This is a genomic window from Sinorhizobium arboris LMG 14919, assembly GCF_000427465.1.
Lineage (GTDB): Bacteria > Pseudomonadota > Alphaproteobacteria > Rhizobiales > Rhizobiaceae > Sinorhizobium > Sinorhizobium arboris.
This window is the reverse complement of sequence record NZ_ATYB01000014.1, coordinates 2,754,181-2,867,235: the sequence shown is the minus strand read 5'-3', so window position 1 is coordinate 2,867,235 and position 113,055 is coordinate 2,754,181. Positions and strand designations below refer to the sequence as shown.

Here is a 113,055-nt window from a genome sequence, read left to right as displayed (position 1 = left end):
GCCGCTGCGCATCTGGTCGGTGGCCTCATGGAAGTAGTCCGGCATCGGTTCGAAGCGGCCGGCGGAGCTAGCGCTCTCGATCGAAGCCATGTTCCATACGAGATTGCCGCTCGTGTCCAGTGCGATGCCGTTGCCGGCGGATATGCCTTCGATCTCATCATTGTCGTAGAGGATCGAGATCTGGCTGATAATGTTGAGGTCGAGCACCCGTCCGCCCACGACGACCAGATCGTAATGGTCGGCGATCCCGAGAAACGAAGCGAAGCTGACGCTCGTGTTGCCGCCGGTAAGGAAGGTCGTTTCGACACCGCTCCTGGTGACGGTCAGGCTGTCGTTGTCGCTGAGGAAATTGTACTGCTCGACCCAACGCACATAGGATAGATCGCCTTCGACGACGTCCACACGCCAGCTCGCCGGGAAGACCGGAGCCTTTGCGCCAATCTCCGCTTCCGCGGGAATACGCGCCTCGGTTTCTCTTCCCTCGAACCTGGCTATGTTCAACGCGACGGTTGTGGACACGGTTCCTGCGATCGCGCCGCCGAGCGTATCCCTGTCGGCATAGACGTAGGATTGCGAGATGGCATCGAATTGATGGTAGTCGCCCATCACCGCGGTCACGGGTGCGGCTGCGGCAGAGCCGACGATGCTGGCAGTATTTGCGACGAGATTGCTCCCCGCTTCGATATGCAGATCCTCCTGAAGCGGCTTGCCGATGGTACCGGCCTCGCCGGCAGTCCCGACGTGCCCACGCTCGGGAAGATGGTCGCGCAGGTCCGGGGCAATCTCGGCGCGCGCGCCGTTGACATAAGTTCCCTCGATGCGTTGGGCGACCAGAACGGCATCGCCGAACGCATTCTTGTCCAGTTCGTCGGGAGCGGCGGCCTCCGCAAGCCCGGTTTTTCCGCCCGGCGGTGGCGCGGCGGTATCGTGCGGATCGGGTCGGCTGGAGCCTGTAACCGCAGCGATTGCCTCAAGGCTCTGCGCCACCGCGGCCAAAGTGGCGGATACGTCGGCTGCGTCGATCTGCGCAAAAGGGGAGGCGTCGAGTGCTTCCGAGAGAAAGTCTTCGAGCGTCTCGTCGACATGCTCCTGGTTGCGCGGCTCCATAAGCGTGCCGTTCAGGTTCACGACATCGTCGTCAAGGACGAGGTTGACCTGACGGGTGTGGCTGATGACCGACATGGGACCCGCATCGGTCGCCGGGTCTGACTGGGCCTCCGCGACATGACCGGAAATCCCGTGACCCCGGAACTGGACTTCGGCCAGTCCGGCTTGTGCTGCGGCGGCCGGATCGTCGAGCAGATGCGGGGGCGGCGGCCGGTGATCCGGGGAGTCCAGCCGGGCGATGTCGTAGGCCGGCAGCTCGTAGGAGATGCCGGGATCGTAGCTTTTCAACGCGAACTCAGATCGGAAATCCGGCGTTTCGGCGGAACCGGAGTCTTCCTTTTGGGCAGCCTTCGGGGCCTCAGATCCCTGCAGGTATTGAAATCTCATGCGCGCGTCATCAATAGCCGTGTGGAGCAGCCCTATGAAATGCGCAACGATCTCATTGATCTTGTCCGAGTGCATCATCCGATCCTTCCCTTTTCCGCAGCAAAGGGAGCCGCGCCGCGCGTCCCGTCAACGTGCAGCGCCCAAGCGAGCTTCTGTCATTGCACCGGCCCGGCAGCGCCGATGCATCCTCCATGCATGTCAGTCGGCATCGTCGTCCGGGGCGGCCGGGGACATGCGCGGATCGCCACCGGCGGTCCAGACGTCGACGTTGCTGAGAAGATTCGCGCCATGGACGATTTCGTGGTGGAAGTCCGGACCAGCCGGGTTCGGCGACGTCTCAGTCGAGGGGTGGGAGGCACCGTCACCGCCCTTGAGATCCCAACCGTCCGAGGTGAGGCCGTCGGCCTCAGAAGGTTGCTCGCCGGCTGCGCCGAAATCGGCATTGCCGTTCTTGCTGATGTCGTAAGCGCGGTCCTGATCGGCCAGGCTATTGGCCTGGGCGAGGCTGAAGCCGGCTTCATAGAAGCTGGCGCCATTGCCCAGAACGTGGTCGAAGTTGAGGGAAAAGGAAAAGCCATCGCCGAGGGAAAAGGTAAAGTCGCCCCCGGTGGATTCGGTAGGACTGGTGCTGCCACCGGCAACCGACCTGCTGGACGCATTCGCCGCTACGCCGTCGGCAAGCGCACTCGTCTTCAGCTCGTCATCGGCACTGAAGTTGTCGTGGAGCCCAAGATTCTTCTGTGAGGAATCGGGCATAAGCACTTCCTCATGAGAGGGAGCCAGCACCAAAACCCTTTCATCTTTTTAGGATTCTTGAGGCGCTGGCTCTTTTAGTGATTTAGCGGAAGTCAAATATTCCGTCTATGCTTGCAATATCATTTTGGCGCGATACTAAGCGCCCAAATTTATACGCATGGTAATTCATAGTCATACGCTTGGTGATATGAACGTAAATATCTATACTTCCGGTCTGCTACGCGGAACAATGACCGAAGACGCACAAACGTCGGTGCGACCATCGGAGTGTGATCCGGAACGCAGTGGAGTGAAAGCTACCAATTGTGGTTATGGGAATGGTCTCCGGCTTTTTTGGGGGAATCGCTCCGTGCCGATGCGCCGAGACAGGCGCCGGCCTTCCGAGCCGCCGGCGGCGCCTCGCCCGTCATCCCGGGTCAGGGCCAACTCGTCGGGATGCTGCCCTAACACCTCGGTAACATTCGAGAATCCGAAACGGAGCGGCGCAGGCCGTTGCCGCAGCAAGTTGGACAATTCGGCTGTCTGAATGCCCCGGATGGACGTGCGGCGGCCAGCGGGGCTCATCGCCGGGTCGATCGGTTCGCATGGCCTCGCCGATAGCCCGATGTGAGTATCACGCGTGTCAAACGGCATGCTTGCCGGAACCACCGCGACGTTTTCCGGCCTGATCGGAGCTAAAAGGCGCGGCACCCCTTAAAACCGGGGGTCTGGCGAAAGGCCCCACTGATGATCACGCCTGTGCGGGACCTCGACCGATTCGCCCAAAATTGGTTCGTTTTCGAACGATTTAGACAGGATTGTGGCCGCAAACTAATCCTTTTGGGCGGTTTTACATCCCCCATGTTTACGATACATTAGCTAACATAAATTCTTTTTTCTCAGAAACAGTTTTTATTCGAAGAAATTTTCAAACAGCGGGCCGTTCTCCACATGGGTAAAAAACCCGTAAAAACAAAGGGGATGTCCGAGGAGGGGATAATGTATCGTGCGGGCTCGGGATTGGGCAGTTTCGAAGACAGCAAAAGCGTATTACCAAAAAAAAGCAAAATCGTCATGCTTGCCAGGACGGACCTCTTCGCCGAGTGTCTGACCCAGGCGATCGGCGCACGCTTTCAGGACCAGGATGTGGTGCGCCTTTCGGATGCCGACAGCCTTCTGGACGGCAACCTCGTGGACGTGACGCTGGTCATGCTCTACCGAGTGCCGATGGCGACCTTTCCATCGACCATCAAGCTGATCCATGAGTTCCATCCGAAGGCGGCGGTCGGCTTGCTGGTCGAGAATGCGGATGGACTCGAGGCGCCGGTAGCGCGTCTGGTCGAGGAGGGGATGATCCATGGCGTCTTGCCCCTGAATCTCCATCTCGATGTCTGTCTCACCGCCATCGACCTGTTGTTGAAGGGCGGCGAGCACTTTCCCGCGGCCCTGCTCGGGCGCCTTGCGCCGAAGGATCCTGGCGAGCGTGACCTCTCTGCGCGCAACGAGACGGCTTCCGACACCGTCGATCCGGAGCGCAGAAAAGGCTTCGGCCACGTCGTTCTTACGACACGCGAGATCCAGATCCTCGATCTCATCTGTATGGGCACGCAGAACAAGATCATTGCCGACCGCCTTGGGCTCTCCGAAAACACCGTCAAGGTACACGTCCGCAACATCTATAAGAAGATGAACGTGCGTAACCGGACGGAAGCAGCGTCCCGCTATTTCAGAAGCGACGGAGGCGCCGGCTCTCCTCACCCGCCGTCGCCGACGCGCTGGCGCAACTGACGAGAACATCTCTCGGTTCAGTACAGCACCGCACGTCCTGTCGGACGCGAAGGTCTCAAAGGGTTGGAGCGTTGCGGTGAAGCACCGAAACGCTCCCGGCAGGTTGCCATGCATTTCGCCTGCAGCTGTCCTTGAATCGGCCGCGATGGAGGAAACGGCAGTCGCTATTCCGCCGCTTCGGGTCCAAGCACTCCCCGACGGATCTGGTCGGCTTCGATCGATTCGAACAATGCGCGGAAGTTTCCCTCGCCGAAGCCTTCATCGCCCTTGCGCTGGATGAATTCGAAAAAGATCGGGCCGATCACGGTTTTCGAGAAGATCTGCAGCAGGATCTTCGTCATGCCGCCATTCACCACACCCTCGCCATCGATGAGGATGCCGTGTTTCTTCATCCGGTCGATCGGCTCGTCGTGACCGTGGACCCGCTCGTGGGACATTTCATAATAGGTGTCAGGCGGTCCCGGCATGAATTTCAGACCGTTCTCGGCGAGTTTGTCGGTCGCGTCATAGATCGCCTCGGTACCGACGGCGATGTGCTGGATGCCTTCGCCTTTGTACTTCTTGAGATATTCCTCGATCTGGCTGGTGTCGTCCTTCGATTCATTCAGCGGAATGCGGATCTTGCCGCAGGGCGAGGTAATCGCCCGGCTGACCAGACCGGTGATGCGGCCGTCTATGTCGAAGAAATGAATCTGCTTGAAATTGAACAGCTCGCGATAGAAAGCCCACCACTTGTCCATGTTGCCGCGATAGACGTTGTGCGTCAGGTGGTCGAGATAGTAGAAGCCGACGCCGGCCGGCTTCGGATCACGCTCGCCCAGCCATTCGAATTCGGCGTCGTATGCAGAGCCCTTCTCACCATAGGCATCCACGAAATAGAGGAGCGAGCCGCCGATGCCGACGATCGCCGGCACATCGAGGCTCTTGTCCTTGCCCGTATAGGCCTCAGCGCCTTTGGATACGGCGTGCCTGAAGGCGTGTTTGGCGTCGACGACGCGCCAGGCCATCGACGGGGCGCAGGGCCCGTGCTCGCCGACGAAGCGCATGGCATGCGAGTCGGGCTCCGCATTCAGGACATAATTGATATCGCCCTGGCGCCAGACCGTGATGTTCTTGGTCCTGTGCCTGGCGACCGGTGCATAACCCATGCGGCCGAAAAGCTCGGCAAGCTTTTCCGGCTCCGGGTGGGCGAATTCGACGAACTCGAAACCGTCCGTCCCGGCCGGATTGTCCACCGAGATCGCCGGGGGCGGTGCGTCATGCGGAAACGGGCCCATCGTCAGTCTCCTCTCATTCTCCAAACTCTGCTGGATTATGGCGCAGTTCCGATGCATGGTGCTTGTATTCTTGCGCGGTCTGGGAAGATCGGTGCACGGATTGTGCAGAGAAACGTTTGGGGACGCATGAATGGAGCTGCTTGACGGATTCGACCTCAAGATCCTGAGCGAATTGCAGCGCGATGGTCATCTGACCAACAACGAATTGTCCGAGCGCGTCGCTCTTTCTCCCTCCCAATGTTCGCGCCGGCGTACGCGGCTGGAGGCGGAAGGCTTCATCACGGGCTATCAGGCGCAGATCGACCGTCAGAAGTTGGGGCTCGATTTGATGGTGGTGATTTCGGTGACGCTGGCGACCCACAACCGCGACAACGCCAAACGTTTCGCCAATCTCGTCTCGGGTTTGCCGGAGGTGCTGGAGGCCTATGCGCTGACCGGTGAAATGGATTACCACCTGCGCGTTGTGACGCCCGACCTTGCCGGCCTCTCGCGCTTCGTCAATGATGTGCTCCTGCCGCATGACAGCGTGCAGCACGTCAAGACGTCGATCGTGCTGGAGACGCTCAAGAGCTTCGAGGGACTGCCGATACCGGCACGGATGAAGGGCTAGAATCGATCCCCGCGCTCGATTCCCTCATCGCCCGTTCAACGGCGTCCAGCCCTGTTTCGAGTGCCTGCACGCTTTCGGCGCCGAAGAGCGAAAGCAGCTCGGCCTGATACCGCGCCGCAAGCTCCGTCAGCTCCCCATAGGCCCGCCGGCCCGCCGGCGTCAGTGCCAGATGCTCGAAGCGGCGGTCCCGCCCGTCCTCCTCGCGCTTCAGCCAGCGGCGCTGCTCCAGCCTGTAGACAGCCCGGCTCACCTTCGTCTTGTGCATGGTGGCGTGCGCGCCAATTTCGGTTGCCGTCATGCTGCGGCGTGAGCTGCCGAGTGCCGCTAGAGTTCGCCATTCCGGCCGGGTCAGTTCAAACCGTGCCTTGTATTGTGCGGCAAAACGCAATGCGACGAATTCCGCCGCCCGGTTCAGCCGATAGGGCAGGAAGGCCTCCAGTTCGAACCGATCCTCGGCCATGCCGACTTCCTTCATTGATAGTTACAAAATCAATAGTTACGCTTGCAACTAATATGCGAAAGGAAGAGGAGGCTCAAGCCATGTTGGACAGTGCGGAAAAACAGCCGAATGCCGGCTCGGGCCAGCAGCGGGCAGCCGGATACATGCCGGGATTCGGCAATGATTTCGAAACGGAAAGCCTGCCTGGAGCGCTGCCTAAGGGGCAGAACAGTCCGCAGAAGTGCAACTATGGCCTCTATGCCGAACAGCTTTCCGGTTCGCCCTTCACAGCACCGCGCGGTACGAATGAGCGCTCGTGGCTCTACCGAATCCGCCCCAGCGTCCGGCACACCGGACGGTTCCGGAAGACCGACTATCCGCACTGGAAAACGGCGCCGCATACGCCCGAGCATTCGCTGGCGCTCGGTCAGTTGCGCTGGAGCCCTCTGCCGGCGCCCTCCGAAAGCCTGAACTTCCTTCAGGGCATCCGCACCATGACGACGGCGGGCGACGCACTGACGCAAGCCGGTATGGCCGCGCACGCCTATGCCTTCACTGTCGACATGGTGGACGACTATTTCTTCAACGCCGATGGCGAGTTGCTGATCGTTCCGGAAACGGGCGCGATCCAGGTTTTCACCGAGCTCGGCAGGATGGATGTGGAGCCGTCGGAAATCTGCCTCGTACCGCGCGGCATGATGTTCAAGGTGGTCCGCCTCGGCGAGGAGAAGGTCTGGCGCGGTTATATCTGCGAGAATTACGGCGCGAAGTTCACGCTGCCGGATCGCGGGCCGATCGGCGCCAACTGTCTTGCCAATCCGCGCGATTTCAAGACACCGGTCGCCTCCTATGAGGACAAGGAGACGCCCTGCAGGGTGCATGTGAAGTGGTGCGGCTCCTTTCACACGGTCGAGATCGGCCACTCGCCCCTCGATGTCGTCGCTTGGCACGGCAACTACGCGCCCTACAAATACGATTTGAAGACCTTCTCGCCTGTCGGCGCGATCCTGTTCGATCATCCCGATCCGTCGATCTTCACCGTGCTGACCGCGCCTTCCGGAGAAGAAGGCACGGCCAATGTCGACTTCGTCATATTCCCGCCGCGCTGGCTGGTCGCCGAGCACACGTTCCGCCCGCCCTGGTATCACCGCAACATCATGAGCGAGTTCATGGGTCTGATCTACGGGCGCTATGACGCGAAAGAGGAGGGCTTCGTGCCGGGCGGCATGAGCCTGCACAATATGATGCTGGCACACGGACCGGATTTCACCGGCTTCGACAAGGCATCGAACGGCGAACTGAAGCCGGTGAAGCTCGACGACACCATGGCCTTCATGTTCGAGACCCGTTTCCCGCAGCAGCTGACGAAGTTTGCCGCAGAGCTCGAGACGCTGCAGGACGACTACATGGATTGCTGGTCGGGACTCGAACGCAAATTCGACGGCACGCCCGGAATCAAGTGACTTCCGCCGGCAAATCATGACATGCTGCCGTGGGGCCAGTACGCGCTGGACGGCGCGGATCAACAATGCATCGGGAAACATCAATCCATGAAACTCGCGACGCTGAAAGACTCCACCCGTGACGGCAAACTCGTCGTGGTCTCGAAAGATCTGACCCGCTGCTCCGAGGTGGGCCACATCGCCCGCACGCTGCAGGCGGCGCTCGACGATTGGACGCATACAGGTTCGCGCCTGGCGCGCGTCGCCGAGGGGATCGAGACCGGGTCGCAGCCGACCATGAGATTCCATGAACACGACGCCGCCTCGCCACTGCCGCGTGCCTTCCAGTGGGCGGACGGTTCGGCCTATGTCAATCATGTCGAGCTTGTCCGAAAGGCGCGCAATGCCGAGATGCCGGCAAGTTTCTGGACCGATCCGCTGATCTATCAGGGTGGTTCCGACAGCTTCCTCGGCCCGCGCGATCCGATTCTGATGGCCGACGATGGCTGGGGCATCGATATGGAAGGCGAAGTCGCAGTCATTGTCGACGACGTGCCCATGGGCGCGACGCTCGACGAGGCGAGGGCCGCAATCCGCCTGGTCATGCTCGTCAACGACGTCTCGCTGCGGGGCCTCATTCCAGGCGAACTCGCCAAGGGCTTCGGCTTCTATCAATCGAAGCCGTCTTCCGCCTTCTCGCCGGTCGCGGTGACGCCGGAGGAACTCGGCGATGCCTGGGATGGCGGGAAGCTGCATCTGCCGCTTCATGTGGACCTCAACGGCGAGCCCTTCGGCCGGGCCGATGCCGGGGTCGACATGACATTCGACTTCCCGCAGCTGATCGTGCACGCCGCGCGAACGAGGCCGCTTTCAGCCGGCACGATTATCGGCTCGGGCACCGTTTCGAACAAGCTCGACGGCGGGCCGGGCAAGCCGGTTTCCAAGGGCGGGGCCGGCTATTCCTGCATCGCCGAATTGCGCATGATCGAGACGATCGAAGGCGGCGCACCGAAGACGCAATTCCTGAAATTCGGCGATGTCGTCCGCATCGAGATGAAGGATCGCACCGGCCATTCGATCTTCGGCGCCATCGAGCAGAAGGTCGGGAGATACGAGCGCGGCTGACGACGAGGCAGAAGTGGCGAACGAAACCATTCTTTACGACTATTGGCGGTCGTCTGCGAGTTATCGGGTGCGGATCGCGCTCAACCTCGTCGGCGAGGACTATCGCTCCGTTGCGGTCGATCTGCTTGCAAAGGCTCACCGCTCGCCCGAGCACCTCGTCCGAAATCCGCAGGGGCTGGTGCCGGTGCTCGATATCGACGGCGAACGGCTTACCCAGTCGCTCGCCATCATCGAATATCTTGCCGAGACGCGAGACCTGACGGCCTTCCTCCCGGCCCACCCTCTCGACCGGCAACGCGTCCGCGCGCTTTCCTATGCAGTTGCGATGGATATTCACCCCGTCTGCAATCTTGGCGTCGTTTCCCATGTGATGGCGAGCGCCGACGACGGCGAGGCCGCGCGCCTTGCATGGATGCAAAAGTTCATCGGCGACGGTCTCGCGGCCCTCGAACGAATGTTGGACCACCCTGCGACCGGTGCATTCTGCCATGGTGATCGTCCCACGATGGCGGATCTTTGCCTCGTGCCGCAGGTCTACAACGCGAGACGCTGGGACGTGGATCTTTCAGCTTTTCCCCGGATCGTTGCCATAGATCTGCGATGCGCCGGGGTCGACGCCTTCCAAAGGGCGCATCCGGACTACGCAAAGCCGTGATTCCGGCGGGCTGTGGTTTCGTCGTCCGGCACATCGGATGTGGCCTGTTCCGTCCAGCCGATGTCGCGAATGGATCGGCGGACCGCAGATCGCCAAGCTAGTTTTCGCGTGACTGCCCGTGTAAGGGGGCGCGGAAACACTCAAAAACGAGAGACCATCGATGAAGAGCTATGTGCTGACCGTCACCTGTAAATCCACCCGCGGCATCATCGCGGCGGTTTCCGGCTATCTCGCCGAAAAGGACTGCAACATCGTCGACTCCTCGCAGTTCGACGACCTCGAAACGGGTCTGTTCTTCATGCGGCTGGCCTTCGTCAGCGAGGGGGGCGCGAAGGTCAGCGACTTGCGCGAAGGTTTCGAGCCGGTCGCCAAGCGCTTCGGGATGACGGCGGAAATCCGCGATACCGAGGAGCGCATGAAGGTGCTGCTGATGGTGTCGCGCTTCGGCCATTGCCTGAACGATCTTCTCTACCGCTGGAAGATCGGGGCGCTGCCGATCGACATCGTCGGCGTCGTCTCCAACCACTTCGACTATCAGAAGGTCGTGGTCAACCACGACATCCCCTTCCACTGCATCAAGGTGACGAAGGAGAACAAGCCCAGGGCCGAAGCGCAGCTCCTGGACGTCGTCGAGCAGACCGGCGCCGAGCTGATCGTGCTTGCCCGCTACATGCAGGTGCTCTCGGATGCGCTCTGCAAGAAGATGTCGGGGAAGATCATCAACATTCACCACTCCTTCCTGCCGTCGTTCAAGGGGGCGAACCCCTACAAGCAGGCCTATCAGCGCGGCGTGAAGCTGATCGGCGCGACGGCGCATTACGTCACCGCCGATCTCGACGAGGGTCCGATCATCGAGCAGGATATCGCCCGCATCACGCATGCGCAGTCGGCCGAGGATTATGTCTCGATCGGCCGCGACGTCGAAAGCCAGGTGCTGGCCCGGGCCGTGCACGCCCATATCCACCACCGCTGCTTCATCAACGGCAACCGCGTCGTCGTCTTCCCGCCGAGCCCGGGTTCCTACGCCTCGGAACGGATGGGCTGAAGCGCCCGGGACGTTTTCTTTGCGCGTCTCTCCCCGCGAGCGGGGAGACGCGCGGCAGCAGGTGAGGGGGCAGCCACCGCACCTCAAATGTGCAGGGCGTGCCCCAGCGTCTTGAACGCCGCCTCCTGGAAGGCTTCCGACAGCGTGGGATGGGCATGGATGGTGCCGGCGATATCCTCCAGCCGCGCGCCCATTTCGATCGCCAGCGCAAAGGTCGCCGACAGTTCCGAGACGCCGTGGCCGACAGCCTGAATGCCGAGGACCAGGTGATTGTCGGCGCGGGCGACGACGCGCACAAAGCCGTCTTCGGAAAGCGTCGTCATGGCGCGGCCGTTCGCCTGGAAGGGGAATTGGCCGATTCTGACGTCGATGCCGGCCCCACGCGCGTCTTCCGGAGACAGGCCGGCAGCGACGATTTCCGGATCGGTGAAGCAGACCGCCGGAATACAACGCTTGTCCCAGCTCCGCTTTTGACCAGCGACGATTTCCGCGACCATTTCGCCTTGTGCCATCGCCCGGTGCGCCAGCATCGGCTCGCCGGTCACGTCGCCGATCGCATAGATGCCGCGCATGGAAGTGCGGCACTGGTCGTCGATGCGGATGAAGCGGCCCGAGCGATCGAGGTCGATCTCCTCCAATCCCCAGCCCTCCGTCACGGGCCGGCGGCCGACGGTGACGAGGACCTTCTCCGCCGGGACCTCGAAGGCACGACCGTTTTCCTCGGCAAAGAGCCCCCGCCGATCGGCGGAGAGCCGTTTGGCCGCGGTGCGGGTGAAGACCTCTATGCCGAGTTCGCCGAGGCGCGTCATCACCGGCTTTGAGAGATCGGCGTCGTATTGCGGCAGGATACGGTCCAGTGCCTCGAGCACGGTGACTTTGGAGCCCAGCTTGGCAAAGGCGGTTCCGAGTTCAAGACCGATATAGCCGCCGCCGACGACCGCGAGCGTCTGCGGCACTTCCGTCAGCGCCAGAGCCTGGGTCGAGGAAATGACGCTTTCGCCGAAGGGCAGGTCCGGAAGTTCGACCGGCGCTGAACCGGTTGCGATGACGATCGCTTCGGCTCGAATGCGCTGAACTCCGGTCTCCGTTTCGACGTCAACAGTCTTGCCGTCGACGAAGCGCCCCTCGCCGATGACCGCCTTGACGCCCGCCTTCTTCAGGAGTCCGGTGACGCCGCCGTTCAGCCGTCCGACGATGCCGTCCTTCCAGGCTACGGTTCGCTTGAGGTCGATTGCCGGCGTATTCAGCGAAAGTCCGAGCGGGCTCTTGCCCGAGGCGGCCGTGCGGAGCCTGTGATACTCGTCCGCCGCATGGATCAGTGCCTTGGACGGAATGCAGCCGACATTGAGGCAGGTGCCGCCGGCCCTCGCTTTCTCGACGATCACGGTGTCGACGCCGAGCTGGCCGGCGCGGATCGCCGAGACATAGCCGCCGGGTCCGGCGCCGAGAACCAGGAGCTTGCAGGAGATTTCCTTCATGGACGCCTATCCTTCAACGAAAATCAGCGCCGGCGTTTCGAGCAGCATCTTCAGGCGCTGGACGAAGATCGCGGCATCCCAGCCGTCGATGACCCGGTGATCGAAGCTGGACGAGAGGTTCATAATCTTGCGCGGCACGAACTGTGCGCCGTCCCAGACCGGACGGACGGCAATCTTGTTGACGCCGACGATCGCCACCTCCGGATGATTGATGACCGGCGTAGAGGCGATCCCGCCGATCGCGCCGAGCGAAGAGATGGTGATGGTCGAGCCGGTGAGTTCGTCGCGCGTAGCGGTTCCGGTGCGGGCGGCCTCGGCCAGCCGGTTAAGCTCCGCAGCGCACTCCCAGATTCCACGGGCCTCGGCGTGGCGCACTACCGGTACGGTGAGGCCTGCGGGCGTCTGGGTGGCAATGCCGATATGGGCGGCAGCGTGGCGGTGGATGACGCCCGCATGATCGTCGAAGGTCGCGTTGACGCCGGGCTGCTCTGCGACGGTCTTCACCAGCGCGCGCATCAGGAAGGGGAGGACGGTGAGTTTGACCTGCTCGGGCTTGCGGTCGCGGTTCATCGTCGCCCGCAGATCCTCGAGCGCCGTCATGTCCACCTCCTCCACATAGGTGATGTGGGGGATGCGCGAGGCGGCGAGCGACATCTTCTCGGCGATCCGCCGCCTGAGACCGGTCATCCTGACCTCCTCGACCGCGGTCCTGCGGACGAGGCCGGTCTGAGCCGGCAACGGCTCGGCGCCACGGCTGATGAAGAGATCGAGATCCTCATGGGTGATCCGCCCGGCAGGCCCGGTGCCGGCCACCTGCCGCAGATCGATGCCGCGCTCTCTCGCGCGCAGCCGCACCGCCGGGGAGGCGAGGGGCTTTGCCGAAAGATCCGGCGCCTCGCGCGGTGCCGGAGAGGGTCTCGGCGCGGGCTTCTCAGGCTTCGGCGGCGCCTTGGCCTCGGGCCGGGAGGAGGTGGCGACCGGCTCATCCAGCAGCTTGTCGGCAAGCGCCTCCGGAACGCTGTCCGGGGCCGCCTCGCCGGCCTCGCCGGCCGTCTCTATCCTGACTAGCGGCGCCTTCACCGCGACCGTGTCGCCGATTTCCGCTCCGAGCCACACGACCTTGCCGGAAACGGGCGATGGGATTTCGACGGTGGCCTTATCGGTCATGACGGCGGCGAGCACCATATCTTCGCGCACCGGATCGCCGGGCTTCACATGCCATTCGACGAGTTCGGCCTCCGCGACACCCTCGCCGACGTCGGGCATCTTGATGGTGAATTCACCCATGGCGTCAGCCCTCCATCGCTTCGGCAAGCGCACGGCCGACGCGCGCCGGACCGGGGAAATAGTCCCATTCCTGGGCGTGCGGGTAGGGCGTGTCCCACCCCGTTACCCGCACGACAGGAACTTCGAGGTGATAGAAGCAGTGTTCCTGAACGAGAGCGGCGAGCTCGGCGCCAAAGCCAGAGGTCAGCGTCGCTTCGTGCACGACCACGCAGCGCCCGGTCTTCGTGACCGATTGCACGACCGTCTCGAGGTCGAGCGGCAACAGGCTGCGCAGATCGATCACTTCCGCGTCGATCCCCGTTTCCTCGGCCGCCGCGAGTGCCACATGCACCATCGTTCCATAGGCGATGACCGTCACGCCCGAGCCCTTGCGGCGTATCTCCGCCTTGCCGATCGGGATCGTATAATGCCCGTCCGGAACGTCGCCGAGCGCGTGCTTGGACCAGGCCGTGACCGGGCGTTCGTGGTGGCCGTCGAAGGGCCCGTTATAAAGCCGCTTCGGTTCGAGGAACATTACCGGGTCCGGGTCCTCGATCGCCGAGATCAGCAGCCCTTTTGCGTCATAGGGGTTCGACGGAACGACGACCTTCAGGCCGCAGACATGGGTGAAGAGCGCCTCCGGGCTCTGGCTGTGGGTCTGACCGCCGAAGATGCCGCCGCCCGTCGGCATGCGCACGACGATCGGGCAGGTAAAGTCGCCGTTCGAGCGGTAGCGGATGCGCGCTGCCTCCTGCGTGAGCTGATCGTAGGCCGGATACATGTAGTCGGCGAACTGAATCTCGACGCAGGGCTTCAGCCCGTAGGCGGCCATGCCGATGGCGGTGCCGACGATGCCGGATTCGCTGATCGGCGTATCGAAGCAGCGCGTCTTGCCGTATTTCGCCTGAAGTCCCTGGGTGCAGCGGAAAACGCCGCCGAAATAGCCGACATCCTCGCCGAAGACGACGACATTCTCGTCGCGCGCCATCGACACGTCCATGGCGCTGCGCACCGCCTCGATCATCGTCATTCTGGCCATGTCAGTACCCCGCCTTCTGCCGCTGACGGCGGATATGCGGCGGCATTTCGGCGTAGACGCCTTCGAAGATGTCCCGCACCGACGGCCTGCCCCCGGCGTGCAGCGTTCCGTGGCGCTCGGCTTCCTTCTGCGCCTGTATCACTTCGTCCATGATTTCCGCCTCCGCCTGCGCATGCCGCTCCTCCGACCAGACACCGCGCAGAATCAGGTGCTTCTTGAGCCGCAGGACCGGGTCGCCGAGCGGCCAGGCTTCCGATTCCGTTTTCGGGCGATAGGCGCTCGGATCGTCCGAGGTCGAATGGGCGCCGACGCGGTAGGTCACGTATTCGATCAGCGTCGGACCGAGATTGAGGCGCGCGCGCTCGGCCGCCCAGCGCGCCACCGCAAAGACGGCGAGATAGTCGTTGCCGTCGACCCTGAGCGCCGGGATGCCGAAGCCCAGGCCTCGGGCTGCGAAGGTGCCGGAGCCGCCTCGGGCGATACCCTGGAAGGTCGAGATCGCCCACTGATTGTTGACGATGTTCAGAATGACGGGCGCCTTGTAGGTGGAGGCGAAGACCAATGCCGAATGGAAGTCCGACTCGGCCGTCGAGCCGTCGCCGATCCAGCCGGCGGCTATCCGCGTGTCGTTCTTGATGGCGGATGCCATAGCCCAACCAACCGCCTGGACATATTGCGTGGCGAGGTTGCCGGATATGGTGAAGAAGCCGTGCTCCTTGGAAGTGTACATGACGGGCAGCTGCCGCCCGTGGCAGGGATCGAGCTCGTTCGAGAAGATCTGGTTCATCATCTCGACCATGGGGTAGTCGTCGGCGATCAGCAGTCCCGCCTGGCGATAGGTCGGAAAATTCATGTCGCCCTTGCGAAGTGCCTTGCGGAAGGCGCAGCTCACCGCCTCCTCGCCCAGATGCTGCATGTAGAAGGACGTCTTGCCCTGGCGCTGCGCCATCAGCATGCGCGCGTCGAAGGCGCGCAGCAGCATCATATGCCTGAGGCCTGTCAGCAGTTCCTCGTCCGAAAGAAAGCCGGCCCAGGGGCCGACCGCCTCGCCCTCGCGGTTGAGCACCCGGATGATCGAATAGGCGAGGTCGCGGATCTCCTCGGGGTCCACGTCGACCCCGGGCCGCGGCACCGAGCCTGCCTTGGGAATCTTCACATTGGAGAAATCGGGCTGATCGCCCGGCCGGACGGCCGGTTCGGGGACATGCAGGCTCAGTCGGCTGAATTCATCCATGCGGGTTCCGGCCTCCCTTCCGGATTGCGCGTCGAGCGCAACTCAATGCCCCGGAAGAACGGCGCCGCCGCCTGGCGGTTCCCGGCTGGCTCAAGATTCCTCCGCCCTGCCTGCGATGCCGCCGCAACCTCCCGTTCTCCCAACAGGATATGCACACAGACTGCCACGAGTTCGGGACCAGATGAAGGGTTTTCGCCGCCGCGCCCGGCTGCGAAACGAAGAAAGACAGATTCGTGCCGGCACGCATGCGGCACGAGTTCGCGCGCACATGCCGGTCCTGGTGGCGGGCAATTTTCTTTCGTGGGACGGCCGGCGAACCGTCCTCAGACCGGTGGTGCGATCTCGATCGGGCTACCGTCGGAAAAGCGCGAAAGACGGAACTCGGAGGGGTCGACGATGGGCGGGTCTCCGGTGACGAGATCGGCGACGAGATGTCCGGCGCCAGGGACCGATGCCGAAGCCGTGACCGGAGAAACCGGTGGCGATGACGAGCCCCGGCAGATCTTGCGCCAGGGAAATGACCGGCACGACGTCGGGCGTGACATCAATCAGACCGGCCCAGATCTGCAGCGGCTCGACGGCGCGGAGCTTCGGAAGAGCCTTACGCGCTTCCTCGAAAGCTCTGAGCACGGATTTCGGATCGGGCCCCGGATCGAGGATGCGGTGCCGCTCGAAGGCGCCCGGCCGATCGAGAGGCACGGAAGCGATCTCGAAAAGCTCGCGCCAGCTCTGGGCGCTCAATCCCGCCTGCACGGCTTCGCCCTCGGCCTTTCTCGCCGGCCGAAAATCGCGGAAGAATGCGAGTGTGTCCGGCACGAGCGGATGCAGGTTGGCACCCGCCGTGGCGATCGTGTAGCCCCCGTCGAGACGCTTGCGATAGGCGTAAGTCGCCGTCGCGCCGGCGCCGTCCGGTCCGCTCTCGACCGGTGCGGTCCTGAGCACGGTGTTGCGCACCTTCAGTTGCGGCAGCCGGATGCCGAGACCCTTGCAGAAGAGCCGCGACCAGGCGCCGCCCGCAAGCACGACAGTGGACGTTTCGATGCGGCCTTTTTCGGTGATGACGGCGCTTATCCGACCCGCGCTTTTCTCGATTCCCCGCGCGGCGCAGCCGGTCACGATTCGTGCACCGGCACGGCGCGCTCCGGCCGCGATCGCAGGTACTGCTTTTTGCGGCTCGGCCATGCCGTCGCTCGGCGTATAGAGCGCGCCCTTGTAGCGGATCGCAGCCCCGGCCATGCGTTCCCGGGTTTCGTCGGCGGTAAGCTGACGGCTGTCGACGCCATAGGGCTTCGCAAGCGCGAGCCAGGCATCGCGGTTGGCGACGTCCTGCTCCGTTTCGGAAATATAGAGAATGCCGCTCCGGCGGAACCCGGTTTGGCCGCCGACGCGCGTGTCGAGCGTGTCCCAGATTTTCAGCGCCGCCATCGCGAGCGGAATCTCACGCCGGTCGCGGCCCATGACACGCACCCAGCCCCAGTTGCGGCTCGATTGCTCGCCGCCGAGTACGCCCTTTTCGCAGAGTACGACATGCACGCCGCGCTCGGCGAGAAAAAGCGCCGTGCTCACCCCGATGATGCCGCCGCCGATAATGACGACGTCGGCACTTCCGGCCGGTGAAGGATCGGTTTCAACAGGGGCGAGAGCGGGGCCGGGCATGCGATTCTCTTCGGTTTGTCGACTTCTTCTATCGCTGCATCCAATGGCGGCTTCGATCAAGTCTGCGTGGCCGGTTTCGGCTGGCGATGCACAGTTGCCGCATGCCCACCGTTCCCGCAGCGTCTTTGAGAGGTGGTGCCTTCCCGTCTCCTGCGCCAGGGCTTATGTTCGTCTCATGCGCGATACCGAAGCCGACCTCCGCCCGATCCTCCGCATCGACTTCCCGCCGAACGACCGTCTCGGGCGCGGCAAGATCATGCTCCTGGAACGCATCCGCGAAACCGGTTCCATTTCCGCTGCGGGGCGGGCCATGGACATGTCTTACCGGCGCGCCTGGCTGCTGGTCGACGCCTTGAACCGTATGTTCAAGGAGCCGGCGGTCGATTCGCAGCGTGGCGGCAAACAGGGCGGTGGGGCCGTCGTCACCGCTTTCGGCGAGATGCTGATCGCGCGTTTCCGGGCGATGGAGGCGACGGCTCAGGCCGCGATCGCCGAGGATCTCGATTGGCTGGACGCCATGCGCGACCGCAATGGGGCTCCGATTGAAGAACCAACGGGAAAGCCGTTCTAACCTTGCCGCGTTCCGGACGGAACGCCGCTGCGGACTTTAGTAATCCAGCGCGACGGTCTTGATGACGGCGTAAACCTGCTTCCCCGGCCGTAGGTCGAGCGCTTCGCGGGAAAGAGTCGTGACCCGCGCGCCAATGACGTTGCCGCCGCAGTCCACGCGCACGTCGGTGCTTCCCTGCCGTGGCGGCGAAAGGCTGACGATCATTCCCGGAAGCACGTTGAGGGCGCTGATGCCTTCCGGGTGCCCGGTCGCCAGCATGACGTCGCGTGCGGCAATGTAGAGGCGCAGGCTCTGCCCGGGCTCGGCGACGAGATGCGGCACGCGGAACAGGCATTCCCCCGCGCGCACCACGGTCAGCTCGTGGCCTTCGTCGTGACTGTCGACGGTGCCCTCGATCAGCGCGCCGACGTCTCGCCGGTCGGTGGCGGACGTCTCGGACGGCTCGCTGAGGACGACTGCCGTTTTCCCGGAGGCCTTGACCCGGCCGTTTTCCATGACGACGACGCGCTCCGCCAGCCTGGCGACCTCTGCCACGGAGTGACTGACATAGACGATCGGAATCCGCGTATCGTCGCGAAGCCGCTCCAGATAGGGAAGGATTTCGGCCTTTCTGGCATCGTCGAGGGCGGCGAGCGGCTCGTCCATCAAAAGCAGGCGGGGGGATGCGAGCAGCGCCCGGCCGATGGCGACGCGCTGCCGCTCGCCGCCCGAGAGCGTCGAGGGCATACGGTCGAGCAAGTGCCCGATGCCGAGCATCTCGACGATCCTGCCGAATTCAGGCCCTGGCCGGCCCGCGCCTGCGAACCAGCGGCCATAGGCGAGATTTCTGCGGACGCTCAGATGCGGAAAGAGGCGGGCTTCCTGGAACACATAGCCGAAACGGCGGCGATGGACGGGTGTGAAGAGCCGGCGCTCACTGTCGGCGATCACGTCGCCGTCAAGCACGACGCGGCCTCGATCGGGTCTGAGGAGGCCGGCGATGATGTTGACGAGCGAGCTCTTGCCCGAGCCAGAGCGACCGAAAAGAGCGGTTACGCCGCCCTCCGACGCGAAGGCGGCATCGATCGCGAAGGAACCGAGCCGAAGGCGCACGTCGACTTCGAGCCTCATGCCGCCACCGTCCGCCGCGCCGCGGCTGCCATGGCTTCCGAAAGCATCAGGGCTGCCATCGAAATGACGACAGAGATGGCGGCAAGGCGCATCGCCCCAGCGTCGCCGCCCGGCACCTGTGTGAAGGTGTAGATCGCGGCGGAAAGCGTCTGCGTCTCGCCTGGAATATTGGAGACGAAGGTGATGGTGGCGCCGAACTCGCCCATGGCCTTGGCGAAGGAGAGAACCATTCCGGCGAGAATGCCTGGAAGGATCAGAGGCAGGGTTACCGTCAGGAATATCCAGGCGGGGCTTGCCCCGAGCGTGGCCGCCGCATCTTCGAGCTTGCGATCGACCGCTTCGATCGACAGCCGGATGCTGCGGACCATCAATGGGAAGCCCATCACCGCGCAGGCGAGCGCCGCTCCCGTCCAGCGGAAGGAAAAGACGAGTCCGAAATTCTCCGCGAGAAAGCCGCCCACCGGTCCGCGCCGGCCGAACAGGAGCAGCAGCGTGAAGCCGGTGACCACCGGCGGCAGGATCAGCGGCATGTGGACGAGACCGTTCAGAATCGACTTGCCCCAGAAGCGGCCGCGCGCGAGCAGCATGGCGACGAGGAGCGCCAGCGGAAGGCTTGTAAGCATCGCGACCGTGGCGACCCGAAGGCTCAGGCGGACGGCCGTCCACTCCGCGTCGCTCAATGCCATCCAGTCCAAGCTCGTGCTCCCGTTCCTGACGCGCCGCGTCGTCCGCTCATTCGCTAAATGCTAATCCAAAACCGTGAAGCCCTCGGCTTGGAAAAGCGCTGCCGCTTTCGGCGAGCGGACGAAGTCGAGATAGGCGGCGGCATCGGGGTTCCTGCTGTCCGCGGTAATCGCGATCGGGTAGACGATTGGCGGGTGGCTGTCCTCCGGGAAGGTGCCGACCACTTTCACATTGGCGTCGGCTGCGGCATCGGTGCGGTAGACGATTCCGTAGGGCGCTTCGCCACGCGATACGAGGAGGAGGGCGGCGCGCACGCTTTCGGCACCTGCGACTTTCCCGGCAATGCTCGGCCACAGCCCGAGTTTTTCCAGCGCGGCCTTGCCATACTTGCCGGCGGGTACCGAATCCACGGCGCCCATCGCCAGCCGGCCGTCGCCAAGAAGGCCGGCGAGGTCGAGACCCGGCGTGATCTCAACTGCCGGGGCGTCCGTCTCGCCCGAGACGAGGACGATGCGATTGCCGAGCAGGTTTGCCCGCGTGTCGGCCTTGATCAGCTTCTTGTCTGCGAGATGATCCATCCAGGCGAGATCGGCCGAAATGAAGATGTCGGCGGGCGCGCCCTGTTCGATCTGCTTCGCCAGTGCCGAACTCGCCGCATAGGAGACAGTCGCATCTTTGCCGGTCTGCTCGAGCCATTCACCGTTGATCGCGTCGAGCGCGTTCTTGAGGCTCGCAGCCGCGAAAACGGTGACCTTATCCGCCGCCAGGACCGGCGCAGAGACGGCTCCCGCCAGAACCATGCCGAGCGCCAGTGCCGCGCCCTTGAGCCAATGTCTCCTTCTGATCACCTCTGCCTCCCGTTTCGTGATATTTACAAAAATATAACGCTTCGGTGCCTGATTACCGCTATATCCAGAGAAATACAATGCTGCCGCTGCAAGCGCGGCAAGCGAAACCGACCCCGGCACGCCGATTTTCACCGTTAACAATCCGACGGGATTGCGCTTTAAAGACCGCAACGAGACCAAACGAGGTGACGTCCCATATGGATGCGACGATCAAGCTGGAAGAAAGCTGGAGAGCCGTTCTGGGCCCCGAGTTCCGCCATGGCTACATGGCCGAGCTCAAGCGGTTCCTGCTGGAAGAAAAACAACAGGGCCGGCAGATTTTTCCGAGGGGTGGCGAATATTTCCGCGCGCTCGACCTAACCCCGCTCGACAAGGTGCGCATCGTCATCCTCGGTCAGGATCCTTATCACGGGGATGGGCAGGCGCATGGCCTCTGCTTCAGTGTGCGTCCTGGCGTACGCACGCCGCCTTCGCTCGTCAACATCTACAAGGAGCTGCGGGAAGACCTCGGAATAGCCCCTGCGCGCCACGGCTTCCTGGAAAGTTGGGCGCGCCAGGGCGTGCTCCTGCTGAACAGCGTGCTGACGGTGGAGCGCGGCCGGGCGGCCTCGCACCAGGGCAGGGGCTGGGAACGCTTTACCGACGCGGTTATCCGTGCGGTCAACGAGCAGGCGCAGCCGGTCGTTTTCATGCTCTGGGGTTCCTACGCACAACGCAAGGCCGCGTTTGTCGATCGTTCGCGTCATCTCGTGCTCACTGCGCCGCACCCGTCACCGCTTTCGGCCCATTCCGGCTTCTTCGGCTGCCGGCATTTCTCCAAGGCGAATGCGTTTCTGACGTCCAAGGGGCTCGCGCCGATCGACTGGCGGTTGCCGGAAGATCCTCCCTTGGCCGTCGAACGGCCGATGGTGCCGAACTGCTGACGCAGTCGTTCCGGCACCCGTCGCGAATGGACCTTGCGCCCCCGGCCCCGATCCGTCAAAGACTGGCCGGAAGGCGGGCGACGCTATGGGAGACGGCATGCGGCACATCCTGATCATCGGTATCGGCGCGGGTAACCCCGAGCATATGACCGTTCAGGCGATCAATGCGCTGAACGGAGCCGATGTGCTCTTCATTCCGACAAAAGGGGCGAGCAAGACGGAACTCGCCGAGGTGCGCCGCGAGATATGCGCCCGATACGTGACGCGGAGCGACAGCCGTACCGTGGAATTCGCCGTGCCGGTCCGCCGCAGCGAAGGCCGCAGCTACACGAAGAGCGTGGACGATTGGCATGCGAGCATCGCCGCCACCTACGAGTCGCTGCTGACGAGCGAGCTTGCCGAAGGGCAGACCGGCGCCTTCCTCGTCTGGGGCGATCCGATGCTCTATGACAGCACGATCCGCATTGTCGAGAGGGTGAAGGCGCGCGGGCGGGTCGCCTTCGATTTCGGCGTGATCCCGGGCATCACCAGCCTGCAGGCGCTCTGTGCCAGCCATCGCATACCGTTGAACCTCGTCGGCAAGCCGGTGGAGATCACCACCGGCCGGCGACTCGCCGAAACCTTCCCGCACAAAAACGAAACGGCCGTCGTCATGCTCGACGGGGAGCAGGCGTTCCAGAAGATCGAGGATCCGGATGCCGAGATCTATTGGGGCGCCTATCTAGGCACGCCTGACGAGATCGTCATTTCAGGGCGCCTCGCCGAGGTGAAAGAGCAGATTATCGAAGCACGGGCCGCGGCGCGCGAGCGGGTGGGCTGGATCATGGATATCTATCTGCTGCGTAAGGGTGCCGATTTCGAAGAGTGATCGCGGGCATTGCCGCCGATCTTTGATCTCTCTCAACGCGCCTCTCCGTGATATAGGCTTGATCGATCAGGCTCGCCGGGATGGCAGCGAGATACCCCGAAGGATCACCGAAGACCAATGACGAGCTGCGCCGCCCCACGAGCCGAACGATCTGCGACCGGCACATCGATGCGCCGCGGAGCCTGTCCTTCGCTGGCTGCACCGATGCAGACCGGGGATGGCCTGCTCGTGCGGCTCCGGCCGGCGGCAGACGGTCTCACGCCGGCGGAGATGAGGGCGCTTGCCGGTGCGGCTGCCACATGCGGAAGCGGGGTCATCGAGGTCACGGCACGCGGCAACCTGCAGATCCGCGGCCTGACGCCGGAAAGCGTCCCGGCGCTCGCAGAAGCGATCGGGGAGGCGGAGATAGCCATTGCCGAAGGGGTCGCGATCGAGACGCCGCCGCTTGCCGGCGTCGACCCGGAGGAAATCGCCGACCCTCGCCCGCTCGCCCGCGCGCTGCGCATGGCGATCGCCGATGAGGGGGAGGCGCTCAGGCTTGCTCCGAAACTCTCGATCGTCGTGGATGGAGGCGGCCGTTTCCACCTTGGAAGCCTGACTGCCGACCTGCGTGTCCGCGCGCTTGGCGGCAAGAGCGGCGTCAGGTGGCTGCTCTCGCTTGGCGGGACGGCGCAATCCGCAAGTCCCGTCGCTTGCCTGGAGGCGGAAGCGGCCGTTCCGGTGCTCCTCTGCATACTGCGAGAGCTCTGTGCGCGCGGTCCCGCTGCCCGCGCTCGCGACCTCGACGCAGGCCTTGTCCGGCAACGCTTTTCGGCCGGGGCAGCGTTGCCGCGTGCAGACAACGACTCCCCTTCCCCGCCGCCCGCGGGTCTCCATCGCTTCGGCGACGCCGGCACCGTGCTCGGCGTCGGGCTGGCCTTCGCGCAAACCGATGCGGGCAGTCTCATCGCATTCGTCCGGCAGGCGGAAGAACTCGGCGCAGACGCGATACGCTTTGCACCCGGGCACGGGCTGTTCGTCCTCGGTCTCTCCGGCGAAACGGCGCCCATTGCGCAACGGCTTGCCTGCTCGCACGGCTTTCTGGTGGCCCCGGACGATCCGCGCAATCACATCGCCACCTGCGCCGGTCTGGCGTGCGCCTCGGCGCGGATGGACACAAAGACGGCCGCAAGGCTGTTGGTCGAAGCCGCGCCGGACCTCCTCGACGGTTCGGCCACTATGCATCTCTCCGGCTGTCCCAAGGGTTGCGCCAGACCGACGGCGTCGCCGCTGACGCTCGTCGGTGCGCCATCAGGATATGCGCTTGTCGTAAATGGCACTGCTTCCGTCGCGCCGAGTGCCTACAGGGATGAGAACGGAATAAGATCCGCACTCAGCGCTCTCAACGCGCTGGTGCGGGAAAACAAAGACGCTGGCGAATCGGCACTGTCCTGTCTTACACGGCTAGGGACCGCGCGTATCGCCGCCGCGTTTGAACAGGGATAGAAATGCCTGACTACGATTATATCCGCGATGGCAACGCCATCTATGAGCGTTCTTTCGCGATCATCCGCGCGGAAGCCGATCTTTCCGGCTTCTCGGAGGAAGAAGCCGATCTGGCGATACGCATGGTGCATGCCTGCGGCTTGGTCGAGGCGGTGCGCCAATTCGTATTCTCGCCCGGCTTCGTCTCCGCCGCGCGCGCGGCGCTGAAAGACGGTGCGCCGATCCTCTGCGATGCGGAAATGGTCGCCCATGGCGTAACGCGCGCACGGCTGCCCGCCGGCAACGAGGTCATCTGCACGCTCCGCGATCCGCGCACAGCGGAGATCGCGGCTGAGATCGGCAATACGCGTTCGGCCGCAGCGATGAAGCTCTGGGGCGAGCGGATGGCCGGTTCAGTGGTCGCGATCGGCAATGCGCCGACCGCGCTCTTCTATCTGCTCGAAATGCTGCGCGACGGCGCGCCGAAGCCGGCGGCGATCCTCGGCATGCCGGTCGGTTTCGTCGGTGCGGCCGAATCGAAGGATGCGCTCGCCGAAAATTCCTACGGCGTTCCCTTCGCGATCGTCCGCGGCCGCCTCGGCGGCAGCGCGATGACCGCCGCCGCGCTGAATTCTCTCGCGAGGCCAGGCCTGTGAACGGGGCGGAAACGGGCCGGCTGATCGGCGTTGGAACCGGTCCCGGTGACCCGGAACTCCTGACCGTAAAGGCGGTCCGGGCGCTCGGCGAGGCGGATGTCGTCGCCTATTTCGCCAAGGCCGGACGCAACGGCAACGGCCGCGCCGTTGTGGAGGGGCTTCTCAAGCCCGGCATGACCGAATTGCCGCTCTACTACCCGGTGACGACCGAGATCGACAAGGATCACGACGCCTATAGGGGTCAGATCACGGAGTTCTACAACGCCTCGGCCGAGGCCGTGGCGGCGCATCTTCTCGCCGGACGGACGGTCGCGGTGCTGAGCGAGGGCGATCCGCTCTTCTACGGCTCCTATATGCACCTCCATGTGCGGCTTGCCGGCCGTTTCCCCGCCGAGGTGATTCCGGGCATCACCGCAATGTCCGGCTGCTGGTCGCTCGCGGGGCTGCCGCTGGTGCAAGGCGACGACGTGCTATCGGTTCTCCCCGGCACGATGCGCGAGAGCGAGCTTCAGCGTCGCCTCGCCGATACCGAGGCGGCGGTCATCATGAAGGTCGGCCGCAACCTGCCGAAGATCCGCCGGGCGCTCGCGGCGGCGGGCAGGCTCGACGCGGCCGTCTATGTCGAGCGCGGCACGATGAGGAATGCGGCGATGGTCCCGCTCGGCGAGAAGCCGGACGATGAGGCACCCTATTTCTCGCTGGTGCTCGTTCCTGGTTGGAAGGACAGGCCCGGCTCGTATGCCCGGCTCGGCCCGGAGGGAAGAGCATGACCGGAAAGCTCTTCATCGTCGGCACCGGCCCCGGCAATCCGGCGCAAATGACACCCGAGGCCAAGGACGCGATTGCGGTTGCGACCGAGTTCTTCGGCTACGGCCCCTATCTCGATCGCCTGCAGCTTCGGGCGGATCAACGGCGTATCGCTTCGGATAACCGTGAGGAGCTGGACCGCGCTCGGGCAGCACTCGCGCGAGCGGCAGCCGGGGCAGATGTCTGCGTCGTCTCCGGCGGCGATCCCGGCATCTTCGCGATGGCCGCCGCCGTCTGCGAGGCGATCGACAAGGGACCGCAGGAGTGGCGTGAGGTCGATCTCACCGTCACTCCCGGAGTGACCGCAATGCTCGCGGTCGCAGCGCGGATCGGAGCACCGCTCGGACACGATTTCTGCGCCATGTCGCTCTCGGACAACCTGAAGCCGTGGGACGTCATCACCCGCCGGTTGAAGCTTGCCGCCGAAGCGGGGCTCGTCATCGCGCTCTACAATCCGATCAGCAAGGCGCGTCCCTGGCAGCTCGGCGAGGCCTTCGAGGTTCTGAGGCAGGTGCTGCCGGCCCGGGTTCCGGTGATCTTCGGCCGCGCAGCCGGGCGGCCGGACGAGCGCATCGCGGTCATGCCGCTCGGCGAGGCCGACCCCGGCCGCGCCGACATGGCGACCTGCGTGATCATCGGTTCGCCGGAGACGCGCGTCATTGCCCGCGACGGAAAGCACGACCTCGTCTACACGCCACGATCCTTCACCGGAGAAAGCCATTGATGGATGCGTTCGAGCGCCGCATCGCAGTCGCCGACCGATTGAACGTCGGCGGACCTGTGGCGCTCGACCATCACCACCTCGACCCCAAGCTGACGCGCCGCCGCTATCTTGCCGTAGGTGGCGGCGCCGCCGCTGTTCTTGGCGACGATGACGTTGATCCGGTGGCGCTCGAGCAAGTCCACTTCGTCCGCTTGCGCAAAGGGGCCGGAGGCGAGGATGGTCGTGACATCCGGCAGGTCGAGCGGCGGCATCACCGGATCGACGCTGCGCACGACGTAGCTGTGCTGCGGTGCCTTCTCGCAATGGAAGGCCTCCTGCCGGCCGATCGCCAGGAACACGCGCCGCGGCGCGTCGCCGAGAACGGAGACCGCCTCGGCGACGCTGTCGACGCATGTCCATCGATCGCCGGGTCCTGCCTCCCAGGCGGGGCGTCGGAGCGCGAAGAGCGGAGTCCCGGTCATTTCCGCCGCTGTCGCGGCATTGAGCGAGATACGGGCAGCGAAGGGGTGCGTCGCATCGACCAGCAGGGCGATACGTCGCTCGCGCAGGAAGGCGGCAAGGCCTTCGGCGCCGCCGAAGCCGCCTATGCGCGTCGGAAGCGGCTGCGGACGGGGATCGGCCGTGCGGCCGGCAAGGGAGATCGCCGCGTCGTATCGGCTGTCGGAGGCCAGGCGCTCCGCGAGCTGGCGCGCCTCGGTCGTTCCCCCGAGGATCAGAATGCGAGGTCTGCCCGTGGCTGACATGTCGAACAGTGGCTCGGCCATCGTCGCTCCCTGGCTCACCGTTATCGGTATCGGAGAAGACGGTGTAGCCGGTCTCGGCGACGAGGCCAAGCGCCTCATAAAGGCAGCACCCGTCGTCTTCGGCGGCGCTCGCCATATGCAGCTTGCTGCGCCGCTCATCGACGGCGAATGCCACATCTGGCAAAGCCCGTTCGAAAGATCGGTGGAGGCGATTATCGCCCGCCGCGGCAGCCCCGTCGTTGTGCTCGCCTCCGGCGATCCGTTCCTTTACGGCGCCGGTGCCACGCTGGCGCGCCGCATCGATGCCGCGGAGATGCACACGATTCCCGCGCCGTCCGCCTTCAGCCTTGCCGCTTCCCGGCTCGGGTGGCCCCTGCAGGAGGTCACGACCGTTTCTCTGCATGGCCGCCCCATCGATCTCATCCGCCCGCATCTTCAGCCGCGGGCCCGCGTGCTGGCGCTGACCTCGGACGAAAACGGTCCGAAGGCGCTCGCCGGGCTGCTCAGCGAGATCGGGTTCGGTCAGTCACAGCTTACAGTTTTAGAGGCGCTCGGCGGCGAACGTGAGCGTGTCTCCAGGCACTGTGCCAGAGACTTCGCGCTGGAAAAGGTCGATGCCTTGAACGTCTGTGCGCTTGAGGTGGTGGCGGATGCCGATGCACGAGTCCTGCCGCTTGCGAGCGGCCTTGACGATCGGCTTTTCGAGCACGACGGCCAGATCACCAAGCGGGAGGTGCGGGCGCTGACGCTTTCGGCGCTGGCGCCGCGGGAGGGCGAGCTCCTCTGGGATATCGGCGCCGGCTCAGGCTCCATCGCGATCGAATGGTTGCTCGCTGATCCGGCGATGCGCGCCATCGCCATAGAGGCATCGCCCGAGCGGGCCGCCCGGATAGGCCGCAACGCCGCGCGCTTCGGCGTACCGGGTCTTGCGGTCGTCGAGGGCCGGGCGCCGGACGCGTTACGGGGACTCCCGCGGCCGGACGCGGTCTTTATTGGCGGCGGCGGCAGCGAGACCGGCGTGATGGAAGCGGTTATCGACGCGCTTGCGCCCGGCGGGCGTCTGGTCGCCAATGCCGTAACGACGGAGATGGAAGCGCTGCTCCTCGCCCGCCATGCGCGGCTCGGCGGCTCGCTGATCCGCATCGATATCGCCCGAGTCTCGCCCATCGGCGCCATGACGGGCTGGCGGCCGGCGATGCCGGTCACGCAATGGTCGTGGGTTAAGGCGTGAGCCGATCTTCGAACCATGCATTTTCAAGAGGACAAATCATGACGGTTCATTTCATCGGCGCAGGTCCGGGCGCGGCAGACCTCATCACGGTCAGGGGCAGGGACTTGATCGGCCGCTGCCCCATCTGCCTCTATGCCGGTTCGATCGTCTCGCCCGAGCTCCTGCAATTTTGCCCGGCGGGCGCCCGCATCATCGATACGGCGCCGATGTCGCTCGACGAGATCGAGGCGGAATATGTTCGCGCGGCCGAAGCCGGCGAGGACGTGGCCCGGTTGCATTCCGGCGATCTCTCCGTCTGGAGCGCGGTCGCCGAACAGATCCGGCGGCTGGAGAAGCACGGGATCGCCTATACGATGACCCCGGGCGTACCTGCCTTCGCCGCCGCCGCCGCGACGCTCGGCCGCGAGCTGACGATCCCGGCGATGGCTCAGAGCCTGGTGTTGACGCGCGTCTCCGGCCGGGCGTCGCCCATGCCGAATAGCGAGACGCTCGCCGCCTTCGGCGCCACCGGTTCGACGCTTGCGATCCACCTTGCGATCCACGCGCTTGAGCGGGTGGTCGAGGAGTTGACGCCTCTCTACGGCGCCGATTGTCCGGTGGCGATCGTGGTCAAGGCCTCCTGGCCGGACGAACGCGTCGTCCGCGGGACGCTCGGCGATATCGCGGGCAAAGTCGCGGAGGATCCGATCGAGCGCACCGCGCTGATCTTCGTCGGGCCGGGCCTGGAGGCCTCGGACTTCCGCGAGAGCTCCCTCTACGATCCGGCCTATCAGCGTCGCTTCCGCGGGCGCGAATAAACCGGCTGATCACCGCCCGGCCGGCGAACGGTCCATCCCGGGGACATTGCCGATCTCATTTGCGAGGAAGTCGATGAGAAGGCGGACCCGGGCGATGCCGGCGCGCTCCGGAACGATCAGCATGTTGAGCGGCACGGAAGGAAGCGAATAATCGGGAAGTACCGCCTCGATCCTTCCCGCCTCCAGGAGATCGCCGACGAGCCAGCGATGGGCTGGTGCGATGCCGCGCCCGGCGACGAGCGCTTCGCGCACGGCCAGGCCATGGTCCACTCTCAAGCGTCCTCCGAAGGGGACGGCGTGATATTTGCCGTCCGGCCCCTGCAGGGCGAGCGTTTCGCTGCCCGCCACATTCGACATCCGGATGCCTTCGTGCCCGATGAGTTCCTGCGGGATGGCCGGCCTTCCACGCTTCGACAGGTAGGCCGGAGCTGCCACCAGCAGCCTTCGGCTTTGGCCAAGCGCTTTCATCCGCATCGAACTGTCGGCGAGGGGGCCCAGGCGGAGCGCGATATCGATACCCTCCCGTACCAGGTCGATCCGCTCGTCGGTGAGGCTCAGGTCGATGCCTATATCCGGATAGAGGTCCTGAAAGGCGAAGATCAGCCGGCTGACATGCAGCACGCCGAAAGCTGCCGTGCAGGAGACCCGGATCGTACCGGCTCGAGCGCCGCGCGTGCCGCGCACCTCGTCGCTGGCCTGCTCGACCAGACGCAGGATCTCGACGCTCCGAGCGTAATAGCGGCTGCCTTCGTCGGTCATCGTGACGCGCCGGGTCGTCCTGCTCAGCAAAGGCACCCCGACGGCCTCCTCGAGCTCGCGCAGGTGGCGTGTTACGGTCGATTGACCCACTCCGAGTTCGCGCGCGACGGCGCTGAGACTCCCGCGCTCCGCCACGCGGGCGAAGGTGCGCATGCGCTCCAGGGTGATGTCTGATTTATCCATTATTCGGCACAATCTTATGCATTCCCCAGAGGTAGCGGATTAGACGGGTCTTGGCTACCTAGAGGCTCGAAATCTCACCAGGAGAACGATCCATGAAAGTCTTGCTCGTTTTTGCTCATCCCGAACCACGTTCGCTAAACGGAGCGCTCCGCGACGTCGCGGTCGAGGAACTCAGAGACCAGGGCCACGAGGTGCGGGTCTCGGATCTCTATGCCGGCGGCTGGAAATCGGAGGTTGATCGCGCCGACTTCCCCCTTTTGCAGCCGGACGCGCGGCTCGTGCCGGTAGCGGCGTCCAAGCATGCCTTCGATGCCGAAGCTTTGACGGAGGATGTGAGAGACGAGATCGACAAGCTGCTGTGGGCGGACGCACTGATCCTTCAGTTTCCGCTCTGGTGGTTTTCCATGCCGGCCATTCTCAAGGGCTGGGTCGACCGGGTGTTTGCCTACGGCTTCGCCTACGGCGTCGGTGAGCACAGCGACAAGCGCTGGGGCGACCGCTATGGCGAAGGGAGCCTGGCTGGCAAGCGCGCAATGCTGATCGTCACCGCCGGCGGTTGGGAAGAGCACTATTCGGCGCGCGGGGTGAACGGACCGATCGACGATCTCCTGTTCCCGATCAACCACGGCATTCTCTACTATCCCGGCTACGACGTGCTTCCGCCCTTCGTGGCCTATCGTGCCGACCGGCTCGACGAGGCCGGCTTTGCCGCCGCGGCCGAGAGGCTACGCGAAAGAATGCGGACGATCGGAACCACCTCACCCATCCCCTATCGGCAGCAGAATGGGGGAGATTATCTCATTCCGAGCATGCAGCTGCGCCCCGGCCTGGGCGATCCGGCTGCACTGGGCTTTGCGCTCCACCTGAACGATAGGCGAGAGGCGTTCCGTCAGGCGGGCGAGTAGCTTATTCTTCATCCGGTGCGGGTCTCGGCTTGCGCGGCACGTCGGGCCGGTTCTCGAAGCGGTCCCGGTAGAGGGCTGCCTGGCCGAGCAGCATCAGGGTCACGGGCGTCGTCACCGTCACGAAAAAGATGATGAGGACCTCGTGGAACACCCAGCGGCTCTGCAAGACTGCGAAGCAGAGGATCGATGCAAGGCAGAGGAGGATCGTGCCGCCGCTGGTCGCGATGGTGGGGGCGTGCAGGCGCGCATAGAAATCGGGGAGGCGCAGGAGCCCGAGCGATCCGATAAGCGTGGTCGCGGCGCCGGCTACCATCAAGCCGCAGACGAGGATCGCCGCCCATGGCGGGAGGTCGGTCAGATGGCTCATTCGATCACCTCGCCGCGCATGAGAAACTTTGCCAGCGCGATGGACGAGGCGAAGCCGATGACCGCGATGATCAGCGCCGTTTCGAAATAGACGGTGTTCGCCGTGCGAATGCCATAGGTGACGAGCATCAGCATCGCGTTGATGTAGAGCGTATCGAGACCGAGAATGCGGTCCTGGGCCCTTGGTCCTCTGGCCATACGGTAAAGCGCGAAGGCCATGGCGAGCGCAAGCATGGTCTGTGCGATCAGCACCGACCAGATGACGGCAAGCTCCATCATTCGAATATCTCCTTCAAGTCGGCCGCATAGCGCCGGATCGTTCGCCGCCACAAGTCCTCGTTTTCGATGTCGAGTACGTGGAAGAGCAAGATCTTCTGGCGGCGATCATATTCGAGCCAGGCGGTGCCTGGCGTCGCCGTGAGGATGCAGGCGAGCAGCGCCAGGGCGTTCTCGTCGCCGAGATCGACGCTGACGGTCATGAAGCCCGCATTAACCGGGCGCCTGCCTGCGCGCAGGATGATCAGCGCGACGGCAATATTCGAGCGGGTGACATCGCCGACGACGCGTAGAGTGAAACCGGCGATACGGCTCCAGCGGTGCAGACGCGAGCGGGTGGGTTGCAGCTTGAGCGTCACCCACGCAAGAACCGTGCTGATGACCAGGCCGAGGAGGATAGAGCCCGGCGTCACGGACTGGCTCAAAAGCAGCCACATGAGGAGGAGCGCGACCGAGAGCAGCGGGTAGGGAAACCAGGTGCGCATCGCTACTGGCTCCCGGCTCGTGGCGCCGAAAGCACGCGCTCGCTGTGGGTGAGGGGCGCGAGCAGATCATCGGCGGTCGCCTGCATGTAGCGCATCGCGGGTCCCGCCTGCAGGCTCAGGAAGAGACAGGCGCCGAGCAGGACGACGACCGGGGTGATCTCGATCACGACGACCCGCGGGATCGTACCCTCGATCGACGCCCAGAATGTCCGGATGCCGATGCGGTTCATGGCGATCATGGCAGCAAGCCCGGAGAGGATGAGGAGAGTGACATAGGTCCAGTCGGCGGCGGACACTGCTGTCGCGAGTTCGGCGGCCGGCATGTCGAAGAGGCCGCTGATGAGCGCGAATTTGGCGATGAAGCCCGAGAGAGGAGGCAGGCCGGCGAGCAGCATAGCGCAAAGGCAGAAGCAGAGGCCCAGAATGGCCATCGTGCCGGGAATGGCGACGCCGACCTCTTGCTCCTCCTCGTCCTCGTCGAAGTCGCCGTAGGCTTCCATCGTCACTGCCAGGACGTCGGCGCCGGCGTCCCGGCCGCGCTCGACGAGCTCGATCAGCAGGAAGAAGGCCGCGATCGTCAGGGTCGAACTGACCAGATAAAAGAGTGCGCCGGCGAGCATCCCGTCATGGCCGAGGCCGACCGCTGCGAGCAGCGTCCCGGAGGAAACGAGAACGGAATAGCCCGCGAGGCGGCCCATTGCCTGCGAGGCGAGCACGCCGATGCCGCCAAAGGCGATCGTCAGCATTCCCCCGGTGACGAGCCAATCCTGACCGAAAGCGGATGACGCGCCCGCCGCCGTGCCGAAGACGAGCAGATGCAGTCGGATGATGACGTAGACCCCGACCTTGGTCAGAACCGCAAAGACGCCGGCGACCGGTGGCGTCGCCGCCGCGTAGGCCGTCGGCAGCCAGAAGCTGAGCGGCCACATGCCCGCCTTGACGAGGAAGGCAACGCCGAGGATGGCCGCGCCCATTTCGACGAGCGTTCTGCTTTGGGGTTCGAGAGCTGAGAGCTTCGTCGCGAGGTCGGCCATGTTGAGCGTGCCGGTGGCGCCGTAAATCAGGCTGACGCCGATCAGGAACAGCGCCGAGGCGGCGAGGTTGACGGCGATATAATGCAGCCCCGCCTTCACGCGCAGCGGGCCGGAGCCATGCAGGAGCAGACCGTAGGAGGCGGCCAGCATCATCTCGAAGAAGACGAAGAGATTGAAGAGGTCGCCGGTGAGAAAGGCGCCGTTGAGGCCCGCGACGAGAAGCTGGAACAGCGAATGGAAGTGATGCCCGGCCGTGTGCCAGCGCGCCATGGAATAGGCCTGAGCGGCGAGTGCAAGGCCGCTCGTCAGGCATAGCATCAGGGCCGACAGGCGGTCGAGCACGAGGACGATCCCGAAGGGGGCGGGCCAGTTGCCGAGCTGATAGACCCCGGATCCGGGCAAGCTTTCGGCTCCCGTTGCGGCAAGTCGCATGAGGATCATCGAGAGGATGAAGACGACGAGCGTCGAGGCGAAGCCGATGGCGCCCTTCAATGTTCGGTCGCGCTCATTGATCGGGATCAGCACCGCTGCCACGGCGAGCGGCAGGAGGATCGGCAGGATGAGAAGATGGTCGAGCCAGTCAGTCACCGCGCTGCTCCCTTCCGTCCACATGGTCGGTTCCGGTGAAGCCGCGCGAGGCGAGCAGCACGACGAGGAAGAGCGCGGTCATGGCAAAGCCGATGACGATTGCCGTCAGCACCAGCGCCTGCGGAACCGGATCGGTGAAGCGGGCGAGATCGCCGGCGCCGCCGGGCTCGAGGATCGGAGGCGCGTTCACCCGGAGCCTGCCCATGCCGAAGATGAAGAGATTGACGGCAAAGGAGAGCAGCGATAGCCCGATGATCACCTGGTATGTTCGTGGCCTCAGGAGAAGATAGACGCCGGACGCGGCCAAGGTGCCGATGCCTGCCGAAAGGATGAGTTCCATTACCGTGCCGCCTCCTTTTCGGAGCGCGCGGCCTTCCCATGCGCACGCGGTGCACGGACCGACTGGTGCGCCAGAGCGATCAGCATGAGCACGGTGGCGCCGAGCACCAGCGAAAAGACGCCGAGATCGAAGAGGATCGCGCTTGCGAGAGGAAACTTGCCGACGACCGGCAGGCTTGCATAGTCCGCGTGGGAAGTGAGGAAAGGATAACCGAAGAACCAGGATCCGGCGCCCGTGGCGGTGGCCACCAGGAGGCCGATGCTCATCCAGCGAAGCGGATGGATGCGAAGCCGTTCCTCGACCCAGCGGGTGCCGCCGGACATATATTGCAGGATGAATCCGATCGACATGGCGATGCCGGCGGCAAAGCCGCCTCCCGGCAGGTCATGGCCGCGCAGGAAGAGAAAGGCCGCAAGCATTCCGGTCACCGGGAACATCCAGCGCATGATCACCGCCGGGATGAAGAGGTATTCGGCGACGCTGTCGCCGGCTGCACGATCGGGATGATCGTCGTCGAAGGCGTTTTGCACCCTTTGCTGCTCCGGCGTCTCGAGGCTGTCGGACTGCGGGCGGAAGCGCAGGAGAAGCGCGAAGACCGTGAGCGCCACGATGCAGAGTACGGCGATCTCGCCAAGCGTATCGAAGCCGCGGAAATCGACCAGGATCACGTTGACGACATTGGTGCCTCCACCCTCCTGATAGGCTCGCTCGAGAAAATAGCTCGCGATGGTTTCGGGAAGGGGCCGCGTCATCATCGTGTAGGCGATGAGCATCATTCCCCCGCCGGCACCGATCGCCAGAAGCAGGTCGCGCAAGCGTCTCAAGCGGACCCTGATCGAGATGTCCTCCGGCACCTCCGGTTCCTCGATGCGCTTCGGCAGCCAGCGCAATCCGAGGAGGATGAGCACGGTGGTGACGATTTCCACCAGAAGCTGCGTGACCGCCAGATCGGGTGCGGAAAGCCAGACGAAAGTGATGCAGGTGACGAGCCCAGCGCCGCCGAGAAGTACCAGCGAAGCCAGACGGTGGAACTTCGCCTGGTAGGCGGAGCCGACGGCGCAGGCGATGCCGATCGCCCAAAGCAGGGCGAAGGCGGGATCGATGCCGCGGATCACGAGCGGGGGCAGTTCGAATGCGCCCAGGAGGAGCGGCGATGCGCCCGCCGCGAGCGCCAGGAAGACGAGGAGGCGCATCTGCGGCTGCAGGCGACGCGTGCCGAGCTGCTGTTCGAGCCATCTGGCCCACTTCCAGGAGAGCGTCACCAGCACGCGCTCGAAAATGCGCTGCCCCTGGAGAAGACGGAAAACCGGCGGGCCTTCGACGGCCATCGCCAGATAGGAGCGCATCAGAAAATAGAGGCCGATGCCGCCGGAAAGCGCAACGAAGCTCATGATCAGCGGAATGTTCCAGCCATGCCAGACCGCAAGGCTGTAATCGGGGGTCCGGCTGCGCAGGATAGAGAGAACGGCGGTATGAAGGAAAGGACCGATCGTCTGGGCGGGAATTATACCGACGACGAGGCAGGCGAGAACGAGAAAGTCGACCGGCGCCCGCATCCAGCGCGGCGGCTCATGCGGTTTTCTCGGGAGTTCCGCCGGCGGCCGGCCGAAGAAGACGCCGTGGATGAAGCGGAGCGAATAGGTCACCGCAAACATGCCCGCGATCGTCGCGACATAGGGCGTAGCCGTGTCGAGCGGGTTGACGAGGTGCGTCTCGATCGCCTCGGCGAAAAACATCTCCTTGGACAGAAAGCCGTTGAGCAAAGGCACGCCGGCCATGGCTGCGCTCGCTACCATGGCAAGCGTCGCAGTGATCGGCATAAAATGGAAAAGTCCGCTCAGCCGGCGCATGTCGCGCGTGCCGCTTTCGTGGTCGATGATGCCGGCCGCCATGAAGAGCGAGGCCTTGAAGGTCGCGTGGTTGACGATGTGGAAGACGGCGGCGACAGCCGCCAGCGGACTGCCGAGGCTCAGGAGAACGGTGATAAGCCCGAGATGGCTGATCGTCGAATAGGCGAGAAGCCCTTTCAGATCCTGCTGAAAAATCGCGAAATAGGCGCCGAGCAGGAGCGTCGTCAGACCGGCAAGGCCGACGATCCAGAACCACGCTTCCGTGCCGGCCATCACCGGCCAGAACCGCACAAGCAGGAAGACGCCGGCCTTTACCATCGTTGCCGAATGCAAATAGGCGGAGACCGGCGTCGGCGCCGCCATCGCGTGCGGCAGCCAGAAATGGAAGGGGAATTGGGCGCTCTTCGTCAACGCCCCGAGCAGGACAAGAACGAGCACCGTGCCATAGAGCGGATGGTTACGGATCGCGTCGCCCGAGGCAAGAACCGCGTCGAGTTCATAGCTGCCGACGATCTTTCCGATGATGATCAGGCCCACGAGCATTGCCAGGCCGCCCGTACCGGTAATCGTCAGTGCCATGCGGGCGCCGTCGCGGGCATGCGCGTTATGGTGCCAATAGCCGATCAGCAGGAAGGAGACGATGCTGGTCAACTCCCAGAAGACGGCGAGCAGAATGAGATTTCCCGAAAGGACGAGGCCCAGCATCGAGCCCATGAAGGCAAGGAAGAGCGCGAAGAAGCGCGGGACCGGGTCTTCTTCGGCCATATAGTAGCGGGCATAGAGAACGACGAGTACGCCGATCGCCGTGATCAGGGCCGAAAACAGCCAGGCGAAGCCGTCCATCCTGAGGGTGACGTTCAGCCCGAGTTCCGGAACCCAGTCCAGCCGGTAATGGAGGACGCCGCCCGAAGCGACGTAGGGATAAAGGCAGGCGGCCACCAGGAAGCAGACAAGTGCGATCGCTCCTGCGAACCAGGCTATCGCACCGCGTTGATCGGACGGAAAGAAGATTGCAATGAGGCTTCCCGCGAAGGGGACAAGAATGAAGACTAGAAGCAATTTCTCCGCGTATTCGATCGTGTTGTCTCCCTGTGGGTTGTTTTTGGAGGGTCGGGACTCCGGTCCCGCGAGGACTACCGCCGGACGCCGCGCGGACGAGGTCCGCACGTTCGCACAAGCGGCAGAAGGCATATGTTTTTATGACTATTTTCCGGACAGCTGCCAAGTCTCGGCAGCGAGAAAAAGCGACGCATGTGCAGTGCGCCTCGGAAGGAGACGAGGCCCGCATCGCGTCAAGCGACGCACCACCTCCGCTCGAAGACGAAAGTGGCAAGATCATTGGCGCTCATCGGCCGGGCGAAGGCGTATCCCTGCAGGCCGTGGCATTCCATTTCCTTGAGAATCCGGGCGTGCTCGAGCGTTTCGACCCCTTCCGCGATCACTTCGATCCCGAGCGATGTGCCGATGTCGATGATCGACGCGACAAGACGGCGCTCCGCCGGGGAGGCGAGAATAGGCAGGACCAGTTGCCGATCTATCTTCAGACGGCGTGGCGTCAGCTTCAGCAGGCTCAGGATCGAGGCATAGCCGGTACCGAAGTCGTCGATCTCGATGTCGATGCCGAGTTCCTTGATGCGCCGGATGTTGGACATGACGGTCACGTCGTTTTCGTCGAAGGAAATCGATTCGAGCAGCTCGAAGGAGAGCCGTCCTTGGGGTATGGAGAGCTTCTCCAGCCGGGCGATCAGCCCCTCGTCTCTGAGGCGCGGATAGGAAAGGTTGACCGACACCTTCGGAACATAGATGCCGTTCGCCTCCCAGCGGTAGATCTGAAAAAGCGCCTGTTCGAGGATCTTCTGGTCGATCGCCGCGACGACATTGATGTCTTCCGCCGTCTTGAGAAAGGCGTGCGGTCCGAGGAGGCCCTTGGTGGGATGGTCCCATCGTGCGAGCGCCTCGACACCGATGACGTCGAGCGAGCCTGGACAGAACTGAGGCTGAAAATATGCGACGAACTCGTTCTGCTCCAGGCCGCGCAGGATTTCGTCGGCCGTCTGTTTCGTCTGGAGCACGGCGGTCTTCAGAGCGCCGGTGAAGGTCTCCTGCCGGTTGCGGCCGCGGCGCTTGGCTTCGTAGAGGGCGATATCGGCATTGACCAGAACCTGGGAGAGGTCATCCGTCGCATCGGTTTGAGCGGCAATGCCGATACTGACGCCGATGCGGCATTCCTGGTCTCCGTAGCGGACCGGAACGCTCATCGCCTCGATCACGCGGGACGCCAGCGCCTCGTCCTCGTCGGAGCCGCCGCTTGCGCGAATGATCACGAACTCGTCGCCGCCGATCCGGGCGACGAAGTCGTCCTGGCGCACATTGTCCCGCAGGAGGCGTGCCGCATGCTTCAGGATCTCGTCCCCGGCAGCATGGCCCATCGTATCGTTGATCTGTTTGAAACGGTCGAGATCGATATGGAAGATGCTGATCTTGGCCTCTGCGTCCGACCGTCGGCTGCGATCGAAGAGAATCTGGTCCAGGAAGCGGCGATTCGGCAGCCCGGTCAATGGATCGTGCAGTGCGTTGAATTCCATGCGATGGCGCGCGGCCTCCAGCTCGGCACTGTGGGCCTCGGCGAGGCGCTTGGCCTCCGATAGCGTCGCGCGTGTTTCCACGTCGGCGGTGACGTCCCAGTTGACGCCGACGATCTTCCTGTTGCCGTTCGTGCCGACATAGGTCGAGCCGATCGCACGGACGTGGCGGACTTCTCCGTCCGGAAGACAAATGCGGAACTCCGTATTGTATGCGCCGCCAGTAGAGAGTGCTTCGGCGAATTCCGCCTCGGCACGGGCGAGATCGTCCGGATGCAGCGTGTTCTTCCAGTCCTCGTAGACCTCGCGCATCGATGATCCGATGCCGTAGAGCTCCTTCATGCGGCCGTCCCACAGGAGCGTGCCGCTGTCGGCGTCGAGCTCCCAGATGCCGATCTTCGAAGTGTCGAGTGCGATCCTCAGGCGATGCGAAAGCTCCTGGAGCTGGTCCTTGCTCTGCCTCAGGGCGCGGAAGTTCGCCTGGCGCTCGGCCATGAGGCGACCGGCCACGATCATCGGAACGACGATCATCAGGCCGCCGAATGCGATGAGCAGGCGGACCTGCCAGGCATTCTGCGGTGTCGACGGCCATCCGCCCTTCGGGATCGCCGCCATGTGCCAGGAGCCGCCGGGCAAGGACACGCTCATTTCGACGGGGGCGTCGCCGAAGATTGCCGGGTCGCCGAAGAAATGCGCGCCATCGCGCCCTGTGCCGTCGCGGCCGGCAATGGCGATGTCGATGTCGAGCGCCGGCGATGAAAGGCCGCTGTCGCGATAGAGCCGGTCGACATCGATCACCGCTGAAACAATGCCCCAGAAACGGCTGCCGCCTTCCTGGCTCGTCGTCACGGGAAAGCGGCCGATCAGCCCGCGACCGCCTTGCACGAGGTCGACGGGGCCTGCGAGCACCATTTCTCCGGATGCCACCGCCCGCATGACGGAACTGCGTTGCTTGTCGTTCCTGCGGTAATCGAGCCCTATCGCCTTCTCATTGCCCGTCAGCGGGTAGACCATCGCGACCACCAGTTCGGGCGCGGCGGCGATGTTGCGGAGTTGCGATCTCTCGCTGAAGACGCTGCGTGCGAGTTCCCCGAAGCGCTGCTGCTGCATGTCGGGTTCGGTTTCGATCGCGGCGATCAGGCCCCGGACGAGCTGGATGTTGCCGTTGACGCTGCTCTCGAGGTTCGAGCGTATCGGGTTCAGCCTGTCGGCGACCTCGGAGCGCAGGCGTGCTTCCGAAACGATCCGGTTCTGATTGTCGGCAAGGATCCCGGCAACGACCACAACAAGGGCCGCGATGACGGCCGGAAGGTAGCTGGGAGTGAGAAAGCGCGACAGTTGGGACATGGCATGATGCGGCTTCAAAAGAGCAGTTCCGGGACGATGAGCCCCCTTTGGGGACGGCATGCGGCAGGCCCGGATAATTCCAGACTCTCCTTAACAAACCTTCATTCGTGTTTTCTGAAATAGCTTTCGGTGTTGCGTGGTGCGCAAGCGCCTCAGCTTCGCGCTCCGATCATCGCCTGTAATGTTTCGAGCCTGTCGGCCTCGCGAGGCAGCTTGTCGGGTCTGAGGCGAGCTATCCGTGGGAAGCGCATGGCTACCCCGGACTTGTGACGCGTAGAGCGATTGAGGCCTTCGAAAGCAACCTCGACGACGAAGCCGCTATCGGGTTCGGCGCGCACCGCTCGAACAGGACCGAAACGTTCGACGGTATTGTCGCGCACGAAACGGTCGAGAACCTCGAGTTCGGCATCGGTGAAGCCGAAATAGGCCTTGCCGACCGGAACGAGGTTCGTCGCGCCTTCGCTCTCCGCCCAGACGCCGAAGGTGAAGTCGGAATAATAGCTGGACCGCTTGCCATGGCCGCGCTGCGCATACATCAGCACGGCGTCGATATTGTAGGGCGCGCGCTTCCATTTGAACCACGGCCCTTTTGCCCGTCCGGCCACATAGGACGAATCGAGCCTTTTGAGCATGACGCCTTCGATCACCGGATCGGGCGGGTTGGAACGCAGCTCGTCGAGCTCTCCCCAGCTTGAGAATGGCACGAGCGGCGAGAGATCGAAGTGCTGCGGCGAGGCCGCTTCGATCAGCGCCGACAAGGCTTCGCGGCGGACACGAAAGGGCTCGGGCCTGATATCGCGCTCGCCTGAAAAGAGGATGTCGTAGGCACGGATGAAGGCCGGATACTCGTCCATCAGCTTGCGGCTGACGGTCTTTCGGTTCAGCCGCTGCTGCAGATCGGCGAAGGTGCCGGTGGCTTGATTGCTGCGCATCGTTCCGCCGACCAGAAGCTCGCCGTCGATCACGCCGGCAATGCCGGCCGCCTCGATGATCTCCGGAAAGGCGGAGGAGATTTCGTCGCCGCTGCGCGAATAGAGGCGTCGAATCCCGCCGATATCGGCAAGCTGAACGCGGATGCCGTCCCATTTCCATTCGGCCGCGAAGTCGGCCGGGTCGAGCCCTTCGAGGTCGCCCTCGCCGACGGCCGTCGCGAGCATCACCGAGTGGAAGACTGCGGGCGTCCTGAGTAGCGGCATCTCCGCCTGACCGGTGAGCCAGAGGAAAAGAGGCAGGTATGGCGGCTCCAAACCGTGCCAGAGCGTTTCGATGTCGCTCACCTCCCTGCCGCCCATCTCTGCCAGGGCCTGTTTTGCGAGCCTGGCCGAAACGCCGATGCGCAGACCTCCGGTTGCGAGCTTCAGCAGGGCGAAGCGGCCGGAGGTATCGAGGCGGTCCAGCATGTCGCGGACGAGCGAACGAACCTCGGAGCGGCCGGCCAGCTGAAGCCGCTCGACGACCTCGCCAAGCGGGATATCCGCGGGGGCGACGCCCGGCGGCGGCTCCCAGGCCAGAGAAACCGTTTCCGCCAGATCGCCGACATAATCATAGGAATAGTGAAACAGCACGTCGTCCATGCGCTCGAGCAAGAGATCGCGGATGAGGGCGGGCTTCACCGTGTTGAGCGAGAGCGTTCCGGCGATTGCGGCCAGCGCGTAGCCGCGGCTCGGATCGGGCGTGCTGCGGAAATAGTCCACGAGCAGCCGAACCTTGGCGTTTCGCTGCGGCGTCAGCACCAGCCGGTCGAGCAATTCGGCGAAGGCTCTCATCCTCACTCTCCCTCGTCGTCGTAGCCGACAAGGTGAAGCGGCCGTGCCGGTATGCCCTGCAATTGGCACCAGCGGACCAGCGCCTCCTCGCGGCCATGCGTTACCCAGACTTCGGACGGTGCGATTTCACGAATCGTTGCGGTGAGCTCCGCCCAGTCGCAATGGTCGGAGATGACGAGCGGCAGCTCCACGCCGCGCTGCCTGGCGCGCTGGCGAATGAGCATCCAGCCGGAGGCGAAGATGGCGAGCGGATCGGCAAAGCGGCGCGCCCATCGCTCGGCAAAGGCCGCCGGAGGCCCGAGAACGATGCTGCCCGCGAGGTCCCGCCGGCTTTCCGGGCCGAGCGTTGCCGGACGAATGTCGCCGAGATCGATGCCCTGGCTCTGGTAATATTCGCAAAGCCTGGCGAGTGCGCCATGGATGTGTATCGGTTCGTCGTAGCCCTGCTGACGTATGAGCGCGATGAGGCGTTGTGCCTTGCCGAGGGCGTAGGCGCCGACCACATGCGCACGCTCGGGAAACTGCCGGAGAGACTGGAGGAGCCTGGCGATCTCGCCTTTGTCGTCCGGGTGGTGGAAGACCGGCAGGCCGAAAGTCGCTTCGGTGATGAAGACGTCGCAGGCGATCGGCTCGAAGGACGGGCAGGTCGGATCGGGCCGGCGCTTGTAGTCGCCCGAGACGACGATCCGCGTTCCCTCGGCCTCGACGGATATCTGTGCCGAGCCGAGCACATGGCCGGCCGGGTGGAAACGGACGCGCACGCCGCCGATCGCAACCGTTTCGCCGAAGCGCGCGATTTCGCTCGCGCCGCAGAAGTCGTCGCCATAGCGCAGGCGCATAATGTCGAGCGTCTCACGCGTCGCGAGCACATGGCCGTGTCCGGCGCGCGCATGGTCGGAATGTCCATGGGTGATAAGCGCCCTTTCGACCGGCTGTACCGGGTCGATATAGAAGTCCCCGCGTTCGCAGTAGAGACCTTTGGGGGCGGGATAGAGTAGGGCGTCCGGCTTCATAGAGATAAAGATAGCCGGTGGCGGAGCGTCTGCCAGCTATCCGCGAGAGAATTTCGCCGGATCGGGTCCGACCCGTGAAATCTTCAGCTGCCATTGGCGAGCGTATCGCCGATGAGTTTCAACACCGCTTCGGCATTGATGCCGATACAGGCCTGCTGGCTTGGGAAGCCATCCCAGGCGTTCGGCGGAAACAGCCGCCCATCCGGCTTTTGAACGGTCTGGCCGTCGGCGATGCCGCCGCAAAGGACGCGGATCGCACCGCCGCGGGTCTGAAAGAGTTCGGGGGCGACGACATAGGCGCAGGCGCAGCTGTCGTGGACGATCATGCCGTCATCCACATGGTGCTCGTAGAAATCGATATAGAACTGCGAGATGTCGGAAAGGAGCCTCGCCGGAGCGCCGCCGCGTTCGGCGATATGGGAGAGCATGGCTCGGGTCATCACGGTCTTCGTCGTCACGTCGAGTCCGATGACGGTCACGGGCCACTGCGCCGTCATCACCACATCGGCCGCTTCCGGATCGCCATGGATGTTGGCTTCTGCGGCCGGGGTAATGTTGCCCGGAACATCGAAAGCGCCGCCCATGATCACGACCGCCTTGACGAGCGTGGCGATCTCCGGATCGTCGCGCAGTGCGCGCGCCAGATTCGTCATCCGCCCGACGGCGACGAGCGTCACCTGACCGGGGTTGGCGCGCACCGTGTCGATGATGAAGCGGTGGGCAGGTCGAGGATCGGGCGCCAGGTCGATCTGCGCCGGCACGTCGATATTGCCGAGCCCGTCGTCCCCGTGAATACCCGTTGGCCATCCGACATGCGGCCGGCCCGAGTCGAGCGTTTCGCCGATGCCCTTGGCGACCGGCGCGGCGATGTTCCACGCCTGCTTGAGAAACAGCGCATTGCGTGTCGTCGTTTCGATCGAGGCATTGCCGAAGACCGTGGTGATGCCGGCGAGGTCGATCGCAGGGTGACGGTGCAGAAAGAGGAGGGCCATTGCGTCGTCGACGCCCGGATCCGTGTCGAAAATAACCTTATGCATACAGCCTTTTCCCCTGGTTCTGGCCGGACTCCCGCCTACAGCGATGTCTCCCATCGCGCAATGGACAAGCCGCGCGCGAAAGTCAATCGCTGCGCGGTCGTTCCGCTCGCCTCTCGGTGGCACGGCGACGCCGAAACGGCCCGCTTGGCGGGAGGCCCCCCGCTTAAACTTTCCGAAAGGTCGCTCATCTATCGTCGGAAACGCCCTCGGGCCATTCTTGCGAATTGACGACGACAGCGGAGCCGCCCCTTGAAGGCCATTCTCGGAAAATTGCGCCCTTCGAAGCGGCTGATGATCATCCTGTCCGCCGCTTTCGGGGTCTCCGCCGCATCCGGCGGCGCTGCCGTCTATGTCGGTCGGGACACGATTCTGACCCGCTTTACGGGACCTTCCGCCTCCGGCCTCGAATGCACGGCGCTCCGCACCCTGAAGCTCGATCACAAAGGACAGCGGTGGATCCGCATGCATGTGAAAACGGACCGCGCAAGCGGGCCGGAGCGGGTCAAGACCGCCCTGCGCGTCGCCGGTGCGCTCGCAAAAAAGGAAATGGCCGATCTCTACCAGGTTGTCGTGCTCGATGCGGCCGGCCCCGAGGACCGCGCGGCCGTGCGCGGCGCCGCGATCGGTGCCGAAGTGCTCTTTGCGCCGATACCGCAAAGCGTGCCGGGCATGGATGAGCCGTTCCGCGCCTCCTATAACGAGGCCGCGGCCAATGCCGCCGGCATGTTCCACGGCAAGGTCGTGACGCTCGAACTGGAAGAGGTTCGCGCGATCATGGCCATGATGGACGATCGCTCGATGTGCATCGATCCGTCGGCAGTGGACGATGTTGCCGCCGTCGCGCCGGCCGAGGAGCAAGCGAGTCATTAGAGGAAGAGCCCCTCCCTCCTCTAGGAATGGGTTGGGGAGGGGCTGCTCCAGGGGGTCAATCGGCCTTCTGGCGGCGGGCCGGGAAGAGAATGACGTCGCGGATCGACGGCGAGTTGGTGAGCAGCATGATGAGGCGGTCGACACCGATCCCCAATCCTCCGGCCGGCGGCATGCCCTGGTCCATGGCATCGAGGAAGTCCTCGTCCAGCGTCTTTTCCTTCTCGCCGCGCGCATGGGCCTGTTCCATCTGCTCGACCATGCGGGCGCGCTGCTCGACCGGATCGTTGAGTTCGGAAAAGGCGTTGCCGATCTCCCAGCCGTTGCAATAGGTCTCGAACCGCTCGACGAGCCGCGGCTCGCCCGGCACCTCCTTGGCGAAGGGCGAGATGTCCTTCGGGAAGTGGATGACATGGGCAGGCTGGATCAGCGTCGCTTCGACCTTTTCTTCGAAGAGGAAGGCGAGGACCTCGCCCCAGGTCGCATCCTTCTCGACCTCGATACCGGCGTTGCGCGCCGCCTGACGGGCTTCCTCGTCGCTCTTGATCGCAAGGAAATCGATCCCGGTCGCGTCCTTGACGGCAGCCGGCATCGAAACGCGCGGGAACGGCCCCTTGAAGGAGAGCTGCTGGTCGCCGAACTCGAATTCGGTCCTGCCGTGAACCGCAAGCGCCAGGGTCTCGAACATGCGCTCCACGAGGCCCATCACGTCCTCGTAATCCGCATAGGCCCAGTAGCACTCCATCATGGTGAATTCAGGATTGTGCCGGGTCGAGACACCTTCGTTGCGGAAGTTGCGGTTGATCTCGAAGACCTTGTCAGTAAGGCCCGAAACGAGGATGCGCTTCAGGTAAAGCTCGGGCGCGATGCGCAGATACATGTCGAGCTTCAGCGTATTGTGATGCGTCTTGAAGGGTTCGGCCGTCGCGCCGCCGTAGATCGGCTGCAGCATCGGCGTTTCCACTTCCATGAAGCCTTCGTCCTCGAGGAAGCGGCGCAGGCTCGATACGATACGGCTTCGCTGCTGGAAACGCAGCTTCGATTCCTCGTTGACCATGATGTCGAGGTAGCGCTTGCGGTAGCGCGTCTCGATGTCAGCAAGCCCGTGATACTTCTCCGGCATCGGCAGAAGCGACTTGCAGAGCATGGTGATCTCTTTGGCGTTCACCGTCAGTTCGCCGCGCTTGGTGCGGCGCACCTCGCCGGTGACGCCGATGATGTCGCCGAGGTCGATCATCGGCAGAAGCGCGCGCGCCTCTTCCGGCGCCGTATCCTTGTGCGAGAAGATCTGGATCTTGCCTGAAGCGTCATGGAGGTCCATGAACATGCCGGAATTGCGCGAGGAGAAGACGCGGCCGGCAACGGTTACCGTCTCTCCGCTTTCCGTGTCGGGCTCGAGCCCCGCATATCTTTCGGCGAGTGCGGCATTGGTGATGGTCCGGTGGAAATGCGCCGGATAAACGTCGCCGATCTGCTCGCGAAGCAGTTCGAGCTTCTGGGAACGCACTTCCGTCACGTCGGAGGAAAGGCCGGCGGTGTCTGTCTTGTCGGTCATGGTCTCGTCCTTACTTTCCGCTGCCTGCCATGGAGGCGACCACCTGCGCGGCGATCTTCAGCCGCTGGCGCACGACCGAGCGGCCCAGCAGTTCCATCGAATCGAACAGCGGCAGCGAGCGCTGCGAGCCCGAGCAGGCGACGAAGAGCGGCGCTACCACGGCTTTCAGCTTCTTGCCCATGCGTTCGGCGCTGGCACGCAGTTCCGTCTCGATCGATTCCCTGTTCCATTCGAGGATCTTTTCAAGATCCGGCTGGACGGTGTTCAGGATTTCGAGCATCTCCTCGGGCGTGGCCTTCACGCCGGCGAAGGCGGCAGGCTGCAGGCCGAGATCCGACTTGAAAAGGAATGCAGCGAGCTCCGGCAGTTCGCCGAGCTTCGAAATGCGGGTCTGCGAGAGCTTCAGACCTTCCTTGAGCCGCTCGTTGTCCATCGCCCAGGCGAGCACGCGGGCTGCGAATTCCTCTTCCGAGAGCTTCTCGCGGATCCAGCGCGCGTTCAGCCAGTCGAGCTTCTGGATGTCGAAGATCGCGCCGGCCTTGGAGAGGTTTTCGGGATCGAATTTCTCCGTCAGCTCCTCCATCGTCAGCAGCTCTTCGCCTTCGGCGATCTGAATGAAGAACAGGCCGAGGAAGTTCATCAGCGCTTCCGGCAGGTAGCCGAGCGCCGTGTAATAGGAGATGGAGGTCGGGTTCTTGCGCTTCGACAGTTTCGACTTGTCGGCATTGCGCATCAGTGACAGATGCATGAAGACAGGCGGTTCGAGGCCGAGATACTGATAGATCAGAATGTGCTTCGGCACGGAAGCGAGCCACTCCTCGCCGCGTGCGACATGGGTGATCTTCATCAGATGGTCGTCGACGACGTTCGCCATGTGATAGGTCGGCATCCCGTCGGCCTTGAGCAGCACCTGCATGTCGACGGCTTCCCACGGAATTTCCACGTCTCCATAGACGCCGTCGTGGAATTTGCAGGAACCCTCCGCCGGAATCTTCATGCGCACGACATGCGGTTCGCCGGCGTCAACGCGCGACGCCACTTCCTCGGCCGAGAGGCTGAGGCAAAGGCCGTCATATTTCGGCGGCTTGCCGGCGGCGCGCTGCGCCTCGCGCATCTGCTCCAGCCGCTCGGGCGTGCAGAAACAGCGAAAGCCGTGGCCGTTCGCAACGATCTTTTCGACGTAAGGCTTGTAGATGTCCTTGCGGTCGCTCTGGCGATAGGGGCCGTAGGGACCGCCGATATCCGGGCCCTCGGACCATTTCAGCCCGCACCACTTCAGCGCGTCGAGCACCTTTTTCTCGAATTCCGGGGTCGAGCGCGTCGCATCCGTGTCTTCGATGCGCAGGATGAATTCGCCGCCGTGTTTCTTGGCGAAGAGATAGTTGAAGAGCGCGATATAGGCGGTGCCGACATGCGGCTCGCCGGTGGGGGAAGGTGCGATACGCACCCGGACTGCAGAATCTGCCATTGTCGTTGCCCGTCTTGACGTGCTTTCGGGCCCTTGCCGGAGTGGTTTCCAGCTCGCGGGCGCGCATTTTATGGGAAGGAAAGGCCCGCAAGGGTGCCGCACCAGCGGTTTAGCCAGGCAATTCCAGTCGGCAGGCGTGAGACCATAGAAAGCCCGGCATGTCAACGGAAAGCCGCGGGCGGCATTGTTGCCGGTCGTCTCGACGATGCCCGGCACATGGACAGGTGCCCATTCGGGAACATCCTCGGTGTCCGAGCGTTATGGCGGCGAGGACGCGGACTGTGGCAACCGGACGCGACGGGATGGAGAACACGAAGTTTTTCCGGTTTCATTCGTGGCCGATGGAAAAAGGCAGCCAGCTCCAACCGTCCAGCCCGCATCCTCGCCCCCTCCCGCAGCCCGTTGCGTGCGACCTTGAGGCTTGACGGCTTCAAGGTCGCACGCAACGAAGCAATCACGCAGAGGCCCGCATCGGCAATGCGGCCCTTCCTGTGTGTGCTTTCTACTCGGACCTTGCGGTCTGGCGCTTCAGGCGCGCATTGCGGGCGACCATGTTGAGAATTTCGACAAGTGCGGAAAAGGCCATGGCCGCATAGACGTAGCCCTTCGGCACGTGGAAACCCATGCCTTCGGCGATCAGTGTCGTCCCGATCATCAGGAGGAAAGCGAGCGCCAGCATGACGATCGTCGGATTTCTCTCGATGAAATTCGCAAGCGGGTTCGCCGCAACCAGCATGACGGTCACGGCGACGACGACGGCGACAACCATGATCGGCAGGTGCGGAGTCATGCCGACGGCGGTGATGATGCTGTCGACCGAGAAGACGAGATCGAGAAGCAGGATTTGTCCGATTGCGGCACTAAAGCTGTTGATCGCGGAGGTGGCGATGAAGTCCTCCTCATGATCGCTCGGGTCGACATTGTGATGGATTTCCTTGGTTGCCTTCCAGACGAGGAAGAGCCCCCCGGCGATCAGGATCATGTCCTTCCAGGAAAAGCCGTGGCCGAAAGCTTCGAAGACCGGCTGCGTCAACTGGACGATCCAGGCGATGGTGCCGAGCAGTGCGAGCCGCATGACGAGAGCGAGGCCGATGCCGATGCGCCGGGCGCTGACCCGGTTTTCCGGCGGCAGCTTGTTGGTGAGGATCGAGATGAAAATGAGGTTGTCGATGCCGAGGACCACCTCCATCACGATGAGCGTGATAAGGGCGATCCACGCCTCTGGGCTTTGAGCAAGCGTGAGGATTTCCTGCATCGGCGCTTTTTCCTTCTCCGGACACGACAAGATCGCCGCAGTATTTAGGGATACTTGCGAAAGTCGCAAGCGCCGCCGCGTTTTTCGCGGCGACGTTGTCGGCTCCAGGTGATCGAAAAGGTGGAAATCCCGATGGAAAGCCGCTGCACGTGTTCGTGCACCGGAAGTCAGGCCTTCAGGGGCACCCAGATCTCGACCGCACCCATGCCGGAATGCGGATCGAAGCGCTCGTCGTAGCGTTCCATCAGGTCGGGCAATTCGCCGTGCCGGCAGCCGGATTCCGGAAACCAGGTCGTGAAGATGTGGTGGGCCGTGGTGGCGATGCCGGAAATATGCCCGCGATGGACGAAGATTGCGTAGCGCTGCCGGGGCAGCTTGAGTGTAGAAAACCCGGCGGGCAGCGGCTCGGTTTCCCTGATCTCCGCCGCAGCCATGTAGCGGAAGCGGCCCGCCTCGCCGTCCGAGTGGGTGCAGACGCCATAGGCGATATTGCCGTGCTGACCGGGAATGTTGCCGAAATAGGCGTTGAAGCGCTGCCAGAGCGAAGGAATGCCTTCGGTGCGGTTATAGTCATAGGTCTCTGCGAGACCGGCGAGAAGAAGCCCCGGGCTTTCCTCGAAGCGCGGCGGTTCGATCTTCAAAGTGCGTGCGTCGTCCATTCTGATAGGCTCCAAGAGCTCGACATTGCGGACGTGCCTCTGCTTGCGGATCGATTCGGGTGTCACCCCGAACTGCTCGCGGAAGGCACGGGTGAAAGCCTCATGCGAGCCGTAGCCCGCCTCGAGGGCCACTTGGAGGATGCTGGATGTGCCGTTGGCGAGGGCAAGCGCGGCCCCGCTGAGGCGCCGGCCGCGGATATAGGCGCTGATAGACCGTCCGGTCGAAAGCCCGAACACGCGCGAAAGATGATAGCGCGAGAGGCCGGCGGCCGCGGCGATATCGTCCAGTGATATGTCCTCGGCGAAATGGCTTTCGATGAACCAGATCGCCCTTCCGATGGCACTCATCGACACTCCCTTTGTGGTCACGCAAGGTCTACGGCCTTTCAGGCGAGCGCGTTTGATCGCAATTGCTGGATTGCAGGAAGATGGCGCGGCGTATCTCGGCGGCAAGGCGCCGTCGCGTTTACTCCGCGCCCGTCTTCTTTCCGTAGGCGGCCAGGAAAACGCGGATGGCGGATCTGACGTTCTTTTCGATGCTTTCGGCAGAGACCGCATCGCACATGCCGAAGAGGCGGCCCTTGAACATTCCGGCCATGGCCAGATCGATGAACTGTTTTGCGGCTATTTCCGTGTCTTCGATCGAGAGCGTGCCCGCCGAGACCTGCTGGTCGAGATAGGCCTTGAGCACCGTATAGCCGTTCTCGGGCGTTGCAGTGAAGAAGCGCTGCGCCAGCCGGGGCATCCGGTCGATCACGCCGAGTACGGTCCGCATCGCGCGGATCGTGTAATCCGAAGTGATGCTCGTCACGAGCTTCACGCCGAAATCGTGAAGCGCCTCCTCGATGGGCTCATTGCCGTTCAACGATTGCTTGACGCTGTTGACGATAATATTGCGCTCGCGCGCGATGAGCGCGGTGAACAGGTCTTCCTTGTTTTCGAAATAGACGTAAAGAGTGCCTTTCGAAACGCCGGCCTCGCGGGTGATGTCGTTCATGCTGGCGGCGTCGAAACTGCTTCGCATGAAAACGCGTTTGGCGCCGTCGAGAATCTGCTCGCGTTTGACCGGATCCGCGCCGGCGGCGTGGCGCCCGCCGCCCGGCGGGTGTTCCTGCTGATCGTGCAGGGAATTTTCCTGCGCTGCGCGTGTCACTGAGGTCATGGCTGTCGGACGTATCCACTCCTTAGAACTCGTTGCGTCATAGAACCTCGGACGGGTTCGAAGCCGAGATGAATGACGCAGGCGATTCCAGTAAGAATAGCGGGCGCTGAGCGCATGCGCACAACTTTTCTTCACCCTGTCTCACTAATCGAACCGTCCGGTTCGATTGCCCCTTGATATGCGGTGCGAAAGGCATTATGTCAACCTTCATCGAACCGAACGGTTCAGTTCAATTCCAACCTGAATTGGTGGTCCATGTCCGCTTCCAGCTCATCCAGCGCTGCCCGTGTCCGTCCCGTCGGCGACGATTTCGAAGTCGCGGATAACCAGAAGGCCGAGGCCAGGAGCCCCGCAACCGAGGCCACCGCCGAAAAGGCGGGCCCGCAGATCGCTGCACCCCCGACGAAACGCCGTAAAATCCTTCCGGTACTGGGTCTGGTGCTCTTCGGGGCCGCCGGCTGGTACGGCTACGACTGGTGGACCAATGGGCGTTTCCTGGTCTCGACCGACGACGCTTACATAGAAGGGGACATCGCCACGATCTCGCCGAAGGTGTCCGGTTACGTTGCCAAGGTCGACGTTGTCGCCAATCAGCGTGTCAGGGCGGGCGATCCGCTCGTTACGCTCGACGACGGAGATTACCGCATTGCTGCCGAGCAGGCCCAGGCGCAGATCGCCACCCAGAGGCTGGCGCTCGACCGTTTCGACGCGCAGATCGGCGGCGCCAGGGCGAGCCTCGCCCAATCCGAAGCGCAGAAGAAGGCGCTTGAGGCAACCGTCCGCGGCGCGGAACTGGCACAGAAGCGCGCCAGCGAGCTCCAATCGAAGTCCTTCGGGACGGATGCTTCCCGCGACAGCGCCCAGGTGGCGCTCGATCAGGCGCGTGCGAATCTCGCCGGCGCCGAGGCCAACATCGCCGCGGCCAAGGCCAATATCACCGTGCTCGAAGCCCAACGGCTGGAAGCGGAAAGCACGATCCGATCGCTGGAACTTGCCCGCGACAAGGCGAATCGGGATCTCGGCTTTACCGTGCTCAAGGCGCCCTACGACGGCGTCATCGGCAATGTCGCGGTCCAGGTCGGCGATCTCGTTTCGGCCGGCCAGCGGCTCGCCGCGCTCGTGCCGACCGACCAGCTCTATATCGATGCCAACTTCAAGGAGACGCAGATCGCGCATCTGGTGCCGGGCTCCAAGGTTGAGATCCATGTCGACGCCTATGAGGATCACCCGATCGAAGGCACCGTCGCATCGATCGCGCCGGCCTCCGGCTCGGTCTTCTCGCTGCTGCCGGCCGAAAACGCGACCGGCAACTTCACCAAGGTCATCCAGCGCGTTCCGGTGCGCATCACGCTCCCGGCCGACGTGCTGGCGGAAGGGCACCTTCGCGCGGGGCTGAGCGTCGTCGTCGACGTCGACACCCGCACAGCACCGGAACAGTCGAAGGTCGCTGCGGCACAGTAAACGGCCCGCAGCCTGAGGAGTGGCGGAAATGGCCGCAACAGCAACAGCGGGCGCGGCTGCGCCGAGCCTGCCCAAGGCCGAGGAGCACATGGACCCGCGGCGGCTTATCGCGTTTTTCGCGATGGTCGTCGGCATGTTCATGGCGATCCTCGACATCCAGATCGTCTCCGCCTCGCTCGCCGAGATCCAGGCGGGCCTGTCGGCCGGATCCGACGAGATCGGCTGGGTCCAGACGTCCTACCTGATCGCGGAAGTCATCATGATTCCGCTCTCGGGCACGCTTGCCCGCATCGTCTCGACGCGGGTGCTCTTCTCGGTAGCGGCCGCTGGCTTCACGGCGGCGAGCGCTCTTGCCGCCACGGCCACCAATATCGAACAGATGATCGTTTACCGGGCGATCCAGGGCTTTATCGGCGGCGGCATGATTCCGTCGGTCTTTGCCGCAGCCTTCACCATCTTCCCGCCATCGAAGCGCAACGTCGTATCGCCGATCATCGGACTCATCGCGACACTGGCGCCGACCATCGGCCCGACGGTCGGGGGCTATCTAAGCCATGCCTTTTCCTGGCACTGGCTGTTCCTCGTCAACGTCATTCCCGGCATCATCGTCGCGACGGTCACCTGGATATTCATTGACTTCGACAAGCCGGAACTTGGATTGATCAAGAAGTTCGACTGGTGGGGGCTTCTCGCCATGGCAATCTTTCTCGGCTCGCTCGAATACGTGCTGGAGGAAGGCAATGCCAATGACTGGTTCAACGACGACCACATCGTCATGGGCGCCGTCGCAACCACGGTCGCCGCCGTCATTTTCTTCTACCGGGCGTTCAAGGTCGAGTTTCCGGTCGTCGATCTCAAGGCCTTCGCCAACCGCAACTTCACCTTCGGCTCGCTCTTCTCATTCGTGATGGGGATCGGCCTTTACGGGCTCACCTATCTCTATCCGCTCTATCTCGGGCGCATCCGCGGCTACGATTCCCTGATGATCGGCGAGACCATGTTCGTCTCCGGCCTGGCCATGTTCCTCACGGCGCCGGTGGCGGGCTTCCTCGCCGGGCGATTGGATCCGCGGGCGATGATGACGATCGGCTTTGCCGGCTTTGCCGCGGGTACCTGGCTGATGAGCCAGATGACCGCCGACTGGGATTTCTGGGAGCTGCTCGTCCCGCAGATCCTGCGCGGCTGCTCGCTGATGCTGTGCATGGTGCCGATCAACAATATCGCGCTCGGCACCCTGCCGCCGGCGCGCATCCGCAACGCGTCGGGGCTCTATAACCTGACGCGTAACCTCGGCGGGGCAGTCGGGCTTGCGGTCATCAACACGATTCTCACGCAGCGCCAGGATTTCCACTACGCCCGGCTTGCCGAGCACGTGGAGTGGGGCAATCCGGAGGCCGTCGAGCGGATGCGCAACATCGCCTCGACCTTCACTGCGCACGGCCTCGACGGAACGACGGCGGCCGTCAAGCAGCTGGCGGCGATGGCCCAGCAGCAGGCGGTGATCATGTCCTTCATCGATGTCTTCCTGTTGCTGACGGTCCTGTTCCTGTCGATGATCGCCGGCGTCCTGATGATCTCCAAACCGCAGGGCGCCGGTCCCGAAGGCGGCGGACACTAGAGATTTGATGCCGCGGGCTTGTTGCCGCTCTTGCCGTTGCCGCGACAAGAGCGGCAAAAACCGCGCCATTGGCGCTTTACGCGCTTTCAAGATCGCTGCAGAATTCGCGTCCGTCGGATCGGTCGGAGGGCGCGTGGAGGACCGCGCGGGCGGCGCATGAACGATCATTCCTGCTTACGGCCTTCGCGGCGGATGTTTCTCGCCGGTGCGGTCGGATTCGGTCTTTCGATGGCGGTGGGCGGCAGAAGTCCGAGGGCAGCCGGCCCCGCGGTCGACGCCACCTTCCTCTTTGCCGCGGATGTCCATGCCTGCCTCGTTTCGACGAAAGGGCTCGCACCGAATTGCGAGCAGGAAGGCAAGACCGACGCCAACCTGTTGCGCCATGTCGCCGCGCTCAACGCCATCACCATCGAGCATTGGCCGGAGACGATCGGCGGCAAGCCGAGCGGTCTCGCCAGCGCCGGCACGAGGATTTCGCGTCCGCTCGGCCTGGTGCTGGGCGGCGACATTACCGACGATGGCGGCGGCCAGGTTCGCCAGCCCCGCGAGGGACGGCAATTGCGCCAGTTCCAGAGCCGATACGAGCAGGCGCCGGGCCCGCACCATATTCATGTTCCCGTTTATGTCGGCCTTGGAAACCATGACCTCGATCAGGACGGACCGCCGCCGAATGCCGACTGGTATCGCCGGGAGCTGCGCGACTATGTCGAGCTCACCCATCGCCGCACCGTCTTCTACAAGCCGCCGGTGCCGGTCGCGAACTACGATCCGCTATCGGACAGCTATTCCTGGGACTGGGGCGGTCTTCATCTGGTGCACCTGCAGCGTTTCGGAGGCGACCAGAACAAGGGCGCGGTGAGTGGATTGCCGTGGCTCAAGAGCGATCTTTCCTCTTCTGCCGCCGATGGCCGGCCGGTCGTTCTCTTTCAGCATTACGGGTGGGACGGGTTTTCGACCGAAACCTGGGATCCGGCGAAAAGGACCTTCGATGACGAGGGGGAGGGCGAGCCGCACTGGTGGAGCGCCCACGAGCGCCAAGTGCTGCTCGACCACTTGCAGAGCTACAACGTCGTCGGCCTTTTCCACGGGCACGAGCATGACCGTGTCATGGCCTACAGGGTCGGCGAGATCGACGTCTTCAAGCCCAAGGCGGCCTTCCTCGGTGGCTTCGCCGTCGTGCGCGTCACCGGCAGCTTCATGGATGTAGCCTTTGGCGAAGCCGAGGGCGAGCATGGCCGCGTCGTCTTCACTCAAGCCTTCAGCAAACGTTTCGACTGAAACGGCAATCCCGAAATCGTCCATTCGGTCGCCGGTAAGAGATTCCTGATTTACGTACATCAAAAATTCCTCTAATGGGTCTTCCGGGAGGAACAGATGCGACCGACAGTTCACGATATCGCCGCCGAGGCGGGCGTCAGTCTCGCGACCGTGGACCGGGTGCTGAACAACCGTCCAGGCGTGAGAAGGGTCACCCGCGACAGGGTGGAACGGGCGATCGCCACGCTCGGCTATGTTCGCGACGTCGCCGCTGCCAATCTGGCCAAGGGCCGCAGCTATCCCCTGGTCTTCATCCTGCCCGCGGGCGAAAACTTCTTCATGCGCGGCCTCGAGGCCGAAGTGCGATCCGCCATGTCGCGTTCCGCAACCGAACGGCTGGATATCACGATCCTGTCGGTTCCGGCCTTCGACGCGCCGGCGCTCGCCGCCGCACTGATCGATGCGCGCGAGCGTCGGCCGGCGGGTGTCGCGGTGGTTGCCGTCGACGCGCCGGAGGTCACGGAGGCGGTGAAGCGGCTCCGCGAAGACGGTATTTCCGTCGTTACGCTCGTTTCCGATCTGCCGGGGTCCGGTCGCGATCACTTCGCCGGCGTCGACAATGTCGCCGCCGGTCGCACGGCCGGCAACCTGATGGGCCGGTTTCTCGGCGGCCGCGAAGGGCCCGTGGCGGTGCTTGCCGGCTCTATGCTTGTACGCGACCATCGCGACCGGCTGGAGGGTTTCGGGGCGGTAATGGGCGAGGATTTCGCCTTGCGCCGGATCCTGCCGGTGATCGAGGGGCAGGACAATCCGTCGCTCGTCGAGACGCTCGTCGGCGCGCTCATAGAGCGGCATCCCGACCTTGCCGGCATCTACAGCCTCGGCGCCGGCAATCGCGGCCTTGTCGCGGCTCTCGAAAGGGCCGGCAAGGGAAAGGCCGTTTGCGCGATCGCGCATGAACTGACGCCGCACAGCCGCGCCGGGCTTCTCTCGGGCACGATCGACGCGATCCTCAACCAGAATGCGGGCCACGAGGTCAGGAGCGCCATCCGGGTGCTGAAAGCAAAGGCGGACGGCCTGCCCGTGATCGCGGCGCAGGAGCGCATCCGCATCGATATTTTCCTGAAGGACAACCTGCCGCTCGAGCAGGCATAGGAGGGCACCATGTATCTCGGACTGGATCTCGGCACGTCCGGCGTCAAGGCCATGCTGATGGACGGCGAGCAGCGGATCGTCGGCTCCGCCACCGGAACGCTCGACGTGGACCGGCCGCATCCCGGCTGGTCGGAACAGGATCCGGCGGACTGGACCCGTGCTGCAGACGAGGCGATCGCCCGACTGAGGGAAACGCATGCGCAAGCACTTGCCGCCGTCCGCGGCATCGGCCTCTCCGGGCAGATGCACGGCGCGACCTTGCTGGACGAGCACGATGCGGTACTGCGCCCGTGCATTTTGTGGAACGACACCCGCAGCTTCCGCGAGGCGGCAGCGCTCGACAGCGATCCGCAGTTCCGGGCGCTGACCGGCAACATCGTCTTTCCCGGCTTCACCGCACCGAAGCTCGCCTGGGTGCGTGAAAACGAGCCGGAGATTTTCGCCAGAGTTCGCTGGGTGCTGCTCCCGAAGGACTATCTGCGCCTTTGGCTGACCGGCGAGCATATGTCGGAAATGTCGGATTCGGCCGGCACGTCATGGCTCGACACGGGCAAGCGCAAGTGGTCCGCGAGCTTGCTTGCCGCTACGCATCTCGAAGAGCGGCAGATGCCGGAACTCGTCGAAGGCACCGATGGAGCCGGCACGCTGCGGCCGGAGCTCGCTGCGCGTTGGGGCATGGGATCTGGTGTCGTGGTCGCCGGCGGTGCGGGCGACAACGCCGCGTCGGCCTGTGGCATGGGGACGGTCGGAGAGGGCCAGGCCTTCGTCTCTCTCGGCACCTCCGGCGTGCTTTTCGCCGCCAATGCGAGTTATCTCCCCAATCCGGAGAGCGCGGTCCACGCCTTCTGCCACGCATTGCCGAACACCTGGCACCAGATGGGCGTGATCCTCTCGGCGACGGACGCGCTGAACTGGCATTCCGGCATCTCCGGGCGGAGTGCCGCCGAACTCACCGGCGAGCTGGGCGAGAGCCTAAAGGCGCCGGGCTCCGTGACGTTTCTTCCCTATCTCTCCGGCGAGCGCACCCCGCACAACGACGCGGCGATCCGCGGCGTCTTTGCCGGCCTCGGCCACGAGAGCTCCCGGGCGGTGCTGACGCAAGCGGTGCTCGAGGGCGTTTCCTTCGCCATCCGGGACAGCCTCGAGGCACTGCGCGCCGCCGGCACGACGCTGACGCGCGTGACGGCGATCGGCGGCGGCTCGCGCTCGCGTTACTGGCTGAGATCGATTGCGACCGCGCTGAACCTGCCGGTCGATCTGCCCGCCGACGGCGATTTCGGCGCTGCCTTCGGCGCGGCCCGGCTGGGCCTGATCGCTGCTACCGGCGCCGACCCGCTCGCGGTCTGCACGGCGCCCGAGACGGCGGAGACGATGGCGCCGGAGGCATCGCTCGTGCCCGCCTATGAAGATGCCTATCAGCGCTATCGCCGGCTTTATCCGGCGGTAAAGGAAGCGACGCTGTGAGCGGTTTCGGCGCATCCACCAACTGCCTTCCACCCGATAGCCGGCTCCGTCGCGAACGGTGCCGCCAATTCACAATCCATGAGAGGAGACTGCCGTGAGCACGGGATTTTTCGGCGATATAGCCAAGATCAGATATGAGGGACCGGAAAGCACCAATCCGCTCGCTTTCCGCCATTACAATCCGGACGACATCGTCCTCGGCAAGCGGATGGAGGATCATCTGCGCTTCGCCGTCGCCTACTGGCATAGTTTTGTCTGGCCGGGCGGCGATCCATTCGGCGGGCAGACTTTCGAGCGCCCCTGGTTCAAGGATTCGATGGAGGCCGCGAAGCTGAAAGCGGATGTCGCCTTTGAATTCTTCCAGCTTCTGGGCGTGCCGTACTACTGCTTCCACGATGCGGATGTGCGTCCCGAGGGGCGGAACTTCGCCGAGAACACGAGCAACCTCAACGAGATCGTCGACTATTTCGCGAAGAAGCAGGACGCGACCGGCGTCAAGCTGCTGTGGGGCACGGCGAACCTCTTTTCCAACCGCCGCTTCATGGCGGGGGCTGCGACGAATCCGGACCCGGACGTCTTCGCCTTTGCCGCCGCTACGGTGAAGACCTGCATCGACGCGACGCAGCGGCTCGGAGGCGAGAACTATGTGCTCTGGGGCGGACGCGAAGGTTACGAGACCCTGCTCAACACCGACCTCAAGCGCGAGCTCGATCAACTCGGCCGCTTCCTCAATCTGGTCGTCGAATACAAGCACAAGATCGGCTTCAAGGGCACGATCCTGATCGAGCCGAAGCCGCAGGAGCCGACCAAGCACCAGTACGACTACGACGTCGCGACCGTCTATGGCTTTCTCAAGAAATACGGACTCGAGAACGAGGTTAAGGTCAATATCGAGCAGGGCCACGCGATCCTTGCCGGACACTCCTTCGAACACGAGCTGGCGCTTGCCAATGCGCTCGGCATTTTCGGTTCGATCGACATGAACCGCAACGACTACCAGTCCGGCTGGGACACCGACCAGTTCCCCAACAACGTGCCGGAAATGGTCCTCGCCTATTACCACGTCCTTGCGGGCGGCGGTTTCAAGACCGGCGGCACGAATTTCGACGCCAAGCTGCGCCGCCAGTCGATTGATCCCGAAGACCTGCTGATCGGCCATATCGGCGGCATGGATTGCTGCGCGCGCGGCCTCAAGGCGGCCGCAAAGATGATCGAGGACAAGGCTCTCTCCGCCCCGCTCGAAGAGCGCTACGCCGGCTGGAGCGTGCCTGAGGCGAAGAAGATGCTCGAAGGCGGCTTCTCGCTCGAGGAGATCGAGGCCTGGGTGCTGAAGGCCGACGTCAATCCGCAGCCGAAATCCGGCAGGCAGGAACTTTTGGAAAACGTCGTCAACCGCTACGTCTGACGGGCGCAGGAATCCTTTTTCGCGAGGGGGGCAGAAGCCGATTGCCCCTCGCGAAGAATCTGCTAGCTTCTGGCTCCTGCAACGTTGCAGGTATATCAGCTATCGCGAAATTCGCGGACCGGAAGCACTGCAAGTCAACGGTCGGCCGCGGGGCCGGCACATCGGACACCGCTCCATCAGGGAGGAAGTTGTATGAAGACGATCAAAGGACCGGGGCTGTTTCTTGCGCAATTCGCCGGCGATGCCGCCCCCTTCGATTCCTGGGATTCGATTACCAAATGGGCAGCCGATTGCGGCTATAAGGGCGTGCAGGTCCCGAGCTGGGACGGCAGGCTCTTCGACCTGAAGAAAGCTGCCGAATCGAAGACCTATTGCGACGAGGTCGCCGGCAAGGCGCGTGACAACGGCGTCGAGATCACCGAGCTTTCTACCCACCTCCAGGGCCAGCTCGTCGCGGTGCATCCCGCCTATGACGAGGCTTTCGACGGTTTCGCCGTCCCGGAAGTACGCGGCAATCCGAAGGCACGCCAGGAGTGGGCGGTCGAGCAGGTCAAGCTGGCGCTGACGGCCTCGAGGAATCTCGGCCTCGACGCGATGGCAAGCTTTTCCGGCGCTCTGGCCTGGCCCTTCGTCTATCCGTGGCCTCAGCGCCCGGCGGGCCTGGTGGAGACCGCCTTCGACGAGCTCGCGCGGCGATGGAAGCCGATCCTCGACCATGCGGAGGATTGCGGCGTCGACATATGCTACGAAATCCATCCGGGCGAGGACCTGCATGACGGCATCACCTACGAGATGTTCCTGGAGCGCACCGGCAATCATGCGCGTGCCTGCATGCTCTACGATCCGTCTCACTACGTGCTGCAGTGCCTGGACTATCTCGAGAATATCGACATCTACAAGGACCGCATCCGGATGTTCCACGTCAAGGACGCGGAGTTCAACCCGACCGGACGTCAGGGCGTCTATGGTGGCTATCAGAGCTGGGTGAACCGCGCCGGCCGCTTCCGCTCGCTCGGCGACGGCCAGGTGGATTTCGGTGCCGTCTTCTCGAAGATGGCCGCCAACGACTTCGCCGGCTGGGCCGTGGTCGAGTGGGAATGCTGCCTGAAACATCCGGAAGACGGCGCGCGCGAAGGCTCCGAGTTCGTGAAGGCGCATATTATCCGCGTCACCGAAAAGGCCTTCGACGATTTCGCCGACAGCGGCACCGATGACGCCGCGAACCGGCGGATGTTGGGAATCTGAGTGATCTAACCGTCTGCCCCTCTTCGTCGGGTCTAGCCCGAGGACTGACCCTCTCTCCGCAAGCCGGGAGAGGGGACTTGCCCCGCCCTTCCGCGGCGGCAAGGGGAGGCGCCGCCACGAGTCCCTTCTCGCCGCCTGCGGGAGAAGCTCGCGGCAGCGGGATGAGGGGCAAATCCATGCCAAACACTTCAGGAGAGGAAAACGGAATGGCTATCGAGGGAAGCAGCACGGAAACGCGTCAGAAGCGCATTCGGCTCGGCATGGTGGGCGGGGGCTCGGGCGCCTTTATCGGCGCGGTGCACCGGATCGCCGCCAGGCTGGACGATCATTACGAGCTTGTCGCCGGCGCGCTCTCGTCGACGCCGGAGAAGGCCGAGGCTTCGGGACGCGAGCTCGGGCTCGATCCGTCGCGCGTCTACTCGGATTTCAAGGAGATGGCGATCCGTGAGGCCAAGCTCAAGAACGGCATCGAGGCGGTGGCGATCGTCACGCCGAACCATGTTCACTACGCTGCCGCGAAGGAATTTCTCAAGCGCGGCATCCACGTCATCTGCGACAAGCCGCTGACGTCGACGCTCGCCGATGCGAAGAAGCTCAAGAAGGCGGCCGACGACAGCGATGCGCTCTTCGTGCTGACGCACAACTATACCGGCTATCCGATGGTGCGCCAGGCGCGCGAAATGATCGTCAATGGCGACATCGGCGCCGTCCGCCTCGTGCAGATGGAATATCCCCAGGACTGGCTGACCGAGAATATCGAGCAGTCCGGTCAGAAGCAGGCCGCCTGGCGGACCGATCCTGCGCGCTCCGGTGCCGGCGGCTCCACCGGCGACATCGGCACGCATGCCTACAATCTCGGTTGCTTCGTTTCCGGACTGGAACTCGAGGAGCTCTCCGCCGATCTCGACAGTTTCGTGCCCGGTCGCCAGCTCGACGACAATGCACATGTGCTGATGCGTTTCAGGGAGAAGGACGGAACGCGCGCCAAGGGCATGCTCTGGTGCAGCCAGGTGGCACCCGGTCATGAAAACGGCCTGATGGTGCGCGTCTACGGCACCAAAGGCGGTCTCGAATGGACGCAGAAGGACCCGAATTACCTCTGGTATACGCCCTTCGGCGAACCGAAGCGCCTGCTGACGCGCGCGGGCGCCGGGGCCTCACCGGCGGCGGCCAGGGTTTCGCGCATTCCTTCCGGCCACCCGGAGGGCTACCTCGAAGGCTTCGCCAATATCTATACGGAAGCGGCACGGGCAATCTACGCCAAGCGCAACGGCGACAAGGCGGACCCGGCTGTCATCTATCCGACGATAGACGATGGCATGAAGGGCATGATCTTCGTCGATGCGTGCGTCCGATCTTCGGAGCGCAACGGCGCCTGGATCAAGCTCTGAACCAAACTCGCGAGCGAGAGCAGATCCTCGGTTCGGGAGGAAAGTGGAAATGCTATTGGCAAGGGCGGGGAGATCTCGCCCTTTTTCGTTGACATTTGCCGGCGCGGCTTTAGGCCACGTCCACAGACGAGCGCGAGACCTTCCAGGTCCGCCTTACCATTGAAGCGAACGCAGCCGAGCATTCGGTCCGGCTGCGCAGACGACGAGGCTTGAACGATGATCGAAGCCAAGAATCTCGCAGAGCGGTTTCCCGGCGACTTTGTCTTCGGCGTTGCGACCGCATCCTTCCAGATCGAGGGGGCCAGCAAGGCGGACGGGCGCAAAGCCTCCATCTGGGATGCCTTCTCCAACATGCCGGGGCGTGTTTACGGGCGCCATAACGGCGACGTCGCCTGCGACCATTACAATCGGCTGGAGCAGGATCTGGACCTCATCAAGAGCCTCGGCGTCGAAGCCTATCGCTTCTCGATCTCCTGGCCGCGGATCGTGCCCGAGGGCACGGGGCCGATCAACGAGAAAGGGCTCGATTTCTACGACCGGCTCGCCGACGGACTGAAGGCGCGCGGAATCAAGGCCTTTGCGACGCTTTATCACTGGGACCTGCCGCTGGCGCTGATGGGCGACGGAGGCTGGACGGCCCGCACGACCGCCTATGCGTACCAGCGTTATGCGAAGACGGTGATTGCGCGTCTCGGCGACCGTCTCGATGCGGTTGCGACCTTCAACGAGCCGTGGTGTTCGGTCTGGCTCGGACATCTCTACGGCGTCCATGCGCCGGGCGAGCGCAACATGGATGCAGCACTTGCCGCGTTGCACTTCACCAATCTCGCCCACGGGTTGGGCGTCTCGGCGATCCGCTCGGAACGGCCGGAGCTCCCCGTCGGTATCGTCATCAATGCCCACTCGGTCTGTCCCGGCAGCGGCAGCGCCGAGGACAGGGCCGCGGCCGAACGCGCTTTCGATTTCCACAACGGGGTCTTCTTCGATCCGATCTTCAAGGGCGAGTATCCGGAGGGTTTCCTGTCCGCGCTCGGCGACCGCATGCCGGCGATCGAGGACGGCGACATGGAGACGATAGCCCAGCCGCTCGACTGGTGGGGGCTCAACTATTATACGCCGATGCGCGTTTCGGCAGACCCCGCGAAAGGCGCCGAATATCCGGCGACCATCGACGCGAAACCTGTCAGCGACGTAAAGACCGATATCGGCTGGGAAGTCTATGCGCCGGCTTTGGGCAGCCTGGTCGAGACGCTCAATGCGCGCTACAAGCTCCCCGACTGCTACATCACGGAGAATGGCGCCTGCTACAATATGGGCGTCGAGAACGGCGCCGTCGACGACCAGCCGCGGCTTGACTACATATCCGACCATCTCGCCGTTACCGCCGATCTCATTGCCAAGGGCTATCCGATGAGGGGCTATTTCGCTTGGAGCCTTATGGACAATTTCGAATGGGCGGAGGGCTACCGGATGCGCTTCGGCATCGTTCACGTCGATTACGAGACCCAGGTCCGCACGATCAAGAAGAGCGGTCACTGGTATAAGGACCTGGCGGAACAGTTTCCGAGAGGCAACCACAAACAGGACCGATAGCGGAGAGAGCGGCCTCGGTTCTATATAAAAAGTAGACTTTTGCGCTGCACTTGGCGCCTTCGAAAAAACGTACCTGTAAAATGGCGCGCTCGCCCATCATAAGGACCACATGCTTCCCGGCATGGCGGTCATGGCGGGAAGGCGTTGAAATGACCGGTTGGCCGATGATAGAGAGTTGCTCCCCGTTCCGAATGCGTTGTCGAATGTCCGTCTGACGGCGTTTTTTCAGTCCCGGCCCTGTTTGTCAGGGACCGGAGTTTCGAACATCCGAGAGCATCATGTATCCTCCCATCGTTATGATCCCTCCTGCGAGGGCGACCGGACAATGACCCTTCCATCTTCCGAGATCTCGGCCGGCGATGCGGTCGTCTTCGACGCCGTGTCAAAGCGTTTTGCGGCCTCCGGCGGAAATCCGGCCTTCACGGCGCTCGACAATGTCAGCCTGACGGTCGCTCGCGGCTCGATCACCGGCATCATCGGTCGTTCAGGCGCCGGCAAATCGACGCTGATCCGGCTCGTCAACGGCCTCGAAAAGCCTTCGAGCGGCAAAGTGCTCGTCGATGGCGTCGATGTGGTGGCGCTCGACGAGGCGGGCTTGCGTGACCTTCGCCGCTCCGTGGGCATGATCTTCCAGCACTTCAATCTGCTTTCCTCGCGCACCGTGTTCGGCAACGTCGCGTTGCCGCTCGAGATCGCCGGCATGGATCGGCGCACGATTGAGCGGCGTGTAAGACCGCTTCTCGACCTCGTCGGTCTTGCCGACAAGCACGGGCGCTATCCGTCCGAACTCTCCGGCGGGCAGAAGCAGCGCATCGGCATCGCGCGGGCGCTCGCGACCGAACCCAAACTCCTGCTCTCGGATGAGGCGACCTCCGCGCTCGATCCGGAAACGACGCAGTCGATCCTTGAATTGCTGCGGCGAATCAATGCGGAATTAGGCCTTACCGTTCTGCTCATCACGCACGAGATGGAGGTGGTGAAGGCCGTCACCTCCGACGTGGCGGTGATCGACAAGGGCCAGATCGTGGAACGGGGGCACACATTCGATGTCTTCACCCATTCCAGGCACGAGACGACGCGGGCGCTTCTTTCCGGCCTGGCGGGTTCGAAGCTGCCTGAAGCCGTTGCCAGGGGTCTGAAGCCGGCGGCGGCAAGCGGCGACCGCATCGTGGTGCGCCTTACCTTCTTCGGGACAGCGGCCGAGCGTCCTCTGATTTCGCAGCTCATCCAGTCGGTCGGCGCCGAGGTCAACATCATCGCCGGCACGATCGACGAGATCGGCGGCAAGCCCTATGGCTCGCTCGTCGTCGCCTATGGCGCCGATACCGAAACCTCGGGCAAGGCGGAGCGCTTCTTCACCGAGAACGGACTGGTCACGGAGGTGCTCGGCTATGTCGCCTGATCTTCTGCTTCGTATCGGCAGCGCCACGCTCGACACCATGTACATGGTGGCGGTTGCCGGCCTCGTCGGCTCTCTGATCGGCCTGCCGATCGGGATCTTCCTCGCGACCAGCGGCAGGGGCGAGCTGTTTCCGGCACCCAATGTGAACCGCGCCGTAGGACTTGTGGTGAACGCGACGCGGTCGACGCCTTTCATCATTCTCGTCGTCGCGATCATTCCGTTGACGCGCCTCATCACCGGTACCTCTATCGGCACTAAGGCTGCGATCGTGCCCCTGACGATCGCGACCATTCCCTTTTTCGCCCGCCTTGTCGAGGCGGCGATCCGCGACATCGACAAGGGGCTGATCGAGGCTGCGCGCGCCATGGGCGCCACCCCGATGCAGATCGTCTTCAAGGTCCTGCTTGCAGAGGCGCGGCCGGCGCTGATGCTGGCGCTGACCATGACGATCGTCAGCCTCATCGGCTATTCGGCGATGGTCGGCGCCGTCGGCGGTGGCGGTCTCGGCGACCTCGGCATCCGCTACGGCTATCAGCGCTTCATGCCGGACGTGATGCTCGTCGTGGTCGTGGTGCTGATCGTGCTCGTACAGGTCGTCCAGAGCGCCGGCGACCGCCTCGCGCGCCGCTTCGACAAGCGAAGCCGCAAGAGCTGATCCTTCCAAGACGCCAACAGCAACAAGGAGACTTCCATGAAAAAGCTCATTCTCGCCGCGGCATTCGCCGTTCTGGCCGCCGGCACCGCGCTTGCCGAGACCATAAAAGTCGGCGTGACTCCGGGCGAGCACGCCGAGATCATGGAGAAGGTGAAGGAGGTCGCCGCTCCCAAGGGACTCGACATCGAGATCCTCGAATTTTCGGACTACGTGGTTCCGAACCAGGCGCTCGCCGATGGCGACCTCAATGCCAATTCGTTCCAGCACCAGCCCTATCTCGACAACCAGATCGCCGATCGGGGCTTCGACATCGTCAGCGTAGGCCTCACCATCACCACGCCGATGGGTGTCTATTCGAACAAGGTGAAGAGCCTCGATGAGCTGGAGGACGGCGCGACGATCGCCATTCCTAACGATCCGACCAACGGCGGCCGCGCGCTCCTGGTTCTCGCGTCGAAGGGTCTCATCAAGGTCAACCCGGATGCAGGGCTGAAGGTCACTCCGGCCGACGTGACGGAGAATCCGAAGAACATCGAGTTCGCCGAACTCGATGCGGCCCAGCTGCCGCGCTCGCTGGCCGATGTCGACGCGGCCGTGATCAACACCAACTACGCGCTCGAGGCCGATCTTCATCCGAAGGAGGACGCCATCGCCATAGAAAGCGAGAAGTCCCCCTATGCCAACGTCATTGTAGTTCGCACCGCCGATAAGGACGCGCCCTGGGTCAAGACGCTCGTCGAATCCTACCACGACGACAAGGTCAAGGCCTTCATCGTCGAACACTTCAAGGGCGCGCTCATTCCGAGCTGGTGAAGATCGTACCGGCCGGGAGAGGGACAGAGTGGGTGATGAAGCTTGTCCCTTCTACCCGTAAAACGGAGAGAAGGTGCCGACAGGCGGATGAGGGGCGGCAGCTGCAGTGTGTTTGCCCCTCACCGTGACCTCCCCCCCCCGGCATACGGGGAGACGGGACATGCCCCACGAAACGCCGGTGTTTATGGCAGTGGAGTCACTTGCCACAGGTCCCTTTGCCCTGCTCGGGGCAAGTGGCCGGCAGTGGGGTTGAGGGCCAAGCGAGCGTTGCAGCTCAGCTTCCGAGATGCCGCGCGCCACGCTTCTTCGCGAGCATGATCTGCCTTTGCCTTTGGCGGTAGCGCTCGCGATCCTCCTCGGTGCGGGTGTCGTGGCAGTGGACGCAGGAGACGCCTTCCTCGTGAAGGGGCGACTGGAGGTCCTCGGGCGTCAGCGGCTGGCGGCAAGCATGGCAGAGCGTGTGCTCGCCCTCCTTGAGCCCATGCGTGACCGAGACGCGTTCGTCGAACACGAAGCAGGCGCCGTCCCAGAGGCTCTTCTCCGGCGGTACTTCCTCCAGGTATTTGAGGATGCCGCCCTTGAGGTGATAGACCTCCTCGAAGCCCTGTTCCTTCATGAAGGCGGTCGCCTTCTCGCAGCGGATGCCGCCGGTGCAGTACATCGCGATCTTCGGCTTGTTATGGAGACCGGTATTGTTGCGGACCCAGTCCGGAAATTCCCGGAAGGTTTTGGTCTTCGGGTCGACGGCGCCGCGGAAGAGGCCGATTGCCGTTTCGTAATCGTTGCGCGTGTCGATGACCAGCGTCTCCGGATCGGAGATCAGCGCATTCCAGTCCTTCGGCTCCACATAGGTGCCGACCACCTTGTTGGGATCGATATTCTCGACGCCCATGGTCACGATCTCTTTCTTCATGCGCACCTTCATGCGCAGGAAGGGCATGGCCGAAGCGCGGCTCTCCTTGTGTACGAAGCCGGCGAATTCCGGCTGTGCCCGAAGAAAGGCAAGGACCGCCGCAATGCCTTCATCGGTGCCGGCGATCGTGCCGTTGATGCCCTCATGCGCAAGAAGCAGCGTTCCCTTCGCTCCATTGGCGTCGCAGATCGCCTGGAGCGGTTCGCGGAAATCGGCGAAGCGCGGAAACGATACGAAATGGTAGAGGGCAGCCACCAGAAACTGGCCTTGGGCCTCCGGTCGCGATGTCGTGATCATGTCGGTCATGCGGCAGGCAAATACAGGTTTCGGGCGTCAAGTGCAATTGCGGCGAATCGCGCCTGAGATCGGCTGCCGGCAAGTGATCTACTTTCCAGCTTCGAGCCACAGCAGTTCGAGGGCTCGGCTCTCCCTTCGAGGCCGGTCGAGAAAGACCGCCTCTGCGCGCGTAAGGGCCTCGCGCCTCAGTTCGTCCTGCCTGGCGGCGACACTCGAAAAGAGGTGCTCCTGACTGTTGCCCGCGAGCTCCGGCCGCTCGCCGACGAGGGACATCAATGCGTCGAGGTCGTTCAGATGGCCGAGCACGTCGACCAATTCGTTGGCCTCCTCTCTCTTCGCCCGCATCGCCGACGGCCATGCCTCGCGAAGCAGGGCAAGCTGCATCCGGTAATCCTGCGCGCTCTTTCGCAAGTCGTGGAACAGCATCGTATCGGCGCTTGCTGCACAGGCGGTCCTGGCGCGTGCGGCGCGCCGCAAGGTCCGATGCAAACCTTTCGCGAGACGGCGGGCGGACTTCCGCCTGCCGTCACGGAACGAAACATGAGCGAGCGCGGCATGCGCCTTTCTGCAATTGACGATGGTCGCCTCGATCTTCCGGTCGAGATCACCTTCGTCTTCTGCAATCCGGTCACGCCGGCTCGCCAGAATCGTGCAGATCTTGTCCAGCGCCAATTGCTGCTCCTCGCTCGCCGCGTGCTGGCGCAGGTAAACGGCGTTCTCGGCGAGCGCTGCCGCATCGCGGAACGTCGCCAGACTGCGCGCCATGCCGCGGATGCGGGCGTTTTCCCGGCTCTGGAAGAGTGGCGCGTCGGCGGCCACGAGGCGATAGAGCGAGCGAAGGCGCTTGAAGCTCTTGCGCGCATCGTGGATCGCTTCATGCACGCCATCGGGCTGGCCCTCGAGAATCGCGATCGCGCGTTCGATCTGTTCCTCTCCGACGGTGCGGAAGTCCTCTGTAAAGGGGCGCTTCGGATGGAAGGCGAAGGTCATGTCTGCGCTTCCAGGAGCCCTTCGGTGGCAAGCGCCTGATTGGAATAGCGGCGGTCGCCGGTGATCTCGCGCCCCAGCCACGCCGGGAGGGTGGGCAGGTCCGTCTCCCGCTCCATCTCGACCTCGGCCACCGTCAATCCTTCGAGCGCCCCCTCATAGACGTCGACCTCCCAGGTGAAGCCCTTATGCGGAATGCGGAAGCGCCGCTTCTCGATGACGATGCCGATCGCCTGCGTCAGCAGTTCCCGGGCGTCATCCATGGGGAGATCGTATTCGTACTCGTTGCGGACGAGCGCGGATTTACCGATCTTGATGGTCAGGCGGGCCCGCTTGTTGCCGTGAATGCGTACACGCACCGAGCGGTCTTCCATGGTGACGATATAGGCCTGGCGCAGCCTGACGCCCTTGTCCGCGTGCTGCCGCCAGCCGTCGGTGGCGACCAGAAACTTGCGCTCAATCTCCTTTGCCATGGATCTCCTGCCATTTCGGGACGTCGCCGCAACAGACTACCGTTTAATCGGTGTCGCTCAAGTCATGTCCTTCCCGCAGATGCATTTTCTACTGAATGTCTCCGAGGACCGCAGCCGTTTTAATGACAAGAACATGGAGCAATTCAAAACGCTACAGCGGCCCTTCTGCGCGTCGAGCCCTATGGGCTTTCGTAGTCCGTCATCTTCGGTGCGCTGGCGGCAGCGGAGCTTTCAGGCTCGACAAGGGCAGACTGACGGGGTATGCGAAGGGCATTATTCAATCGTTTTAAAAGGGCGATCGGCATGAGCGCGAAAACGGACAAGCTTCTATCCATCCTCAAGCTGCAGCCGGTGGTTCCGGTGCTGGTGATCGATGATGCGTCGTCGGCGGTACCGCTTGCGCGGGCGCTCGTCGCAGGGGGCCTGAAAGCGATCGAAATCACCTTGCGGACGCCGGCGGCGCTGGAAGCGATCCGCGCGGTTGCAGGCGAAGTAGAGGGCGCCGTCGCCGGTGCCGGCACCATCCTCAATGCCGCCCAGTACGAAGAGGCTGTCGCGGCCGGATCCGAGTTCATCGTGAGCCCCGGAACGACACAGGAACTGATCGATGTCGCCAGCGATCACGAGGTGCCGCTGCTTCCGGGTGCGGCGACGGCGAGCGAGGTCATGGGGCTTCGCGAGGAAGGCTACGAGGTGATGAAGTTTTTCCCCGCGGAGCAGGCCGGCGGCGCCGCATATCTGAAATCGCTGTCGTCGCCGCTCGCCGGCACCCTGTTCTGCCCGACCGGCGGCATTTCGCTTTCCAACGCGCGCGACTATCTGACGCTTCCCAACGTCGTATGCGTCGGCGGCTCCTGGGTGGCGCCGAAGGACCTGGTCGCCAAGGGCGACTGGGCCGGCATCACCAGGCTGGCGGCCGAGGCCTTCGCGCTCAAGGGCTGATCTGCAGCCGCTACGCGACCTGGGGGGCTGGCGTTCGTCCGCCCCGTTTCATCTGGAACGCCGGGTTTGTATTTCCGCTGCAACGTTCCTATGTCTCAATCCGCAACAGCGCCGCGTGTGTCCTGTCAGACGCGCGAAGGTTCGCTGTACCAGTTTGAGGTGCCGCATGGTTTTTCCCTCTGATCGGGGAGATCAAAGGAAACATGCAGGGAGCGGGATGGAGCGTTGGTGCTTGCCATCGCGCACAGATCGAAAAGGAGCAAGCCCGATGTTCGACGCGAAGAAATTGCTGGATCAATTCCTGGGATCGCAGGTGCCCGGCGCCGGAGGGACCATCCGCGGCCGGGCGGATCAGGTGACCAAAGTCGCAAAGGACAATCCGCTCGCCACCGGCGCGATCGCCGCGGTGCTGCTCGGCACTAAATCCGGACGCAAGCTGGCCGGCAACGCCGCCGTCCTCGGCGGTCTCGCCGCGATCGCCGGCCTTGGCTACCAAGCCTACAAGAACTATCAGTCCGGGAAGGAGCCGGTGGCCGAGCCCGCGGCACCGGCGCCGGCTCAATTGCCCGCGCCGCCAACGGATTCCGGCTTTGCTGCGCCGGAAGCGCTGAGCGACGACTTCGCGCTCGTGCTGGTGCGCGCCATGATCGCCGCCGCGCGCGCAGATGGCCATATCGACGCCGCCGAGCGCGGCCGCATCATGGACAAGCTCTCGGTTTCGGGGCTTTCCGCGGACGCGGCGGCCTTCCTGGAAGCTGAACTCGTCAATCCCGTCGATCTCGATGCCATCATCTCCGCCGGGAAGACGGAGGAGGAGCGGGTGGAGATCTATACGGCCTCCCGTCTGGCGATCGAACCGGACGGCCGGGCCGAGCGGGGTTATCTCGACCTGCTCGCCGGCCGGCTCGGCCTGGCCGATGCGCTCGTCGACCACATCGAGGCGACAGTTTCAGCCGCAAAAATTCCGGCGTGAGCGGACTCCATGAGCGGGCGCCGATCCGTTCCGCTCATGGGTCGCATCACCAGTTTGAATTTGTCACCGCCCCGCGTCTGTCCTATGGCCAATGCAAATGCAAAACGCGGGAGCAGTTGATGCGCGATCTTGCCGACTGGAAAGGATGCCCAGCGCCAAAACCGGTGCTCATCGAGGGGCGATACGTTCGCGTCGAACCCTTCGACCGGGCGAAACATCTGAATGCCCTCTGGAGCGATGCCTTCGGCGGCATGGCCATCAATTCTCTGCTCAGATACTTCTCTCAGGAGGATTTCTCGGGCATCGAGGATTTCGACGGCTGGCTTTCGGCGGTTCAGCAGAAGTCTGGCTGGGTGACTGAAGTCTTTCGCGACAAGGCGAGCGGCAAGGTCGTCGGCATGGCGAATTACATGCGGGCGGATTCCGCCAACGGCGTCGTCGAGGTCGGCGGTGTCGCGCATGGGGCCGCCATGGCGCGGTCGCCGCTTTCGACGGAAGCGCACTATCTCATGGCCAGGCATGTGTTCGAGGACCTTGGCTATCGGCGCTATGAATGGAAGTGCCATAGCGAAAACAAGGCGAGCCGCACGACGGCGGTGCGCCTCGGCTTTACGTTCGAGGGTATTTTCCGTCAGCATATGGTTTCGAAGCGCGCCAATCGCGATACGGCCTGGTTCTCGATGATCGATCGCGAATGGCCGCTCATCAAGGCCGCTTTCGAGCACTGGCTTTCGCCCGACAATTTCGATCGCGACGGGCGCCAGAAGCAGCGCCTCGAGGATATCCGCGCAGCGCTTGCGGAGGAGGAACGAAGGTGAGCACGCCCGAGAAGGAGAAATCGCCCGCCATCGCGGCAGCCGTCATTTTGCTGGTGGTCGGGATCGGCTTCTTCGCGCTGCCCTCGATCATGGTGAGGCTCGGCGACATATCGCCGTGGCTTGCGGCCGCGGTCGGCTGCCTTTTCGTGGCAGGCTTCTTCCTGATCTTCTGGCTGCGCGCCCGCCACCAGCGCCGGAAAGGTCTGTAAGTCTCCGGTCGGCGCCGTCCTCTTCCGCCGCAACTCAGCTCTGCAGTGCCGCGCCCAGGAGCACCAGCCCGAGCAGCAGAACCAGAAATGCACCGGCGATCTCGATTCCGTTCGAGATGCGCGCCGCTGCCGAATCGCTTGAGGCATAGCGCACGGCAACGCCCTTGGCCGTGACGGCCATGGTCGCCAGGATCGAAACGGTGATTGCCGTGCCGATCGACATGGCGAAGACCGAAAGCACGCCGCCGAGATAGAGCCCGTTGAGGAGCGCGAAGGAAAGCACGATCAGAGCGCCCGAGCAGGGGCGCAAGCCGACCGCGACGATCGCCGACCAGGCTTCGCTGAGCGCGAAGCGGTCGCCCTTCAGGAGCGCCGGATCGGGCGCATGGGCGTGGCCGCAGGTTGCGCAGACCTCGCCGGGCCCGTGCGCGTGGGGGTGGTCGTGATGATGATGTTCGTGACCGTGGCCATGATCGTCGTGGAAATGCACGGCCGCAGGGGCCGGACGCAGCATTGAGCGAAGCTTGCGGAAGACGAGCCAGCCGCCGAAGGCAGCGATCAGCGCATAGCTCGCGATTTCGAGCGCACGGGTGGCGTTCGTCATGCTGATCGAGGAGCCGCGCAGCACGAGATAGACGGCGCCGATCAGGAGGATGGCAACGACGCCCTGCAGGATCGAGGAGAGAAACGAGAGCAGCACGCCTCTCTTCAGTTCAGTCTCATTGGCGATCATGTAGGAGGAGATGACCGCCTTGCCGTGGCCCGGCCCGGCAGCATGGAACACGCCGTAGGTGAAGGAAAGGCCGATCAAAGACCAGAGCTGCCATGGGTTCTCACGCATGCCCTTGAGCGCGTCGGTCAGCATCCGATAGAAGCCCTGCTGCTCCATGTTGACCCAGGAAAAGAAACCGCCGAGAAAGCCAGTCGTGCGGATGGAAGGTTCGGCTGTGCCGATGCCGAGGGGCGACTGGGCGGCGGCAACGGTTGCGGAAAGGGCCGTCAACAGGAGCACGGCCGCCATCAGGCCGCCAGCATAGCGGGCATTCAGCATGTGATCTCGATCCTGGTTGCAAAGAGCTTCGACGTGTCCGTGCCGGTCGGATCGTTCCAGAAGGCGTCGGTCAGCGTGTCCTTGTTTTCCGCCAGCACTTCGTCGGGATCCGGCCGCACCACCTGGTGCCGGCAGGCCTCGATCCTGTCGCCGACGACGGAGAGGTCTTCGTCGGTCGGGAAATCCATGGCGGTATACATGGTCGGATCGTAGACGCCGAAGGAAAGCTTGCCCTTGAGCGGCATCGCCTCGGCGGGCTTGACCGCGAACATCATCAGGAGCTGGTTATCCTTGTAGTCGACGGTGATGCTGTCGGGCCTGTTGACCTTCACGGATTTGCCGTTGTCGGAAATCGACGTGTAATAGTTGTACTCCGCCAGCGACTCGAGCACCGTCTGGCCGACTTCCTTCAGCTCATCCGGATCGAGCGTCGCGTTCGAGTTCTTGTCGAAGTCGAGAACGACGCTTGCCGAAAACAGCTCGTCGAAACGCCAGACGTTTCTCAGTTCGCCGATCTCGCCTTTGTCGTCGGCGACGATCTCCAGCCGCGCTTCGGCGAAGATGTGCGGGTGGGCGGAAGCGAGCGCGGGCGAAAGGAGCGTCGCAAGGCCGGCCATGACGAGGCTGCGTGTTTTCATGGGAATGGGAATCCTTTCGGCCTTAGCCGTGCGAATCGTCTTCCGAATGTACTGCAAATGAGACGGAATTGGGACTTTGCAACGCATCGCATCCGCCGGCCGAGGACGGATTCAGCCGCCTCAGCGCGTGTTGCGGAACCAGTTGTGAAGGAAGTCGACGAAGGTGCGAACCTTGGTCGGAAGGTATCGGCGATGCGGATAGATGGCGTAGATGCCGCGGTCCTTGGGCAGGAAATCGTCGAAGAAGGTCACAAGCTCTCCGGAAGCGATCTTCGGTCGGGCGATGAAATCGGGAAGGACCGCCACTCCGATGCCAGTCACCGCGGCACGGGCCGCGGCAAGCGGGCTGTTGACCTCGATCTGTCCGCTGACCGACACCGTGAAAGGCGAGCCGTCCTTTTCGACGAAACGCCAGCTCGAATAGGACCGGCCGTTTGTGTCGAGGATGCACGGGAGTTTGGAAAGTTCACTCGGATGCCCGAGGGGGCCGGCTTTGGCCATGAAATCCGGGGAGGCGCAGACCAGCACCTGAAAGTCGTCGAGCTTGCGGGCGATCAGCGTCGAGTCCTCGAGCCGGGTGATGCGGATGGCGACATCGAAGCCCTCCTCGACGAGGTCGATGAACCGGTCGTCGGAGACGATATCGAGCGACAGTTCGGGATGTTCCCTGCCGAAGTCGATCAGCGACTGGCCGATATCCGCGTCGACGAAGGTCCTCGGCACGGTGATTCGCAACCGGCCCTTCAGGTCGGAATTATTGGCGCGCACGAGATCGGCCAGGTTGTCGATCTCCTTCAGGATCTCCGATGCGCTGCGGTAATAGGTGTGGCCGGCCTCCGTCAGCGAGAACTGGCGCGTCGTCCGGTTCAACAGCAGCGCGCCGAGCTCATCCTCAAGTTCGCGCACATATTTCGACAGCAGCGCCTTGGATTTGCCGATGCGCCGGGCCGCAGCAGAAAAGCCTTCCGCGTCCACGACATCGATGAAAGCGCGGATGCGGGTCAAAGTATCCATGACTTGCCTCTCTCTGGGCATGCGCGGGCGGAACCGGCCTGGATACGCCGTTCTTCGCTACCCCGGCCGCACCAATCGGCCTTGCTGCGATCGTTCAACGAAAGTGAACACTGGTGGCCCTGCGCGGTCCAGAAAAATTTATCGGCGAGGTGGAAAAAACTCTTGATTACGACAGTGAATTTTCTTACCTACGCCTTGCCCAAAGTCGCACGTGCCTGTGGGTGTCCGCCGACCCTCGATTAGGTGAGGTTATCGGTAAGGTACCTGGAACTAACCCCTCCAGTCGCTATTCCGGCCAACCGGGAAATGCGAGGACATCTTGAAGCAACGACGGTGCGGGCCTTTCTGGTGTCTGCCGGCTTTCCAACAGCCGGGGTTACTGAAGAGGCACACCTTCATTGCCGGAAGTGCGGTTGGGTTATTCCCTCCAATCCATGGCAGACAAAGCCGAATCCTAGCCTTTGCGGGCTTCGATTCAACATTCGCGCATCGAGCGCATGCATGGTTCCGGGGTCTCCACCGGCTGGTTCCAGTGCAAGCGCGCGTATGCCCTTTGTCCTCCACAGTCGTGGAGTCTAATGGATCGGGGAATATGGCCATGACCACCGCACGTATCATCGACTTCCTCAACACCCGACGACCCGAAGGTCCTTGCCTCGTTGTCGATCTCGACGTCGTGCGCGATAATTTCAAGGCCTTCCGTCATGCGCTGCCGGACAGCGCCATCTACTATGCCGTGAAGGCAAACCCGGCGCCGGAAATCCTGCGCCTTCTCGCCGGTCTCGGCTCCAACTTCGATTGCGCGTCCGTCGCCGAAATCGAAATGGCGCTCGATGCCGGGGCGACGCCGAACCGCATCTCCTACGGCAACACCATCAAGAAAGAGCGCGACGTTGCACGCGCTCATGCGCTGGGGATCAGCCTCTTTGCGGTCGACAGCCATGAAGAGGTCGAGAAGATTGCGCGCGCCGCTCCCGGTGCCCGTGTCTTCTGCCGCGTGCTCACCGATGGGGAAGGCGCCGAGTGGCCGCTGTCGCGCAAGTTCGGCTGCGTGCCGCAGATGGCCGTCGACGTGCTCGTCTATGCGCACCAGCTCGGGCTCGTCTCCTACGGCGTTTCGTTCCATGTCGGCTCGCAGATGACGAAGCTCGACGCCTGGGATGCGGCTCTTGCCGACGCCAAGCGTGTTTTCGTTCAGCTTGCCAAGCAGGGCATCGAGCTCAAGATGGTCAACATGGGCGGCGGCTTCCCGACGAAGTACCTCAGGGACGTTCCGTCGGCCGAAGCCTACGGCCAGGCGATCTTCGGCGCGCTGAAGAAGCACTTCGGCAACAACATTCCGGAGACGATCATCGAGCCGGGCCGCGGCATGGTGGGCAATGCCGGCGTGATCAAGGCGGAAGTCGTTCTCGTCTCGAAGAAGTCGGACAACGACAGCCACCGCTGGGTCTTCCTGGACATCGGCAAGTTCGGCGGTCTCGCGGAGACGATGGACGAGGCGATCCGCTATCCGATCCGCACGGCTCGCGATGCCGATGCGATGGAACCCTGCGTGCTCGCCGGCCCGACCTGCGACTCGGCCGACGTGCTCTATGAGAAGAACATGTATCCGCTGCCGATCTCGCTGACGATCGGCGACGAGGTTTTGATCGAAGGCACAGGCGCCTACACGACGACCTACTCGGCCGTCGCCTTCAACGGCTTCGAGCCGCTGAAGGCCTATGTCATCTGATCCTGCTCGCTCCCGCTCAAGCGGGAGCGGCTTTCACAATTCATGTCCGGTCCGCTTGAAGCGGTTTTGATGACGGGAGGCCCCGATGGCCGCTGTTGTTGATTCCCTGCGCGCGTTCTTCGCGCCAACCACCTTTGTGATCGATTCGGAAAACCCGGGCGACGTCGTCGCGCGCGAGAACCTGCTCGACCGCGCCATGGGCGCCGGCCGCCGCAAGAAGTCGTCGGAGAAGCTGCGGCGCGGCCGCGTTCCGGCCGAGGGATTGGCGCTCGTCGCTCGCGATGCCGGCGGTCACGTCATAGGCACCGTGCGCCTCTGGAACGTCGAGGCTGGAGTCGATCGGGAAGGCCGGGCCGTGCCAGCGCTGCTGCTTGGCCCGCTTGCGGTCGACCCGGCGCACGAGGGCAAGGGCATCGGCGGCATGCTGATGCGGGCGGCGATTGAGGAAGCCAAGAACCGCGGGCATGGCGCGATCCTGCTCGTCGGCGACGCGGCCTATTACGAGCGCTTCGGCTTCTTCGCCGCACGCGCGCAGCACCTGGTCATGCCGGGCCCGTTCGAGCGCAACCGCTTCCTGGCGTTCGAACTCAAGGAAGGCTGGCTGGACGGCGCCGCCGGCATGCTGGTGGCAAGCGGTCGCAAGCTCGCCCTGCCGCCCGTCAAGCGCGCCGCCTGATTTTCTCCCGCCTCTCACCCTGCGGAGGCGGGCAACGAACAGCGCTCCTGCGCCGGAACGGCGCGGGGGCGCTGTAATGTTTTGAGGGTCAGTTTCTCAGCTTCCTCGCGTCGTAGCAGACAAAGGCAAGCTTGTTGCCGTCGGGATCGCGCACATAGCCGCATAAAAGCCCTCGCCATATTGCGGGCGAAAGCCAGGTTCGCCTTCGCTGCTGCCGCCATTCTCAAGCGCAATCCGGAAAAGGCGATCTATGACCTCCGCCGTTTCGACAAGAAACGCGGTCATTACGCCATTGCCGATGGTCGCCGCCTCGCCGTTGAAAGGATAGCCGGTGAAGAAGCGTGGAGCTCTGTCGTCATCCTTGCGCCCCCAGGAGGCAACCTGTTCGTCGCAATAGCAGCGCTCCTGACCCATCAGGGCCATCAGCGGATCGTAAAACTGTTCGGCCCGCTTCAGATCGCTCGTTCCGACCATCGTGTATCCGATCATCCGTTTTCCTCTCTGCAAGCATGTCAGTTGGTGGCGCGCCGGTAGAATGCCAGTGAGCCGGCTAGCGCCAGCAATGCGCCGCCGCATACACGGTCGAGCCAGATCGCTCCGGAACGTTTCAGAAAGCGGACAGCCTGCGAGCCGAGCAGCGCATAGCCGAACATCACCGCGAAATCGATCGAAGCGAAGACCAGGGCCAGTGTGACGTACTGCGGTATTTGCGGTAGCGCAGGGTCGACGAACTGCGGCAGAAAGGCTGAGAAGAACAGGTAGCCCTTGGGGTTGGTGACGGCGACGAGGAAGCTCTTCATGAAAATCGAGCGCGATGTGCCGCCTCCCATCCCTTGCGATACCTGCGAGGAGATATCCAGCGTTCCACGGGAGCGCAGCAGCGCAATGCCGAGGAAGGCGAGATAGGCCGCACCCAGCCACTTGACGACCGAGAACCAGAACTCCGAAGCGGCAAGCAGCGCGCCGAGCCCGAGGGCCACGGCGCCGATCAGGGCGAAGTCGGAAAGCACCGCGCCGATCATGCCTGCCGTTGCCCGTTTCACCCCATAGCGGGAGCCATTGGTGAGCGCGAGAAGCACGGTTGGTCCGGGGGTCGCGATGCCGATGAAAGCGACGAGCGCGAAAGCAAGAATGGTGATTTCGCTCATGGTATCCTCCCTTGACGATGCCAAGTCCTCCCACAGCTTTGGCGTGTGCGCAAGCTGCCGATCCGTGGTCATGCCCGGTGGCGGCCGTTTGACAACGACCGGGCTTTCTCCTATGGAAGCGCCGGGTGAGGGCCCCTGCCGTCCGCGAGCGTCAAGCTTCGGTGAAGCCCCTCTTTTTCGACACGGTCACGCCGAATACGGCATGCGCGCCGATGGCAATGCGGACACCCATCCCTGAAATCGCATGCCACAGCAGGAGACCCTGTCATGACGCATGAACTACGACGCCTTCCCTCGCTCGACGCGCTGAAGGATCAGGCGAAACGCCTGCGTTCCCGACTGGCGCCGGAAGGCGGCGAAATCAGCCACTCCAAGTCGCTTGAATTGATCGCTGCTCAATATGGCTATCGCGATTGGAACACGCTCCATGCCGCTGTCGGCAATCGGCCGCCTTTCAATCCGTGGATGCTCGGCTCGCGCGTCAGAGGCCACTATCTCGGCCAGCCCTTCGAAGCGGAAATCCTCTCGGTCCAGGCGCTCGGAGCAACAGGGCGTTATCGTCTGACGTTCAGGTTCGATGAGCCGGTCGATGTGGTCACCTTCGAGAGTTTCTCGGCATTCCGCCAACGAGTGACGGCAACCGTCGACGAAAGCGGGCGGACGGTGGAGAGAACCTCGAATGGGCGGCCGCATCTGGAGCTTGAATGGTGAGGTAAGCGGCCGTTCTGTTGCCCATCTGGCCGGCGAGCTAAACCCCTCCCCTTGTGGGGAGAGGTTGGGGAGGGGCTATTCGAGAGGCAATGGGAGGGCCGTCACGTCGAAATGCGTCGCGCAAAGATCAGGGTTCTACCCAGCGATATCCACCACTCCGCAGTCGCCGGCGGCCGAGCCAAAAGCAAGCTGGCGGCCGCTTCTGTTCCAGGCCATGGCGGTGATCGCGCCATTGCCCGGGCGGCGCAGCAGCACCTCCTTGCTGTCGGCGAAGCGGGCGGCGAGAACCATGCCGTCCTCATAGCCGATGGCGACGACATCTTCTGCCGGATGGCAGGCGACCGTCGTCACCATGATATTGGCGCGCGTGCCCAGCTCGAGCGGCGCTTTGCCCATCGGCCCGTCCTTGCCCTGAAAAGGCCAGACGATCGCCGCCGGCGCGCCGGACGAGGCAAGCCACTTGCCCTTCGCCGACCAGGAGAGCGACTTCACCTTTGCCGGATAGCCGGTCATACGCATGTGCCGCGTCTCCGCCCCGGGCTTTGCATCGAGCTTCCAGCCATGCAGCGCATTTTCCTGCATCGCCGTGACCACAAAGCGTCCGTCGGGAGAGAAGGTGACGCCGGTATGAGCGCCTTTCCATTCGAGATCGACCGGCTGGCCGGCCATGGCCACCCAGTGCAGCGAGACGCCGTTGTAGCGCGCGGCGGCGATCCTCAGGCCTTTCGGTGCGAAGGCGATGCCCTCGACGGTGCGCTGCTCGGGAAATTCCCGCGTGGTGCCGTCGGCAAGACGCACATGCGTTGTCTTGCCATAGGCGTAAGCGACTGCACCTTGCGGTCCGGCCGCAACTTGCGAGATCCATTTGCGCCCAGTTTCGGCAACGAGGTTCGCCGTGCCGTCTGCCGAAATGCGCATCACCTTGCCGTCTTCGCCGCCGGTCAGCAGCGTATCGTTCGCCTCGTCGACGACGAATGACAGCAATCCGTCATGCGCTTCAATCGTCTTGTGGCCATGATCGAGCCGGTGGATCGTGCCGACGGCTCCGGCGAAGAAGGGAACATCCTTGAGGAAAGCCACGCCGACGACGTGGCCTTCGAGATCGAGCGGAGCGACGGTCGGCATCAGTTCGACGGACTTTCTTTTTTCATCGTGATCTTATCCCGAAGCCGGGTGCTGCCTTGCGGCATCATGCCTGGACTTCGCATGCCTTGAAGGTGCGCTCGATCTTCTCGCGGTCGAGATCGCGGCCGATGAAGACGAGCCTGCTTTCGCGCTTCTCGCCCTCTTTCCAGGGACGTTGGTGATCGCCTTCGATGATCATGTGGACGCCCTGGACGACATAACGCTCCGCGTCGCCGGCAAAGGCGATGATGCCCTTGAGGCGCAGGATGTTCGGCCCGTCGGTCTGGGTGATCTTCTGGATCCAGGGGAAGAAGCGGTCCGGATTCATTTCGCCCCCGCGCAGCGAGATCGACTGCACCGTCACGTCATGGATCGGCGAGGGGCCGTCGTTATGGTGATGATGATGGCCGTGGTCGTGATCGTGATCATGATGGTGATGATCGTGATGATGATGGTGGTCGTGATCGCAATCGGGGCCGCAGACGTGGTCGTGGTCGTCCTGATCCAGGAAGTGCGGATCGTTCTCGAGCGCCTTGTCGAGATTGAAGGCCCCCTGGTCGAGCACCTTGCCGAGGTCGATCTCGGAGCGCTGCGTGCGATAGATGCGGGCGGACGGATTGATGACGCGCACGGTCGCCTCGACGCGTTCCAGTTCCTCCGGCGTTACGAGATCGGTCTTGTTGAGGAGCACAACGTCGGCGAAGGCGATCTGGTCCTCGGCCTCCCGGCTGTCCTTCAGACGCAGCGGCAGGTGCTTGGCGTCGACGAGCGCCACGACGGCGTCGAGCTCGGTCTTGGCGCGAACGTCATCATCCATGAAGAAGGTCTGCGCGACCGGCACCGGATCGGCAAGACCCGTCGTCTCGACAATGATCGCGTCGAAGCGGCCGGGACGGCGCATCAGTCCTTCGACGACACGGATCAGGTCTCCGCGAACGGTGCAGCAGACGCAGCCGTTGTTCATCTCGTAGATTTCCTCGTCCGACTCGACGATCAGGTCGTTGTCGATGCCGATCTCGCCGAATTCGTTGACGATGACCGCATATTTGCGGCCATGGTTCTCACTGAGGATGCGGTTCAGAAGCGTCGTCTTGCCGGAGCCGAGATAGCCCGTGAGCACGGTGACGGGTATCGGCTTCTGCGCGGATGTTTCAGTCATGGGAACCTCGGGTGTTGGCGATGCGCCGCGGGCATCGATGGTTGGGTTCTCATATAAGAGATGAGGTGGCGATGCGCAAATACAGACCTGTGTCGCGATCGACGCGGGCGAAAATCAGTCGAACGCTCCGGCATCGAAGGCGTTCACGTCCGCAAGCAACTCGATGATGCCTTTCGTCACATGCCCGAGGAGCGCTTCGCCGCGTAGGGCGCTGGCGGCGGCGGCATTGCCGGCGGCGCCATCCGGATTGAGATCCGACATCTTCCAGCCGAAGGCGTGCGGCCCGTAGGCGCGCAGATGCTTGAACGAGCGCGCAAATTCACTCTGGCGCGAGGCAAAATCGCGCGCCTTCGCAATGTCCACCTTGTCCGGGTGAAGCGCCAGCATTACCGAGGTCTCGATGTCGCCGCCATGGATGTCGACCGCCTTGTTCTCGGCGCTGATCCAGCCATCCGGCTGTCCGAACCGCGTCCAGCTCGTTGCCACGGCGAGCATCCGGAAGCGTATCCGCGCCTCCGTCGCCACGATGGTCATCAGCGGAGAATTGCCGCCATGCGCGTTCAGCATGACGAACTTGCGGATGCCGAGCGCGGCAAGGTCCCCGGCAATGCCGAGCCAGCGGGCGATCGCCTCGTCATAGGCGAGTGTTCGGGTGCCGGGCACGTCCATGTGCTCCACCGAATAGCCGACGGGTTCGACGGGCAGGAAGGTCGCGGGCAGTGTTCGTGGCAGTGCGGCGATAACGCGCTCGACGATGCCGGCAGCGATCAGCCGGTCCGTTTCGAAGGGGAGATGCGGCCCGTGCTGCTCATGTGCGCCGAGCGGCAGCACCGCGATCCAGCGCCGCCGCTCGGCAGGTGCGAGTGCGTCGGGATTGTCGTTCCAGCGTGGCTTCGGCAGCGACATTCTACTCGGTCCTCGGCATGGTTTGCCGTAAAATCGTTATTTGAGTCATACAGTTCGTAATCTCAAGCCTTATTGCTATAAGTGCAGTGTAGGGGATTCGGCGGGAGGTCCAATGGGCAAGAAGAGCAAAGCCGAAAAGAAGGGCAAGAACGGCAAGAAGAAGGACGAGATCGTCGCCGAGGCGAACGATCTCGCTTCGGTTCTCGTCCAGGCGGCCCGCTCGATGCGCACCGTGCTTTCGCGCAATCTCGTTGCAAGCGGACTCTATGCCGGACAGGACGGCGTCATGCTCGCCCTCGCCGAGACGGACGGGCTTACGGCCGGGGCGCTGGCGGCCAAGCTCGGGGTCAAGGCGCCGACGATGACGCGCACGATCGGCCGAATGGAAGCCCAGGGCTTTCTCGAACGCCGGCCGGACAGGGACGATGCGCGGCTGACAAAGGTCTATCTGACAGATCTGGGCCGCGACCGCCTGCAGATCATCGCGGAGGCGGGCCAGCATTCCGAGAAGCTCGCAACGCGTGGCTTGACCGACAAGCAGGTGCGCACCCTCATGAAGCTCCTGCGCGCCGTCGACAGCAATCTGCAGGCCGCCAGAGCTGCGGATTGAGGGCCGGCCCGGATTCGAACTTCCCGATTGCGGCGATAATTTAAACAGTTTAAAGAGATTTAAACTGGTGACGGCAGCGACTGCAATCGGGGGGCACGGTGGCGCAAAAGGTCAAGCTTTCGACAATCGCGGAAACACTCGGCCTTTCCACGGCGACGGTATCCCTGGCATTGCGCGACAGCCCGCTTGTGGCGGCGGTCACGCGCGACAAGATCAAGGAACAGGCGCGCGCACTCGGCTACATCTACAACCGCCGCGCCGCAAGTCTCAGGACGTCGCGCTCGGGCATCATCGGCGTCGTCGTGCACGACATCATGAACCCGTTCTACGGTGAGATCCTCAGGGCGATAGAGGCGGAGCTCGATCGCGACAAGCAGACCTTCATTCTCTCCAACCACTATGATTCCGTGGAGAAGCAGCGCGATTTCATCGAGACGCTGCTGCAGCTCGGGGGCGACGGCGTCATCATGTCGCCCGCCATCGGCACACCGCCGCAGGATATTCAGCTTGCCGAGGACAACGGGATGCCGGCGATCCTGATCGCCCGTTCGATCGAGGGGCTCGACGTGCCGATCTTCCGTGGCGACGACGCCTACGGCATCGCGCTTGCCACAAACCATCTCATCGGCCTCGGCCATCGCTGCATTGCAATGGTCGGCGGAACCGACCAGACCTCGACCGGCCGCGACCGTTACCAGGGCTACGTCAATGCGCTTCGCAAGGCGAATATCGAGGTCGACCCGGACTTGCGCATTCCCGGGCCGCGCTCCAAGCAGGGCGGTTTCGAGGCCGCCGTGCATCTCCTTTCCCTGCCGCAGAAGCCCACCGCGGTCGTCTGCTGGAACGATCTGGTCGCTATCGGCATGATGAACGGCATTGCCCGCGCCGGCCTCGTGCCGGGCGTCGACATCTCGGTCACCGGCTACGACGATCTCGAGGAAGCGTCGATCGCGACGCCGGCGCTAACGACCGTATGGAACGGCCAGGCGGAGGTGGGCCGCAGCGCGGCGCGCGCGCTCCTGGACAAGCTTTCCGGCAGCCATGAACCCGACGGCATCCATCTGATCAAACCGGAAATGCGCATCCGCCAATCCACCGGACCGCTTCGCGTAACCGCTTGATCGTTCCTTTCGAGTCTGAACAGGATGCGCGCGTGATCGTCCGCATTCTCGTTATGTCCGGAAAGGGAGCCCGATGAGTCGTCCTAGAATTCTTGTGCCCGGTAAGATCAACCCGAGGGTCCTCGAACGGCTGCCGGAGATGTTCGAGACCGTGCGCATCGAGCGCGCCGATGCAACTCTCGTCACGGCAGACATGCACGACGTTTGCGGAATCGCCGTTTCGGGCAAGTTGCCGGTGGCGCTGATGGATGCATTCCCCAGCCTCGAGATCGTTGCGAATTTCGGCGTGGGCTATGACGGCGTCGATGTCTCGCGCGCGGCCGCCCGCGGCATTGTCGTCACCAATACGCCCGACGTCCTGACGGAGGAAGTCGCCGACACGGCCATAGGGCTCCTTCTCAACACCGTGCGTCTCCTGCCGCAGGCCGAGCAATGGCTGCGGCAGGGCCGCTGGGTGCGCGAAGGCGCCTTTCCGCTCTCTCCGCTTTCGCTCCGAGGCCGCACGGTCGGGCTGTTCGGCCTTGGCCGGATCGGTCTCGCGATCGCTCGTCGGCTCGAAGCCTTCGGCGTCGCGATCGCCTATCACACGCGCACGCCGCGCGAAGGACTGGCCTATACCTATCATTCGAGCCTCGTGGGCATGGCCGAGGCCGTCGACACGCTCATCGTCATCGTACCCGGGACGCCGAGCACGTTGAAGGCAGTCGATGCGGATGTCCTTTCGGCGCTCGGGCCCAACGGCGTGCTGATCAATGTCGGCCGCGGCTCGACCGTGGACGAGGCGGCGCTCATCGCCGCGCTCCGCAACGGCACGATCGCCGGAGCCGGCCTCGACGTTTTCGAGAAGGAGCCCACCGTTCCGGAAGCGCTGCTTTCGTTTCCCAACGTCTCGCTGCTGCCGCATGTGGCGTCGGCCTCGGTCGTCACCCGCAACGCCATGGCCGATCTCGTCGTCGATAATCTGAAGGCATGGTTCTCGACCGGCGAGGCTTTGACACCGGTCATCGAGACGCCGTTCCGGCGCGCCGACGCAAATCGATTTTGACGAAGACTTCTAACGAGTTGAGGCGCGGAGACGCGTGCGGAAAACCCGCACGCTTCTCCTCATCCCGCTCTAGCCGGCCTTGCTCTCACGATAGGCCCGCGCGGCATCGCCGAAGGCCTTGAAGAGGGCGGCCGACGGAGCGTCGGTCCGGACCCAGTATTCGGGATGCCACTGCACGCCGACGGCGAAGGCCCTGGCGCCGATGACCGAGACCGCTTCGATGGTCCCGTCGTCGGCCACGGCTTCGACGGCAAGGCGCGGGGCGGCGGCAGCGATCGCCTGTCGGTGCAGCGAATTGACCCTTATCCGGCCCGTGCCGAGAACCGGGGCGAGACAGCTTCCTTCCTTCACGACCACGTCCTGGCGAATGCCGTAGGCGACATCGAGATCAGGAACCTCCGGCTTGCGATGATCCCAGACGCCGGGCTGCTCCTGGATCTCCGTTGCGAGCGTGCCGCCAAGCGCGACATTGAGTTCCTGTATGCCACGGCAGATTGCAAACAGGGGCACGCCGCGGTCGAGTGCGCGGCGGATCAGCGGCAGGCTGGTCGCATCGCGGCCGGGGTCGAAAGGTCCGTCCGCTTCGGTCGCCTCGCGGCCATAGAGCGACGGGTGGACGTTGGAGCGCGCGCCGCTGGCGAGCACCCCGTCGACGCGGTCGAGGATCTCATCGACCTCGTTGCCGGACTCCAGAGCGGGAACGAGAAACACCATAAGCCCGGCGCCCTCGACGGCCGCACGGACGTATTGGTGGGCAGCAACATGCCAGACATTGCCGTCGAATTCGCGGAAATCGCATGGGATGGCAACGACAGGTTTCGACATCGTCAGACTCCGGTTATTATCCGCAAAAGCCTTGCCGCCAGAAGCTTCAGAAAGTCAACTGGGGGAGAAGCGCGTTACTCCCTGATTTCCGCGGAGGGACTTGCGGAGGGCAGGAATTCAGGGGAATTCTTGAAGATAGGGTAACCGCCTCCGGGAATTACCCGTTGCTTTCAAGGTCTCGGCAAGAAGGCTTGCGGCTGCTTGCTCGCGCAGATCACAATATTGGTTCTATTTTTGCGTATCGGGGTTGAATTTCTGCATATACAGCCTCTCGTTTCAATGTGCCGAGCCGTTGGTTGCTGCTCGAGAATGCCGGGGGAAATCTTTCGTTAAGCCCTCGACCATAACAATCCGGCAAACCGGAGCTTAAGTTCATGACCCGCAATGAACGGGGCGCTCTTCCGGCAGATATCTATCTGTCGTTCGTAAGCTCGCTCTACCAGAACCGAGGGACGCTGGTGATCGGCATGCTCTCGCATGTCGTGACTTTCCTGCTTATCTTTCTGAAGACCTCCGACACGCTCTATCTCGGCTGCACCGTCGCGATCGTGTTCCTGTGGATCGTGCGCAATCTCGACATGATGCGCTTCGACCAGCTGGATCTCTCCGGCGCGGACTCTGCCGCCATCAGAAAGTGGGAGAACCGCTACATCGTCGGCGGCGTCGCTGTAACGCTTACCTGCGGCATCGCCTGCGGATATGCAATAGCGGTCACCCGGGACGTGTTCTCTCAGGTTGCATGCGTTTCGGTGACGCTTGCGTCGATGATTTCACTGGTGGGCCGTAACTACGGTTCCGAGCGGGCTGTGCTGTTCTTGTCGTCGTCCGCCTGCCTGCCGATCATGATCGGCGCCTTGTCCCTGGGCGATCCCTTCATGGCTGTCCTCGCAGTTCTGATCGTGCCGTTCATCCTGACGACTTGGATGATGGCGAACAATGTGCGCGGCTATCTTTTTGCAAAGATCCTCGCGGCGCGGGACGAGAACGTGCTTGCGGCACTGGAAACGAAGACAATCGCGGGGCAGTTCGACGCCGCGCTCAACAACATGACCCACGGCCTTTTCATGCTGGACGGCCGGCATCGCATCGTCGTGGCGAACGAGCGCGCCTGTGAGCTTCTGCACCTTGGCGACAGGGCGCAACTCAAAGGTTGGCTGCTCGGTGACGTCCTCGAGCGCGGGACCGATGCCATGGCACTCGACCAGGAAAAGAGCGACAAGATCGCGCGCCAGCTCGATCTCCTGATCGAGGGAAAGCGTTCGCGCGCGCTCATCACCGTATCCGAAGATCTTCTTCTTGAATTCTCGGCGAACCGCCGCGAGAACGGCGAGATCGTCCTGATCTTCGAAGACGTGACGGCGCGTGTTCAGGCAGAGAAGCAGATATTGCAGATGGTGCGCTTCGACACGCTTACCGGACTGCCGAGCCGCGACTATTTCGTCGAACTCACCCACAATGCCGTTGCGGCCGGCACCGGACATGACCGCGATATCGGCCTGCTGCTCGTGGACGTCGCCGAATTCAAGCACGTGAACGACACGAAGGGCCACGTGGTAGGCGACAAGCTTCTTCAGGCCATTGCGGATCGCCTGAAGGGCCTCGCGGGCAGCGAAGCGATCGCCGCCCGGATGATGGGCGACGAGTTCGTCGTGTTCTTCCACAACAGGACGGGGCACTCCGATCTGGAGGAGAGGATGCGCGCGGTCCATGCGAAGCTGCGCGGCACCTACATGGCAGAGGGCTTCACCTTCAACATGGCGATGAATGCCGGCTTCGTCATCGTAAGGAAAAGCGAATTCCGGTTCGAGGAACTGCAGATCAAGGCCGATCTGGCGCTATCGGAGGCGAAGGCCCGAAACAACGGCGGCTGTACCGCCTTCGAGGAGGAGATGGAAGCACGCTATCTCGACCGCCAGAAGCTCAAGAACGATCTGCGCGAGGCGATCGGCGCAGGCGACCTCGACCTTGCCTATCAGCCGATGTTCACACCGGACGGATCGCGCGTCGAGAGCTGCGAAGCGCTGGCGCGCTGGACCCATCCAGAGCGCGGGCCCGTGCCGCCCGATGTTTTCATCCAGCTTGCCGAAGAGATGGGGCTCGTCACGGACATCACGCGTTTCGTTGTCCGACAGGCCTGCCGCGATTGCCTTGGCTGGCCGGCCGAGGTGGCGGTTTCGGTCAATCTCTCCGTTCTCGACCTTCACGGCGAGGAGATTGTCGCGATCGTGGCCGAGGCCCTGGCGGAGAGCGGCCTCGATCCGGCCCGCTTGCATCTTGAAGTGACCGAGAGCTGCCTGATGGACGAACCCGTGAAGGTCCAGACCGTCCTTCGCGAGCTGCGCGGGCGCGGCATGACCATCGCGATAGACGACTTCGGGACGGGTTATTCGAGCCTCAGCTACCTCGATGCGCTTCCGGTCAGCGTCATAAAGATGGACCGGTCCTTCGTGCGCGGCATTCACGAGGATTCGAGGCGTTTCAAACTGCTTCTCGGCACGGTCAACCTCGCCCGCGCCCTCGAGCTCAAGGCCGTCGTCGAGGGGGTCGAGACGGCCGAACAGCTACAGCTCATAAACGCGCACAATTGCGCCGATCTGATTCAGGGTTTCGTTTTCGCGGGCCCTATGCCCGCCTCTGCCGTGGCAGCCCTCTGCATGCGTGGCGTGCCGGGACGCGCCGTGGAAGCCTCGGGTAAGTGGATTGCATGACGCCTGGCGGTGGGCTGCCGCCCCCGCGATGCGTTCGCACTTTCGATTATGCCGCAGCTGTGCGGGGCGGGTTTTCGTTGCGAACGGCCGGCGCATTGTGTATGCGGAGCTAATGGAACCGGTTGCGCCTCGCGGGCAGGCGGTCATGGGTGGATAAGGCTGGGCCGCCATCGGCGGTGCCGCAGAATTTGGAGAATTGGACGATGGCAGAGCATCATTCGGGACCGGTCGAGACGGGCGCTCCGATGGACTATTCCGAGCATGAGAAGACATACAATCTTTTCATCAACGCCACCAAATACGGCACCCTGTTTTGCGTCGCGCTGCTGATTGCGATGGCTGCTGCATTCTTCACGACGATGGGCTTCTTCAGCTCGCTCGTGCTCTTCATCCTTCTTAATGTTGCCGGTTACTTCTTTCTTCGCTGACCGGCGCCACTGATACGACCCGACGAAGATGGGGATGAGGCTCCCCATGTCCGTTGCGGGGCGGTCGAACTTTTCCCGCACCACGTGGGAGTGCTGTCTCGGCGGCGGAGGAATCCGCCCCCGAAGGAGGGGTTTCTGTCGCTGCGACGCCGTGCCGTAAGGTGCACTAAGGTCGCTATAGCGCATTGAAGTGCCGCATGGTTCTCTCCCGAGATCGGCTCGATTCGGGGCCATGCGAGTTGAGGGGCGGCGTGCAAGGCCCGTCGCCCGGAGGACAACGCCCGCAACCCGGCCCGGCCGGGGCGGGCCGGGGAGGGGGGATTTGTGAGCGAGATCGTCTTTATCGCCAAGGAGTCGGATCCGAACGAGGGACGCGTTGCGGGTTCGGTCGAGAGCGTGAAAAAGCTGAAGTCGCTTGGCTTCGACGTGGTTGTCGAAGCGGGTGCGGGCCTCAGTTCGCGCATGCCCGATCAGGAATACGAGAAGGCCGGTGCGCGGATCGGCACGGCGGCGGACGCGAAAACCGCCGACGTGATCCTCAAGGTCCGTCGGCCGAGCGCGCAAGAGATTTCCGGCTATCGGTCGGGCGCTGTCGTCATCGCCATCATGGACCCCTATGGCAACGAGGAAGCGATATCAGCCATGGCTGCCGCGGGCCTCACATCCTTCGCCATGGAGCTGATGCCGCGCATCACCCGCGCCCAATCCATGGACGTGCTTTCCAGCCAGGCAAACCTCGCCGGCTATCAGGCGGTGGTCGATGCGGCCTACGAATATGACCGGGCGCTGCCGATGATGATGACGGCGGCCGGCACCGTGCCGGCGGCCAAGGTGTTCGTCATGGGCGCCGGCGTCGCCGGCCTGCAGGCGATCGCCACCGCCCGTCGCCTGGGCGCCGTCGTCTCGGCGACGGACGTGCGGCCTGCCGCCAAGGAGCAGGTCGCCTCTCTCGGCGCCAAGTTCATCGCCGTCGAGGACGAGGAGTTCAAGGCGGCCGAGACCGCCGGCGGCTATGCCAAGGAAATGTCGCGGGAATATCAGGCGAAGCAGGCGGCGCTCGTCGCCGAGCACATCGCCAAGCAGGACATCGTCATCACGACGGCGCTGATCCCCGGCCGCCCGGCACCGCGGCTCGTGACCCGCGAAATGCTTGATTCGATGAAGCCCGGATCGGTGGTCGTCGATCTCGCAGTCGAGCGCGGCGGCAATGTCGAGGGGGCGGAAGCCGGCAAGGTGACGGAGGCCGGGGGAATCAGGATCGTCGGCCACCTGAACGTGCCGGGCCGCATCGCCGCTTCGGCCTCGCTGCTCTACGCCAAGAACCTCGTCACTTTCCTGGAGACGATGGTTTCGAAGGAGACGAAGGCACTGGCGTTGAACATGGAGGACGAGCTCGTCAAGGCCACGGCACTGACCCATGGCGGGGCGGTCGTGCATCCGGCCTTCGGCGGTTCCATGAAGGGGGAGAAGTAAGATGGCGAACGAACTTCTGGACAAGGCACTGACCGATCTGGAGCGGGCGGTCGAGGCGGTGAAGACCGCCGCCGAATATGTGCCCGATGCGGCCGGAGCGGTGGCGCATGGCGCGACCGGCGGCGCGATCGATCCCTTCGTCTTTCGCCTCGCGATCTTCGTGCTGGCGATCTTCGTCGGCTACTACGTCGTCTGGTCGGTGACGCCGGCGCTGCACACACCGTTGATGGCGGTGACCAACGCGATTTCGTCGGTGATCGTCGTCGGCGCCCTGCTCGCGGTCGGGATTTCCGCCTCGGGGCTTGCTGCCGGCTTCGGCTTCGTCGCGCTGGTGCTTGCCTCGGTGAATATTTTCGGCGGCTTCCTCGTCACCCAGCGCATGCTTGCCATGTACAAGAAAAAAGAAAAGTGAGGCGGGCCGATGAACGCTAATTTCGCTGCCTTCCTCTATCTCGTCTCGGGCGTGCTCTTCATCATGGCGCTGCGGGGCCTGTCGCATCCGACCACCAGCCGCAAGGGCAATACCTACGGCATGATCGGCATGGGCATCGCGATCGTCACGACGCTGTTCCTCGCACAGCCGTCGATCGGCGGCTTTCTCCTGATCGTCGCCGGTCTGGCCGTGGGGGGCGGCGGCGGCGCCTATATCGCAAAACGCATCCCGATGACGGCGATGCCGCAGCTGGTTGCCGGCTTCCACTCGCTCGTCGGTCTCGCCGCCGTTCTGGTGGCCGCCGCCGCACTCTACGCGCCATCCTCTTTCGGCATCGGCGAGGTCGGTTCGATCCACGCGCAGGCGCTGGTCGAAATGGCGCTCGGCGTGGCGATCGGCGCCATCACGTTCACGGGCTCGATCATCGCCTTCCTGAAGCTCGACGGCCGCATGTCGGGCAAGCCGATCCTTTTGCCCTACCGCCACGCGATCAACCTCGCGCTTGCCGCACTCGTCGTCTTCTTCATCATCGGTCTGGCGCTCAGCGAAAGCCACTTCGACTTCTGGATGATCGTCGCGCTGTCGCTGGCGCTCGGCGTGCTGATCATCGTTCCGATCGGCGGCGCGGACATGCCGGTCGTCGTGTCGATGCTGAATTCCTATTCCGGCTGGGCTGCGGCCGGCATCGGTTTCACGCTCGGGAACCTGGCGCTCATCATCACCGGGGCGCTCGTCGGCTCGTCGGGTGCGATCCTCTCCTACATCATGTGCAAGGGCATGAACCGGTCGTTCATTTCGGTGATCCTCGGTGGCTTCGGCGGCGAGGCGGTCGCGGCAGGCGGCGACGACGGCGTGCAGAGGACGGTGAAACAGGGTTCGGCCGATGACGCCGCCTTCCTGATGCAGAACGCGTCGAAGGTGATCATCGTGCCGGGCTACGGCATGGCGGTCGCCCAGGCACAGCACGCGCTCCGGGAGCTTGCCGACAAGCTCAAGGAGAACGGCGTCGAGGTCAAATACGCGATCCATCCGGTCGCCGGCCGCATGCCGGGGCATATGAACGTCTTGCTCGCCGAGGCGAACGTTCCCTACGACGAGGTGTTCGAGCTGGAGGACATCAATTCGGAATTCGCGCAAGCCGATGTCGCCTATGTCATCGGCGCCAACGACGTCACCAACCCCGCGGCGCGGGACGACAAGTCCTCGCCGATCTACGGCATGCCGATCCTCGACGTCGACAAGGCCAAGACATGCCTCTTCGTCAAACGCTCTCTCGGCTCCGGCTATGCCGGCATCGACAACACGCTGTTCTACAAGGACGGCACGATGATGCTGCTCGGCGACGCCAAGAAGGTGACGGAAGAGATCGTCAAGGCAATCAATCACTGAGGGGAAGATCGCTTCGGGGCGGTTCGCTGCACCGCGCAGGTGAATCGCCCCTTCCCGGCCCCTCCCCACGGGTGGGAGGCGCTTAACCCACCGCATCCTCACCGACTCTTTGTTGCCGCCGCAGGCTCAAGATTTCGATATGGCCTGGGACGCACCGGGAACGCCGAAGCCCCTCCTGTGGGAGGAGGTTGGGGAGGAGCATGCCGGAGCGCTATTCGTTGCTTGCCGGTTCCGTTCAACCGGCCGCGATCTCCGGATCCCAGGTGAAGAGTTCCTTGGCCCTGGCAATGCCGCGCAGCGCAAACCGGCCGAGCGAAACCGCATTGGCGCGGTGTTCGACCGGGCAGGCGGCGATGAATTCGGAGGACATGATCACGTGACGCTCGACCGAGCGACACATGGCGGATATACGGCTCACCTCGTTGACCGCCGGCCCGACGACCGTGAAATCCAGACGATTCTGACTGCCGATATTGCCATAGAAGACCTCGCCGATGTGCAAGCCCAGATAGACATCGGTGGTCGGCTTGCCCTCATCGAGCCGCCGTGCGTTCAGCTCCGAAAGCATGACCCGCAGTTGACGCTCCGCTGCGATGGCTGCACTGCAGGCCTCAGCCGGCCTGCGGCCGTTGAAGATGGCTAGCACTCCGTCGCCGATGAGCTTCAAGACGCTGCCGCCGTGGTCGTGGACGGCGGTGATCGCCATGCCGGAATAATCGTTGAGAAAGGGGATGACATCCTCCGGCGAGATGCTGTCGGCTATGCGCGTGTAGTTGCGCAGATCGGAGAACCACATGACTGCCTCGATGCGCTCGGCCGAGCCCCTTTCGATGCTGCCCTCGACGACGCGGCGGCCGGCGTCCCGGCCGAGATAGACATCCGCAAGCGTGCCGATGATGCGCATGCACGAGGCAGTCTTCAACGCGAGCGCGAGGGTGGGCAGCAGCGTCCTCAGCGCTGCGAGATCCTCCTCACGAAAGCCGGTTTGCTTTTTCGTGGTCCAATAGGAGTATAGGCAGTCCATCTGCCCTATGCGGCCGCGGTCGGTGAAATGATGAATCATGCTGACGCAGTCGGTGTGTCCCTCCTCTTTGAGTGTGTCGAGAATGGTGAATGGGACATGCTGCTCCTCAGCGAGGCGGGTGCGGCGCTCGGTTTCATTGCCGCTGAGCATGTGGAAGAAGACGGAGCGCTGCCAGTTGGCCTGCGCTTCGCCGCCGCTTGTCGAACCGTAGTGTACGACTTCCGGAACGCCGTCGCTTTCGCTGTTCCACTGGAAGGCCCGGCCTTCGAACTCCGGGTGCAGCGTGTCGATGATGCCGAGCGCGCGATCGATGGGAAGGCCGGCGGCGTGGCAGCGTTTACAGAAGCCCGCGAGCAGGTCCTGTTCCTTCAGGCCCCGAATTCCCTCTTCCGACATCCACAAGACGATGTCGCGGATCAGCCGTTCCTTCATGCTACATCCCGTCGCGCCGGCGTTACCGGGCCCGGCAACGATCATCGCCATCACAGTGCCGCGCCTTGCGCCGGCGCGCAAGGTGCGCGGACGCCGGCTGGCGCAATGCACCGCGGACGGGGAGAAGATGAGGCACGGCGGGCTCCCGGCATGGCGCCCCGCTGTTCGACGCCCTGCCCGATCAGCCGGCCGGAGCGAGGACCAGATGATCCACGCCGAGGGCAACATTCAGGCCCTCTTGCACCTGGACATTGACCGGCTGCAGCATGAAGGCCTTGTTCGTGCCGCCGGCAATAACCTTCGCTCCGCCTCCGACGGCAAAGCTCGCATCGGCGCCGACACCCACATACTCGCCAGCCAGGGCATATTCGTTCAGCGGAGTGCCGGTTTTCGCCAGAACGTCCCAGATCATAACGGTCTTGCCGGTGGAGCCGATATCCAGGCCGATCTTGGTGATCTTGCCCGCATAGACCCCTCCAGGGGAGCCATCCGCCGGAGTGAAGGTGCACATCAGGTTCTTGGTCGAGGTGATGATGAGCCCGGTGCCGCCTTCCGAGCCGCAGGTAAGACGCCCGAGTGTCACATAGTTCTGGGCGGAGGCCGCTCCGGAGAGCGCCGCAAAGGCGATTGCCGCAATGAAGGTCTGTCTGATCATGGCTGGGTCTCCGTTCTGGAGCGTTTGAAACCACGCGCTTCCGGACGGAATACCGCTACACACTTTTCCTGGAAGCTCTAGCCATGGTCAAACGGATCGAACTCTCGATGGTTCCCGCATCCCTGATCCACACGGATGAGACGACGACGCCCGCGACATGGTCGCGGGCGTCTGAAATCGAACAGGGATAACGTCAGGACATCGCCTTGGCGCGGGCAAGACCGGCACGTGCCGGCTCGTACTTGGGATCGAGCGACAAGGCATGCGAGTAGGACTTCGCTGCCTTGGCCTTGTCGCCGCGGCGCTCGTAGATCAGCGCCTGGTTTGCCCAGGACTCGGCAAGCTTGCCGTTGAGGTTGATCGCCGTGTTGAAATCCGAGAAGGCGTTGTCGTCGTCGCCCTGCGCCACATAGGAGATGCCACGGCCGTTATACGGCTCGGGTGAGCTCGGCGAGAGCGAAATCGCCTTGGAGAAATCCTCGATCGCCTGCGAATGCTGATTGCGCGCCTGATAGATCAGGCCGCGATTGTGATAGGCGCGAGGGTCTGCCGTGTCGAGTTCGATGGCCCTGTTGAAGTCGTTAAAGGCGGCGTCGAGCTGGTTGGCCTGTCGGTAGAGATTGCCGCGGCCGATATAGGCGACATCGTAATTCGGATTGATCTGCAGCGCCGCATTGTAATCGGCGAGGGCGGCCTGCTGATTGCCCAGGTTGCGCTGAACCAGCGCCCGGTTGGCATAGGCCTGATAGAAGCGCGGGTTGAGTTGGATCGCCTTGTCGAAATCGGCGATCGCGCGGCGGAACTCGCCCGCGCGCCCATAGGCCGAGCCGCGCACGTTGTAGCCCTCGGGATCGCTCGGATTGGAGGCAATGACGCTTGAAAGCGACGCGATGTTTTCTTCCGAGCCCTGCGCCCGTTCGACGCGGAACATCGATTCGGGTTTGTCGGTCTGGCAACCTGCGATGAGCAGGGCCGAGCCGAGCACGAGAAAGGCGGCAAGCTTCGGCTTGGGCTGGTGGCGGCGGTTCGCCTCCCCGGTTGTGAGGCCGGAGACGTCCGCAGTCATGGCAGCAAGTGTCAAAGTCGATCCCTCAATGCGACAAGGCCCGAAAGCCATCGGCTTTCCGTTTACGGAGCACGCGAGTGCGGCGGCTGACCGTCGCCAGCTGTGACGCTAGACTGTCGACGGACTGGGTGTCCATACCAAAATGGCGGCGGCGATCCCTCGCCTCCGCCATTTGCATTGGAAAGCGTCGAAAAAAAGACGATCAGCGGGCCAGGAGGCCTTCACGCTGCGCGCGCTTGCGCGCCAGCTTGCGGACTCGGCGGACGGCTTCTGCCTTTTCGCGCGCACGCTTCTGGGACGGCTTTTCGTAGAAGTCACGCATCTTCATTTCGCGGAAAATGCCTTCGCGCTGCATCTTTTTCTTAAGAGCGCGGAGCGCCTGATCGACATTGTTATCGCGGACAAGTACCTGCACGTGAATCCCGTTCCTTTGCTTCGAGTTGGTAGGCCTCACCATCAGGTTTGGGGAGGCAATAAATTTGCGTTCGCTGGGCGAGAACCCTACGATTAGAAGAGCGGATAACAGATCGTGCACCGAAAGTCCAGCGGCGAGAGAATGCGAACGGGGAAAAAGCGCCAATGCCGTCGGCCGCGGCGACCGGCGATGTCGCAAGACCGCGCAAGTCCGCCTGATCGCGTCGCAAAAGAAACGTTGCGTGGTCTCCGGATTTGCGATTTCTAACGCCAACGAAGGTTTACCGGGTTCATGGAGTAGCAGGCGGATGCGCAAATATTCTGTTTTTGCCGTGGCGCGCGAGGCGCTGCGCGGCCACAAGGGGTGGGGCCCGCATTGGGCTTCGCCGGAGCCGCGCAAGCAATATGACGTGATCATCATCGGCGGCGGCGGCCATGGCCTGGGCGCCGCCTATTATCTCGCCAAGGAGCACGGCATCACCAATGTCGCCGTGCTCGAGAAGGGCTGGATCGGCGGCGGCAATACCGGCCGGAACACGACGATCATCCGGTCCAACTATCTCTATGAAGAGAGCATGGACATCTACGAGCATTCGCTGAAGCTCTGGGAAAACCTTTCGCAGGACCTGAACTACAACGTGATGTATTCGCCGCGCGGCGTGATGATGCTGTCGCACAACATCCATGACCAGCAGTCGTTCAGGCGGCATATCAATGCCAACCGGCTCTATGGCATCGACAATGAATGGCTGACGCCGGAACAGGCGAAGGCCTATTGCCCTCCGCTCGACATATCGAAAACTGCCCGTTACCCGATCAACGGCGCGGCACTGCAGCGTCGTGGCGGCACTGCGCGCCACGACGCAGTCGCCTGGGGATATGCGCGCGCCGCCTCCGACCGCGGCGTCCACATCATTCAGAATTGCGAAGTGACCGGCATCCGCCGCGACGAAACCGGACGCGTGACCGGCGTCGAGACCAATCGCGGCTTTATCGGCGCGAAGAAGGTCGGCATCTCGGCCGCGGGCCATTCATCGGTGTTGATGCAGATGGCGGACGTGCGCGTGCCGCTGCAGAGCCAGCCGCTGCAGGCGCTGGTTTCCGAGCCCCTGAAGCCCATCTTTCCCTGCGTGGTCATGTCGAACTCCGTGCATGCCTATATCTCCCAGTCGGACAAGGGCGAGTTCGTCATCGGCGCAGGTACCGACCAGTATAATTCCTATTCCCAGACCGGCGGCCTGCAGATCATTACGCACACGCTGGATGCGATCTGCGAGCTCTTCCCGATGTTCCGTCGCGTCAAGATGATGCGGCAATGGGGCGGCATCGTCGACGTCACGCAGGATCGTTCGCCGATCCAGGGCGTGACGCCCGTGTCCGGGCTCTACCTCAATGCCGGCTGGGGAACGGGCGGCTTCAAGGCGACGCCCGGGTCGGCCAATCTCTTTGCCCATCTCATCGCGCGCGGGGAGCCGCATCGGCTTGCCGCGGGCCTCACGCTCGAGCGCTTCCGCACCGGGCGGCTCATCGACGAGGCGGCTGCCGCCGCCGTCGCGCACTGAAGCGTGACCCGACCGGAGCGAAGCCAGGATCGATAAGATTATGCTTCAGAGAAAAGAACATAGAGCGGCCCTTGCGCCTTCCATGGAAGGCGCGGCGCTCTGATGCGAGGACATTCCAGATGCTTTTGATTTACTGCCCCTATTGCGAGGAAGATCGCTCGGAGCTCGAATTCCGCAATGCCGGCGATGCCCACATCGTGAGGCCGGCCAATATCGCCGAGATCAGCGATGAAGAGTTCGAGGAATATTTCTTCCTCCGTCAGAATCCGAAGGGCCTCATCTATGAGAGATGGCGCCACATCCACGGCTGCGGCCGCTTTTTCAATGCGGTCCGCGACACCGTGAGCGACCGCTTCCATGTAACCTACAAGGCCGGTGAGCCGAAGCCCGACCTCGACGCCGAACCGAAGACGAGCGAAACGGTCGAGACCTACGAGGCGCTGGAAGGAGTGGCAGAATGACCGGGGTCAACCGTATTTCCGGCGCCGGGCGCCTGACGCCGGCGCGCACCGCCCGCTTCACCTTCGACGGCCGGACGCTAACGGCGCTCGAGGGCGATACGATCGCCTCGGCACTCATCGCCAACGACATCCATCTCGTCGGCCGCTCGTTCAAATATCACCGTCCGCGCGGCATTCTTTCCGCAGGTGCCGAGGAGCCGAATGCCCTGCTCGACGTTTCGCGCGATGCGGCGCGCCGGCAGCCGAACGTCCGCGCCACGGTGCAGGAAGTCTTCGACGGTATGAAGGTGTCTTCGCAGAACCGCTGGCCGTCGCTCGCCTTCGACGTCGGCGGCTTCAACGATTTCCTCTCGCCGTTCTTCGCGGCGGGCTTCTACTACAAGACCTTCATGTGGCCGAAGGCCGCCTGGCACAGGCTCTACGAGCCCTTCATCCGCCGCGCTGCAGGTCTTGGTGTGGCCCCCACGGAGCCCGATCCGGACCATTATGCAAGCCGCTATGTCCATTGCGACGTGCTGGTGGTCGGCGCCGGCGCTGCCGGACTTGCGGCCGCACTCGCGGCGGCGCATGCCGGTGCGAAGGTGATCCTGTGCGACGAACAGCCGGCCGTCGGCGGCGCCCTGCATTACGACAGCGGCACCGTGATCGACGGCAAGCCCGGCTATGACTGGGCGCTGGCGACGGGCAAGGCGCTTGCGGAGATGGACAATGTCACGCTGCTGACCCGCACGACGGCCTTCGGCTACTACAACCACAATTTCGTCGGCCTCGTCGAGCGTGTGACAGACCACCTCCCGGCGCCCGACAAGGGGCTTCCGCGCGAGCGGTTATGGCAGGTGCGTGCAAAGAAGGTCATTCTCGCCAATGGTGCGATCGAGCGCCACATGGTCTTCGCCAACAACGACCGTCCCGGGATAATGCTCGCCTCGGCGGGCCGCACCTATCTCAACCATTTCGGCGTCGCCGTCGGCAAGAAGGTGGGCATCTATACCGCCCATGATTCCGCCTATGAGGCGGCCTTCGACCTGAGGAAGGCTGGGGTCGACGTTCCCGTGATCGTCGACTGCCGCGAGAGGCCGGGCGACATGGTGCTCGCGGAAGCGCGCAGCCTCGGAATCGAGGTGCTGAGCGGTCACTCGGTCGTCAATACCAGCGGCAAGCTGCGGATCGCCTCCATCAGCGTCGCCCGCAACGGCGGCGGAACACCCCGCAAGATCGCGGTCGACGCTCTGCTCGTCTCGGCCGGCTGGACGCCCTCCGTGCATCTCTTCTCTCAGTCGCGCGGCAAGGTGGCCTTCGACGCGGCGACGGAGCGGTTCCTGCCCGGAACCTATGCGCAGGAATGCCTGTCCGTCGGCGCCTGCAACGGCACAGACGACCTGCAGGCGACGATCGACGAGGCGCTTGCGGCCGGCGAGCTGGCGGCGCGTGCCGCGGGTGCGGAAGGCGGCGAGCAGGTCGCGTTTTCCGGCCGCAACGCCTTTGAATGGACAGGCGGCATGATCGGAGCGGCGGAAGGCGCGGGGGCCGATAAGACGGTTAAGGCCTTTATCGACTTCCAGCACGACGTCTGCGCCAAGGACATCCGTCTCGCGGTGCGCGAGGGGATGCATTCGATCGAGCACATCAAGCGGTTCACCACCAATGGCATGGCTTCCGATCAGGGCAAGCTTTCCAACATGCATGGGCTGGCGATTGCGGCAGAGGCCCTCGGCAAGGACATCCCCCAGGTGGGGCTCACGACCTTCCGTCAGCCCTATACGCCGGTGACCTTCGGAACGATCGTCAGCCACTCGCGCGGAAGCCTCTTCGATCCGGCCCGCAAGACGCCGATCCATGCCTGGGAGGAGGCGTATGGCGCCGAGTTCGAGGATGTCGGCAATTGGAAGCGCGCCTGGTTCTATCCGAAGGCGGGCGAGAACATGCATGAGGCGGTCGCGCGCGAGTGCAAGACCGTTCGTGAAGTGGCCGGCGTCTTCGACGCATCGACCCTCGGCAAGATCGAGGTAGTCGGCCCGGATGCGGCCAAATTCCTGAACCTCATGTACACCAATGCCTGGGACAATCTGAAGCCCGGCCGCTGCCGCTACGGCATCATGCTGCGTGACGACGGCTTCGTCTATGACGACGGCGTCGTCGGCCGGCTTGCGGAGGATCGCTTCCATGTGACGACGACGACCGGCGGCGCGCCGCGCGTCCTGCACCACATGGAGGATTACCTCCAGACGGAGTTCCCGCATCTCAAGGTCTGGCTGACCTCGACGACCGAGCAATGGGCCGTCATCGCCGTGCAGGGTCCGAAGGCGCGCGAGATCATCGCGCCGCTCGTCGAGGGCATCGATCTGTCGAACGAAGCCTTCCCGCATATGAGCGTTGCCGAAGGCCGTATATGTGGCGTGCCGACTAGGCTCTTCCGCATGTCGTTCACCGGCGAGCTCGGCTTCGAGGTGAACGTGCCGGCCGATTACGGACAGGCCGTGTGGGAGGCGATCTGGGAGCGGGCCGAGCCGATGGGCGCCTGCGCCTACGGCACCGAAACGATGCACGTCTTGCGCGCCGAAAAGGGCTACATCATCGTCGGGCAGGACACGGATGGGACCGTCACGCCGGACGACGCCGGCCTCTCCTGGGCGGTTTCGAAGAAGAAGCCGGATTTCGTCGGCATTCGCGGCATGAAGCGGCCGGATCTCGTCAAAGAGGGTCGCAAGCAGCTCGTCGGTCTCCTCACGAAGGACCCGCAGGTGGTGCTGGAGGAAGGGGCGCAGATTGTTGCGGATCCGAACGAACCGAAGCCGATGACCATGCTCGGTCACGTGACCTCGTCCTACTGGTCGCCGAACTGCGGCCGCTCGATCGCGCTCGCAGTCGTCGCCGGCGGCCGCGCGCGCCTTGGTCAGACGCTCTACGTGCCGATGGCCGACCGGACGATCGCCGTCGAGGTGAGCGACATGGTGTTTTTTGACAAGGAAGGAGGTCGCCTCCATGGCTGACCAGGCAATCGCTATCCGCAAAGCTCCGCTTGCCGGCCGCCGTGGCGGCTCGCCGGCGGCAATCCTGACGCCGGCGGAGCCGGCGTCGCGCATATCGCTGCGCGCCGGGGCCGATGCCGTATCCGCGCTCTCGTCGGCGCTCGGCGTGACCATTCCCGTGCGGCCCAAGACTTCCGCCTCGACGGGCAGGCGCCATGTGCTCTGGCTCGGTCCCGATGAGTGGCTGGTGATCGACGAGGACGGCGCCGACCTGACGGCGGCGGCCGCATCGAGCGGAGCCGTGCACTCGGCCGTCGACGTTTCGCACCGGAATACGGCCATCATCGTCAGCGGACCGGGTGCGGAAGCGGCAATCAACAGCGGTTGCCCTCAGGATTTGTCGCTCTCGATTTTTCCCGTCGGGGCCTGCTCGCGCACGATCTTCGGCAAGGCGGAAATCGTTCTGTTCCGAACCGCCGAGGATACTTTCCGCGTCGAGTGCTGGCGGTCGTTCTCGCCATTCGTCTTCGGCCTGTTGGCCGAAGGCGCGGAAGACGCGGGGCACTGAGGAGGCAATTCCGGCCCGTCATCCGGCCTGCCGGCCTTCCTCGCCCGATCAGCGGGCGAGGGGGACTCGCGGCAAGCTCCAGCCCCTTCTCCGCCGCAGGCCCTGGGCGGCTTCTCCGCTCCGGCGCCTCGACTTGCAAGGAACGGTTACGCTAAGCTCTGCCGGTTGAACCGAGAGTTGGGAGAGGGAGGAGCGAGCTTGAAGACGCGCGCGGCGGTGCTAAGGACGTCACCGGTCGACAGACCCTATGCCCATACGAGGCCGCTCTCGATCGAAACGATCGATCTCGATCCGCCGGGGCCGGGTGAGTTGCTGGTGAAGATCGGCGCGGCGGGGCTTTGCCACTCCGACCTGTCCGTCATCAACGGCGACAGGCCGCGGCCGGTGCCGATGGCGCTCGGGCACGAGGCCGCGGGCATTGTGGAGGCGGTCGGAAGCGGCGTTCGCGACCTCGTCCCGGGAGACCGGGTGGTGATGAGCTTCATGCCGAGCTGCGGCCATTGCCCTCCCTGCTCGGAAGGACGGCCGGCCCTTTGCGTTCCAGGAGCGGAAGCAAACGGCAAGGGCACCCTGCTTTCGGGCGAGCGCCGGCTCTCTTGCGAGGGGGATCCCGTCAATCACCATCTCGGCGTCTCCGGATTTGCCGACTACACCGTGGTCTCGCGCCGTTCCGCAGTGAAGATCGAGGCAGATCTGCCGATGGTGGAGGCGGCGCTGTTCGGCTGTGCCGTGCTGACCGGCGTCGGTGCGGTCGTCAACACGTGCCGGGTACGGCCGGGCGAATCCGTTGCCGTCGTCGGGTTGGGCGGGGTAGGGCTGGCGGCCCTTCTCGGCGCCGTCGCCGCCGGCGCCGAACGCATCGTCGCGGTCGATCTCGCGGATGAGAAGCTGAAGCTCGCCCGTTCTCTCGGCGCGACCGACACCTTCCTCGCAGCCGATCCGGACGCGGCCGAGAATATCCGCCTGGCGACCCGCGGCGGTGTCGATCACGCGGTCGAGGCGGCGGGCTCGGTCAAAGCCTTCGAACTTGCCTATCGAATCACGCGGCGAGGGGGGCTGTCGGTCTCCGCCGGCCTCGCCCATCCTTCGAGCCAGATCTCCATCCCCGCGGTGAGTCTCGTGGCTGAAGAGCGCGGCGTGCGCGGCAGTTACATGGGAAGCTGCGTGCCGGCCCGCGATATACCGCGCTTCATCGCTCTCTACGAACGCGGCAGGCTTCCGGTCGACCGGCTGCTTTCGAGCACCGGACCGCTGGAGGAAATCAACGCGGCCTTCGATCTCCTCGACCAAGGCCGGGTGATCCGCCACGTCATCACGTTCTGATGCGGGCTGAGTTGGATCAGTCGCTCGCCGGCCATCCCTGCCACTCAACCCAGCGCCCGTGAAAATCGGCACGGCCGACGAGTTGCCGGTCGCCCTTCGGCCAGATCTGCAGCATCAGCGCTGCACCCGGCGTGCGGCCGTCGGCTTCCATTTGCAGTCGTGCAAGGGGAGCGTCATCGGTTGCGGCCGCCCCGGCGGCGGCGATCAGGGCCTCGCCCTCTCGGCGCGCGGCTTCCGGCAGGTATTGCCAGGCGATCGAGTGATAGATGACGTGGGCAGCGCCCGGGTATTTGCGCGCCAGCCGCCTCTTCAACCAGTCGATCGCGTCCGCTCGCTCTACGAGGCTGCCGCCCTCGGCGGCCAAATCCAGCGCTCGTCGCGTGCGTTCTATCCTGTCCTGCTGGTCGGCCCAGACATAGGAGAGAAGCCGCAGCCGATCTTCCTCATCCGCCGGATAGAGCGGATTGATGTCGCAGCCGGCGCGGTCGATGACCTCGACGGCTCTCAGAGGCGGCGTCGCTCCGGACCACTCGGCGGCAATGGTCACCGCGCTGGCTTCATCGCCCCAGCGGCTGTTCGGTAGGACATAGCCGTAGCGGTCCCAGTGAAGGTTCAAACCGGCGCTGGCCCCGACCTCTGATAGAACGAGGGGCTTTCCGAAAAGCTGGGCCACGGTGATGAAACCGGGAAGCAGCGCGGCGGAGCGGCGCACTTCGTTAGTCTGCGGCGCGGAGGTGAGACGGCCGAGGATGAAATCGGTCTCCTGTCGCATTGCCCGGCTGATCGCCCTCCAGAGCGAATCCTCGCTCGTGCGATTCGGCGGGTAGCACGCATGGAGATCCGAGCTGCGGCCGGAGAGAACCAGGGCATGCAGGGCACCGGCAAGACGAAGCGCGACAGAATCGCCCTTGGAGGTCGGATCGCCGCGCCAGCCGAGAATCTGCTCGCCGACCGGCGAGCTTGCATCCAGCCGGTCGGCCACAAGGCGGCAAAGCCGGGCGGTAAATGGCGAGCCCAGCGCGTCACAGGACTTCGCCTGGCCGCGGAAGGCGTCGCGAATGCGTGCCTCGCCCGCCGACCCCTCAGACATCGGCCGGCCGGTCCTTCGGATCGAACTGGATGATTGTCTGCCAGATGGCGGTCAGGGCAGGCTTTCTTTCGCCTTCGATCTCGACCGTGACGTCATAGGTGATCATCAGCATTCCGGCCCCGCGGAAGCGTGCGTCCGCCATGGTGAAGCGGCCGCGCACGCGCGCGCCGCTCTTGACCGGCGCCACGAAACGCACCTTTTCGAATCCGTAATTGATGCCCATTGTCTGTTCGCGGATCTTGGGCAGACAATTGTAATTCATCGCCGAAAGCAGTGACAGCGAGAGAAATCCATGCGCAATGGTGCCGCCGAAAGGCGTCTCCGCCGCGGCCCGCGTCGGATCGGTGTGGATAAACTGGAAGTCACTCGTCGCCTCGGCAAAACGGTCGATCGTAGTCTGCGTCACGGTGATCCAGTCGGAGACGCCGAGCTCCTTGCCGATCAGATCCTTGATATCGGAAAGTGAAATATCCTGCGGCATATGGCTGTCCTAAAAATGGGCCTCCAGCCGATCTATAAGCCGGCCTGGCAACGTCTAGCAAGTGGCCCTAAATCATTAAAAAAACTCGATGAGGAAGGTGACCGAACGGGCCGATGCGGATGCTGGCGCAGGCGCGTCCGAGAGAGCGTCGCGCCATTCGCCGTCGAGGCTCGCAGGCAGGCGGAACGGGTGCGGAGCGTGGCTGCGATTGATAACAACGGCAAGTCGGGTCGAGCGCTTCTGTCGGCGATCTTCGGTCGCCAGCATCATGACGAGATTGTCGGTTGCGGGGTGCTCCCAATCCTCCACGGTCAGCGGTTTTCCGTCGAGGCGCAACCAGGCGATGTCGCCGCTGCCCGTGAAGAACGCGGTCTCGCCAAAGACGGAAAAGCGCCGGCGCATGGCGGAGAGCCGGGCGGCGTGCTCGACGAGCGTATGGTCGAATTTGCTCCAGTCGAGCCAGGTCACCGCATTGTCCTGCGCATAGGCATTGTTGTTGCCGCCCTGGCTGTGTCCGCCTTCATCGCCGGCCGTCACCATGATTGCGCCGCGCGAGGCGAAGAGCGTGCCGAGCAGTGCCATGACATCACGTTGCCGCAAGGCGGCGATCTCCGGATCGCCGATAGCGCCCTCGGCGCCATTGTTCCACGAAAAGTTCTCGTCGTGGCCGTCTCGATTGCCTTCGCCATTCGCCTCATTGTGCTTTCGGGCGTAGGAGACGAGATCCATCAGCGTGAAGCCGTCATGGGCGGCGATGAAGTTCAGGCTGCGCGTGGCCGTCTCGCCCCATCGCGAAAAACTGTCCGAGGAGCCGGCGAGCGCGGTCGCAAGCGCGCCGACAGCGTGCCGGTCGCCGCGCCAGTAGCGGCGGATGTCGTCGCGGGCACGGTCGTTCCATTCGAGGAATGGATGAGGGAAATTGCCGAGCTGGTACCCGCCGGGACCGGTGTCCCAGGGCTCGGCGACGAGCACGCGGTCGCAAAGGATGGGATCGGCGGAGATCGCCGAGAAAAGCGCCGCGTCGCGGTGGAAACCGCCCATGTCACGGCCTAGGATCGAGGCGAGGTCGAAGCGGAAACCGTCGACGCCGGCGGCGAGCACGAAATGTCGCAGGCTGTCGAGGATCAGGGCCCGAACCACCGGTTGGTCGCAGGCGATCGTGTTGCCACAGCCGGTGTCGTTGATGAGCTCGCCCGGCCGGTCCGTCGCATGGCGATAATAGGTCAGGTTGTCGAGCCCGCGCATCGAAAGCGTGGTGCCGAAGCGATCGCTCTCGCCGGAGTGGTTGAAGACCAGATCGAGGATGACTCCGATGCCTGCCTTGTGCAGGGCGTCCACGGTTTTGCGCAGTTCCTCGACGCCGCCGGGCACGAGGCGTGGATCGAGCGCCATCGGTGCGATCGGATTATAACCCCAGCCGTTATGGAGGCCGAGCGCAGGCAGGTGCCGCTCATCGACCCAGGCGACGATCGGCATGAGTTCGACCGCGGAAACGCCGAGGCTCGCGAGATGATCGATGATGACGGGTTCGGCGAGAGCAGCCACCGTGCCGCGCTTCTCTTCCGGCACGCCGGGGTGAAGGATGGTGAACGGCTTGACCGCAACCTCGTAGATGAACGCCCCCGATGCAAACAGAGGACGCTTCGGCACTACGGGTTTCACCTCGGTCACGATGGCTTTCGGCACGAGGTCCGCCGTCTCCTCGCCGAATCGGGTCAACCGCGCGTCATGGCGAAATGGCCTGTCGAGTTCTACCGCATAGGGGTCGACCAGCAGTTTCGACGGGTCGAACCAAAGTCCGTGGTCGGGCGAGTATACCCCGTCCGCGCGCAGCCCGTAGCGGGTGCCGTCAGCTATGTCGGGCAGAGTGATGCTGTGGACATCGCCCGCGCGCTGCATCGGCAGACGGCGCAGTTCCTTGTCGCCCGACCCGTCGAAGAGGCAGAGATCGATGCGCGCGGCATTGTGAGACCAGACCGCAAATTGCGTCCCGTCGGGTGTGCGCGTCACGCCGAGAGGTGGAATTCCGGTCGTCGGCATGAAGGTGCTTCCCTTCTTGATACTGTGTTGAAGACAATGGCCCGCTTGCCCCCTCTGGCCTGCCGGCCATCTCCCCCACGAGGGGGGAGAATACAAGCGGCTGCCTCGTGCTCGCCAAAAAGGTCGCTGCAGGCGGAATGCTTGGGTCAGAGCGAGAAGCGTGCCGCATCTTTTCTCCCCCTTGTGGGGGAGATGGCCGGCAGGCCATGCACCTCAGGTGACGACGCTCGGTCGATCGCGGCCAGTACGCGCCTTGATCTCGGCGATCTCGTCGGCAACGGCGATCAGATCGGCAAGCGCTTCCTGCGTGTCGAGGTCGTGGCGTGACGGATCCGGCTCGTAGCGTTCGATATAGACGCGCAGCGTCGCACCCGACGTCCCCGTGCCCGACAGGCGGTAGACGACGCGCGATCCGCCCTCGAAGAGGATGCGGATGCCCTGGTTGCTGCTGACCGACTTGTCGACCGGATCGTGATAGGAAAAATCGTCGGCCGCCTCGACCGTGAGCGCGCCGAAGCTCTTGCCGGGCAGAGCGGCGAGCTTGTCGCGAAGCGCGGCAACCAGGCCGTTCGCCGCATCGGTGTCGACCTCTTCGTAATCATGGCGGGAATAATAGTTGCGGCCGTAGGTCGTCCAGTGCTTGCGGGCGATCTCGAGTGCGCTTTCCTTGCGCGCGGCGAGAATGTTGAGCCAGAGCAGCACGGCCCAGAGCCCGTCCTTCTCCCGCACGTGGTTCGATCCGGTGCCTGCGCTTTCCTCGCCGCAGATCGTCGCCAATCCTTCGTCGAGCAGGTTGCCGAAGAACTTCCAGCCGGTCGGCGTCTCATAGATGCCGATGCCAAGCTTCTCGGCGACACGGTCGGCGGCGCCGCTCGTCGGCATGGAGCGCGCGATCCCGGCAAGCCCCCCGGCGTAGCCCGGCGCCAGATGCGCGTTGGCGGCGAGCATGGCAAGGCTGTCGGACGGCGTGACGAAGATGCCCTTGCCGATGATCAAGTTCCGGTCGCCGTCGCCGTCGGACGCGGCGCCGAAATCGGGCGCGTCCGGCGCCATCATCGTCTCGTAGAGCGCGCGGGCGTGGACGAGGTTGGGGTCCGGATGATGGCCGCCGAAATCGGGCAGCGGTATGAAGTTCATGACCGAGCCCTTGGGGGCGCCGAGCCGTTTCTCGATGATCTCTTTGGCATAGGGCCCGGTGACCGCGCTCATCGCGTCGAAGACGACGCGGAAGCCGCCGGCGATGAGCTTGCGGATCGCATCGAAGTCGAAGAGGCTCTCCATCAATTCGGCATAGTCGGCGACCGGATCGATGACGGTCACCGTCATGTCCTCGACCTGCTGGTTGCCTTCCACGTCGAGATTGACGTCCGGCGCATCGGTGATCCTGTAGCTGTCGATCGCCTTGCTGCGGGCGAAGATCGCATCCGTCACCTTCTCGGGAGCCGGGCCGCCATTGCCGACGTTGTACTTGATGCCGAAATCCTCGGTCGGGCCGCCGGGGTTGTGGCTTGCCGAGAGCACGATGCCGCCGAAGGCCTGGTATTTGCGGATGACGTTGGAGGCGGCAGGCGTCGACAGAATGCCGCCACGGCCGACGAGCACGCGGCCGAAGCCGTTCGCCGCCGCCATCTTCACGGCCTTCTGGATGACCTCGCGGTTGTAGTAGCGGCCGTCGCCGCCGATCACCAGCGTCTGGCCCTGGAAGTCCTCGAGCGAGTCGAAAATCGACTGGATGAAATTCTCGGCATAATTCTTCTGCTGGAAGACCGGGACTTTCTTGCGAAGGCCCGAAGTGCCGGGTTTCTGATCCCCATAGGGGTTGGTCGAGATGGTTCTTATCATCTGTTTAGCCTTTCGCGAGAAGAGCGGAATAAAGCGAGACGTAGCGTTCCGCGCTTTTGGCCCAGGAAACGTCTGACTTCATGCCCTGGTTCTGCAGGCGTGCCCAAAGCTTCGGCTCATTGTATGTGCGCATGACGCGCCGGATCGCAAGCCTGAGCCCGTCGACGGTAACCGGGAGGAAGTGAAAGCCGGTGGCGCACTTCGCCGACAGCGCCGCCTCGTTGGCGTCGATGATGGTGTCGGTGAGACCGCCGGTGCGGGCCACGACCGGAACGCAACCATAGCGCAGGCCGTAGAGCTGCGTCAGGCCGCAGGGTTCGAAACGCGACGGAATGAGGATCGCATCGGCGCCTGCCTGCATGAGATGCGACAGCGGTTCATCATATCCGGTCACCATGCCGATATGTCCGCGGTGACGCGAGGCGGCTGCCATAAGCGCGCCTTCGAGCGCCGGCTCACCCGAACCGAGCACGACGAGTTTGCCGCCAAGCGCCACGATATCGTCGGCCGCTTCGGCGACGAGATCCATGCCTTTCTGCCAGGTGAGACGGCTGATGACGCAGAAGATCGGTCCCGGGCCTTTCTCCAGGCCGAAACGCTCTTCGAGCGCCTTGCGGTTGCCGGCGCGCCGCTTGAGCGTTCCGGGACCGTAATGCGCCGGAATATGCGGATCCGTCTGTGGGTCCCAGATATCTCCGTCGATGCCGTTGACGATTCCCCTCAGATCCGCGATGCGGCTCGAAAGGAGCCCGTCCAGCCCCATGCCGAATTCGGGCGTCAGGATCTCCTGCGCATATGAGGGGCTGACCGTCGTAATTGCGCTTGCCGTCTGCAGGCCGCCCTTGAGGAAGCCGACATCGCCATAATACTCGACGAACTCGGTGGAGAAGGCATCCGGTGGCAGCGCCAGTTCGGGGAACACCGAGGCGCCGAACTGACCTTGGAAGGCGATGTTGTGGATCGTCATCACCGTGGGCATGGCCGGCGCCGGGCCGAAGCGCATATAGACGGGAGTGAGCGCCGTCTGCCAGTCATGAACGTGAACGATGTCCGGCTTCCAATCGGGGAGAACGCCGTTCCCTGCAATCTCGGCCGCCGCCAGCGAGAGTGCGGCGAAGCGCCGGAAATTGTCCGGATAATCCCGCCCGGTCGAATCGAGATAAGGTCCGCCGTCCCGGGCATAGAGAGCGGGCTGGTCCAGGACGAGCAGGTCCAGTCCGTTGACCTCGGCGGAAAGCACCGTAGCAGGATGGCCGAAGAGATTGCCGAAGCGGCCGGCCGATTTCTTCTTCTTCAGCTTCTGCAACACGGAGGGGTAGCCGGGAACCAGCGTGCGCGTCCGCACTCCATGCGGGAGAAGTGCGGAAGGCAGCGCGCCGACGACATCGGCGAGCCCCCCCGTCTTCACCAGCGGGTAGACTTCGGACGCAACTGACAGGATGTTCATACCCGGCTACATTCCCAGCTTGTCGATCATCGTTTGCGTAATCAGGCAAACCCCGTTTTCCGTGCGTCGGAAGCGTTTCGCGTCGAGCTCCGGATCGTCGCCGACGACCAGGCCCTCCGGAATGACGACGCGGCTGTCGATGACCACGTTGCGCAGAATCGAATGCCGCCCGATCGTCACGTCGGGGAGAACTACGGCATTTTCGAGTCTGGAGTATGAATTCACCCTGACGCCGGTGAAGAGCAGACTCCTGTTGAGCGCGGCACCCGAGATGATGCAATCGCCGGAGACGAGCGAAGACGTGGCCGAACCGCGGCGATTTTCGTCGTCATGGACGAATTTGGCCGGCGGCTTGATTTCGGAAAAGGTCCAGATCGGCCAGGTGCTGTCGTAGATGTCGAGCTCGGGCGTGATATGGGTGAGATCGATGTTTGCCTGCCAGTAGGCATCGATAGTGCCGACGTCGCGCCAATAGGCCTCGCGTTCGAAGTCGGACCGGACGCAGGAATGGGTGAAGCGGTGGGCCACCGCTTTGCCGTGTTCGACGATGTAGGGAATGATGTCCTTGCCGAAGTCGCGGCTCGACTTCGGATCGGCGGCGTCCCGGCGCAGCATGTCCATCAGGAACTTCGTGTGGAACACGTAGATACCCATGGAGGCGAGTGCCATCTCCGGGTTGCCCGGAATGCCCGGCGGATCGGCCGGTTTCTCGACGAAGGCGATGATCCGGTCCTCATTGTCGACATGCATGACGCCGAAGCCCGTCGCCTCCATGCGCGGCACCTCCAGGCAGCCTACCGTTACGTCGGCACCCGAATCGACGTGCTGCTGCAGCATCAGTTCGTAATCCATCTTGTAGACGTGGTCGCCTGCGAGGATCACCATGTATTCGACGCCGTGGTCCTCGATGATGTCGATGTTCTGATAGACCGCATCGGCGGTGCCTTCATACCATTGCGTTTCGGAGACGCGCTGGCTGGCCGGCAGGATGTCGAAGCTCTCATTGCGCTCCGGCCGGAAGAAGTTCCAGCCGCGCTGGAGATGCCGGATCAGCGAGTGGGCCTTGTACTGCGTGGCGACGCCGATGCGACGGATGCCGGAATTCAGCGCATTGGAGAGCGCGAAGTCTATGATACGCGCCTTTCCGCCGAAATAGACTGCCGGTTTCGCACGCCGGTCGGTCAGTTCCTTGAGCCGGCTGCCGCGGCCGCCGGCGAGAACGTAGGCCATAGCATCACGGGCCAGGGGCTGCGTACGTCTTTCCACCATTTATCCCTCCCCAAAATCATTTCAGGGGGCTGCTCGGCGCTCTCTTGGACGCCGCGAAGCCCAAAGATTTCCTCCTGTTCCGCCCGTCGTACCAAGTTCCCGTCGGGTGGACGCTCTATTCCTGCTCCAGCATCAGCGTCGCCAGAGGCGGCAGCGTGATGGTGGCGATTGTCTCTCCGTTCGCTCTGTTCTGCGCATGGACAGCGCCGCCGTTGCCCTTGCCGCTTCCTCCATAGATTTCTGCGTCCGTATTGAGGATTTCCTTCCAGCGTCCTGCGACCGGAAGCGGGATGTCGTAGTGTTCCCGGTAGACCGGGGTGAAATTGGTGACGACGGCGACCAGCTTCTCTCCAGGCGCCTTCCTCAACCAGGCGAAGACGGAATTTTCACGGTCGTCGGCAATCAGCCATTCGAAGCCGTAGCCCTCGCAGTCGCGCGCATGCAGCGCCGGCTTCGAGCGATAGGTGCCGTTCAGATCGCGCACCAGACGGCGCATCCCCTCGTGAAGATTGTATTCGAGCAGGTTCCAGTCGAGACCGCGGTCCTCCGACCACTCGCGCCATTGGGCGAATTCCTGCCCCATGAAAAGGAGCTTCTTGCCGGGATAACCCCACATGAATCCGTAATAGGCTCTGAGATTGGCGAATTTCTGCCAGTCGTCGCCGGCCATCTTGGCGATCAGCGACCCCTTGCCGTGGACGACCTCGTCATGGGACAGCGGCAATACGAAGTTTTCGCTGAAGGCGTAGAGCAGGCCGAAAGTCATGTCGTTGTGGTGAAACTTCCGGTGCACCGGCTCGCGCGCGAGGTATTGCAGCGTGTCGTGCATGAAACCCATGTTCCACTTGAATCCGAAGCCGAGCCCGCCGGCATGCACCGGGTGCGAGACCTTCGGCCACGAGGTCGATTCCTCGGCGATGGTCAGCACGCCCTGGTGAATGCCGTAGATGCGGGTGTTCATCGTCTGCAGGAAACGCACGGCCTCGAGATTTTCGTTGCCGCCATACTCGTTCGGCACCCATTCGCCATGCCTGCGCGAATAGTCGAGATAGAGCATCGAGGCGACCGCATCGACGCGCAGGCCGTCGACGTGAAATTTCTCCGCCCAGTAGAGGGCGTTGTTGACCAGATAGGCGACGACCTCCTGACGGCCGAAATTGTAGATCGCGGTGTTCCAGTCGGGATGGAATCCCTGGCGCGGATCCGCGTGCTCGTAGAGCGCGGTGCCGTCGAACCAGCGAAGCCCGTGTTCGTCGGTGGGAAAATGCGCCGGCACCCAGTCGAGGATGACGCCGATGCCCACCTTGTGGCAGCCGTTGACGAAACGGGCAAAGCCCTCCGGCTCGCCGAAGCGCGCGGTCGGCGCGTAGAGGCCGGTGGTCTGGTAGCCCCAGGACGGATCATAGGGATATTCCGAAACGGGCAGGAACTCGATGTGAGTGAAGCCCATATCGACGCAATAAGGGATCAGTCTTTCCGCCAGTTCGTCCCAGGACAGCATGTCGCCATTGTCGCGGCGCTGCCACGAGGCCGCATGGACCTCGTAGATCGAGATGGGCTGGCGGCGCGGGTCGATCTCGGCCCAGTGCCGCCGATGCGCCTCGTCCTCCCAGTCCTGAACGATCTCGTTCGCCGTCAGCGACGCGGTGTCGGGCCTGAGCTCCGAGCGCCGGGCAAAGGGGTCGGCCTTCAACGGCAACAGCGTACCGTTGCTGTCGACGATTTCGTATTTGTAGGGCGTACCCGCCGGCACGCCGGGGATGAAAATCTCCCAGATGCCCGTATCGACGCGCAGGCGCATGACGTGCCGGCGTCCGTCCCAATCGTTGAAACTCCCGACTACGGAGACGCGGCGGGCGTTCGGCGCCCAGACGGCGAAGTGAAAGCCCTCGGCGCCGTCGTGCCAGATCGGATGCGCGCCCATCTTGTCGAAGAGACGAAGATGCGAGCCCTCGCGGATATAGTAGTCGTCCATCGGCCCGAGCACAGGACCGAAGCTGTAGGGATCGACGACGGTCCATTCGCCGCCGCCGTTGCGGGCGCGGTAGCGGATCGGCTGCTCCTTGCGCAACGACACCGCCCCCTCGAAGAAACCCGTCTCGTCGCGCCGCTCGAGGGCGCCGAGTTCCTTGCCGCTAAGCGTCTCCGCAACCACGGATTCCGCGCCCGGAATGAAGCACCGGGCGACATAGGTCTTGCCCGCAGCATGCACTCCAAGGACGGCGAAAGGGTTGCTATGGGTGCCGGAAAGTATTGCCGCGATTTCGGGCGCTGGCAGCATGCCTGACGGGGCGAGGGTTGGATCCTTGCCGGGCGGAACCGTCATCCGGCTCTCCAGATCTCTCCGGCATATTGCCGAATCGTGCGATCGGACGAGAACCAGCCCATGCGGGCGGTATTGCGGACCGCTTTCGAATACCAGGCAGAGGGCGTGGTCCAGAGCTGGTCGATATCGCGTTGCGCCTTGGCATAGGCCTCGAAATCGGCTGCAACCATGAACCAGTCGTGGTTGTAGAGCCCGTCGACGAGGCCGGAGAAGCGATTGCGGTCGTCGGGCGAAAACACGCCGGAAGCGATCGCGGCGAGCGCCTGCGAAAGTTCGCGCGAATTTTCGATGATCGCGCGCGGGTTGTGCCCTTCCGCTCGCGCCTTGCCCACCTCCTCGGCCGTCATGCCGAAGATCTTGATGTTTTCCTCGCCTACCCAGTCGCGCATCTCGACATTGGCGCCGTCGAGCGTACCGATGGTCAGAGCTCCGTTCAGAGCGAATTTCATGTTGCCGGTACCCGAAGCTTCCATGCCCGCGGTCGAGATCTGCTCGGAGAGATCGGCCGCCGGCACCATCACTTCCGCAAGCGACACATTGTAGTTGGGAACGAAGACGACCTTAAGGAGCCCGCGAACCGCCGGATCGTTGTTGATGACGCGGGCGATGTCATTGGC

Annotated in this window: 101 protein-coding genes and 1 pseudogene (2 of these 102 cut by a window edge); 49 read left to right on the top strand and 53 right to left on the bottom strand. The window is 63.6% G+C overall.

Annotated features, from left to right (window positions below):
* Both SINAR_RS0125135 and SINAR_RS0125130 read right to left on the bottom strand, forming a co-directional pair.
* Positions 1-1,572 carry the 5' portion of a hypothetical protein gene (locus SINAR_RS0125135; RefSeq protein WP_234710635.1) on the bottom strand. 480 nt of this gene lie to the left of the window's left edge, so the window shows 1,572 of its 2,052 coding nt (coding positions 1-1,572); the start codon lies at positions 1,570-1,572; its stop codon lies beyond the left edge, outside the window.
* Positions 1,573-1,692: 120 nt separating this feature from the next.
* A complete protein-coding gene (locus SINAR_RS0125130; protein ID WP_028001645.1) occupies positions 1,693-2,250 on the bottom strand; it encodes a hypothetical protein in 558 nt (185 codons plus the stop codon).
* Positions 2,251-3,228: 978 nt separating this feature from the next.
* Between SINAR_RS0125130 and SINAR_RS0125120 the strand changes: the two genes are divergently transcribed.
* A complete protein-coding gene (locus tag SINAR_RS0125120; protein WP_028001643.1) occupies positions 3,229-4,017 on the top strand; it encodes a helix-turn-helix transcriptional regulator in 789 nt (262 codons plus the stop codon).
* A gap of 164 nt (positions 4,018-4,181) precedes the next feature.
* On the opposite strand, the gene hppD is transcribed toward SINAR_RS0125120, so the two are convergent.
* Positions 4,182-5,294, bottom strand: a complete 1,113-nt coding sequence (gene hppD / locus SINAR_RS0125115) for a 4-hydroxyphenylpyruvate dioxygenase (RefSeq protein ID WP_028001642.1) — start codon at positions 5,292-5,294, stop codon at positions 4,182-4,184.
* 130 nt (positions 5,295-5,424) lie between these two features.
* Between hppD and SINAR_RS0125110 the strand changes: the two genes are divergently transcribed.
* Positions 5,425-5,904: an Lrp/AsnC family transcriptional regulator gene (locus SINAR_RS0125110; RefSeq protein ID WP_028001641.1), complete on the top strand. Its 480-nt coding sequence runs from the start codon at positions 5,425-5,427 to the stop codon at positions 5,902-5,904.
* On the opposite strand, the gene SINAR_RS01000000133855 is transcribed toward SINAR_RS0125110, so the two are convergent.
* The gene (locus SINAR_RS01000000133855; protein ID WP_050577544.1) at positions 5,858-6,364 is read right to left on the bottom strand and encodes a MarR family winged helix-turn-helix transcriptional regulator; all 507 of its coding nucleotides are present in this window, start codon (positions 6,362-6,364) and stop codon (positions 5,858-5,860) included. The genes SINAR_RS0125110 and SINAR_RS01000000133855 overlap by 47 nt on opposite strands.
* An 80-nt stretch (positions 6,365-6,444) precedes the next feature.
* Here SINAR_RS01000000133855 and hmgA point away from each other — a divergent pair, with 80 nt between their 5' ends.
* From hmgA to purU, 4 genes are all read left to right on the top strand, one after another.
* Positions 6,445-7,806 (top strand): homogentisate 1,2-dioxygenase, encoded by a 1,362-nt coding sequence (hmgA, locus tag SINAR_RS0125100; RefSeq protein WP_028001640.1) that lies wholly within the window; start codon positions 6,445-6,447, stop codon positions 7,804-7,806.
* Between the two features lie 87 nt (positions 7,807-7,893).
* Positions 7,894-8,910 carry a fumarylacetoacetate hydrolase family protein gene (locus SINAR_RS0125095; RefSeq protein ID WP_028001639.1) on the top strand — a complete coding sequence of 339 codons (1,017 nt, stop codon included), beginning with the start codon at positions 7,894-7,896 and terminating at the stop codon, positions 8,908-8,910.
* 13 nt (positions 8,911-8,923) lie between these two features.
* Entirely contained in the window at positions 8,924-9,565 is a 642-nt protein-coding gene (gene maiA / locus SINAR_RS0125090; protein WP_028001638.1) for a maleylacetoacetate isomerase, read from the top strand.
* 160 nt (positions 9,566-9,725) lie between these two features.
* Entirely contained in the window at positions 9,726-10,610 is an 885-nt protein-coding gene (gene purU, locus SINAR_RS0125085; RefSeq protein WP_028001637.1) for a formyltetrahydrofolate deformylase, read from the top strand.
* Between the two features lie 83 nt (positions 10,611-10,693).
* On the opposite strand, the gene lpdA is transcribed toward purU, so the two are convergent.
* From lpdA to SINAR_RS01000000133850, 5 genes and pseudogenes are all read right to left on the bottom strand, one after another.
* Positions 10,694-12,088 (bottom strand): dihydrolipoyl dehydrogenase, encoded by a 1,395-nt coding sequence (gene lpdA, locus SINAR_RS0125080; RefSeq protein WP_028001636.1) that lies wholly within the window; start codon positions 12,086-12,088, stop codon positions 10,694-10,696.
* 6 nt (positions 12,089-12,094) lie between these two features.
* Positions 12,095-13,375: a dihydrolipoamide acetyltransferase family protein gene (locus SINAR_RS0125075; protein WP_028001635.1), complete on the bottom strand. Its 1,281-nt coding sequence runs from the start codon at positions 13,373-13,375 to the stop codon at positions 12,095-12,097.
* A gap of 4 nt (positions 13,376-13,379) precedes the next feature.
* Complete coding sequence (locus tag SINAR_RS0125070) at positions 13,380-14,393, bottom strand: alpha-ketoacid dehydrogenase subunit beta (RefSeq protein ID WP_028001634.1); 1,014 nt, start codon at positions 14,391-14,393, stop codon at positions 13,380-13,382.
* Position 14,394: 1 nt separating this feature from the next.
* Positions 14,395-15,627: a 3-methyl-2-oxobutanoate dehydrogenase (2-methylpropanoyl-transferring) subunit alpha gene (locus tag SINAR_RS0125065; RefSeq protein ID WP_028001633.1), complete on the bottom strand. Its 1,233-nt coding sequence runs from the start codon at positions 15,625-15,627 to the stop codon at positions 14,395-14,397.
* A gap of 323 nt (positions 15,628-15,950) precedes the next feature.
* Positions 15,951-17,283: pseudogene (locus tag SINAR_RS01000000133850) on the bottom strand (NAD(P)/FAD-dependent oxidoreductase).
* Positions 17,284-17,458: 175 nt separating this feature from the next.
* Between SINAR_RS01000000133850 and SINAR_RS01000000133845 the strand changes: the two are divergent.
* Positions 17,459-17,854, top strand: coding sequence for a winged helix-turn-helix domain-containing protein (locus tag SINAR_RS01000000133845; protein WP_033057561.1), 396 nt, complete (start codon positions 17,459-17,461; stop codon positions 17,852-17,854).
* 36 nt (positions 17,855-17,890) lie between these two features.
* Here SINAR_RS01000000133845 and modC read toward each other — a convergent pair whose 3' ends face one another.
* The 3 genes from modC to modA are packed head-to-tail and all read right to left on the bottom strand — an operon-like array spanning position 17,891 to position 20,496.
* Positions 17,891-18,964, bottom strand: coding sequence for a molybdenum ABC transporter ATP-binding protein (gene modC, locus SINAR_RS0125050; RefSeq protein ID WP_028001631.1), 1,074 nt, complete (start codon positions 18,962-18,964; stop codon positions 17,891-17,893).
* Positions 18,961-19,650: a molybdate ABC transporter permease subunit gene (modB, locus tag SINAR_RS0125045; protein ID WP_209439314.1), complete on the bottom strand. Its 690-nt coding sequence runs from the start codon at positions 19,648-19,650 to the stop codon at positions 18,961-18,963. Before modB ends, modC begins: the two co-directional genes overlap by 4 nt.
* Positions 19,651-19,710: 60 nt before the next feature.
* Positions 19,711-20,496, bottom strand: coding sequence for a molybdate ABC transporter substrate-binding protein (gene modA / locus SINAR_RS0125040; protein ID WP_150824077.1), 786 nt, complete (start codon positions 20,494-20,496; stop codon positions 19,711-19,713).
* Between the two features lie 197 nt (positions 20,497-20,693).
* On the opposite strand from modA, the gene ung reads away from it, so the two are divergent.
* The 6 genes from ung to SINAR_RS0125010 all read left to right on the top strand — a co-directional run bounded on the left by ung (position 20,694) and on the right by SINAR_RS0125010 (position 25,938).
* A complete protein-coding gene (gene ung / locus SINAR_RS0125035) occupies positions 20,694-21,419 on the top strand; it encodes a uracil-DNA glycosylase (RefSeq protein WP_028001628.1) in 726 nt (241 codons plus the stop codon).
* A 97-nt stretch (positions 21,420-21,516) separates the two neighbouring features.
* Positions 21,517-22,287 (top strand): precorrin-6A synthase (deacetylating), encoded by a 771-nt coding sequence (cobF, locus tag SINAR_RS0125030; RefSeq protein ID WP_028001627.1) that lies wholly within the window; start codon positions 21,517-21,519, stop codon positions 22,285-22,287.
* 117 nt (positions 22,288-22,404) lie between these two features.
* On the top strand, positions 22,405-23,772 hold the full coding sequence (cobG, locus tag SINAR_RS0125025) for a precorrin-3B synthase (RefSeq protein ID WP_028001626.1): 1,368 nt from the start codon (positions 22,405-22,407) through the stop codon (positions 23,770-23,772).
* Between the two features lie 2 nt (positions 23,773-23,774).
* Positions 23,775-24,407 (top strand): precorrin-8X methylmutase, encoded by a 633-nt coding sequence (locus SINAR_RS0125020; protein ID WP_028001625.1) that lies wholly within the window; start codon positions 23,775-23,777, stop codon positions 24,405-24,407.
* Positions 24,404-25,177, top strand: coding sequence for a precorrin-2 C(20)-methyltransferase (locus SINAR_RS0125015; protein WP_028001624.1), 774 nt, complete (start codon positions 24,404-24,406; stop codon positions 25,175-25,177). Before SINAR_RS0125020 ends, SINAR_RS0125015 begins: the two co-directional genes overlap by 4 nt.
* A complete protein-coding gene (locus tag SINAR_RS0125010; protein ID WP_028001623.1) occupies positions 25,174-25,938 on the top strand; it encodes a precorrin-3B C(17)-methyltransferase in 765 nt (254 codons plus the stop codon). The genes SINAR_RS0125015 and SINAR_RS0125010 overlap by 4 nt, the downstream gene beginning before the upstream one ends.
* On the opposite strand, the gene SINAR_RS0125005 is transcribed toward SINAR_RS0125010, so the two are convergent.
* A complete protein-coding gene (locus SINAR_RS0125005; RefSeq protein ID WP_028001622.1) occupies positions 25,902-26,702 on the bottom strand; it encodes a cobalt-precorrin-6A reductase in 801 nt (266 codons plus the stop codon). The two genes, SINAR_RS0125010 and SINAR_RS0125005, sit on opposite strands and share 37 nt — an antisense overlap.
* On the opposite strand from SINAR_RS0125005, the gene SINAR_RS0125000 reads away from it, so the two are divergent.
* A complete protein-coding gene (locus SINAR_RS0125000) occupies positions 26,680-27,912 on the top strand; it encodes a bifunctional cobalt-precorrin-7 (C(5))-methyltransferase/cobalt-precorrin-6B (C(15))-methyltransferase (RefSeq protein ID WP_028001621.1) in 1,233 nt (410 codons plus the stop codon). The genes SINAR_RS0125005 and SINAR_RS0125000 overlap by 23 nt on opposite strands.
* A gap of 38 nt (positions 27,913-27,950) precedes the next feature.
* Positions 27,951-28,709 (top strand): precorrin-4 C(11)-methyltransferase, encoded by a 759-nt coding sequence (gene cobM, locus SINAR_RS0124995; protein WP_028001620.1) that lies wholly within the window; start codon positions 27,951-27,953, stop codon positions 28,707-28,709.
* A gap of 9 nt (positions 28,710-28,718) precedes the next feature.
* Here cobM and SINAR_RS0124990 read toward each other — a convergent pair whose 3' ends face one another.
* Positions 28,719-29,651 carry a LysR family transcriptional regulator gene (locus SINAR_RS0124990; protein ID WP_028001619.1) on the bottom strand — a complete coding sequence of 311 codons (933 nt, stop codon included), beginning with the start codon at positions 29,649-29,651 and terminating at the stop codon, positions 28,719-28,721.
* Positions 29,652-29,743: 92 nt separating this feature from the next.
* Between SINAR_RS0124990 and SINAR_RS0124985 the strand changes: the two genes are divergently transcribed.
* Positions 29,744-30,556 (top strand): NAD(P)H-dependent oxidoreductase, encoded by an 813-nt coding sequence (locus tag SINAR_RS0124985; protein WP_028001618.1) that lies wholly within the window; start codon positions 29,744-29,746, stop codon positions 30,554-30,556.
* Position 30,557: 1 nt separating this feature from the next.
* Here the strand turns inward: SINAR_RS0124985 and mnhG are convergent, their stop codons facing one another.
* The 10 genes from mnhG to SINAR_RS0124935 form a co-directional block, all read right to left on the bottom strand.
* Complete coding sequence (gene mnhG, locus SINAR_RS0124980) at positions 30,558-30,923, bottom strand: monovalent cation/H(+) antiporter subunit G (protein ID WP_028001617.1); 366 nt, start codon at positions 30,921-30,923, stop codon at positions 30,558-30,560.
* Entirely contained in the window at positions 30,920-31,201 is a 282-nt protein-coding gene (locus tag SINAR_RS0124975; protein WP_028001616.1) for a K+/H+ antiporter subunit F, read from the bottom strand. The genes mnhG and SINAR_RS0124975 overlap by 4 nt, the downstream gene beginning before the upstream one ends.
* Positions 31,198-31,683 carry a Na+/H+ antiporter subunit E gene (locus tag SINAR_RS0124970; RefSeq protein ID WP_028001615.1) on the bottom strand — a complete coding sequence of 162 codons (486 nt, stop codon included), beginning with the start codon at positions 31,681-31,683 and terminating at the stop codon, positions 31,198-31,200. The genes SINAR_RS0124975 and SINAR_RS0124970 overlap by 4 nt, the downstream gene beginning before the upstream one ends.
* 2 nt (positions 31,684-31,685) lie before the next feature.
* Complete coding sequence (locus tag SINAR_RS0124965) at positions 31,686-33,329, bottom strand: monovalent cation/H+ antiporter subunit D (protein WP_028001614.1); 1,644 nt, start codon at positions 33,327-33,329, stop codon at positions 31,686-31,688.
* On the bottom strand, positions 33,298-33,645 hold the full coding sequence (locus tag SINAR_RS0124960) for a Na+/H+ antiporter subunit C (protein WP_028002330.1): 348 nt from the start codon (positions 33,643-33,645) through the stop codon (positions 33,298-33,300). Before SINAR_RS0124960 ends, SINAR_RS0124965 begins: the two co-directional genes overlap by 32 nt.
* Complete coding sequence (locus SINAR_RS0124955; RefSeq protein ID WP_033057903.1) at positions 33,645-36,554, bottom strand: monovalent cation/H+ antiporter subunit A; 2,910 nt, start codon at positions 36,552-36,554, stop codon at positions 33,645-33,647. Before SINAR_RS0124955 ends, SINAR_RS0124960 begins: the two co-directional genes overlap by 1 nt.
* 233 nt (positions 36,555-36,787) lie before the next feature.
* Positions 36,788-39,424 (bottom strand): bifunctional diguanylate cyclase/phosphodiesterase, encoded by a 2,637-nt coding sequence (locus SINAR_RS0124950; protein ID WP_033057899.1) that lies wholly within the window; start codon positions 39,422-39,424, stop codon positions 36,788-36,790.
* 152 nt (positions 39,425-39,576) lie between these two features.
* Complete coding sequence (locus tag SINAR_RS0124945) at positions 39,577-41,190, bottom strand: cisplatin damage response ATP-dependent DNA ligase (RefSeq protein WP_028001611.1); 1,614 nt, start codon at positions 41,188-41,190, stop codon at positions 39,577-39,579.
* Between the two features lie 2 nt (positions 41,191-41,192).
* Complete coding sequence (locus SINAR_RS0124940) at positions 41,193-42,203, bottom strand: ligase-associated DNA damage response exonuclease (RefSeq protein ID WP_028001610.1); 1,011 nt, start codon at positions 42,201-42,203, stop codon at positions 41,193-41,195.
* Positions 42,204-42,286: 83 nt separating this feature from the next.
* On the bottom strand, positions 42,287-43,240 hold the full coding sequence (locus SINAR_RS0124935; RefSeq protein WP_028001609.1) for a nucleoside hydrolase: 954 nt from the start codon (positions 43,238-43,240) through the stop codon (positions 42,287-42,289).
* A 249-nt stretch (positions 43,241-43,489) separates the two neighbouring features.
* Between SINAR_RS0124935 and SINAR_RS0124930 the strand changes: the two genes are divergently transcribed.
* On the top strand, positions 43,490-44,110 hold the full coding sequence (locus SINAR_RS0124930; protein ID WP_028001608.1) for a hypothetical protein: 621 nt from the start codon (positions 43,490-43,492) through the stop codon (positions 44,108-44,110).
* A gap of 55 nt (positions 44,111-44,165) precedes the next feature.
* Here SINAR_RS0124930 and lysS read toward each other — a convergent pair whose 3' ends face one another.
* The 5 genes from lysS to SINAR_RS0124905 all read right to left on the bottom strand — a co-directional run bounded on the left by lysS (position 44,166) and on the right by SINAR_RS0124905 (position 50,206).
* Complete coding sequence (gene lysS, locus SINAR_RS0124925) at positions 44,166-45,662, bottom strand: lysine--tRNA ligase (protein WP_028001607.1); 1,497 nt, start codon at positions 45,660-45,662, stop codon at positions 44,166-44,168.
* Between the two features lie 10 nt (positions 45,663-45,672).
* Positions 45,673-47,130, bottom strand: a complete 1,458-nt coding sequence (gene gltX / locus SINAR_RS0124920) for a glutamate--tRNA ligase (protein WP_028001606.1) — start codon at positions 47,128-47,130, stop codon at positions 45,673-45,675.
* Between the two features lie 502 nt (positions 47,131-47,632).
* Positions 47,633-48,385 (bottom strand): TerC family protein, encoded by a 753-nt coding sequence (locus SINAR_RS0124915; RefSeq protein WP_028001605.1) that lies wholly within the window; start codon positions 48,383-48,385, stop codon positions 47,633-47,635.
* Positions 48,386-48,552: 167 nt separating this feature from the next.
* Positions 48,553-49,392 carry an AraC family transcriptional regulator gene (locus SINAR_RS0124910; protein ID WP_028001604.1) on the bottom strand — a complete coding sequence of 280 codons (840 nt, stop codon included), beginning with the start codon at positions 49,390-49,392 and terminating at the stop codon, positions 48,553-48,555.
* A gap of 118 nt (positions 49,393-49,510) precedes the next feature.
* On the bottom strand, positions 49,511-50,206 hold the full coding sequence (locus SINAR_RS0124905) for a TetR/AcrR family transcriptional regulator (protein ID WP_028001603.1): 696 nt from the start codon (positions 50,204-50,206) through the stop codon (positions 49,511-49,513).
* 255 nt (positions 50,207-50,461) lie between these two features.
* Between SINAR_RS0124905 and SINAR_RS0124900 the strand changes: the two genes are divergently transcribed.
* The 12 genes from SINAR_RS0124900 to SINAR_RS0124845 all read left to right on the top strand — a co-directional run bounded on the left by SINAR_RS0124900 (position 50,462) and on the right by SINAR_RS0124845 (position 65,665).
* Complete coding sequence (locus tag SINAR_RS0124900) at positions 50,462-51,667, top strand: HlyD family secretion protein (RefSeq protein WP_028001602.1); 1,206 nt, start codon at positions 50,462-50,464, stop codon at positions 51,665-51,667.
* A 28-nt stretch (positions 51,668-51,695) separates the two neighbouring features.
* The gene (locus SINAR_RS0124895; protein ID WP_028001601.1) at positions 51,696-53,285 is read left to right on the top strand and encodes a DHA2 family efflux MFS transporter permease subunit; all 1,590 of its coding nucleotides are present in this window, start codon (positions 51,696-51,698) and stop codon (positions 53,283-53,285) included.
* A gap of 192 nt (positions 53,286-53,477) precedes the next feature.
* Positions 53,478-54,563, top strand: a complete 1,086-nt coding sequence (locus SINAR_RS0124890) for a metallophosphoesterase (RefSeq protein WP_028001600.1) — start codon at positions 53,478-53,480, stop codon at positions 54,561-54,563.
* A gap of 96 nt (positions 54,564-54,659) precedes the next feature.
* Positions 54,660-55,697 carry a LacI family DNA-binding transcriptional regulator gene (locus SINAR_RS0124885; RefSeq protein WP_028001599.1) on the top strand — a complete coding sequence of 346 codons (1,038 nt, stop codon included), beginning with the start codon at positions 54,660-54,662 and terminating at the stop codon, positions 55,695-55,697.
* Positions 55,698-55,706: 9 nt separating this feature from the next.
* Positions 55,707-57,161: a xylulokinase gene (xylB, locus tag SINAR_RS0124880; RefSeq protein ID WP_028001598.1), complete on the top strand. Its 1,455-nt coding sequence runs from the start codon at positions 55,707-55,709 to the stop codon at positions 57,159-57,161.
* A 94-nt stretch (positions 57,162-57,255) separates the two neighbouring features.
* On the top strand, positions 57,256-58,566 hold the full coding sequence (xylA, locus tag SINAR_RS0124875) for a xylose isomerase (RefSeq protein ID WP_028001597.1): 1,311 nt from the start codon (positions 57,256-57,258) through the stop codon (positions 58,564-58,566).
* 192 nt (positions 58,567-58,758) lie between these two features.
* A complete protein-coding gene (locus SINAR_RS0124870) occupies positions 58,759-59,811 on the top strand; it encodes a sugar phosphate isomerase/epimerase family protein (protein WP_028001596.1) in 1,053 nt (350 codons plus the stop codon).
* 206 nt (positions 59,812-60,017) lie between these two features.
* Complete coding sequence (locus SINAR_RS0124865) at positions 60,018-61,202, top strand: Gfo/Idh/MocA family protein (protein WP_028001595.1); 1,185 nt, start codon at positions 60,018-60,020, stop codon at positions 61,200-61,202.
* A 216-nt stretch (positions 61,203-61,418) separates the two neighbouring features.
* Positions 61,419-62,795: a GH1 family beta-glucosidase gene (locus SINAR_RS0124860; protein WP_028001594.1), complete on the top strand. Its 1,377-nt coding sequence runs from the start codon at positions 61,419-61,421 to the stop codon at positions 62,793-62,795.
* A gap of 325 nt (positions 62,796-63,120) precedes the next feature.
* Positions 63,121-64,197, top strand: coding sequence for a methionine ABC transporter ATP-binding protein (locus tag SINAR_RS0124855; RefSeq protein ID WP_028001593.1), 1,077 nt, complete (start codon positions 63,121-63,123; stop codon positions 64,195-64,197).
* Entirely contained in the window at positions 64,187-64,852 is a 666-nt protein-coding gene (locus SINAR_RS0124850) for a methionine ABC transporter permease (RefSeq protein ID WP_028001592.1), read from the top strand. The genes SINAR_RS0124855 and SINAR_RS0124850 overlap by 11 nt, the downstream gene beginning before the upstream one ends.
* A 36-nt stretch (positions 64,853-64,888) precedes the next feature.
* On the top strand, positions 64,889-65,665 hold the full coding sequence (locus tag SINAR_RS0124845; protein ID WP_028001591.1) for a MetQ/NlpA family ABC transporter substrate-binding protein: 777 nt from the start codon (positions 64,889-64,891) through the stop codon (positions 65,663-65,665).
* Between the two features lie 274 nt (positions 65,666-65,939).
* Here SINAR_RS0124845 and trhO read toward each other — a convergent pair whose 3' ends face one another.
* The 3 genes from trhO to SINAR_RS0124830 all read right to left on the bottom strand — a co-directional run bounded on the left by trhO (position 65,940) and on the right by SINAR_RS0124830 (position 68,335).
* Positions 65,940-66,884 (bottom strand): oxygen-dependent tRNA uridine(34) hydroxylase TrhO, encoded by a 945-nt coding sequence (gene trhO / locus SINAR_RS0124840; protein WP_028001590.1) that lies wholly within the window; start codon positions 66,882-66,884, stop codon positions 65,940-65,942.
* 78 nt (positions 66,885-66,962) lie between these two features.
* Complete coding sequence (locus SINAR_RS0124835; protein ID WP_028001589.1) at positions 66,963-67,865, bottom strand: CHAD domain-containing protein; 903 nt, start codon at positions 67,863-67,865, stop codon at positions 66,963-66,965.
* Positions 67,862-68,335, bottom strand: coding sequence for a CYTH domain-containing protein (locus SINAR_RS0124830; RefSeq protein ID WP_028001588.1), 474 nt, complete (start codon positions 68,333-68,335; stop codon positions 67,862-67,864). Before SINAR_RS0124830 ends, SINAR_RS0124835 begins: the two co-directional genes overlap by 4 nt.
* Before the next feature lie 303 nt (positions 68,336-68,638).
* On the opposite strand from SINAR_RS0124830, the gene SINAR_RS0124825 reads away from it, so the two are divergent.
* From SINAR_RS0124825 to SINAR_RS0124810, 4 genes are all read left to right on the top strand, one after another.
* The gene (locus SINAR_RS0124825) at positions 68,639-69,277 is read left to right on the top strand and encodes a 2-dehydro-3-deoxy-phosphogluconate aldolase (protein ID WP_028001587.1); all 639 of its coding nucleotides are present in this window, start codon (positions 68,639-68,641) and stop codon (positions 69,275-69,277) included.
* A gap of 268 nt (positions 69,278-69,545) precedes the next feature.
* Positions 69,546-70,250, top strand: a complete 705-nt coding sequence (locus SINAR_RS0124820; protein ID WP_028001586.1) for a tellurite resistance TerB family protein — start codon at positions 69,546-69,548, stop codon at positions 70,248-70,250.
* A 119-nt stretch (positions 70,251-70,369) separates the two neighbouring features.
* Entirely contained in the window at positions 70,370-71,068 is a 699-nt protein-coding gene (locus tag SINAR_RS0124815; RefSeq protein WP_028001585.1) for a GNAT family N-acetyltransferase, read from the top strand.
* On the top strand, positions 71,065-71,277 hold the full coding sequence (locus tag SINAR_RS0124810) for a hypothetical protein (protein WP_028001584.1): 213 nt from the start codon (positions 71,065-71,067) through the stop codon (positions 71,275-71,277). The genes SINAR_RS0124815 and SINAR_RS0124810 overlap by 4 nt, the downstream gene beginning before the upstream one ends.
* A gap of 34 nt (positions 71,278-71,311) precedes the next feature.
* Here the strand turns inward: SINAR_RS0124810 and SINAR_RS0124805 are convergent, their stop codons facing one another.
* The 3 genes from SINAR_RS0124805 to SINAR_RS0124795 form a co-directional block, all read right to left on the bottom strand.
* Positions 71,312-72,328, bottom strand: coding sequence for a nickel/cobalt transporter (locus tag SINAR_RS0124805; RefSeq protein ID WP_028001583.1), 1,017 nt, complete (start codon positions 72,326-72,328; stop codon positions 71,312-71,314).
* Positions 72,322-72,966, bottom strand: a complete 645-nt coding sequence (locus SINAR_RS0124800; protein WP_028001582.1) for a DUF1007 family protein — start codon at positions 72,964-72,966, stop codon at positions 72,322-72,324. The genes SINAR_RS0124805 and SINAR_RS0124800 overlap by 7 nt, the downstream gene beginning before the upstream one ends.
* A gap of 120 nt (positions 72,967-73,086) precedes the next feature.
* Positions 73,087-73,980, bottom strand: a complete 894-nt coding sequence (locus SINAR_RS0124795; protein WP_028001581.1) for a LysR family transcriptional regulator — start codon at positions 73,978-73,980, stop codon at positions 73,087-73,089.
* A gap of 592 nt (positions 73,981-74,572) precedes the next feature.
* On the opposite strand from SINAR_RS0124795, the gene odc2 reads away from it, so the two are divergent.
* Both odc2 and SINAR_RS0124785 read left to right on the top strand, forming a co-directional pair.
* Positions 74,573-75,712: an ornithine/lysine decarboxylase gene (gene odc2, locus SINAR_RS0124790; protein WP_010970259.1), complete on the top strand. Its 1,140-nt coding sequence runs from the start codon at positions 74,573-74,575 to the stop codon at positions 75,710-75,712.
* 85 nt (positions 75,713-75,797) lie between these two features.
* Positions 75,798-76,388: a GNAT family N-acetyltransferase gene (locus SINAR_RS0124785; protein WP_028001580.1), complete on the top strand. Its 591-nt coding sequence runs from the start codon at positions 75,798-75,800 to the stop codon at positions 76,386-76,388.
* 96 nt (positions 76,389-76,484) lie between these two features.
* Here the strand turns inward: SINAR_RS0124785 and SINAR_RS01000000133840 are convergent, their stop codons facing one another.
* Positions 76,485-76,877: a VOC family protein gene (locus SINAR_RS01000000133840; protein WP_234710634.1), complete on the bottom strand. Its 393-nt coding sequence runs from the start codon at positions 76,875-76,877 to the stop codon at positions 76,485-76,487.
* Between the two features lie 23 nt (positions 76,878-76,900).
* Positions 76,901-77,536 carry a LysE family translocator gene (locus SINAR_RS0124775; protein WP_028001579.1) on the bottom strand — a complete coding sequence of 212 codons (636 nt, stop codon included), beginning with the start codon at positions 77,534-77,536 and terminating at the stop codon, positions 76,901-76,903.
* Between the two features lie 267 nt (positions 77,537-77,803).
* On the opposite strand from SINAR_RS0124775, the gene SINAR_RS0124765 reads away from it, so the two are divergent.
* Positions 77,804-78,247 (top strand): glyoxalase superfamily protein, encoded by a 444-nt coding sequence (locus SINAR_RS0124765; RefSeq protein ID WP_028001578.1) that lies wholly within the window; start codon positions 77,804-77,806, stop codon positions 78,245-78,247.
* Positions 78,248-78,382: 135 nt separating this feature from the next.
* On the opposite strand, the gene SINAR_RS0124760 is transcribed toward SINAR_RS0124765, so the two are convergent.
* The 3 genes from SINAR_RS0124760 to SINAR_RS0124750 all read right to left on the bottom strand — a co-directional run bounded on the left by SINAR_RS0124760 (position 78,383) and on the right by SINAR_RS0124750 (position 81,437).
* Positions 78,383-79,372, bottom strand: a complete 990-nt coding sequence (locus tag SINAR_RS0124760) for a WD40 repeat domain-containing protein (protein WP_028001577.1) — start codon at positions 79,370-79,372, stop codon at positions 78,383-78,385.
* A 64-nt stretch (positions 79,373-79,436) separates the two neighbouring features.
* On the bottom strand, positions 79,437-80,531 hold the full coding sequence (locus SINAR_RS0124755; RefSeq protein ID WP_028001576.1) for a CobW family GTP-binding protein: 1,095 nt from the start codon (positions 80,529-80,531) through the stop codon (positions 79,437-79,439).
* A 114-nt stretch (positions 80,532-80,645) separates the two neighbouring features.
* Positions 80,646-81,437, bottom strand: coding sequence for a creatininase family protein (locus SINAR_RS0124750; protein ID WP_028001575.1), 792 nt, complete (start codon positions 81,435-81,437; stop codon positions 80,646-80,648).
* Between the two features lie 112 nt (positions 81,438-81,549).
* Here SINAR_RS0124750 and SINAR_RS0124745 point away from each other — a divergent pair, with 112 nt between their 5' ends.
* The 3 genes from SINAR_RS0124745 to SINAR_RS0124735 all read left to right on the top strand — a co-directional run bounded on the left by SINAR_RS0124745 (position 81,550) and on the right by SINAR_RS0124735 (position 84,213).
* Positions 81,550-82,047, top strand: a complete 498-nt coding sequence (locus SINAR_RS0124745; RefSeq protein ID WP_028001574.1) for a MarR family winged helix-turn-helix transcriptional regulator — start codon at positions 81,550-81,552, stop codon at positions 82,045-82,047.
* A 98-nt stretch (positions 82,048-82,145) separates the two neighbouring features.
* Entirely contained in the window at positions 82,146-83,168 is a 1,023-nt protein-coding gene (locus tag SINAR_RS0124740; protein WP_028001573.1) for a LacI family DNA-binding transcriptional regulator, read from the top strand.
* A 73-nt stretch (positions 83,169-83,241) separates the two neighbouring features.
* On the top strand, positions 83,242-84,213 hold the full coding sequence (locus SINAR_RS0124735) for a 2-hydroxyacid dehydrogenase (RefSeq protein ID WP_028001572.1): 972 nt from the start codon (positions 83,242-83,244) through the stop codon (positions 84,211-84,213).
* Between the two features lie 69 nt (positions 84,214-84,282).
* Here SINAR_RS0124735 and SINAR_RS0124730 read toward each other — a convergent pair whose 3' ends face one another.
* Positions 84,283-85,038: a gamma-glutamyl-gamma-aminobutyrate hydrolase family protein gene (locus SINAR_RS0124730; RefSeq protein ID WP_028001571.1), complete on the bottom strand. Its 756-nt coding sequence runs from the start codon at positions 85,036-85,038 to the stop codon at positions 84,283-84,285.
* Positions 85,039-85,412: 374 nt separating this feature from the next.
* Here SINAR_RS0124730 and SINAR_RS0124725 point away from each other — a divergent pair, with 374 nt between their 5' ends.
* The 5 genes from SINAR_RS0124725 to SINAR_RS0124705 all read left to right on the top strand — a co-directional run bounded on the left by SINAR_RS0124725 (position 85,413) and on the right by SINAR_RS0124705 (position 91,469).
* Positions 85,413-87,746: a putative bifunctional diguanylate cyclase/phosphodiesterase gene (locus SINAR_RS0124725; RefSeq protein ID WP_028001570.1), complete on the top strand. Its 2,334-nt coding sequence runs from the start codon at positions 85,413-85,415 to the stop codon at positions 87,744-87,746.
* 203 nt (positions 87,747-87,949) lie between these two features.
* Positions 87,950-88,174 (top strand): aa3-type cytochrome c oxidase subunit IV, encoded by a 225-nt coding sequence (locus SINAR_RS0124720; protein ID WP_028001569.1) that lies wholly within the window; start codon positions 87,950-87,952, stop codon positions 88,172-88,174.
* 324 nt (positions 88,175-88,498) lie between these two features.
* Complete coding sequence (locus tag SINAR_RS0124715) at positions 88,499-89,647, top strand: Re/Si-specific NAD(P)(+) transhydrogenase subunit alpha (protein ID WP_028001568.1); 1,149 nt, start codon at positions 88,499-88,501, stop codon at positions 89,645-89,647.
* 1 nt (position 89,648) lies between these two features.
* Positions 89,649-90,059, top strand: a complete 411-nt coding sequence (locus SINAR_RS0124710; RefSeq protein WP_028001567.1) for an NAD(P) transhydrogenase subunit alpha part 2 — start codon at positions 89,649-89,651, stop codon at positions 90,057-90,059.
* Positions 90,060-90,068: 9 nt separating this feature from the next.
* Positions 90,069-91,469, top strand: a complete 1,401-nt coding sequence (locus SINAR_RS0124705) for an NAD(P)(+) transhydrogenase (Re/Si-specific) subunit beta (RefSeq protein WP_028001566.1) — start codon at positions 90,069-90,071, stop codon at positions 91,467-91,469.
* A 235-nt stretch (positions 91,470-91,704) separates the two neighbouring features.
* On the opposite strand, the gene SINAR_RS0124700 is transcribed toward SINAR_RS0124705, so the two are convergent.
* The 4 genes from SINAR_RS0124700 to rpsU all read right to left on the bottom strand — a co-directional run bounded on the left by SINAR_RS0124700 (position 91,705) and on the right by rpsU (position 95,061).
* Positions 91,705-92,976 (bottom strand): adenylate/guanylate cyclase domain-containing protein, encoded by a 1,272-nt coding sequence (locus SINAR_RS0124700; RefSeq protein ID WP_028001565.1) that lies wholly within the window; start codon positions 92,974-92,976, stop codon positions 91,705-91,707.
* A 130-nt stretch (positions 92,977-93,106) separates the two neighbouring features.
* On the bottom strand, positions 93,107-93,580 hold the full coding sequence (locus SINAR_RS0124695) for a DUF992 domain-containing protein (RefSeq protein WP_028001564.1): 474 nt from the start codon (positions 93,578-93,580) through the stop codon (positions 93,107-93,109).
* A gap of 193 nt (positions 93,581-93,773) precedes the next feature.
* Positions 93,774-94,697 (bottom strand): tetratricopeptide repeat protein, encoded by a 924-nt coding sequence (locus SINAR_RS0124685; RefSeq protein ID WP_028001563.1) that lies wholly within the window; start codon positions 94,695-94,697, stop codon positions 93,774-93,776.
* A gap of 151 nt (positions 94,698-94,848) precedes the next feature.
* Positions 94,849-95,061: a 30S ribosomal protein S21 gene (gene rpsU, locus SINAR_RS0124680; RefSeq protein ID WP_012709405.1), complete on the bottom strand. Its 213-nt coding sequence runs from the start codon at positions 95,059-95,061 to the stop codon at positions 94,849-94,851.
* 307 nt (positions 95,062-95,368) lie between these two features.
* Here rpsU and SINAR_RS0124675 point away from each other — a divergent pair, with 307 nt between their 5' ends.
* The 5 genes from SINAR_RS0124675 to SINAR_RS0124655 all read left to right on the top strand — a co-directional run bounded on the left by SINAR_RS0124675 (position 95,369) and on the right by SINAR_RS0124655 (position 101,943).
* Complete coding sequence (locus SINAR_RS0124675) at positions 95,369-96,622, top strand: sarcosine oxidase subunit beta family protein (RefSeq protein ID WP_028001562.1); 1,254 nt, start codon at positions 95,369-95,371, stop codon at positions 96,620-96,622.
* A gap of 119 nt (positions 96,623-96,741) precedes the next feature.
* A complete protein-coding gene (locus SINAR_RS0124670; protein ID WP_028001561.1) occupies positions 96,742-97,083 on the top strand; it encodes a sarcosine oxidase subunit delta in 342 nt (113 codons plus the stop codon).
* Positions 97,080-100,073, top strand: a complete 2,994-nt coding sequence (locus SINAR_RS0124665; RefSeq protein WP_028001560.1) for a sarcosine oxidase subunit alpha — start codon at positions 97,080-97,082, stop codon at positions 100,071-100,073. Before SINAR_RS0124670 ends, SINAR_RS0124665 begins: the two co-directional genes overlap by 4 nt.
* Positions 100,066-100,620 carry a sarcosine oxidase subunit gamma gene (locus SINAR_RS0124660; protein WP_028001559.1) on the top strand — a complete coding sequence of 185 codons (555 nt, stop codon included), beginning with the start codon at positions 100,066-100,068 and terminating at the stop codon, positions 100,618-100,620. Before SINAR_RS0124665 ends, SINAR_RS0124660 begins: the two co-directional genes overlap by 8 nt.
* A gap of 198 nt (positions 100,621-100,818) precedes the next feature.
* A complete protein-coding gene (locus tag SINAR_RS0124655; protein WP_028001558.1) occupies positions 100,819-101,943 on the top strand; it encodes a zinc-dependent alcohol dehydrogenase family protein in 1,125 nt (374 codons plus the stop codon).
* A 16-nt stretch (positions 101,944-101,959) separates the two neighbouring features.
* On the opposite strand, the gene SINAR_RS0124650 is transcribed toward SINAR_RS0124655, so the two are convergent.
* The 8 genes from SINAR_RS0124650 to SINAR_RS0124615 all read right to left on the bottom strand — a co-directional run.
* The gene (locus SINAR_RS0124650; protein ID WP_028001557.1) at positions 101,960-103,033 is read right to left on the bottom strand and encodes a DUF2332 domain-containing protein; all 1,074 of its coding nucleotides are present in this window, start codon (positions 103,031-103,033) and stop codon (positions 101,960-101,962) included.
* The gene (locus tag SINAR_RS0124645; protein WP_028001556.1) at positions 103,026-103,514 is read right to left on the bottom strand and encodes a MaoC family dehydratase; all 489 of its coding nucleotides are present in this window, start codon (positions 103,512-103,514) and stop codon (positions 103,026-103,028) included. The genes SINAR_RS0124650 and SINAR_RS0124645 overlap by 8 nt, the downstream gene beginning before the upstream one ends.
* A gap of 75 nt (positions 103,515-103,589) precedes the next feature.
* Complete coding sequence (glgX, locus tag SINAR_RS0124640) at positions 103,590-105,554, bottom strand: glycogen debranching protein GlgX (protein WP_028001555.1); 1,965 nt, start codon at positions 105,552-105,554, stop codon at positions 103,590-103,592.
* Positions 105,555-105,767: 213 nt separating this feature from the next.
* A complete protein-coding gene (locus tag SINAR_RS0124635; protein ID WP_028001554.1) occupies positions 105,768-107,396 on the bottom strand; it encodes an alpha-D-glucose phosphate-specific phosphoglucomutase in 1,629 nt (542 codons plus the stop codon).
* A gap of 4 nt (positions 107,397-107,400) precedes the next feature.
* Positions 107,401-108,843 (bottom strand): glycogen synthase GlgA, encoded by a 1,443-nt coding sequence (gene glgA, locus SINAR_RS0124630; protein ID WP_028001553.1) that lies wholly within the window; start codon positions 108,841-108,843, stop codon positions 107,401-107,403.
* 6 nt (positions 108,844-108,849) lie between these two features.
* A complete protein-coding gene (gene glgC / locus SINAR_RS0124625; RefSeq protein WP_028001552.1) occupies positions 108,850-110,112 on the bottom strand; it encodes a glucose-1-phosphate adenylyltransferase in 1,263 nt (420 codons plus the stop codon).
* 115 nt (positions 110,113-110,227) lie between these two features.
* Positions 110,228-112,438: a 1,4-alpha-glucan branching protein GlgB gene (glgB, locus tag SINAR_RS0124620; RefSeq protein WP_028001551.1), complete on the bottom strand. Its 2,211-nt coding sequence runs from the start codon at positions 112,436-112,438 to the stop codon at positions 110,228-110,230.
* Positions 112,435-113,055, bottom strand: partial view of a glycogen/starch/alpha-glucan phosphorylase gene (locus SINAR_RS0124615; RefSeq protein ID WP_419761331.1) — the 3' portion only. It continues 1,857 nt past the right edge of the window; the window shows 621 of its 2,478 coding nt (coding positions 1,858-2,478); its start codon lies beyond the right edge, outside the window; it ends in the stop codon at positions 112,435-112,437. The genes glgB and SINAR_RS0124615 overlap by 4 nt, the downstream gene beginning before the upstream one ends.

What these genes read in the sequence shown, in the direction of transcription:
- SINAR_RS0125130 (WP_028001645.1), bottom strand. Translation starts at nt 2,250, where the DNA reads ATGCCCGATTCCTCACAGAAGAATCTTGGGCTCCACGACAACTTCAGT.
- SINAR_RS0125120 (WP_028001643.1), top strand. Translation starts at nt 3,229, where the DNA reads ATGTATCGTGCGGGCTCGGGATTGGGCAGTTTCGAAGACAGCAAAAGC.
- hppD (WP_028001642.1), bottom strand. Translation starts at nt 5,294, where the DNA reads ATGGGCCCGTTTCCGCATGACGCACCGCCCCCGGCGATCTCGGTGGAC.
- SINAR_RS0125110 (WP_028001641.1), top strand. Translation starts at nt 5,425, where the DNA reads ATGGAGCTGCTTGACGGATTCGACCTCAAGATCCTGAGCGAATTGCAG.
- SINAR_RS01000000133855 (WP_050577544.1), bottom strand. Translation starts at nt 6,364, where the DNA reads ATGGCCGAGGATCGGTTCGAACTGGAGGCCTTCCTGCCCTATCGGCTG.
- hmgA (WP_028001640.1), top strand. Translation starts at nt 6,445, where the DNA reads ATGTTGGACAGTGCGGAAAAACAGCCGAATGCCGGCTCGGGCCAGCAG.
- SINAR_RS0125095 (WP_028001639.1), top strand. Translation starts at nt 7,894, where the DNA reads ATGAAACTCGCGACGCTGAAAGACTCCACCCGTGACGGCAAACTCGTC.
- purU (WP_028001637.1), top strand. Translation starts at nt 9,726, where the DNA reads ATGAAGAGCTATGTGCTGACCGTCACCTGTAAATCCACCCGCGGCATC.
- lpdA (WP_028001636.1), bottom strand. Translation starts at nt 12,088, where the DNA reads ATGAAGGAAATCTCCTGCAAGCTCCTGGTTCTCGGCGCCGGACCCGGC.
- SINAR_RS0125075 (WP_028001635.1), bottom strand. Translation starts at nt 13,375, where the DNA reads ATGGGTGAATTCACCATCAAGATGCCCGACGTCGGCGAGGGTGTCGCG.
- SINAR_RS0125070 (WP_028001634.1), bottom strand. Translation starts at nt 14,393, where the DNA reads ATGGCCAGAATGACGATGATCGAGGCGGTGCGCAGCGCCATGGACGTG.
- SINAR_RS0125065 (WP_028001633.1), bottom strand. Translation starts at nt 15,627, where the DNA reads ATGGATGAATTCAGCCGACTGAGCCTGCATGTCCCCGAACCGGCCGTC.
- SINAR_RS01000000133845 (WP_033057561.1), top strand. Translation starts at nt 17,459, where the DNA reads ATGCGCGATACCGAAGCCGACCTCCGCCCGATCCTCCGCATCGACTTC.
- modC (WP_028001631.1), bottom strand. Translation starts at nt 18,964, where the DNA reads ATGAGGCTCGAAGTCGACGTGCGCCTTCGGCTCGGTTCCTTCGCGATC.
- modB (WP_209439314.1), bottom strand. Translation starts at nt 19,650, where the DNA reads ATGGCATTGAGCGACGCGGAGTGGACGGCCGTCCGCCTGAGCCTTCGG.
- ung (WP_028001628.1), top strand. Translation starts at nt 20,694, where the DNA reads ATGGATGCGACGATCAAGCTGGAAGAAAGCTGGAGAGCCGTTCTGGGC.
- cobF (WP_028001627.1), top strand. Translation starts at nt 21,517, where the DNA reads ATGCGGCACATCCTGATCATCGGTATCGGCGCGGGTAACCCCGAGCAT.
- cobG (WP_028001626.1), top strand. Translation starts at nt 22,405, where the DNA reads ATGACGAGCTGCGCCGCCCCACGAGCCGAACGATCTGCGACCGGCACA.
- SINAR_RS0125020 (WP_028001625.1), top strand. Translation starts at nt 23,775, where the DNA reads ATGCCTGACTACGATTATATCCGCGATGGCAACGCCATCTATGAGCGT.
- SINAR_RS0125010 (WP_028001623.1), top strand. Translation starts at nt 25,174, where the DNA reads ATGACCGGAAAGCTCTTCATCGTCGGCACCGGCCCCGGCAATCCGGCG.
- SINAR_RS0125000 (WP_028001621.1), top strand. Translation starts at nt 26,680, where the DNA reads ATGTCGAACAGTGGCTCGGCCATCGTCGCTCCCTGGCTCACCGTTATC.
- SINAR_RS0125005 (WP_028001622.1), bottom strand. Translation starts at nt 26,702, where the DNA reads ATGGCCGAGCCACTGTTCGACATGTCAGCCACGGGCAGACCTCGCATT.
- cobM (WP_028001620.1), top strand. Translation starts at nt 27,951, where the DNA reads ATGACGGTTCATTTCATCGGCGCAGGTCCGGGCGCGGCAGACCTCATC.
- SINAR_RS0124990 (WP_028001619.1), bottom strand. Translation starts at nt 29,651, where the DNA reads ATGGATAAATCAGACATCACCCTGGAGCGCATGCGCACCTTCGCCCGC.
- SINAR_RS0124985 (WP_028001618.1), top strand. Translation starts at nt 29,744, where the DNA reads ATGAAAGTCTTGCTCGTTTTTGCTCATCCCGAACCACGTTCGCTAAAC.
- mnhG (WP_028001617.1), bottom strand. Translation starts at nt 30,923, where the DNA reads ATGAGCCATCTGACCGACCTCCCGCCATGGGCGGCGATCCTCGTCTGC.
- SINAR_RS0124975 (WP_028001616.1), bottom strand. Translation starts at nt 31,201, where the DNA reads ATGATGGAGCTTGCCGTCATCTGGTCGGTGCTGATCGCACAGACCATG.
- SINAR_RS0124970 (WP_028001615.1), bottom strand. Translation starts at nt 31,683, where the DNA reads ATGCGCACCTGGTTTCCCTACCCGCTGCTCTCGGTCGCGCTCCTCCTC.
- SINAR_RS0124965 (WP_028001614.1), bottom strand. Translation starts at nt 33,329, where the DNA reads ATGTGGACGGAAGGGAGCAGCGCGGTGACTGACTGGCTCGACCATCTT.
- SINAR_RS0124960 (WP_028002330.1), bottom strand. Translation starts at nt 33,645, where the DNA reads ATGGAACTCATCCTTTCGGCAGGCATCGGCACCTTGGCCGCGTCCGGC.
- SINAR_RS0124950 (WP_033057899.1), bottom strand. Translation starts at nt 39,424, where the DNA reads ATGTCCCAACTGTCGCGCTTTCTCACTCCCAGCTACCTTCCGGCCGTC.
- SINAR_RS0124945 (WP_028001611.1), bottom strand. Translation starts at nt 41,190, where the DNA reads ATGAGAGCCTTCGCCGAATTGCTCGACCGGCTGGTGCTGACGCCGCAG.
- SINAR_RS0124940 (WP_028001610.1), bottom strand. Translation starts at nt 42,203, where the DNA reads ATGAAGCCGGACGCCCTACTCTATCCCGCCCCCAAAGGTCTCTACTGC.
- SINAR_RS0124935 (WP_028001609.1), bottom strand. Translation starts at nt 43,240, where the DNA reads ATGCATAAGGTTATTTTCGACACGGATCCGGGCGTCGACGACGCAATG.
- lysS (WP_028001607.1), bottom strand. Translation starts at nt 45,662, where the DNA reads ATGACCGACAAGACAGACACCGCCGGCCTTTCCTCCGACGTGACGGAA.
- gltX (WP_028001606.1), bottom strand. Translation starts at nt 47,130, where the DNA reads ATGGCAGATTCTGCAGTCCGGGTGCGTATCGCACCTTCCCCCACCGGC.
- SINAR_RS0124915 (WP_028001605.1), bottom strand. Translation starts at nt 48,385, where the DNA reads ATGCAGGAAATCCTCACGCTTGCTCAAAGCCCAGAGGCGTGGATCGCC.
- SINAR_RS0124910 (WP_028001604.1), bottom strand. Translation starts at nt 49,392, where the DNA reads ATGAGTGCCATCGGAAGGGCGATCTGGTTCATCGAAAGCCATTTCGCC.
- SINAR_RS0124905 (WP_028001603.1), bottom strand. Translation starts at nt 50,206, where the DNA reads ATGACCTCAGTGACACGCGCAGCGCAGGAAAATTCCCTGCACGATCAG.
- SINAR_RS0124900 (WP_028001602.1), top strand. Translation starts at nt 50,462, where the DNA reads ATGTCCGCTTCCAGCTCATCCAGCGCTGCCCGTGTCCGTCCCGTCGGC.
- SINAR_RS0124895 (WP_028001601.1), top strand. Translation starts at nt 51,696, where the DNA reads ATGGCCGCAACAGCAACAGCGGGCGCGGCTGCGCCGAGCCTGCCCAAG.
- SINAR_RS0124890 (WP_028001600.1), top strand. Translation starts at nt 53,478, where the DNA reads ATGTTTCTCGCCGGTGCGGTCGGATTCGGTCTTTCGATGGCGGTGGGC.
- SINAR_RS0124885 (WP_028001599.1), top strand. Translation starts at nt 54,660, where the DNA reads ATGCGACCGACAGTTCACGATATCGCCGCCGAGGCGGGCGTCAGTCTC.
- xylB (WP_028001598.1), top strand. Translation starts at nt 55,707, where the DNA reads ATGTATCTCGGACTGGATCTCGGCACGTCCGGCGTCAAGGCCATGCTG.
- SINAR_RS0124870 (WP_028001596.1), top strand. Translation starts at nt 58,759, where the DNA reads ATGAAGACGATCAAAGGACCGGGGCTGTTTCTTGCGCAATTCGCCGGC.
- SINAR_RS0124865 (WP_028001595.1), top strand. Translation starts at nt 60,018, where the DNA reads ATGGCTATCGAGGGAAGCAGCACGGAAACGCGTCAGAAGCGCATTCGG.
- SINAR_RS0124860 (WP_028001594.1), top strand. Translation starts at nt 61,419, where the DNA reads ATGATCGAAGCCAAGAATCTCGCAGAGCGGTTTCCCGGCGACTTTGTC.
- SINAR_RS0124855 (WP_028001593.1), top strand. Translation starts at nt 63,121, where the DNA reads ATGACCCTTCCATCTTCCGAGATCTCGGCCGGCGATGCGGTCGTCTTC.
- SINAR_RS0124850 (WP_028001592.1), top strand. Translation starts at nt 64,187, where the DNA reads ATGTCGCCTGATCTTCTGCTTCGTATCGGCAGCGCCACGCTCGACACC.
- SINAR_RS0124845 (WP_028001591.1), top strand. Translation starts at nt 64,889, where the DNA reads ATGAAAAAGCTCATTCTCGCCGCGGCATTCGCCGTTCTGGCCGCCGGC.
- trhO (WP_028001590.1), bottom strand. Translation starts at nt 66,884, where the DNA reads ATGACCGACATGATCACGACATCGCGACCGGAGGCCCAAGGCCAGTTT.
- SINAR_RS0124835 (WP_028001589.1), bottom strand. Translation starts at nt 67,865, where the DNA reads ATGACCTTCGCCTTCCATCCGAAGCGCCCCTTTACAGAGGACTTCCGC.
- SINAR_RS0124830 (WP_028001588.1), bottom strand. Translation starts at nt 68,335, where the DNA reads ATGGCAAAGGAGATTGAGCGCAAGTTTCTGGTCGCCACCGACGGCTGG.
- SINAR_RS0124825 (WP_028001587.1), top strand. Translation starts at nt 68,639, where the DNA reads ATGAGCGCGAAAACGGACAAGCTTCTATCCATCCTCAAGCTGCAGCCG.
- SINAR_RS0124820 (WP_028001586.1), top strand. Translation starts at nt 69,546, where the DNA reads ATGTTCGACGCGAAGAAATTGCTGGATCAATTCCTGGGATCGCAGGTG.
- SINAR_RS0124815 (WP_028001585.1), top strand. Translation starts at nt 70,370, where the DNA reads ATGCGCGATCTTGCCGACTGGAAAGGATGCCCAGCGCCAAAACCGGTG.
- SINAR_RS0124805 (WP_028001583.1), bottom strand. Translation starts at nt 72,328, where the DNA reads ATGCTGAATGCCCGCTATGCTGGCGGCCTGATGGCGGCCGTGCTCCTG.
- SINAR_RS0124800 (WP_028001582.1), bottom strand. Translation starts at nt 72,966, where the DNA reads ATGAAAACACGCAGCCTCGTCATGGCCGGCCTTGCGACGCTCCTTTCG.
- SINAR_RS0124795 (WP_028001581.1), bottom strand. Translation starts at nt 73,980, where the DNA reads ATGGATACTTTGACCCGCATCCGCGCTTTCATCGATGTCGTGGACGCG.
- odc2 (WP_010970259.1), top strand. Translation starts at nt 74,573, where the DNA reads ATGGCCATGACCACCGCACGTATCATCGACTTCCTCAACACCCGACGA.
- SINAR_RS0124785 (WP_028001580.1), top strand. Translation starts at nt 75,798, where the DNA reads ATGGCCGCTGTTGTTGATTCCCTGCGCGCGTTCTTCGCGCCAACCACC.
- SINAR_RS01000000133840 (WP_234710634.1), bottom strand. Translation starts at nt 76,877, where the DNA reads ATGATCGGATACACGATGGTCGGAACGAGCGATCTGAAGCGGGCCGAA.
- SINAR_RS0124775 (WP_028001579.1), bottom strand. Translation starts at nt 77,536, where the DNA reads ATGAGCGAAATCACCATTCTTGCTTTCGCGCTCGTCGCTTTCATCGGC.
- SINAR_RS0124765 (WP_028001578.1), top strand. Translation starts at nt 77,804, where the DNA reads ATGACGCATGAACTACGACGCCTTCCCTCGCTCGACGCGCTGAAGGAT.
- SINAR_RS0124760 (WP_028001577.1), bottom strand. Translation starts at nt 79,372, where the DNA reads ATGCCGACCGTCGCTCCGCTCGATCTCGAAGGCCACGTCGTCGGCGTG.
- SINAR_RS0124755 (WP_028001576.1), bottom strand. Translation starts at nt 80,531, where the DNA reads ATGACTGAAACATCCGCGCAGAAGCCGATACCCGTCACCGTGCTCACG.
- SINAR_RS0124750 (WP_028001575.1), bottom strand. Translation starts at nt 81,437, where the DNA reads ATGTCGCTGCCGAAGCCACGCTGGAACGACAATCCCGACGCACTCGCA.
- SINAR_RS0124745 (WP_028001574.1), top strand. Translation starts at nt 81,550, where the DNA reads ATGGGCAAGAAGAGCAAAGCCGAAAAGAAGGGCAAGAACGGCAAGAAG.
- SINAR_RS0124735 (WP_028001572.1), top strand. Translation starts at nt 83,242, where the DNA reads ATGAGTCGTCCTAGAATTCTTGTGCCCGGTAAGATCAACCCGAGGGTC.
- SINAR_RS0124730 (WP_028001571.1), bottom strand. Translation starts at nt 85,038, where the DNA reads ATGTCGAAACCTGTCGTTGCCATCCCATGCGATTTCCGCGAATTCGAC.
- SINAR_RS0124725 (WP_028001570.1), top strand. Translation starts at nt 85,413, where the DNA reads ATGACCCGCAATGAACGGGGCGCTCTTCCGGCAGATATCTATCTGTCG.
- SINAR_RS0124720 (WP_028001569.1), top strand. Translation starts at nt 87,950, where the DNA reads ATGGCAGAGCATCATTCGGGACCGGTCGAGACGGGCGCTCCGATGGAC.
- SINAR_RS0124710 (WP_028001567.1), top strand. Translation starts at nt 89,649, where the DNA reads ATGGCGAACGAACTTCTGGACAAGGCACTGACCGATCTGGAGCGGGCG.
- SINAR_RS0124705 (WP_028001566.1), top strand. Translation starts at nt 90,069, where the DNA reads ATGAACGCTAATTTCGCTGCCTTCCTCTATCTCGTCTCGGGCGTGCTC.
- SINAR_RS0124700 (WP_028001565.1), bottom strand. Translation starts at nt 92,976, where the DNA reads ATGGCGATGATCGTTGCCGGGCCCGGTAACGCCGGCGCGACGGGATGT.
- SINAR_RS0124695 (WP_028001564.1), bottom strand. Translation starts at nt 93,580, where the DNA reads ATGATCAGACAGACCTTCATTGCGGCAATCGCCTTTGCGGCGCTCTCC.
- SINAR_RS0124685 (WP_028001563.1), bottom strand. Translation starts at nt 94,697, where the DNA reads ATGGCTTTCGGGCCTTGTCGCATTGAGGGATCGACTTTGACACTTGCT.
- SINAR_RS0124675 (WP_028001562.1), top strand. Translation starts at nt 95,369, where the DNA reads ATGCGCAAATATTCTGTTTTTGCCGTGGCGCGCGAGGCGCTGCGCGGC.
- SINAR_RS0124670 (WP_028001561.1), top strand. Translation starts at nt 96,742, where the DNA reads ATGCTTTTGATTTACTGCCCCTATTGCGAGGAAGATCGCTCGGAGCTC.
- SINAR_RS0124665 (WP_028001560.1), top strand. Translation starts at nt 97,080, where the DNA reads ATGACCGGGGTCAACCGTATTTCCGGCGCCGGGCGCCTGACGCCGGCG.
- SINAR_RS0124660 (WP_028001559.1), top strand. Translation starts at nt 100,066, where the DNA reads ATGGCTGACCAGGCAATCGCTATCCGCAAAGCTCCGCTTGCCGGCCGC.
- SINAR_RS0124650 (WP_028001557.1), bottom strand. Translation starts at nt 103,033, where the DNA reads ATGTCTGAGGGGTCGGCGGGCGAGGCACGCATTCGCGACGCCTTCCGC.
- SINAR_RS0124645 (WP_028001556.1), bottom strand. Translation starts at nt 103,514, where the DNA reads ATGCCGCAGGATATTTCACTTTCCGATATCAAGGATCTGATCGGCAAG.
- glgX (WP_028001555.1), bottom strand. Translation starts at nt 105,554, where the DNA reads ATGCCGACGACCGGAATTCCACCTCTCGGCGTGACGCGCACACCCGAC.
- SINAR_RS0124635 (WP_028001554.1), bottom strand. Translation starts at nt 107,396, where the DNA reads ATGATAAGAACCATCTCGACCAACCCCTATGGGGATCAGAAACCCGGC.
- glgA (WP_028001553.1), bottom strand. Translation starts at nt 108,843, where the DNA reads ATGAACATCCTGTCAGTTGCGTCCGAAGTCTACCCGCTGGTGAAGACG.
- glgC (WP_028001552.1), bottom strand. Translation starts at nt 110,112, where the DNA reads ATGGTGGAAAGACGTACGCAGCCCCTGGCCCGTGATGCTATGGCCTAC.
- glgB (WP_028001551.1), bottom strand. Translation starts at nt 112,438, where the DNA reads ATGACGGTTCCGCCCGGCAAGGATCCAACCCTCGCCCCGTCAGGCATG.